The following is a 115,343-nucleotide window of genomic DNA, read 5'->3' as shown; positions in this document are numbered from 1 at the left end:
CAATGGCCAACCGAGTTTCTCGCAAATGGCCTCGACGCGCGGCCAGTTACTTGGCTCGCTCACATCCATCGCATTGGACATAGTCGCTTGAGTGGGATTGGGTTGCCAATCGCCAGTCTCTAAATAACGTGGCACAGTGTCATTCGCGTTGGTGGCGGCAATAAAACGTTTAACTGGTAAGCCCATGGCTTTGGCAAATAATCCCGCGGTGAGATTACCAAAATTACCACTGGGCACAGCAATCACAGGATCGGCCTCATGGCGCTGTTTCGATTGGGCGACCGCTTCGAAGTAATAACAAATCTGTGCCAGTAAGCGACTGATGTTGATTGAGTTGGCCGAGTTTAAATGCAATCCATCACGTACATCGCTATCTTCAAAAGCCTGTTTGACTAAGTGCTGGCAAGCATCGAAATCGGACGCCACCGCCACTGTGTGAATGTTGTTACCTAAGGTGGTGAACATCTTCTCCTGTAGCTCACTGATTTTGCCCTTAGGATAGAGCACCACGACATTGACTTTATCTAGGCCGTAAAAGGCATCGGCCACCGCCGCCCCTGTATCACCCGAGGTCGCGGTTAGAATGGTTAAGCGCGAGTCTTGAGCAAAGGCATTGATGCATTGCGCCATAAAGCGCGCGCCAAAATCCTTGAATGCTAAGGTTGGTCCGTGGAAAAGCTCGAGGCATGAGCGCTGCTCATCGACCGCCACCAAGGGCAAATCGAAATTAAAGGCGCGCTCGACCAGTTTATCTACCGCGTCTTGCCCAAGTTCAGAGGCGAGCCAAGCACCGAGCACTTTTTTACTGCGCTCGACAAAAGGCATCGCCAGCAGCGCCTCAATATCATGCAACACAGGGATTTGAGTAGGAAAAAACAGCCCTCTGTCTTTACCGAGTCCCAATTGCACCGCTTCTTTAAAGCTTACTTTCTGCGAAGGGTGTTTTAAATTATATAGTTCCATGCTCACTCGACCTTATCAGTGCCAAGCCTTTAGACTTGGCTTAATGCTTTTAAAAGTAAGAAAATTAATCGACTCGACGCGTACCTTGCTCATCGAGGCGGCACACATGGGCAAAGCCCCCCGCTTCGGTCAAATAATGAGCCTCTAACCACGCCTTAGCGGCGTTAGCGATCGCGAGATCGTCAGTCACCGAAAACAGCGTTGGCCCACTGCCAGAAATGCCTGTGGTCAACATGCCTAATTCGGCGAGCGCCGCTCTGGCGTGGTCATAACCCGATATCGCCGCCGCGCGGTAAGGTTCGGCCAACACATCCTTCAAGACTTGAATCGCAAGCTTGGCGTTTTGCTGATAAGAGGCGTGTACAAAGGCACTCAAATAACGCCCAAAATCGATGACCACGGACTTATCGTATTGTTCTGGCATGAGTTTACGCATCATGGCCGTTGAGAGTGAAATCCCAGGATACGCCACCACCCAATACCATTCTTTAAAACTAGGGATCGCCTCGCAGATAGCGCCGGGTACATTGAGCATCAACTGCATGCCGCCCAAATAACAGGGCGCGACGTTGTCGTAATGCACGCTTCCGCTGATCTTGCCCTCAAACTCGCCCATGAGTTCGAGTAGCGCTTGTTTATCGTATGGACGCTCAAAATGTTCGTTAAGCGCGTAAAGCGCTGCAACCACAGAACTGGCGCTCGAGCCTAAGCCACTGCCTACGGGCAAGTTTTTCTCTAGGGTTAATGCCACGCCTTGGTTTTCTTTTCCAAGGGCTTTTAAGAAAAACACCGCACATTGATGGACGATATTTTCCTCGGGATTGCTGGGTAACTTATGCGCCCAGGCTCCCATTTGAGTGAGGCTCACCCCCACATCCGCCGCCGCAATAGTGACTCTATCGCCCAGTAAACTGCCATCGATGGGCGCGAGTGCTGCACCCAATAAATCAAAGCCCACACCCACATTACCCATAGAGGCGGGAGCGTAAACGGTCAAACTCATACACTCACCTCACGAGTCCAATTTAAGGTTCTTAATACATCGGCAAAAGCGCCGGCCGCTGTCACTTCTGTACCCGCACCATAACCACGTAGCACAAAAGGAATCGGCTGATAATAACGGCTGTAGAATGCTAGGGCATTTTCACCGCCTTTTACGCTGTAGAGCGGATCGGTGGCATCGACTTCGGTGATACGCACATAACACGCACCTTCTTCAATCTGCCCCACATAACGCAGCACTTTGCCCTGTGCTTTCGCCTCTGCCACTCGCGCCGCAATCGCGGCATCTGCCTCGGGTAAACGCGCCATAAAACTTTCCACATCGCCTGAATCATCAAAATCGTCAGGCAGAACTGAGTCGACAACGATATCGCTTAGCTCAAGTTTCAAACCCACTTCACGGGCCAAGATCAGCACTTTACGCGCCACATCCATACCACTTAAATCATCACGGGGATCGGGCTCGGTAAAGCATTTTTCCCGCGCCAGTTTAGTCGCTTCTGACAGTGTCATGCCCTCATCGAGTTTACCGAAGATAAAGGATAAGGAGCCTGATAAAATACCGTTAAACTTGTGCAACTTATCGCCAGCAAATAACAGTTTTTTCAAGTTGTCGATAACGGGTAATCCGGCGCCAACGTTAGTCTCATACAAGAACTGACGACGTTGTTTCAAAGCTGTTTGACGCAGTGCTTGGTAGTAAGCGTAGTCTCGAGTATTGGCCTTCTTATTGGGCGTCACCACGTGCATGCCCGCATTCATTACCTCTAAATACTGGTTTGACACTTGATCGCTTGAAGTACAATCCACCAGTACAGGGTTTAATAACTGTTGCTCTTTCACCCAAGCCAATAGCGCGGGAAGGTCGCTTGACTGCTGACTGTCGGCAAGCAGGTTTTGCCAATTGTTTAAATCGATACCCGCACTATCGAGTAACATCTTGCTTGAATTCACTATGCCGCAGACACGAATGCTAATGTGCTGCTCTTTTAACACGCTCGCCTGATGTTTGATTTGCTCGAGTAAGCCTGCACCAACATTGCCGCAACCCACTAAAAACACATCCAAATATTGCTGCACATCGAAAAAGCCCTGATGACAGGCGGCTACGGCATGTTTGGTCTTTCGCTGCTCGATTACCGTTGAAATAGAACGTTCAGAAGAGCCTTGCGCAATCGCGATAATATTCACACTAGCCTGCGCTAACGCTTGGAAGAACCGCGCCGCCACACCTTTATGGGTACGCATTCCATCACCGATCAAGGAGACGATTGCTAAGTCATGGCGCATTTCAATCGGCTCGAGTAAGTCACTTTTGATTTCTAGTTCAAACTCTTGCTCCAGCGCCGATTTCACCTTGGCCGCATCACTAGTCGCCACACAAAAGCTGATGCTGTATTCGCAAGAACTCTGGGTGATGAGTGACACGGAAACGCCACTACGGGAAATTGCCGCCAGCGTGCGGCTAGCCATGCCGACCATCCCCTTCATGCCAGGGCCTGATACATCAAACATGGTTTGATTATCCAGATTAGAAATGGCTTTCACCTGCAAACCGCTTTCATCGGCCTGATTCGATACCAGAGTGCCGGGCGCATCGGGGTTAAAGCTGTTCTTGATATAACAAGGAATATGAAACTGCGCGATGGGCGCAATGGTTTTAGGGTGCAGCACCTTAGCCCCAAAGTAAGACAGCTCCATCGCCTCTTGATAACTGAGTTGCGACAACAACTTAGCATCGGTGACAACCCGAGGATCTGTGTTGTATACGCCGTCAACGTCGGTCCAGATCTCGCAGCTTGAAGCATCTAAACAAGCGGCCAGCACGGCAGCGGAATAGTCAGAACCATTACGGCCTAAGGTCACAACCTTGCCGTCTTCATCGGCGGCAGTAAAGCCAGGCATCACCCAAACCCGCTTCTCATCGAGGGCAAGGTTTTTGAATCGCGGTTTACTGACGGCAATATCCACCACGGACTCGAGCGGACGACCACGGCCTAAAAACAGCTCACGTGGGTCCAGCTGCGCCGAAGTGATGCCTTTGGCCAGCATAACTTGCTCCATCAACGCAGCAGACAAACGCTCACCGGCAACCACGATCTCGGCGCGCACCCCGTCAGGGCATTCCTGCAGCAGCGTAATACCGCGTAATCTGTCCTGCCAACGCGCAAGCTGCGCACTCAGTCCGGCAAACAACACTTCGCTTTGACTGCTCGAGAGTCCAGAACCGACCGCATCCTGATAGAGCGAGGTAAACACCCGTTCAACGTGTTGAATGACTGGCGAATAATCTTCCCCTTTCACCGCTACATCGACCATTTCTAGCAAGGCGTTTGTCACTGTCGCGGGCGCAGATAGCACTGTAGCCACAGATTCAGCTTTTGCCGCCTTGGCCACGATATCCGCCGCCATTGAAAATCGCTGCCAATTTGCAAGCGAGGTACCACCAAATTTCATAACTTTCATCTTGATCTCCTGTACCGCGCCCGACTAAGAAACATAAGCTAGAAACAAAAAAGCCCGCTTCTTTGTGGGAAGCGGGCTCGTCGTTAAAATTCTTTAGGGTGTATCAGCCCGCCCCCACTCTGGTTGTAGTGGTGGTTGTAATAATGGTAATTACTACAAAACCTAGGCTATGCATACGTTTGGGCTAATCCATGTCAATGTGATGTAAAACAGAATTGCCTTTTTCACCTAGCCTTGTCAACCCCCTAACTGGATTATTTATAAACAAATCTTTCACAGCCTCAAATTCGCCTCTTAACATTCATTATTATCAAGTTTTCCTAGGGTAAAAATGCGATTTCATCAATAGAAAACTGTTGACGTAAACGTAATTCCGCACAAGTACATCCGTTTTTAAACATTTAAATTCAATCAATTATATCAAGCATGTCGTAATACCTTTAGATTAAGCGATGTAAACCCACTTTCGAGGCCAACAAACCGCAAGCGATAACCATCAACAATTTAGTGTTAATTCCTCTCCAAATGGCCGTTCATCACGCCAACAAAAAGCTGTGCGATATCTAACATAAGCAACTTCAAATTATCGCCAGCGTCCAAAAAGCACGTTATTATGCGCGCACATTCCGAACCGGAGGCGATATGAAGATCACCCAACACAGCGCGGTAACCATTCATTACCGTTTATCAGATCAAGACGGCAGACTTTTAGAAGACTCTTTTGATGCCGAACCTATGCTCTATCTGCACGGTGCAGAAAACCTGATCCCAGGATTAGAAGCTGCATTAGAAGGTAAAACCAAGGGCGAAACACTGGATGTGACTATTAGTGCCGAAGAAGCCTACGGTCCTTACCACGATGGTCTGCGTCAAGCTGTGCCATTAGAAGCATTCGGTGATATCGAAGATATCGTTCCTGGTATGCGCTTTATTGCCGAGACAGAAATGGGCCAACGCCCAGTACAAGTTGTCGAAGTCAAAGATGATGTGGTCATCGTTGATGGCAACCATCCTTTAGCGGGCCAAGCACTGAGCTTCAACATTGAAATTATCGATGTTCGCGCTGCGACGGCAGAAGAAGTTGCCCATGGTCATATCCATGCCCACGGCGGATGTGGCAGCCATGGACATAGCCATGATCATGACCACGGCGGCGGATGCTGTGGTGGTTCAAGCAAAGATGAAGGTGGCTGTTGTGGCGGTTCTGACGACCATGGTCATCACCACCATGACCACGATCATGAAGCGTGCGACACACCCAAAACAGGTTGTGATGGCAATGGCGGTTGCGGCTGCCGTGGCTAATCTAGGCCGTAACGCCTAAAGCTCACTAACCCGAGCAAGATAATGAGGCACTTCCTTACATAAGGAGGTGCTTTTTTTATCAACAAATGTTTATAATCTAACCGTAAACACGGAAGTTTTAGAGAGATTTAGCATTTTTAACTGGAATATTAGGGTTTTAAACCTATTCCGATATCACGCGACGGAGTGCATATGTTAACAAAACCTGTATATGAAGCTTTACCTTATGGTTATATGGCGTTAGGCATCGCAAGTTTTATGCTGCTCGAACCCAATTATGCCTTGATTGCTTCTGCAGTCATCTTTGTGCTTGGCGCAAGAATTTACACTATGCGCTCCCAAAACCGTCGTACCGACCCCGTAAAACGCAGAAAATCAGGCGGGGTCCCTAAGATGATTTACGATCTATTACCTTTCTTATACTTGCTCGGTGCATTGTCGATCTTTAAGTTTTTACCCGAAAAGTTTTACCCATTATTAGCCATATTACTCTTAAGCTATAGCTTCTACATTCTGGTAAGGCGCACGCTTTATCGTCGTCATAAGTTGCCTGCCCCCCCCATGTTTTAGGCTATTACGGACAAAGGCACCACTGTGTCGTTATTTGATCAGTTGTTGAATTTTTTCCCTATGGCTTGGTGCCATATTCTTTAAATAGTTTGAACAGCGTGTAATCGTGGCGATACTGACCTCGTATTCCGCCGCGATCTGCCGCTGGCTCATCTCACCATCGAGCAATAATTGAAATACCTTTAATCGCCCCGCGATCGCACTGCGCTCTTCTTCTGTCAGCAATAAATGGAACAACACTGAGAGTTCTTCATAGTTCCCATGGCTCAAAATTTTCTCTAAAACTAAGTCCCAATTGGCTCGCATAATCGCCCCATAAGTATTGTTTAAGCATTACAACGGCAGTTTAGCAGATTTACTCTACCAACAAATAACTTGTTACGTTTATCCCTCCTGCCTAGACAAAAACTGACAAAAATGCTTCTAGTACATTGAGTTAATTTGTGTACAATAGGAGCGCAATGTCACACTTCGACGCTAATTTGTGAGAATACGATGAAAAAATTACTCCTGACTCTCGTTGCCGGTACCTTATTGGCTTCAACTGCACAAGCACACAATTTTGAAGATGCAAAGGACGCGATTGAATATCGCCAATCTGCATTTGGCCTGATTGCTTATAACTTTGGCGATATGGGCGCAATGATGAAAGGTAAGAAACCTTTCGAAGCTGAAACCTTTGCGATGCGCGCCAACAATGTCGCTGCACTTTCGCACATTCCTTTCGAAGGCTTTATTGAAGGTTCAGATAAAGGTGATACCGAAGCGCTAGCCAAAGTATGGCAAGACAAGGCTGACTTCGACGCTAAGATGAAAACCTTCCAAGAAAATGCAGCTATTTTAGCGACTGTGGCTCAAAAAGGTGACCAAGCTGAAATCAAGCAAGCCTTTATGAACACTGGCAAGAGCTGTAAAGGTTGTCACGACGTTTACAAAAAAGACTAATGACGAGTTGTCATGTCTAATTAAAAAGCCTGCTACATGCAGGCTTTTTAATGTTGAGCATTGGCTAGAGCACTTGCACTATGGGCCACATCAAATAGGTAAACACCACACCGGCGATGATTAACAGCACGATTAAAGCCAGCCAATGTGATTTAAAGGCCAATTCAGATTCTGCTTTAGCGTGCTCAACCTTAGGCACACGTTTGTAACCACTGAGCATGGCTCCCACTAATTTGTCACCTTTAAGCGCGTGTGCAACGACCGCCAACACATGCACGGCACTCAAGGCTAAGATCAGGTTGAAATTCATCTTATGTAACCAAGTGAGAAACGAAGCAGTATCAGAACTCACATAGCTGTACAGTGGACCTTCAGTAAACACATCATCGGTAGCAAACAGCCCAGTGATTAGCTGTAAGCTGATAATGGCAATCAACACAATCACCATATAACCGCCCATCGGATTATGCCCTAAGACCACTGACACGCCCTTTGCGCGAATGTCTTTTAAATACTCAAACACCACCTTGGGATGATGCACGAAGTGACTAAACCTCGCGGTATCACTGCCAATTAAGCCCCATAAAAGCCGAAAGCCAATCAAGATCAACAGACTATAGGCAAAGATCTGATGCCATTGCATTTCGCCCACTTCGGCGCTCCACCAGAGTAAGGCCATGAGGGCTACCATGCCCCAATGAAAAAAGCGTGTGGGTAAATCCCAGACTTTAACTTTGATATGTTCGGTTTCCATAATACTTGCCACTAGACTGAGCAATGAAATAAGTGAAGGTATTTTATCGGGATCTAATGAAAAACTTAAAGTAAAGATAGGTAAATGATGGGAAAGACTGCGTAGTTATCCCATCAAATATGGCCTGTTCCGATAGCCAATACAAGCCTTTTCGACCAAGAATCCGCGAGATTTGTCTAAGCGATCAAATAACCAACGAACAGAACTAAACAGGGTGAAAAATGTGATTTAGATCTCGTTTTTAAGGGTGTAGATTGGTAATCTGAAATCGAAGGAAACAAATAGAAGGTGCAACATATGCTAAAGATTACGAGCAAACAACTAGAAGTCACTGCCCCAATCCGTGAACGCATTGAAAGCCGTTTTGACAAACTTTCTAGGCACGATGTGCAGTTGATTAATCCCCATGTCATCATCACAGAGGAGAAACCTGGTTTCAAAATTGAAGCATCGGTTGGCATCCCAAATGGAGAACTTTTTGCTCAAGCAAAACACGACAATCTTTATGCAGCCATTACGGCCATGGGTCAAAAATTAGAGAAACAACTCAATCGATTAACCCATAAACCTGAAGCACAACGTTTCGCATCCATTGCTCATCCCGAAGACGCTGTTAATGTCGAGGATGATTACGAGGAGGAAGATGCAGCTTAAGTTACTCGATGTTAGTGCGAGACCACATCACTTCGAGAGCATAAAGTAGATAAGGTTTAATAGGTCACATTTTTTAGCAAAAGTTTGATAGACCATCCTAATGGTCAGTAAAAAGAGTGTGAACCTTTAAATAACTACTACACTTTACTAAGTGACAGCAGAATCGAAGTGATGTGAATTTCAACTTAAAACCGTTACATACCACCACAAGAAGGAGTACGCCGCCACACAAAACTCACACTCAAAAACAGTGACACAAGCAGTTACATTAAGACAGGCACATTACGGCAGTCATATTAAGACGGCCACATAAATTCGGTAACGCCAAGCTGTAATATTTATGCGTTTCCCCTCTGATTATCAAATGAGATGCGAGGTTACTAAAAAGTAGAGACCGATAACCAACAACTAACGATAAACGCACTAATGGGTGTTAACACACGAGTCGATCATTAAGGAGTAACCTACTACATCGTATTGCCAGTTTTAGTCTTACACACTCTTCGAGCCCAAATGTAACAATCAAGAGGAGGACGTTAGCAATAGAGCCACATAGGTACCATGAAAGACCATTTTAGGTGAATTAGCTTCTTAACAGTCAAACAATATGAGGAGGTTAATAGCGTTATCGGTAATATGAGCAAGTAGGCATATTACAAACAGTGAGTAAAAAAGAATTTAGATAACACGGAACAAGGCGAGCTGCTTAACAGCAAAATACCCAGTACCTTTTTGAGTACTAATATCTGCCAGATTCCTTTATTTATATTCTAAAGTGTAATCGTAAGTGAGAATGTAAGTTGAAATAGTGAGTTAACTGCTAAATAAACAAAATCTACTGCGATATCGGTTTGTTTATTCGCAAAGCGTCAATAAATCCTTTAATAACAATGCTCAATAACCTAGGAGGAATAGTTTGTTTGACCAGTCTTTCAACCAGCGCACCTTCGGGTGCGCTTTGCTTTTATATCCCTATATCCTTCCCTAGTCGTTTAACCATTCATATATAAGATCTTAGCCTTAAGCTTGTACTTAAGCTTGTACTTAAGCTGTACGCAGTTGCCACAGTAATGGTTTAAGCCAACTCCCCCTCCCGGTTCCTCAATCTGCCGCGAAAAACCCCAGAGCTAAGCGTTAACCCAGCACGAGTTTTAGTGTAGACTAACCCATTCGTCTATAACTTAAAGCAAGGCATTGAAATCATGACTCAAGCGCTGTTTTATTTACTACCGCCGGTGGGCGAGAACACGGCCCTTAGTGACATGTATCAGTTGGCTTGCCGCCTAGCCCAACAGGGATTTATAAGCCAGCTGCAGGTCTATATTCACTGTCAGGACAAGAACATCGCCTTCGAAATCGACGAGTTACTATGGCAGTTTGAACCCAGTGCATTTGTCCCCCATAACCTTAAAGGTGAAGGCCCCACCACAGGCTCACCCGTTGAAATCGGTTTTGACAGACTCGGGCCAAACAAAAGTCGCCAACTTCTGATTAATCTTGCAGACCAAGTGCCTCCGTTTGCGGTAAACTTTGGTCAAATCTTCGATTTTGTGGCTAATGACGACCAACATAAGGCGATAGCACGTGAACGCTACCGCCAATATCGTGGCTTAGGGATTGAATTAACAACCCAAAATTTAGCAACACATCCACTTAATTTAGCTTGAGACAGATACTTTCCCATGGAAAAAACATACGATCCTCAGTCCATTGAGCAGACTCTTTACCAAAACTGGGAAGAGCAAGGTTACTTTAAGCCCCACGGCGATGCCTCACAGGGCAACTATTGCATCATGATCCCGCCACCTAACGTGACGGGCAGCCTGCACATGGGTCACGCTTTCCAAGATACCATCATGGATACTCTGATCCGCTACCAACGTATGAAGGGTAAAAACACCCTGTGGCAAGTCGGTACTGACCATGCGGGTATTGCGACTCAAATGCTGGTTGAGCGTAAGCTTGAAGCCGAAGAAGGCAAGAGCCGCCATGACCTTGGCCGCGATGCTTTCATGGAAAAAGTATGGGAATGGAAAGCGCAATCTGGCGGCACCATCACTAAGCAGCTACGTCGTATGGGCGCCTCTGTGGATTGGGACCGTGAGCGTTTCACTATGGACGAAGGCTTGTCTAAAGCCGTTCAAGAAGTGTTTGTCCGTCTCTATGAAGATGATTTGATTTACCGTGGTAAACGCTTAGTGAACTGGGATCCCAAACTGCACACCGCGATTTCAGATCTCGAAGTGGAAAACAAAGAAAAGCAAGGCCACATGTGGCATCTGCGTTATCCATTAGCCGACGGCGAGCTGACCGCAGACGGTAAAGATTATCTCGAAGTTGCCACCACACGTCCAGAGACTATGTTAGGCGATAGCGCGGTAGCGGTTCATCCAGACGATGAGCGTTATCAAGCACTGATCGGCAAATTTATTCTGCTACCTATCGTTAATCGTCGCATCCCTATCGTTGCCGATGACTATGTAGACATGGAGTTTGGTACAGGCTGTGTGAAGATCACCCCTGCCCACGACTTTAACGACTATGAAGTCGGTAAACGTCACAAACTTCCTATGTTCAACGTGTTGACCTTAGATGCAGCCATTCGTGCATCCGCCGAAGTCGTCAATACTGATGGCACCATCAATACTAGCTTAGATGGCAGCCTGCCAGAGCGTTATGCAGGTTTAGATCGTTTCAAAGCCCGTGATGCCATTGTGGCAGAGTTTGAAACTTTAGGTCTGCTCGAAAAAATCGCGCCACACGGCCTAAAAGTGCCCTACGGTGACCGCTCAGGCGTGGTTATCGAACCAATGCTGACCGACCAATGGTACGTTGCCGTTGCGCCTATGGCCAAAACCGCAATCGAAGCCGTTGAAAATGGCGATATTAAGTTCGTGCCACAGCAATACGAAAACATGTACTTCTCTTGGATGCGCGACATTCAAGATTGGTGTATCTCTCGCCAATTATGGTGGGGTCACCGCATCCCTGCTTGGTACGATGCCAACGGTAAGGTCTATGTCGGCCGCACCGAAGCTGAAGTACGTGCTAAGCACAATATCGATGATGCTATCGCCCTGCGCCAAGATGAAGACGTACTGGATACTTGGTTCAGCTCTGCCCTGTGGACATTCTCGACCTTAGGCTGGCCTGACAGTGTTGAAGATTTAAAAACCTTCCATCCAACCGACGTGTTGGTAACGGGTTTTGACATCATCTTCTTCTGGGTTGCCCGTATGATCATGATGACCATGCACTTCATCAAAGATGAAGACGGTAAGCCACAGGTGCCATTTAAAACCGTTTATGTGACCGGCCTTATCCGCGATGAAGCGGGTAACAAGATGTCAAAATCTAAGGGCAACGTACTTGACCCATTGGATATGATTGACGGTATCGATCTAGAAGCCCTCGTTGAAAAACGTACTGGCAACATGATGCAGCCACAACTGGCCGCCAAGATTGAAAAGAGCACCCGTAAAGAGTTTGAAAATGGTATCGAAGCCCACGGTACTGATGCCCTGCGCTTTACTCTAGCGGCAATGGCATCAACTGGCCGTGATATCAACTGGGATATGAAGCGTTTAGACGGTTACCGCAGCTTCTGTAACAAACTTTGGAACGCGTCACGCTACGTGCTGATGAATACCGAAGGCCAAGATTGCGGCCCTAACTCACCGGATTATCAAGGCGGCGAGATGGAACTGTCACTGGCGGATCGCTGGATTATCGGTTTATTCAACCAAACCGTAAAAACCTACGACGACCACATGGCAAACTACCGCTTCGACCTTGCAGCGAACACGCTCTACGAGTTCACTTGGAACCAGTTCTGTGATTGGTACTTAGAGTTAACTAAGCCAGTACTGCAAAACGGCAATGAAGCGCAAATGCGTGGCACCCGCAATACGTTGGTCAATGTGTTAGAAGCGATGCAACGTCTGATGCACCCAATGATGCCATACATCACTGAAACCATCTGGCAACGCGTTAAACCACTGACTAGCGCCCAAGGCGACACCATCATGCTGGCACCATTCCCAAGCTATGATGCAGCCAAAGTAGATGCGACCGCGATGGCCGATCTCGAATGGGTTAAGCAAGTGATTGTTGCAGTACGTAATATCCGTGCAGAGCTCAATATCGCGCCTTCTAAGCCATTAAACGCCCTACTGCGTGGTGTGAGCGCACAAGATCAAGCCCGTGTTGAAGCTAACCAAGCCTTCTTCACAACGCTCGCGCGCTTAGAGAGCATGACGATTCTTGGCGAAGGTGAAACGGCGCCTATGTCGACCACGGGTCTGATTGGCGAAATGGAATTATTAATTCCGATGGCAGGTCTGGTGGATGTCGCGGCCGAAATGGCTCGCATCGACAAGCAGCTTGAGAAGCTGACTCAAGAGATCGGTCGTATCGAAGGTAAATTATCGAATGAAGGCTTCGTGGCGAAAGCACCGCCAGCAGTTATCGATAAAGAGCGCGCTAAGATGGCCGATCTGAGCCGCGATATGGACAAACTAAAAGAGCAAAAAGCTGAGTTTGCTAAGCTAGAAGCCTAATCACGGCATCTACACTAAAAAGGGCTGTATTTTACAGCCCTTTTTATTTCCCCTGACCCATCCTAAATTGCTCCATCCTAAATCGCGCTAACACTCTTCAAACCTCTCTCAGGACTCGTCCCTAAGACGCAAAGTCATTCATCAATCCCTTGTTCCATGTTTATCTCTCCGTCACTCCTTTACAGCTCAGCTTGCGAGTCAAAATCACCCTTACAGCTATCTCTTTATCAGGCGCTAAACAGCAAGCCAGCGCGAGAACATCATCGCTTAAGGCACTGGTATTCAAACAAGCATAACGTGGCGTAAGAGGCGTATTATCAAGGTGCTAAAGCATGGGAAGAGATAGGATTGAAGCGAGATTATACGGAAAAATGCGATTAAAAAAGCCCTGCAATTGCTTGCAGGGCTTATCTAAATCTAACTAAGTAGATGGTGCGCGTGGAAGGATTCGAACCTCCGACCGCCTGGTTCGTAGCCAGGTACTCTATCCAGCTGAGCTACACGCGCTTAAATACTGGGTAAGTTGCTACCTTACCGACAGACTAGAGTCTAGAAGAAGCCCTTAAGTCTCGCAAATTAAATCTATTCACTAGGAATAGAATGGCGGAGAAGGAGGGATTCGAACCCTCGATGGGAGATAAAGCCCATACTCCCTTAGCAGGGGAGCGCCTTCGGCCACTCGGCCACCTCTCCGCAAAATCTGCATTTGTAAGCTAATGCTTACTAAAATGGTGCGCGTGGAAGGATTCGAACCTCCGACCGCCTGGTTCGTAGCCAGGTACTCTATCCAGCTGAGCTACACGCGCGATTTTTGCGTTTTGCTAACAAAGCTAAGGCTTTGCCTGCGAATTGGTGCGCATGGAAGGAGTCGAACCTCCGACCGCCTGGTTCGTAGCCAGGTACTCTATCCAGCTGAGCTACATGCGCATTTTTAACTGTTATCTCAACACATTCGCATTAAGATTGAATATGGTGCGCGTGGAAGGATTCGAACCTCCGACCGCCTGGTTCGTAGCCAGGTACTCTATCCAGCTGAGCTACACGCGCTTAAAACACTTACTTGAAGCACTAATTACAAAATTTCTACTGAAATTCAAACCTGATGAGTTAAACATAACTAATGCAGAGATGGTGCGCATGGAAGGAGTCGAACCTCCGACCGCCTGGTTCGTAGCCAGGTACTCTATCCAGCTGAGCTACATGCGCGACTTGTATCTATCTTGCTTCAATAAAATGGTGCGCGTGGAAGGATTCGAACCTCCGACCGCCTGGTTCGTAGCCAGGTACTCTATCCAGCTGAGCTACACGCGCACTTTTATCTGTAAGAAATGGCGGAGAAGGAGGGATTCGAACCCTCGATGGGAGATAAAGCCCATACTCCCTTAGCAGGGGAGCGCCTTCGGCCACTCGGCCACCTCTCCGTTTTCTTGGCGCACATATTACTGTTTGACGAAAATAAGTCAAACCCTTTTTCTGAAACAACTTCTGTTTGAAGCGTTTTTAATCACATTGCTGTTATATCAATCCAATGTGTTGATTTGCGCCAATCTTTCGGTTCCAAAAATAAAAAAGCCAGTTAAAAAACTGACTCTTCTATGTCGTTAATACTCGCCTAAACGCCGTATTAAAAGTTACCACCTTCTGAAGGTGTACCTGATTTTTCAGATTGAATGCGTTGGTAGATCTCTTCACGGTGGACAGAAACCTCTTTCGGTGCATTCACACCAATACGCACTTGATTGCCTTTTACCCCTAGCACTGTAACTGTGACTTCATCACCAATCATCAGTGTTTCGCCAACACGACGAGTCAAAATCAGCATTCGATAGCTCCTTTATGTCTTAATTCAGCTTACACACGGCACTCATCCGGTAGATGGGCATATTATAGGGTCAGCTGAGTACAAATTAATAGTATTCAATACTCAAACAGTTATTTAATTACACCTTATTTAGCTCAAAGGCGTGATGTAACGCCCGAACCGCCTTGTGCAAGTCCCTTTCATCGATCACAGTTGACAATTTACTCTCCGATGTCGAAAGTAACTTAGCATGGATTGTTTCATTACCCAATACATCTAACATCTTAGTCAATAATCCAACTTTTGCCTGTAAACCTTTGCCAACTAAAGACACTTTTGCACGTTGGCGCTCAACAATCAATTGGCCTAGATCAAGACTTTCGCTTAAAAGCTCTAGCTCGTGCAATAAAATATCGACCTTGGCTTCGGCCAGCATAAAACTGACACATTCGGCTGCTGAGGTTTCATTGAGTTTGAGCGGGGTAATAAATTCAACATCGATCTCAAGCCGTGCCAAACAGGCTAACAGTGCTTGATAATGCTCACTGCTGGTAAACAACCCTTTTATGGTTAAGGTCGCGAGCGCCTTATTAATCGCAATACCTTGCACGGATGCAGCCATCGCCAGCTCTGATTCGTCACCAAATTGGATCAATGTCCCATGGCCCGCCTCAAAGCTCGACAATACACGCAGTGGCACTTTAAAACGTTGTGCGTATTCAACCGAATCGGGATGCAACACCTTAGCGCCGAGTTTTGCCATTTCTAGCATCACATCAAAACCAATCACATCGAGGCGTCTGGCACTGCTGTCGATATTCGGATCGGTAGTAAAGACACCGGGCACATCGGTAAAGATTTGACATTCATCGGCTTTTAACGCCGCAGCGAGTGCCACAGCTGTAGTATCTGAGCCACCGCGCCCTAAGGTTGTGACATCACCATTGGGATCGATACCTTGAAAGCCAGCCACAATCGGCACAATGCCGTCGTTTAGTAAGGAGGTTAAGTATGTCGTATCGACACGCTCAATACTCGCCCGACCAAACTGACTGTTTGTATGAATTTGGACTTGATCGCCAGTCAGGGATCTCGCCTTAATGCCACGACGTTGTAACGCCATCGCCATTAACGCAATACTGATTTGCTCTCCCGTAGAGACCAGCATATCGAGTTCCCGCGCACTCGCGCGGGGATCGATTTGCGCCGCAAGCGCAAATAGTCTGTTGGTCTCCCCTGCCATAGCAGAAAGCACCAAGACCTGCAGCTCACCATTGTGAGCGGACTTTGCAATTTGCTCGGCAACCACTTCGATGCGTTCAATCGAACCCACCGAAGTGCCACCAAACTTCTTCACAAAAAGCTTGCTACCACTAAGCTTTCGTTTTTCGAGCACAGCAACCTCTTAAGCTAAACGCTCAGTAATCCAAGGTAATACTTGAGACAGTGCCGCATCCAGATTTTCTGGTTGGCTACCACCCGCTTGGGCCATATCAGGGCGACCACCGCCTTTACCACCCACCTGCGCAGCAACCATAGCAACCAGTTCACCGGCCTTCACTTTACCGACTAAGTCGTTGCTCACGCCCGCAATCAGATTCACTTTACCTTCTTGAGCCACACCAAGCAGAATAACGGCGGATTTCAGCTTTTGCTTTAACTCATCTTGCAGGCCACGCAGTGCACCTGCTTCAACGCCTTCAAGCTTCTTAATCAGCACATTTACGCCATTAACCACAACGGCATCACCGGCTAAATCCGCACTCGCTGCTGCTGCTAACTTATCCTTCAGTTGCTGCATGTCTTTTTCAAGTTGCTTCATTTTATCCAGTTGTGCCTTCAGCTTGGCCACAACCGATTGAGTATCGCCTTTAAGCAGAGCTGCTGCTTCTTCAAGTTGCGCTTGTTGCTGTGCCACATAGGCCATCGCCGCAGCGCCGGTTACCGCTTCGATACGGCGAACGCCCGCAGCGATACCGCCCTCAGAGGTAATTTTGAATAGACCAATGTCACCGGTACGGCCAACGTGAGTACCACCACACAGCTCGATAGAGAAATCGCCCATAGTGACAACACGCACCTCGGCATTGTACTTCTCACCGAAGAGCGCCATCGCGCCTTTTTCTTTGGCTTCATCAATCGCCATTTCAGCGACTTTCAGCTCATGGTTACGGCGAATTTGGGTGTTGACTAACTCTTCAACCTGTTTCAACTCAGCAGGCTTGACCGCTTCGAAATGAGAGAAGTCGAAACGTAAACGCTCAGGGTCAACTAACGAACCTTTTTGAGTAACGTGAGTGCCCAACACTTGACGCAATGCCGCGTGCAGTAAGTGAGTCACAGAGTGGTTTAACTGAGTGCGGTGACGCAGTTTCTTATCCACTTTGGCTTCAATGGCTTGACCAACACTGATAGTGCCAGCTGTTAATGTGCCCTTATGACCAGAGGCTTGACCGAATTTTTGGGTGTCGTTTACAACGAACTCAACACCTTCGGCTACCAGAACACCTTTATCGCCAACCTGACCACCTGATTCTGCGTAGAATGGCGTCACATCTAACACTACAACAGCTTCAGTGCCGGCAGAGATTGAATCTACTGATTCACCGTTAACATACAGTGCAGTTACCTTGCCTTCGCCCGCTAATTCGGTGTAACCGCAGAAGGACGTTTCTTCATCAATCTTGAGAGCTGCGTTGTAATCAGCGCCAAAGTTACCCGCAGCTTGAGCGCGGCTACGTTGTTCAGCCATCGCGACTTCGAAGCCCGCTTCATCGACGATAATGTTGCGCTCACGGCATACGTCTGCGGTTAAATCCACAGGGAAGCCATAGGTATCGTACAGTTTGAACACAGTTTCACCGTCTAAGGTATCGCCCTGCAATTCGTTTAACGCGCTATCCAGAATACCTAAACCACGCTCAAGCGTACGGGCAAACTGCTCTTCTTCCGCTTTAAGGGCTTTTTCAACAATTACTTGAGTATCGGCAAGACCTTTAGCTGCATCGCCCATCACTTCAATTAGCGTCGGAACTAACTTGTAGAAGAAGGCTTCGGTGGCCCCTAACTTGTTACCATGACGTACTGCGCGGCGAATAATACGGCGCAGCACATAACCACGACCTTCATTCGATGGCATCACACCATCGGCAACTAAGAAGGCGCATGAACGGATATGGTCGGCAATAACGCGCAGCGACTTGTTAGATAAATCAGTCATACCGATGATTTCGGCCGCTTTGGCAATCAAGGCGCGGAAAATATCGATTTCATAGTTTGAATGCACGCCTTGCATAATTGCAGCAATACGCTCGATACCCATACCGGTATCGACTGAAGGTTTTGGCAGTGGCAACATTTCACCAGAGGCTTGGCGATTGTATTGCATGAATACGATGTTCCAGATTTCAATGAAACGATCGCCATCTTCTTCTGGGCTACCAGGACGTCCGCCCCAGATATGATCGCCGTGATCGTAGAAAATTTCGGTACAAGGGCCACAAGGACCCGTATCACCCATTTGCCAGAAGTTATCTGAAGCGTATGGTGCGCCCTTGTTATCGCCGATGCGAATGATGTTTTCAGCGGCAACACCAATTTTTTTATTCCAAATTTCAAAGGCTTCATCGTCTGTTTGGTAAACAGTCACACACAGACGCTCCTTTGGCAGCTTCAAGACTTCGGTCAGGAAGGTCCAACCAAAGTGAATCGCATCTTCTTTGAAGTAATCACCAAAGCTGAAGTTACCCAGCATTTCGAAGAAAGTATGGTGACGCGCGGTGTAACCAACGTTATCTAAATCGTTGTGTTTACCACCCGCACGGACGCAGCGTTGGGCAGTGGTCGCACGTGTATAGCTACGTTTGTCCATGCCAAGAAACACGTCCTTGAACTGGTTCATACCGGCGTTGGTGAATAAAAGCGTTGGATCGTTGCCTGGTACAAGAGAACTACTGTCCACAACTTGGTGACCATTGCTGCGGAAAAATTCGAGGAAAGCACTTCTAAGCGCTGCTGTCGTTTGATACATGAAATCGTCCTGAATTGGGTAAGCATGACCAGCTACACCATAAGGTAGCCGTATTTCTATTTGCCCAGCATTATAAGCAGACTGAGGAAAGACGACCAGCCTTGAATAGCGATATAGGCTTAGGAATCTCATATTTTCGGTGAGTTTGCCGCTAAGACATGGCTTATCACAAAAGCCAAGCGCTAAAGAGGAGTCGATGAGCCGGATCAGCACGTCGGCCGAACGAAAAAGACAATGACCAGACAAGCCAAGGGCTACGAGTTTATACCATGACGTTAGTCATCATTATCAGCCAAAGGGTCGTAATCTAAGGCGTAGGAGACTTGTTCGTAATTAAAGCCTTGGCTCAGTAAAAACCGCACCCGTTTGGCTTTTTCTTTCGCCACTAACTCCCGGGATTTCGAGCCTTTTACCTCGGTGACTCTAGGGGTTACATATTTTTTGACGGCTTTGGCTTTTGCTAGCTCAAACCAATCATGCTCATTTGCAGATAAGGCGGCTTCGATACAATCCTTTGAAAGCCCTTTTTGAGCAATGGCTTGACGGATACGAATAGGCCCATGGCCACGGGCAATATGGCTGCGAACAAGAAGCTCGGCATAGCGCTTATCATTGATAAAACCCGATGCTTCACAATCATCGAGCACGGGATCGATATCAACAACCTCAAAGCCTTTTTCGAGCAGTTTGGAGCGGATTTCTTGGCGGGAATAGTCGCGGCGCGCTAACAGCGCGACCGCGATTTGACGGACTGACTGGCTCAGAATACTTCGCCTGTTTCGAAATCAACATTGCCTTCGCTGTTTTCATCATCAGATGAAGATGAAGACATAGCGCTTGGGTTACTCAGCAGTAACTCACGCAGTGTTTTATCGATTTCAGCGGCAATTGCTGGGTTTTCAGTCAGATATTTACCGGCATTTGCACGACCCTGACCAATCTTGTCACCCTTGTAGCTGTACCATGCACCGGCTTTTTCGATCAGTTTATGGGCCACACCTAAATCGACTAATTCACCGGTACGGTTGATACCTTGACCGTAAAGAATTTGGAACTCAGCTTGCTTAAATGGTGCAGCAACCTTGTTTTTAACCACTTTAACGCGCGTCTCGTTACCTACCACTTCATCGCCTTCTTTGATAGCACCAGTACGGCGAATATCGAGACGAACAGAAGCGTAGAACTTCAGCGCGTTACCGCCCGTTGTGGTTTCTGGGTTACCAAACATCACACCAATCTTCATACGAATTTGGTTGATGAAGATTAACAGTGTATTCGATTGCTTGAGGTTACCCGCGAGCTTACGCATCGCTTGGCTCATCATACGCGCCGCTAGGCCCATGTGTGAGTCACCAATTTCACCTTCAATTTCCGCTTTGGGTGTTAATGCCGCAACCGAGTCAACGATGATCACATCTACCGCGCCAGAACGGGTTAACGCATCACAGATCTCAAGGGCTTGTTCGCCGGTATCGGGTTGTGAACACAGTAAGTTATCGATATCTACGCCTAACTTTTTAGCATAAATAGGGTCTAGCGCGTGCTCGGCGTCGATAAAGGCACAGGTTTTACCTTCGCGCTGAGCAGCGGCAATCACTTCTAATGTCAGCGTCGTTTTACCTGATGATTCGGGACCATAGATCTCAACGATACGTCCCATTGGTAAACCGCCAGCCCCTAAGGCGACGTCAAGGGAAAGTGAACCAGTAGAAATAGTCTCAACATCCATAGAGCGGTCTTCGCCCAGCTTCATGATGGAGCCTTTACCAAATTGCTTTTCAATTTGGCTCAATACCGCAGCAAGTGCTTTCTCTTTGTTTGGATCGACCTTCATTCCTGTTCCCTCATCAAGACAGTATCAGTACTGTCAAAAGTGATATTCAATTTAATAAAGCGGGTAATACAAAAAGCGAGGCTCTTTGTCATAATCTGCTGACTAGTATACTGTACAATCATACAGTATCAAGACCTGTGAATGATTTATTTTTCAGTCAGAAAATTTTCCCGTTGAGACAAGCTTTTACCGACTCGTGCTGCAGATTTGTCAGGATATCAGTGAATATCCATGGTTTAAGGGTCAATTTTCAGAAAATTATTGCTAAGATTGGCGTCAATTTATTTTAGACAGTAATAGTACACATCCACTGATTTTTATCCCATTACTGTACGACTTATTTTCCCGCTTTGGGCCGGCATAACGGACGAAAACGATTTAATGAATCCTATAGATACCGATGATTTAGAAAAACATACCCCCATGATGCGTCAATATTTGACCATGAAAGCAGAGCATCACGACATGCTGCTGTTTTATCGTATGGGTGACTTCTATGAACTCTTCTATGATGACGCAAAACGCGCCTCTGAATTATTGGGCATTTCCCTTACGGCCCGCGGCAAAAGTGGCGGTGACCCGATCCCGATGGCGGGTATCCCTTACCATGCGGTTGAAGGCTATCTGGCCAAATTGGTTCAAATTGGCCAATCGGTCGCGATCTGTGAGCAGATTGGCGACCCTGCTACCTCAAAAGGCCCTGTTGAGCGAAAAGTGGTGCGCATCGTCACCCCAGGTACTTTGACCGACGAAGCCCTATTGCAGGAGAGACAAGACAATCTGTTAGCCGCGGTTTACCAAGGTAAAGTTGGTTTTGGCTACGCAACCCTCGATGTGTCTTCCGGCCGTTTCGTGATTGCCGAATTAGAAACGAAGGAATCCCTCGAAGCCGAGCTGCAACGTACCAATCCGGTCGAAATTCTCTATAGCGAAGATTTTGGCGCTATGGAGTTATTGCATCATTTTAAAGGCAAGCGTCGCCGCCCCGAGTGGGAATTTGATTACGATACCAGCATCAAATTGCTACTGGCTCAATTTGGCACTAAGGATTTGCACGGCTTTGGGATTACCGATGCGAGGCTTTCGCTGCAAGCAGCTGGCTGCTTAATGCAATATGTGAAAGACACCCAGCGCACCGCCCTGCCCCATATCAATGCCATTACCCGTTTCAATCAAACCGATACGATTGTCTTGGATGCGGCAACGCGCCGTAACCTCGAGCTGACACAAAATTTGAGTGGTGGTCGAGATAACACCCTAGCAGCCGTGCTAGACAATACCGCAACAGCGATGGGCAGCCGGATGTTGCAACGCTGGATCCATCAGCCGCTGAGGGACCATGCGCAGATTTTTGCTCGCCAAACGGCCGTGAATGAATTACTCGAGACTACAGCCCATGAATCATTACATGAGCAACTTAAAGCCCTAGGCGATATCGAACGTATCATGGCAAGACTGGCACTGCGTACCGCTCGTCCAAGGGATTTTGCCCGCCTACGCCAAGCATTAAACCTATTGCCTCAGTTGCAGCAGTCACTCGCGCAGTTAAGTGCGCCCCATACGGTGAAACTAGGCCAACTCTTAGGTGAGTTTCCCGAAGAGCAACAGCTGCTTGAGCACGCCATTGTCGATAACCCGCCCATGCTTATCCGTGATGGCGGCGTGATCCGCGAAGGCTACAATGCCGAGTTAGATGAATGGCGAGGCTTAAGTGAAGGAGCCACAGATTATCTGGTTCAGCTCGAAGCGCGGGAAAAAGAGCGTACTGGCATTGCTACGCTGAAGGTTGGCTACAACCGAGTGCATGGCTACTACATCGAAGTCAGTCGCCTGCAATCACAGCAAGTGCCATTAAATTACCAGCGCCGTCAAACCCTTAAGAATATGGAGCGTTACATCACGCCCGAGCTTAAGGAATACGAAGAAAAAGTGCTGTCGAGCCAAGGTAAGGCGCTTGCCCTTGAAAAACAACTTTGGGACGAATTATTTGATTTAATCCTCCCCAAGTTGCATGAGCTACAAGCCTTCGCCAGAGCCGCAGCCGAACTCGATGTGCTGAGTAACTTCGCCGAACGTGCCGAAACCTTAGGCTATACCTGCCCAGAACTGAGCAGCGAAATCGGAGTAAAAATCGAAGCAGGTCGCCACCCTGTAGTTGAGCGTGTGAGTCAAACGCCTTTTATCGCCAACCCTGTCACCCTGCACAATCAACGCCGGATGTTAATTGTTACCGGTCCAAACATGGGCGGTAAATCAACCTACATGCGCCAAGTGGCGCTTATCACCCTAATGGCCCATATTGGCTGCTTTGTGCCAGCAGAACGCGCCATCATTGGCCCTATCGATCGAATTTTTACTCGGATTGGCGCCTCAGACGATCTCGCCTCTGGTCGCTCAACTTTTATGGTGGAAATGACAGAAACAGCAAATATTCTCCATAATGCGACTGCGCAAAGTTTAGTCTTGATGGATGAAATTGGCCGTGGCACCTCAACCTACGACGGTCTGTCATTAGCTTGGTCTGCAGCGGAATATCTAGCGCAGCAAGTCGGCGCAATGACGCTGTTTGCGACCCATTATTTCGAGTTAACACAATTACCGGAACTCATGGCTGGCGTCTATAACGTGCACCTCGATGCGATTGAGCACGAAGACACCATCGCCTTTATGCACGCGGTGCAAGAAGGTGCGGCCAGTAAGAGTTATGGCCTACAAGTTGCGGCCCTTGCCGGGGTGCCAGCTCGGGTGATTAAGGCGGCAAAACACAAGTTACATCAGCTTGAGAGCCGTGATCATCAAGTGGAAGGTGCTAATGTTAACGGCACTAGGGCACCGATCCAAACCCTGCTAGCTCTGCCTGAGCCAGTGGAGAATCCCGCTGTCAGCAAATTAAAAGCCATCAATCCCGATAACCTGACCCCCAAACAGGCGCTGGATTTACTCTATGAGCTAAAACGCTTGAGTTAACACATAGAGTGAAAACTCGCGATAGCATAAACGCAAAGCATAAAAAAACGCCCTGAAAATTGGGCGTTTTTTTATGACTTATTGAACTGGTTTAAGGCTAAATTTCTAAACCTTAGTCTCTTAACTTTAGTCTCTGAACCTTAATTTCTAAGCCTAGTTTCTAAACTTTAGTCTCTAAACCTTAGTTTCTAAACCTTAGTTTCTAAAAAGTGCCTCTACGGAGAGACCTTGAGCACCCAGCAAATCACGTAGGCGTTTTAGGGCTTCCACTTGAATTTGGCGAACACGTTCACGGGTGAGGCCAATTTCAGCACCGACGTCTTCAAGGGTTGAGGGTTCATAACCTAACAAACCAAAGCGGCGCGCTAACACTTCTCTTTGCTTGGTATTCAGTTCGTTAAGCCATTTCACCACTGAGTTTGAAATGTCTTCATCTTGTACTTTGTAGTCCGGGCCTACGTTGTCGTCATCGGCGAGCACATCGAGTAACGCCTTGTCGTTATCGCCACCTAAGGGGATATCGACAGAGGTGATCTTCTCGTTGAGCTTCAGCATGCGGCTGACGTCAACACTGGATACTTGCAGTTTCTCGGCAATTTCTTCTGCCGTAGGTTCGTGGTCAAGTTTTTGCGCTAATTCCCGAGCCGTACGTAAATACACGTTGAGTTCTTTTACAACATGGATTGGCAAGCGAATCGTGCGGGTTTGATTCATGATGGCACGTTCAATCGTTTGTCTGATCCACCAAGTCGCATAGGTTGAGAAACGGAAGCCTCTTTCTGGGTCGAATTTTTCCACCGCACGGATCAAGCCAAGATTACCCTCTTCGATTAAATCCAGCAGCGCTAGGCCACGATTATTGTAACGACGGGCAATTTTAACCACGAGTCGCAGGTTACTCTCAATCATGCGATTACGGGATTTTTCGCAGCCTTTTAAGGCCTTACGGGAAAAGTAAACTTCTTCTTCTGCGCTAAGCAGTGGGGAAAACCCTATTTCACCTAAATAGAGCTGGGTGGCATCAAGATTTTTTTGCAGGTCATCTTGAACCTGTTGTTCGAGTCCTAGTTCTTGAACTAAATCAGCGGCAATATCCTCTTTATCGAGATCAAACTCTGCGGTATCTACGGAAAAATCTACTAGTTCTTCTGCGGCAGTGCTATTTATGCGGCTCATGATCAAATCTCCCAAACCTAATGTAAACTGCTTGAATTACTGCAATTTTTTATCCTCCATGCCAACAAGGCCCTAAACAATCATTGCTTAGGTAAATAGTTAAGTGGGTTAACAGACTGACCGTGGTAACGGATCTCGAAGCGAAGCATTACCTGATTGGTACCTGTACTGCCCATTTTTGCAACTGTCTGTCCAGCGAGGACATGTTGCTTTTCTTCGACTAAGATCTGATCTGCATGAGCATAGGCACTAAGGTAATCGTCACTATGTTTAATAATCACTAAATTACCGTAACCCCTAAGAGCACTACCTGCGTATACCACCCGCCCATCTGCAGCGGCTTTGATGATATCTCCGCGTTTTCCTGCGATCTTAATTCCTTTATTTCCCTGCTCATTGGCAGAGTATGTCCCAATCAATTTACCTCTTACTGGCCATTGCCACTGACTCACACTGTCTGGCAGTGTTGATGTAGGGGCGACGATCGAAGGGTTAACATTTTGTTGAGAGCTTGTTGCAGAATACGCAGGCTTGGCTTTCTGATCAAGTGTTTTTTTCTGCTGTTCACTTGACAAGTTTTTAGCGGAAGAATTGTTACTAGCTGATTGTTTATCAACAGAATTAGCTTTATTTTGCCCTTTAGACGCTGAATTACTTCCACCTAAAGTTGTAGAGCCTTTGCCATTTTGCCCGCGATCATTCGTTAAATATAAAATCTGTCCAGGGTAGATGGTATACGATTTATCTAATTGATTAATTTTGGCAATTTCGGCGAAATCTTTACCCGCAGCCCAAGATATCGAATAAAGGGTGTCACCTTTCTTAACTTTATATGAATTAGATTTAATGTGGCCTTTGTTATGTTTGGAATAACTGTGGGAGAGACTTTCGACAGGTGCGGGGCGACTCGCCTGAAAGCTACAGCCCGCAAGCAACAACACTAAACTGAGGTTTAAGAGTAAACCCGCATTCAACAATAAAAACTCCTCTTTAGGGCTATCTTACTGTTTTACCTAATTATAAAGGTCAAGTATTTAACGAAGTGACCTAAAGCCAAAAACTTAAGCGCATAACTTAAGCGAGCTCGCCATTGACCAAGGGAACAAATTTGACAGTTTCTATCACTTCGGAACTAAAACGGTCCGAGCGGCGGGTAAAGCGCATCAATTGCTGCGTCTCTTCACCAACGGGGATAATTAATACGCCGCCTTCGGCTAGCTGGGACAATAAGGCTTCGGGAACCTTGGCCGCTGCCGCCGTGACCATAATGCCATCAAAGGGGCTGCGATTCGGCCAGCCCTGCCAGCCATCGCCATATTTGAATGACACATTATGCAGATCGAGTCGTTTTAATCTTTGCCTCGCTTGGATCTGTAACCCTTTGATACGCTCAATGGTGCACAGTTCTGGCACTAATTGCGCGAGGATTGCCGCTTGGTAGCCTGAGCCCGTTCCCACCTCAAGTACCTTTTGCGGCTGATGTTGGAGCAGTAACTCTGTCATACGCGCGACGATATAAGGCTGAGAAATGGTTTGTCCTTGGCCTATGGGCAAGGCGGTATTTTCGTAGGCTTTATGGGCCAGCGCATTATCAAGAAACAACTCGCGCGGGGTATGGGATATTGCCTTAAGAACGGCTGGATGGCGGATCCCCGCCTCCTGAAGCTTTTTAGCTAAATTCACCGCCGATGTTAAGGCAACTCGAGTCATATTTTATCTACCCAATCTTGCAATACCGATAATTGTCTATACGCGGTCAAGTCCACGGTTAAGGGAGTGATCGACACATAACCATGGGCTACCGCATGGAAGTCCGTTCCTTCACTCGCATCTTGTTCTACACCCGGTGGGCCAAGCCAAAAAATCTCTTTTCCCGCAGGATCCTGCGTTCGCACTATGCCTTCGGCCTTATGCCGTGCACCCAAGCGCGTCACCCTGATCCCTTTAATCTCATCGAGCGGTAAATCGGGCACATTGATATTGAGGATCTGATCGCTCGCAATCGGATGCGCTAACAGCCCCTGCACAATTCGCCGCGCATACACTGCCGCGGTGTGATAATGCTTTAATGCCTTACCATTAAGCGAAATCGCAACGGCGGGGAAACCTAAAAAACGCCCCTCCATCGCCGCCGCTACTGTACCCGAATATAAAGTGTCATCCCCCATATTCGCGCCAGCATTGATACCCGATACCACCATATCCGGCTCACCATCACACAGCTCACGTATGGCTAAGTGAACGCAATCCGTAGGTGTACCGTGAACCGAAATATAACCATTATCTAACCTATTAATTCTTAATGGGTTAGTCAAGGTTAAAGAGTTACTTGCGCCGGAACAATTACGATCGGGCGCGACCGTCATCACAGTGGCGATTTCGGCGAGCGCCTCGGTTAAGGCTTTGATCCCCGGCGCATTCACACCATCATCATTACTGACTAGGATGCGGATCATAAAGCGGACTCATCATGCTCTGGCGCACTGGTCTCTGGTGTATCGAGCGCTTCCGTCTGACTCCCTGTTACAGTATTAGCTTCAGGAGCATTCGCATCAGATGAGACTGTCGCTTGCCATTGCAGCTCTTTCACATCTTGATAATCAACCAGCTCTCTTAACAGCGATGTCGCAAAGCTACCCGCTGGTAAGATAAATTCGAGCACTAATCCATCCACGGTTTGCTCGTATTTAAGGCCTTGAGGTTCAAGCAGCAATGGACGGCGCTCCTGCTCAAGCCCCGCGTGCTCAAGGCCGTAGCAATCTTCGCTCAGCTCTGCCATGGCGAGGGTTTCAATCTCGGCGGCTTCGCCCTGCGGCAGCATTTTCCCGCGGCCCCAGAGTGGCGCAGAAAGCTGAATATCCTTCTCAATCAAGCGTTTTAATACCACTAAGTCCCATTCTGGCGTGACGAAAAAGCTCTTACTGCCCGCCAGCATCACGCAATCCCCCGCTAAGGGTTTAGTGCCATGATTCGCCAAACGATAGGAGACGACGGTATTGAACAGATTGGAGCGCACCGCAGACAGATACATGCTGCGCTTATTACGGTCTTTCACCTTTTTACCCGCCAGCATTTGCCGTCCCATCACCAGGTTTTTACCATCGTGGCCGAAACGCTGCTCACCAAAATAGTTAGGCACACCAATTTGGCTAACTTTTTCGATGCGGCTGATAATGTCTTCCACGTTTGTGACATTGCGCAGGGTAAGAATAAAACGGTTGCCCAAGAGCGCGCCAATACGCAGTTTTTTGCTGTGGCGATTGCTGGATAAAATGGTTAAGCGCTCGCTGTTAAGCTCGCTCCACGCCGGGGTTTCTTTACCTGGGATACGAATGCCAAACCACTGTTCTGTGATGGCATTTTTATCTTTTTGTCCTGCATAGGTCACTTCTTTGGGATGAACCTTAGCGAACTTGGCCAGCATTTCAGCCACTTGCACCGTATTCAGCCCATCCTTACGAATGTGGACTAAATGATGCTCGCCCTCGCCCGACGGGCTAAAAGGCAAAATCTCTTTCACGATAAAGTCGCTGTTAACGGTTCTTAAATCGGCGGTGGCCGTCGGTTTGCCGTACAGGTAATGTAGTTCGCTCATGGGTCTTTCTTATCTCTTAAAGTTTCAGGCTATTGGCGGCTGAGTAATACAACGGCTTCGACCGCAATGCCTTCTTTGCGGCCGGTAAACCCGAGTTTTTCGGTGGTGGTGGCCTTAACGTTGATATCGGCAATGTCAGCATTAAGATCGGCCGCCAGCACTAGGCGCATATCCTCGATATGCGGCGCCATCTTAGGCGCCTGGGCAATGATAGTGACATCCAGATTACCCAGCTCAAATCCCTTCGCCCGCGCTAATGCATAGCAGTGGCGCAACAAGACGCGACTATCGGCGCCCTTATAGGCGGCATCGGTATCGGGGAAATGTTTACCAATATCCCCAAGGGCCATCGCCCCTAGAATGGCATCGGAGATGGCATGCAACACCACATCACCGTCGGAATGAGCCACCAACCCAGTTTCGTAAGGGACTTCGACCCCACATAAAATTAACGGGCGCGCTTCACCAAATTTATGGACATCAAAACCATGGCCGATTCGGATTTTCATTACTTATTTCCTAACGTATTTAATAGATTACGCAATTCACTCTGCTTGGCTTCAAGCATTCGCGCGCAGTAAAAAAAGCTCTGCCAACTCCAAATCATCGGGATGGGTGACTTTAATGTTATCCGCCCGCCCGGCGACCAAACCAGGGGAAATACCCGCCCACTCCATCGCCGAGGCCTCATCGGTCACGACAGCCCCCGCGGCAAGCGCGGCTTTTAAATGTAATCGCAACAAGGAGGTTGGGAATAACTGCGGCGTCAACGCATGCCAGAGATTATCGCGGCAAACGGTCGAACTGATTTCACCTAAGCTATTGGCGCGCTTCATGGTATCCCGCACAGGCATGGCTAAAATCGCCCCTTGGGGAAAGTGCACCCGCGATGCTAGCAATTTATCTATGTCTTGCGCCGTCAGGCAGGGTCTGGCCGCATCGTGAACTAAAGCCCAACCATTGTCTGGCGCCTTATCAAGTGCCGCCAGTACCGAGTCGGCGCGCTCAGAGCCGCCAATGACAGTCACCAGCTTGGGATGCTTAGCCTGCGGCAACGCGGCAAACTCAGTATCCTCAGGATGCAGCGCCACAATCACTTGGTTAATTTGCGGATGGGACAATAACTTGTCTAAGGTATGGGCCAGAATGCTTTGCCCCAGCAAGGTTAAATATTGCTTTGGTTTGCCCGCGCCCATACGGCTACCAATCCCCGCGGCGGGGACAATCGCCACCACATGGTGCGAGAAAGGATCAATTTGAACTGCAACTTGGGTTTCGACCTGCGGCGCGGCCTCTAATACGGTATCCATAGGCGCTCCGTTACTGCGAGGGACTCGATACTGAACGGTCACCGCCCACCACGCGATAGAAGGTCTCGCCTTCTTTCACCATGCCTAGCTCGTTACGCGCCCGTTCTTCAATCGCTTCGGTACCACTCTTAAGGTCGATAATTTCCTCTTTAAGCACTTGATTACGCTCATTGAGTTTTGCATTACCTTCTTGCTGAGCCGCGATCTGTTTTTGCAGAACAAAGTATTCGGGCAGGCTGTTATCGCCCGACCACAGCCGATATTGCAGCAAACCGAGAAGCACTATGAGTGCAATGACAAAGAATTTCATGGAGGAATTAGCGTCAGTATCTTGAATTAAAAAAATATACTGCAGATAGTACAACAAAAAAGGCCACCAAGTGGTGGCCTTTTTACATCAGACGACTAAATTACGCCTGACCTTTGATTTCTTTCAAACCACGGTATGGCGCTTTTTCACCTAATTGCTCTTCGATACGCAGCAATTGGTTGTATTTAGCAACACGGTCAGAACGGCACAGTGAACCCGTCTTGATTTGGCCAGCCGCAGTACCTACCGCTAAATCAGCGATAGTCGCGTCTTCAGTTTCACCGCTACGGTGTGAAATCACCGCAGTGTAACCCGCCGCTTTTGCCATACGAATAGCCGCTAAGGTTTCAGTTAATGAACCGATTTGGTTGAACTTGATCAGGATTGAGTTAGCGATGCCGTTCTCGATACCACGGGTTAAGATCTTAGTGTTAGTTACGAATAAATCGTCGCCCACTAATTGGATCTTGTCACCCATGATCTTAGTTTGGTATGCCCAACCGTCCCAATCTGACTCGTCCAGACCGTCTTCAATAGAGACGATTGGATATTGTTCAGTCAATGACTTCAGGAAGTCAGAGAAACCGTTTGAATCGAATACTTTACCTTCGCCAGACAGATCATATTTACCGTCTTTGTAGAACTCAGAAGCAGCGCAGTCTAATGCCAGAGTCACGTCGGTACCCAGCTTGTAACCTGCTAATTCAACGGCTTCTTTGATTACCGCTAATGCATCAGCGTTAGAAGACAGGTTAGGTGCAAAACCACCTTCATCACCCACAGAAGTGCTTAAACCTTTACCGTGCAGTACTTTTTTCAGGGTGTGGAAAATCTCAGCGCCCATACGTAAAGCTTCGCGGAAGTTTTTTGCACCAACAGGTTGAACCATGAATTCTTGGATATCAACGTTGTTATCAGCGTGCTCGCCACCGTTAAGGATGTTCATCATAGGCACTGGCATAGCGTATTGGCCAGGAGTACCGTTTAATTCCGCAATGTGAGCGTATAAAGGCATGCCTTTGAATGCTGCAGCCGCTTTAGCCGCCGCTAAAGACACAGCCAGAATCGCGTTAGCGCCTAACTTGTCTTTGTTTTCAGTGCCGTCTAAGTCGATCATGATTTGATCAAGCTCAGCCTGGGCAGTCGCATCTTTACCGATTAACGCTGCACGGATAGGACCGTTTACGTTAGCCACAGCCGTTAATACGCCTTTACCTAAGTAACGGCTCTTGTCGCCATCACGCAGTTCCAGCGCTTCGCGGCTACCGGTAGAAGCACCAGATGGCGCAGCCGCCATACCGATAAAACCACCTTCTAAATGCACTTCGGCTTCAACTGTTGGGTTACCACGAGAATCCATAATCTCGCGACCAATCACGTTAATAATCTTAGCCATATTACCCTCGATTTAAGTTTAAAAGAGAAAAGAAAAAACCAATACCAATGGGAATTAACAGATGTAGAGTACGACCAAAATCTTTAAATTCCGTTTACTATTTCCGTCTATACGCATGTCGTTTATACACATGGGTATGAGTTTTGACTCATGATTACGCGGCCTGAGTGTAACAAAAGGCCGGGCCCACTGTCGCGGGTCCGGCCTTAAAATTTATTTCTTCAGATCACGTTTTTGATGTGCACTTGCGGCAGCAACGAAACCTTCGAACAATGGATGACCATCGCGTGGGGTCGAAGTGAATTCTGGGTGGAATTGACCCGCTACAAACCAAGGATGGTCTTTAAGCTCAATCATCTCAACCAGTTTACGGTCAGAAGATAAACCACTAAATACCAGACCCGCTTGCTCTAAACGTTCTCTGTACTTGTTGTTCACTTCGTAACGGTGACGGTGACGCTCAACACAAGTGTTACCTTTATACGCTTGCGCCGCTTTTGAACCATCAAGCAGGTGACATAACTGCGCACCTAAACGCATAGTGCCACCTAAATCAGAGGCTTCATGGCGTTGTTCAACGTTACCTTCTTCGTCAACCCATTCAGTGATTAAGCCAACCACTGGGAATGGCGTTGCTTTATTGAATTCAGTTGAGTGTGCATCGGTCATACCGGCAACGTTACGGGCAAATTCAATCAGTGCCACTTGCATACCTAAACAGATACCAAAGTAAGGCAGCTCGTTTTCACGGGCATATTTAGCCGCTAGGATCTTACCTTCCACACCGCGCTCACCGAAGCCACCTGGAACTAAGATACCGTCTAACCCTTGCAGAACTTCATCACCTTTCGCTTCAACAGTTTGTGAGTCAATGTACTTGATGCTCACAGATACACGGTTCTTCAGACCTGCGTGTTTTAATGCTTCGTTGACTGACTTATAGGCGTCTGGCAATTCGATGTATTTACCGACCATACCAATCACGACTTCGCCGTTTGGATTGGCTTCTTGATAAATGACGTTTTCCCACTCAGACAAGTCGGCTTCGCGGCATTCTAAGCCAAAACGCTTAACCACTAAGTCATCTAAACCCTGTGAGCGCAGCAGCGCAGGGATCTTGTAGATGCTGTCGACGTCTTTTAATGAAATAACCGCACGTTCTTCAACGTTACAGAATAACGAAATCTTCGCACGTTCGTTGGCAGGAATCGCGCGGTCGCCACGGCAGATCAGCACATCCGGTGCAATACCGATAGAACGCAATTCTTTCACTGAATGTTGAGTCGGTTTCGTTTTCACTTCACCCGCGGCGCCAAGGAATGGCACTAAGGTTAAATGCATAAACAGGGTACGATCGCGGCCCAGTTCAACGCCTAATTGGCGGATAGACTCAAGGAATGGCAGTGATTCGATATCACCAACAGTACCGCCGATTTCAACGATAGCCACATCGTGACCTTCACCGCCTGCAATCACTTTTTCTTTGATCGCGTTAGTGATGTGTGGGATCACCTGAATCGTCGCGCCTAAATAGTCACCGCGACGCTCTTTACGCAGTACTTCCTCGTAAATACGACCCGTAGTGAAGTTGTTGCGACGGTTCATCTTAGTGCGGATGAAACGCTCATAGTGGCCAAGGTCAAGGTCTGTTTCTGCGCCGTCCTCAGTCACAAACACTTCACCATGTTGCGTTGGGCTCATGGTACCTGGATCAACGTTAATGTATGGGTCCAGTTTCATGATGGTTACATTGAGACCACGGGCCTCTAAAATTGCGGCTAATGAAGCGGCTGCAATGCCTTTACCTAGTGATGAAACCACACCACCAGTAACGAAGATATACCTTGTAGTCATGCTGAACCTGAGAAAATGAGTTTGAAAATACGTGCTTGTAAGAAAGCACTAGGACGGGGCAGTAGTATACCAAAGGTGTTGCCGTTCGACAAACACCAATCCGGATAATTTGCCCTTTATCTTGGCTCGCCCTGTTTAACCTTATCCCAGTAGGCATCTAACTCTTCTAAGCTATGTTCTTCTAATGCTTTATTATTTTGTCTCGCAAATGCCTCTACACCTCTAAAACGGCGTTCAAATTTAACATTGGCTTGTCGCAGCGCTTGTTCTGGGTCCACCTTTAAATGACGCGCCAAATTCACCACTGCAAATAATAAGTCGCCCATTTCGGCCTGCACTTTGGCTTGGTCGAGCGTTGACTGATTCACCTCCGCCAGTACTTCATCAATTTCTTCATGGATTTTTGCGACAACGGGCTCAAGCTCAGGCCAATCGAACCCGACACACGCGACCCGCTGCTGAATTTTGATTGAACGCGATAACGCCGGCTGCGCGCGCGGAATATCATCAAGCACAGAAACCTCGCTTGATGAAGTCACCCCAGCCGCCAATGCCTTTTCTTCACGCTCGCTAGCTTTGATCGCTTCCCAATTGGCCTTCATCTGCTGACTACTGGCATCCGCCTCAAACGTAGCTTCACCAAACACATGGGGATGACGGCGGGTCAGTTTATCGGTGATTTTATTGACGACAGTGCTGAAATCAAACCTGCCCTGCTCTTTGCCTAACTGGCAATAAAACACCACTTGGAATAATAAATCCCCCAGCTCATCTGGCAGCTCGTCTAGGGCTAAACGTTCAATCGTGTCGGCCACCTCATAGGCCTCTTCAAGGGTAAAAGGCACTATGGTTTGAAAGGTCTGCGCCTTATCCCAAGGACAACCCGTTTTAGGATCGCGAAGCTTCTCCATAATCTTCAATAGCGGCGCAACATCGGTTGCAGAAAGTGATGTTGCTGAAAGCTCAGTAATAGAAGGCGTGATATGGGAAGTCATGCTGATATCCTTTCAAGAGAGTCGACACAGGTGCAGGATGCGTAAACAGGAATACACTCAAGCTGAGTCGCAACTAAGGCTGTAATAAGGGCAATAAAGCGCTAATGATAAAGTAGCCAAGCTCAAATTGCTATTTAGAGTCTGGTATTAGGTTTTAACGAAGAGGATATGCCCATCATAGGCTTCATCCTCTTGCCGTTTACACTAAAGGGCGGCAACTTGTTCATCCGAAAGGATTATCCCTTCTGGCTCGACTTTGGCTTCGAGGGCTTCTAATCGCTTTTGAAGTTCTCTAAGCCATGCAGTAACCAAATGGAGCTCACGCCACTGGCGGAGACAAATATCCCTTGTTTTCGAAGCTCGTTACTAGAGCGAGACTGCCCATGGGCAGGAAATACGATAGCATGTGTTAAGACAGAATTTTCAGTTACATCATCAACACGATTCTTGAGGTTCAGTGTTCTTCTGGGCTGCAATCCCCAAAAGAGAAGGCCAGCTGGATTGCTGACCTTCTCTTTACAACTATTCACCTTCAGTCGCCAAACACTCAGTAACCGAACACACCCCAAATAGCTATATGGCAACTTTACACAAGTCACCTGGGCACCAAATACTAAAATCCAAGTGCCGGGGTTTGGCTTGGTTCCAACACCAAACGGGCAACACCAGTGACGCCTGCACCATAAGGCCTGCTGGCCTGTATACCTCGACTGGATGCAGCTGGTGCTGCTTGGTTCCAGTAATCAAAGGCTATTTCTTCATAGATATTGAGTCTGGGGCCCAAACCGCGGGCAACATACCAAGGCGACTGGCTGTCATTTCTGCGTTCTTCAAATTCAAATACATAAATACGTGGGCCCAAAACGCCAAACTCCAATTCTTTAAGCACATACCAATCACGGCGAGCGCATGCCTCGGTGGTCACATCACCACACTTCCAGCGGTAAATTGACTGGAATGCCACATCATCCGATTCGGTATCTACTATCCAATTAATGGGAGTGTTAAATATGGGCGCAAAATCAGGTGGTGAGGATTGGAAACTGCCCAACTGATATCCTTCACCATTGGCATTGAACTGCCAACCAAAATAGGCGAAACCGTTATCCCATAACAAATTACCGTTATCCCAGGCCGATTTATGCCATTGATTGATAGTGGTATTCCAGTACTTGCCCTCTGCGTTGGTCAAGTCAAAGGTCCCAATCACACCGTTTTCAAGCTCCAATGCATAGTCTGTATCTGCGGCAAGTAAGTTACCCTCTGCATCGTAGGACTCACTGAATACCTGTATATCGCTGCCTGACTGGTCGAGCTTGCTGATATGCACGCTACTGCCATCTTCAAATCGGGCAATAAAGGTGCCATGCTCATTAATGCTCCAGGTGAAAGGCCGCTCCAGTACCCTAGCTATACCTGTGCCATCAGCACTAACCTCAAACAAGTCGGCAAACATATCAGAGTAACCGAGTCCTGGCTCACCAAAGTAGTAATAATGTTCGATAATCCAGTCGCTGACTACCTCGTCGGCGGTGAGTTTAAGTTCACTCAGTTTATCGCCATTGCGCATCAGCTGATCGGTGGTGGACTCATTCAACTTTCCACTGGTCGAAATCACCACACCGCCATCCAACGTCACCGGCGTCATGGTTTCTTTTACCGATGCGACAATACGGAAGGTGTCAGTTTTCTCGCCTTCGATTACCCGTTTCATAGTGGTGCTTTGCGGTTTACGCAGCACCTCCACCTGGTTGACTCCTGCATTATGCAGCTGGTTAACCTGCGCCATGGTTAATCCGGCAACGCCCTCCTCAACGGCGGGATAACTGTAGGAGCCAATAGGATCGGAATAGGTGAGGGTTAAGGTGCCATCGGTGAGTGCCCAGCTGAACTTCTCTACACGACCAGTTGTTTCAATCCCGCTGCCGTTCTGGTGGAATTCAAATCGGCCACCGCCGCGGGACAAAAAGCCTGCCGCCGCTGGATACACTTCATAGTAGGTGCTGGCGAGACTGTCTGGCGCAATCGGGGGGGTCAGTTCAGGATCAGCGATGATATCGTCGACGGTCGCACTAATAATACCTGGCGTGGCGGTTTCGGCCGCTGTCACGTAGCTGTTGTATGCTTCGGTATTGGTCAGCAACTCCAGCACATTACTGACCCCTTCCGGCAAGGCAAACGAGCCCCCCTGTGTAATCAGTTTCACCACAGCGGCGGCCTCTATCAACTCATCCGGACTGACTGATTTTTCAACCAGAGTGAATTGGTCTAAATCAGCTGGAACCTCACCATTGTTAGCTGAGACTATCAGCGAATACAAAGCGGTTGAAACTGCATTGATAGACACAGTATTGGCGACCTCATCGGCCAGAGTTTCTGCCTTGGTATCAGTTGGCGAAACCTGAATTCTGGAGGTCACTTTGCCTACCGCAGCCGCCTGTACCGGATCCGCTGTCAGCTGGGGGACAAACTTGTAATACTCCAAACCGGCAGTGCTGGCTGATTTAACAATGAGATTGGTAAACAGATTGGTTTCATCATCGTCAGCTTTAAGTGGCAGGCTAAAAGCACCATTGCTGTCAGTTGTGGTGCTAAAACTGGTACCAGCCACGGTGCCGCTGACCTCGGAGCTAGCAAAGGCTGCGTCAGTAACATTCCCTGTGACGGTATAAGTCACCATGACTGGGGTAACGATGACAGTTCCGACTACTGAGGCGGATTCATCATCATCGTCAGTAACCATCAGACTGAAGCCTAGGTCAGTATCAACCGAAACACTTGGCGCCGTAAAACTTAAGGAAGCCGTGGTTTCACCGGCCAGAGTTACCGGGGAGCCAGAGGTTTGGGTCCAAAGATATGAGCTGATACTACCATCCGGATCAGTCGCTGAGGCTGTTAAGGTCACGGCCGACTTTTCAACAACACCTTCAAAGACGGCTGTAACCGTGGGTAACTTATTGTTGGCCACCAGCACCGAAACCGTGGCACTGGCAGTTTGATTGGCGCTGTCAGTAACAGTGACCCGAAGCACTGCGGTCCCATCAGCATCAACGATCGGTGCGGTCACACCAACGATGGCGCTGGTGATGTTGGCCAGCGTTAACGTGGGGCCAGATTCTTGAGTCCATAGATAGCTGAGCGAGCTGCCATCGTCCTGGCCGACCGAAATAATATCGACGCTTCGGTTTTCTTTAAGCGCAACAGAACTCGCAACGGTTACCGTTGGCATTTCATCGGAGTCATCAGAGCCGCAGGCTGCCAGTATGACAAAAGCCAAAAAACTCACAGACAACTGTTTGAAATTTTTAAATTTCATCGTCACTCCTTAACGAGCTATTGGGTATACACGAGAGGTATGAGATAGAAAACAATTGATAGGTATTGACGAATAATAAGGAATTAGTTCGCCTTTTAACCAATCAAAAAAAGCATAGTTCATATTTAAAAGACGCACGAGAATAATTCTGATTACAGTTCAGTGATTATTAGGTGCGGCCATATCTTTTGTGGTTCGAGCCCTGTTCATACTAGTCTTCAGATTTCCTTCACTTTTTCTATTTTAGAGCGGGTGATGATCTCTGATAGAAGAATACTTATAGTAGGTGCCAATAAACGCACATTTATCATCTAATTAATCGCTACGTCAGAAGTACTTTTTTGTATGATGGAGATAAACTCACGTGGCGAAACCATGAGCGAATACATGGATGTATTATTTATTAAGTAAAGAAATCACCTTCTGAAGAAGATGGTTTAGGGCTGAAAACAAAAAAGCGGTAGCGCTTTATGCCCTACCGCTTTTTACAACGCATAATCACAGAGCCGAAAGTTACAATCTGCGTGCTTCTATCACGCTATCGACTTGGGAGAGCTTAGATAACACCCGCGATAAGCCATCAAGATTATAAAGCTCTAATTCCAGCTCTATGGCTGCCGTTTGATTCTTAATATCCGATGAGGAGCTCATGGCGAGTACATTGGACTTTTCGGCGGCGAGTACCGAGGTGAGATCCCGCAATAATCCGCTGCGATCATGGGCTAAGACGCGCAGGCGCATGCGATAACCACCTGAATAGTTCTCGCCCCAAACCACATCGACGCCACGCTCTGGGTGAACGCGCATTAACTCTTTTACCTGTTCACAGTCGGAGCGATGCACCGAAATACCGCGCCCTTTGGTGATAAAGCCTAAAATTTCATCCCCAGGCACGGGCTGGCAGCAACGGGCGATATGGCTGAGTAAGTTACCCACGCCATTCACCTCAACCTGACCACGGCTATTGGTGCCAGATTTGGGTTGGCTCTTCTTAACTAATTCTTCAACCGCATCTTCTTCGCTCGCCTCATCGAGGCGCAACTTACTTTGGATATGGTTTACGACCTGATGTAAACGCACATCACCGCCGCCGATAGCGGCAAGCAAGTCGTCCATACTCGCCATATTAAAGCGCTCAACGGCGATGGCGGCATCTTTGATTTTAAGGCTGACTCGCGCCAGCTCGGCTTCGAGCATTTCTTTACCGGCGATAATGTTTTTATCGCGGTCCTGCTGCTTAAACCAATGCTGAATTTTCGAGCGCGCCCGCGATGTGCGGATATAGCCTAAGTTTGGATTAAGCCAATCGCGTTTAGGATTAGGATGCTTCGAGGTGATAATTTCAATGCGCTCGCCCGTTTCAACCTGATAAGTAAACGGCACAATGCGGCCATCGACCTTAGCGCCGATACACTTATGGCCAACCTGCGAGTGAATATAGTAGGCAAAGTCGAGCACAGTTGAACCCAGTGGCAAGTCAACGACTTCACCGCTCGGGGTAAAGACATAGACTCTGTCTTCAAATACTTGGCTGCGGACTTCTTCGACCAAGTTGCCGCTTTCGACCACGTCTTCCTGCCATTGCAGAATTTTACGCAGCCAATTGATTTTTTCTTCGTAGCCGCTCTGTTTGCCGGAGTGATTACCTTCTTTATATTTCCAGTGTGCAGCAACCCCCAGCTCTGCATCTTCATGCATATCTTGGGTACGAATTTGAATTTCAACGGTTTTACCTTCAGGCCCCACCACTACGGTATGAATCGATTGATAACCGTTAGGTTTAGGGTTGGCCACGTAGTCGTCGAACTCGCGCGGGATATGGTGCCAAAGAGTGTGCACGACCCCTAAGGCGCCGTAGCAGTCCTGCAAACGTTCGGTGACAATCCGTACGGCGCGCACGTCAAACAACTCATCAAACTTGAGGTGTTTGCCCTTCATCTTGCGCCAGATGCTGTAGATATGTTTTGGACGACCATACACCTTAGCGCGGATATGATCCTCATCGAGGCGCTGCTGCAACTGCTCGACAAATTTTTCGATATAGACTTCGCGGTCTAACCGCTTACCGTCTAACTGTTTCGCAATGTCCTTGTAGGTATCTGGATGCAGATAACGGAAGGAAATATCTTCTAATTCCCACTTTAACTGACCAATCCCCAAACGGTTAGCGAGCGGCGCATAGATGTCGGCAATTTCGCGGGCCAGCAAGACGCGGGTTTCTTCGTCGGCATTTTTCACGGCGCGCAGCAAACAAACACGCTCGGCCAGTTTGATCACCACGGCGCGTACGTCTTCGACCATCGCCAGCAACATGCGGCGGATATTATCGATTTGCGGCTCGGTTGAGCGGCTATTGGGGTTGATTTTTAACGCACCAATGGCATCCATGGTGACAACGCTGGCGACTAACCGCGCGAGAGACTCGCCAAACTTTTCTTTGATCGCCTCTTCGTTTAATAGGCCCGCATCAAACACCACAAACAGGATAGCCGCTTGCAGCGTCTCGATATCCATGTTCAATGGCGCGAGGATTTCAATCATCTCGCGGGCACGTTCGAGCAGTTCTCTTTTCGCGGCAGGACTCTTAGCGGGTAAGGCTTCCACCTGTGCAATCAGGGTGAGTAAGGTTTGCGCCTCCTCGACATGACTGACATAGCGAGCCACCCAATCTTCAAGATGAAAATCGGGATCATTAAAGTGCGCTTCGCGAACAGAGACCATCTAATTTATTTCCTTATTCGTGCTCAAAGAAAAGTGGCACCACCTCGGCACTCCTATCTTCAGCATTGGCACGGACTTGTCAAACCCAACGAGACGAAACTTCACATTTTTTACGTTATTCAAACGCTTTGCTTACTTTACACTCGAATAACGCGGGCAAGTGAGGAAACCTTGCCCAATCGATAAGCCTTATTTTGCAAGCTCAAACAAGGCCATGGCTTCGATATGATGTGTCTGCGGGAACATATCGATTAAACCTAACTTTTGTAACTTGTAACCACGCTCGAGCAACACAGCACTGTCGCGGGCCAAGCTCGCCGGATTACAAGAGACATACACCACTTGGCGGGGTTTCATCTTCTTAAGCCATTGCAAACTCTCGAACGCCCCCGCGCGGGCAGGATCGAGTAGCAACTTATCAATCTTGCCCATCCAAGGCTCGCAGGATAAATCGGCGCTTAAGTCGCCATGGTAAAAGGTTAAATTGCTTAAGCCATTTGCCGCGGCGTTTTCACGGGCTTGGCTGACCATTTCTGGCACCCCTTCAACCCCAATCACTTCAGCGCCCAGTTTAGCTAAAGGCAAACTGAAGTTTCCCATACCGCAGAAGAGATCGAGAATTCGCTCACCCGGCTGTGGTGCTAACCAGTCTAACGCCTGCGCCACCATGGCCTTGTTAATTTGCGCATTCACTTGCACAAAGTTACCAGGAGTAAAGGTGAGGCTTACAGGCTTTGCATCGGCGTTATCATCGAGCAACTGGTAAACGGGCAATAACAACGTGCCATTCACCCCATGGAACTCGCCGTTGTTGTCTTGCAAACAAATATGGATTTGATGCAGCTCAGCAAACTGCGCAAGCTTTGCCATATCCTTATCGTTTAAGGATTTAGTGATCCGAATTACCGCAAAATGGCCGTTGTCGGCATCAATCAATTCTACATGCCCAAGGCTCGATTTGGCCGTCAGTTGATTAAGCAACTTAGCAAATGGGGCAATTAAATCCGCTAAGGGTTTCGCCAAGACTAAACAGGTCTCAATAGGCACCACTTGGTTGCTGCTTGAGGCGCGAAACCCTAGGCTCAACTGCTTGGTATTTTTATCAAATAGGGTCGCAAGGCGGGCACGGCGACGATAGTGCCACCCCTCACCCGTCAATGCTGGCACTGAGTTACCTTCGGCGCCAGCAAATTTGGCCATAATATCAACCAAGGCCGCTGACTTATGCTCGCGCTGCCCAGCTAATGACATATGCTGTAAATCGCAGCCGCCACAGCTTTGGTAATGTGGGCATAGCGGCGTGACTCGCTCAGTGCTCGGTGTCTCGACTTTAATTAGCTTGGCTCGGGCATAGTTTTTCTTTTGTTCGGTCAGCTGCGCCTGCACGGTTTCACTGGGCAAGGCCCCGGGGATAAATACGACTTTTCCCTGATGTTGTGCTATACCTGCCCCTAGATGATCCAGCTGGTGCACGCTAAAGGATTGCTTCGCAGACAATTGCTTGGAACTATTTGGTTTTGCTTTAAAAAATTGTGCCATTTCGGCCTCTAAATCAATAAAAAACTGGTAAAGACCGCCCTTTTTCTGGCAGTCTTATAAAATTATATCGTCCCTAGAACTTAGGAAACTGCGCTGCGGCTATGAACCCTGTCAACAACATGACCAAATACAGCTTACGTTCCTGGGTTCTGGTGCTTGCGCTTGCGCCGACGATCTTAGTCGGTATTCTGCTGGGCAGCTACTTTACCATAAATCGCTTCTATGAACTCGAAGAGACGCTGATTGAACAGGGCAGCAATATTATCGAACCTTTAGCGATTGCCAGTGAAGTGGGACTCGTGGGCAATGACAGGGAAGCGACGAAACGGCTCCTTGCCGCAGCCCAACTGAATAAATCCACGCTCGTTAAATCTATCGCTATTTTTGACATTCAAAATCAACTGTTTGTCACATCGCATTACCACAAAGATTTCGAAATCATGCGCTATAAAGAGGCGCTGACCAATCTGCACAAAACCGAAATTGAACACGTGGGCGACAGCCTTATCCTACGCACACCGATTTTTGCCACCGCACCACCTGCGGCGGGGGCACCCGTCAATTTTGATATCCAAACCGATAATGGCGAGCTGCTTGGCTATATTTCGGTGATTATCAATAAAGAACGCGCGCTGCTCGAACAACACAGGGCCGCCGTGGCCGCCTTTATTATCGTCTTGATTGGGGTGCAATTAAACCTGTTGTTTACCTTTCGTCTGGTTAAAAACGTCACCCAGCCGATTACCGAAATGGTGCGAGTGGTCGCCAAAATCCGTGAGGGTAAACTCGATGCAAGACTCGAGGGCAATCTTATCGGTGAGCTGGATTTGCTTAAACGCGGTATTAACGCCATGGCGGGCTCGCTATCGGAATATCACGATGAAATGCAGCAAAATATCGATCAGGCAACTTCGGATCTACGGGAAACCTTAGAGCAGATTGAGATCCAAAACGTCGAGCTCGACTTAGCCAAAAAACGCGCGCTGGAGGCCAGCCGCATTAAGTCAGAATTCTTGGCGAACATGTCCCACGAGCTGCGCACACCATTAAACGGCGTGATAGGCTTTGCCCGTCAGCTCGTTAAAACCCCGCTGCACTCAAGCCAAGTCGATTACATTAATACCATCGAGCGCAGCGCGACTAACCTGCTGGCGATTATCAACGATATTCTCGACTTCTCTAAACTCGAAGCCGGCAAAATGGTGTTAGAAAACATGCCATTCGGCCTAAGGGAAACCTTAGGTGAGACAATCACTTTAATCTCCGGTAGCGCGCAGGCCAAAGGGCTGGAGTTAGTGGTCGATATTGCACCCAATGTCCCCGACAATGTTAACGGCGATGCGATGCGTGTTTGCCAAATTATCAATAACTTAGTGGGCAATGCCATCAAGTTTACCGATTCGGGCAGCGTGTTGGTCAAGTTAGAGTTACAAAACCAGACCGATGATCAAGTGGTGCTGCGCTGTGATGTGATTGATACCGGCATTGGGATTGATGAAAACCAACAGGACTTCCTGTTCCAAGCCTTTGGCCAAGCAGACTCCTCGATTTCTCGCCGCTTTGGCGGCACAGGGCTGGGGCTGGTCATCACTAAGCGCCTCGTCAACCAAATGGGCGGCCAAATTGGCTTCACCTCTTCGGTGGATAAGGGCTCTAACTTCTGGTTCACCCTGCCATTAGGCCTAGGTCAATTCCAGATTGGAGATTCGCTGCCCTTTGAAAAACTTAAAGATAAAACCGTGCTGTTTTATGAGCCCAGAGTACTCACCCATTCGGTGATTAGTCGTCAGCTAAAACAGTGGGATACTAAGGTCACTCACCATCAACACATACCAAGCTTGCTGACGACGCTCTCGACCACTGAGCATCAGTTCGATTATGTGCTGTTGAGTTGCCATGGATTTAGCAATCCGAATCAATTGGTCAGTACCCTAAATCAAGCTAAGAGTAAAACAGATTGCTTGATCGTGCTGTTCGATTGCCAAGAGCAGGAAGTACTAAGCCAATTTATTCGCCCCAATGCCGATGTGGTGTTGTCACAGCCAGTAAGTGAACACCAATTGGCGCGTAATATGCTCTATCCACCAATGGAATACGATATTTTACCTCCCGTGGCGATTACCGTCCCCGCCGCGCGCCAGTCCCTTACTGTGTTGGCGGTGGATGATAACTTTGCCAATTTAAAATTGATTGATACCCTGCTTAACGAGTTAGTGACGACCGTCATCGCCGTTAACAGTGGTGAAGAAGCCGTGAAGCAGGCTAAGAGCCGCACCTTTGACCTTATCTTTATGGATATCCAGATGCCGGGCACCGACGGCATCAGCGCCACTAAGCAAATCCGCCAAGGGTCGATGAACCGCAACACGCCCATTATTGCCGTGACCGCCCACGCGATTGCCGAGGAACGAGAGCTGATTTTAGGCAGCGGCATGGATGGTTACTTGCCTAAACCTATCGACGAAGCCGCCCTCAAAGCGGAGATAAACCGCTGGATCACTCGGCCCAAGTTCACCCACTTCGATTTACACACCCTCAACTGGGATCTCTGCTTAACCCAAGCCAACCATAAGTCGGATTTAGCCTTAGATATGTTGCGCATGTTATTGGATTCCTTGCCACAAACGGTCTCAGCAATTGAGACGGCGCTGAATCAGAACGATCAAGCGACTATGCTCACCACTATCCATAAACTCCATGGTGCCAGTTGCTATTGTGGGGTGCCAACCACACAGCGATTATGCCAAGAGATTGAATCGGCATTGAAACGGGATGCTCGTGTCGAAGATCTCGAACCGGAAATACTAGAGTTACTTGATGAGCTAACTAAGGTAGAATCGGCGGCAAAACAAGTGCTATCACAGCTATCAGCGGAAATAACAGATGACCAAAAAAACGGGCTTCTTTAAGCGTTTAAAGGCGCTAGAACTACCACAGAAAAAACTCTTTGCCATTGCCCTTTGCCAACGAATGTTACCTAACTATCAATTGTTTTCAGAGGTTTGCGAGTTTGGCGATCCTGCGGTATTAAGCACTGTGCTCGATCTTCTTTGGCAATCCCAGTACGACAACAAGCTGAAATTCAACATTGATGTGCATCTACAGCGCTTAGAAGATAACACCCCTGAACCCGCCGATTTTGATAACTATGGCGTATACCCAGCGATGGATGCCGTAGTTGCTCTGTCTACGTTACTCGGTGCGATTCAAACCGATCTTGAAGAAGATATCACCAATATCAGCAAGTTATCCTCAAGCACTGTAGCGAACTACATTGAGACCATCAGCGATGTGGATTTAACCGATGATGCCTTAGATGACTATGTCTTCGCCCATGAAGTGATGGAAGAAGAGCGCGAACTGCAAAATACGCTGCTGGAAATCATCGAAGAAAATCCTAAGATCACCGCCGAGTTAGTGAAAGGTTTACGCAAAGAGATTATCGAAGCGGGTGTCTCGAATATCGGTATTAGCGTCGCGTAAGTGAGACCTGCTACCTAAGAGTGGTTCACTATTAGGTAGCATCTTATACCAATCGTATTAAATATCTGTTCATTCAGCGGGAGTTAAACGGGCTTTAGAAAAGGCGAAGGCTTGAAGGCATAGTGGCGCTCTGTCGAAAGCCTTAAACGCAGTATAAAGCCCGTTCAACCCCGCCCTTCGGGAGCCTCACAGGCATCCCACTCCCGTGTTACATTGACTTAAAAGGGAATAACCATTTCTTCGTCAATGCGCCTTGGATTGAGATGCTTGTGAGGCTCTGAACTGATTAGATATTTAATGTGATTGGTATTAGCCAACGGATAACACTGCGAGGGATAGGATTAAGCCAAGCATCCATTCAATATGAAAAAACTCGTTTACCAAGGATTTATCTTAACCAATAGCGAAGGTCGCACCGATACCTGGAAACTCACCATAGGCCAGCAAAGCCGTATTGGTTCTCTGTTTGAACTGCGCCGTTTAGTCAATTACTACCTTGAACTGGGGATAGTGCCCGCCACCCGCGCTAGCCTGCAAGAGGCGAAGCAGACCCAAAACTCCATGAGTAAAAATCCGCTAAAACCCCGCAAACGCTAACGAGCTTAAATCATCGAAAACAGCTCGGGCGCCTTAGACTGCATAAACTCTATAAATACTTTTACCTTTAGCGGCTGCTGACTCCGCTGGTGATACAGAATCGATATTCTGCGCTGCTCACCTATCCATTCGGGCAAGAGTACTTTTAACTGTCCCTCTTTAATCTGCTGTTTAACAAATAATTCAGGGCCATAGAGAATGCCGCCATGATCGAGAGTCGCCTGAATCGCACCGTGCAGATCCGTGAGCGTGAGCTTTGTCGGGCCATTAAAATAAAACGACTCGCCATTCGGGTGTTTTAAGTGCCAGTTAAACAGTGGCCACACTTTAATTAACTGATGGGCTTCAAGATCATCGGGATGGGTTAACTTAGGCGCCGAGGCTAAATATTCCGGCGTCGCAAATAGGCGGTAATCAAGCTCGCCTAAGGTGCTCGACACCCAAGAGGAATCGGGCTGGGCACCGCCCACAATCGCCACATCGATTCCTTTATCAATTAAATCCACCAACTCATTGCTTTGGGAAATATGCAGGCGAATATCGGGATATAAACGCCCAAACTCGTTCAATGCACGGATAAAGATGATAGAAATAATCGAAATCGGCGCCGCTATTCGCAATGTCCCTTCGGGTTTATCACTGCCGACACCGCTGAGTTCATCAAATTGGGCAATGACGCTCTGGTAGCGTTGGAATAATGCTAGGCCTTCTTCGGTTAACCGCAGCTTACGAGTGCTACGCATAAACAATTGCTTATCGAGCTTCTCCTCAAGTTTGGCCAGCTTACGGCTCACAGTGGCGATGGGCATATCGAGCTCTTTAGCCGCTTGGGAAAAACTCCCCGCATTCACTAAATGCACAAACAGATAAATTAACTGCAGCTCGGCGCCTATATCATCAGCCATTTTCTATCCCAATCGTTTATGTGAGTGCTTCTGTTCAGACTATGCACTAACTCATTGTGTTTTAAACGTAGAATTATTCACTTCTACGACCATAGCGCAATAGCCTCTAGGGGGAATGCTATGCTATTTTGCTAACAGATTTACTGCGCTAGCGCCGATTATCGTCAATTCGCTGAAATAACATCCCAACCGACCTCACCTTGGCGGCTTGAATGAAATCAAGCATCACTAAGGCTATCTCGCGGGATAAGCAACACAAAAGGATGAGTGAGGGTCATGAACATTTTAACCCCTCTGTTTGCCGTCTTCGGGATCATGCTACTGGGCACATTGGTGCAAAAACTGCGCTTTCTCCCAGTAGAAACAGACCAAGTACTCAATCAATATGTTTACTATATTGCGTTCCCTGCCATCCTGTTGATAGCACTGGCGCAGCAGCCCATTGAAGAGATCCTACAGTGGGGATTTATCGCTGGGTACAGCGCAGCCATGCTGCTGATTTACCTCGTTTGTATCGGCATCTCCCTGCTGGTTAATCCTAAACAACATGCAATTGCCGCCGTGCGCGCCTTAAATGCCACTTTTGGTAATACCGCATTTATTGGTATTCCACTCCTTATCATCTTATTTCCCCAGCAACAAAGCGCCTTAGTTGCCGCTGCGATTGCCAGTTTATTGTCCGTACTCATGTTTGCCGTAGCCTTGGTTTCGCTGGAGCTCGCCACCAATAAACAGCGACAACATCACGCCGCAGTGATCATGCTGTTAGCCGTGGTGAAAAACCCAATTGTGATTGGTTGTTTTATTGGCGTGGCCATCTCGGCATTAGGGATAACTCTCCCCTCAGGCTTGGCAATGATGATCCAGCAGATAGGCAATACCTCCAGTCCCTGTGCCCTCTTTGCCGTCGGCATGGTGTTGGCTAAAGCTATGCGCTATCAAAAAGATAGCAAGGTCTTTAGCCTGACAAACTTTATCGAACTGAGCCTGATCAACCTGTTTAAACTTATCCTGCAACCCGCCTTGGTTTACTTCATGTTAAAAGGCGTGGGTGTCACGGGCGACTATCTCGTTATGGGCGTCATCCTCAGCGCCTTACCCACTGCGGCAAGTGTCTATCTGTTGGCTCAACGCTATAACACTCAAGCCTCCAGCAGTGCTCAAGGGATACTCTTTGGCACTATAGTGACCTTTTTCAGCTTACCCATTCTGGAGCAACTCGTTAAAACCTATTCATAAACAAATAATTAGATTTTACAATATAGCGACATGTCGAATATTCACCCAAAGCCACTTTACTGTATATAAATTCAGTATATACTGTTTATCAATACAGTGATTTGGTAAGTTTTTCGACAGGAACTCACTATGCTTTGCCAACTCAGCATCAACAATTTCGCTATCGTACGTTTCCTTGAACTGGACTTTCGCCCCGGTATGACCAGCATTACCGGTGAGACTGGCGCGGGGAAATCCATTGCCATCGACGCGCTAGGTTTGTGCCTAGGCAACCGTGCCGATGCCAGCAGTGTTCGCCCTGGCGCGAGCAAAACCGAAGTCAGTGCCCGATTTTCACTCGAGGATGTGCCTCTGGCAAAACGCTGGCTCGAAGATAACGATCTCGAACTCGATGATGAGTGTATTCTGCGTCGAACCATTGGCAGTGATGGCCGCTCACGCGCCTATATCAATGGCAATCCTGTGCCGTTAACTCAACTGAAATTACTGGGACAATTGCTTGTGGGGATTCATGGCCAGCACGCCCACCATGCAATGTTAAAGAGTGAACACCAGCTCACCTTACTCGATAGCTACGCCAATCACAGACTACTGATAGACACAGTAGCGGCAAGCTATCAGCGCTGTAAACAAATTGAAGCCGAACTCAAACAATTAGAAGCCTCACAGCAGGAACGTATCGCCCGTAAACAACTGGTGCAATATCAAGTTGAAGAGTTAGATGAGTTTGATCTCAAGGTCGGTGAATTTGAAGAGATTGAACAGGAACACAAACGTCTCGCAAACGGCACCGAATTGGTCGATAGCTGCCAAGCCAGCCTGTTTTTGCTCACGGATGGTGAAGAGAGCAATATCGAGTCACTACTGAATAAAGCCGTTGGCCTTGCAGAGAATTTGCAAAGCTATGATCCCGCATTAACCAATGTCAGCACTATGCTGAACGAAGCGCTAATTCAAGTGCAAGAGAGCGCAGGCGAATTGCAGCACTACCTAAGTAAACTTGAACTCGACCCCGCGCATTTTGCCTATTTAGAGGAAAGGCTCTCTAAAGCCATGCAACTGGCCCGTAAGCACCATGTTAACCCAGACAAATTAGCCGAGCATCATCTCGCCCTCAGGGCCGAACTCACCACACTCGATGATGATGAAAATAAGCTAGAAGATATCCAACGCCAACTGGAGGCCAGTAAAGTGGCCTACCTCGCTAACGCGCAAAAGCTGAGTCAGAGCCGCGCCCGTTATGCGAAAGAGTTGGATAAGTTGGTGACTCAATCCATCCACGAACTCAATATGCCTAAGGGTAAGTTCACCATTGAAGTGAATTTCAACCCAGAAATCATGTCGATGAATGGCAGCGATAATATAGAGTTTATGGTCACCACCAACCCTGGCCAGCCATTACAACCTATATCTAGGGTTGCCTCAGGCGGCGAATTGTCACGTATTGGCTTAGGTATTCAAGTCATTACCGCGAAAAAGGTTGCCACACCAACACTCATTTTCGATGAGGTGGATGTTGGGATCTCGGGCCCCACTGCAGCCGTGGTTGGACGTATGCTGCGTAGCCTTGGCGAATCGACCCAAGTACTGTGTGTAACCCACTTGCCGCAAGTTGCAGGTAATGGTCATCAACATATGTTTGTGAATAAATTCAACAAGGCAGGAAGTACTGAAACCACTATGACGCCTTTAGATAAGGAACAACGTATCCAAGAGCTCGCCAGATTACTCGGTGGCGATACGATTACCACCAACACCTTAGCCAATGCACGGGAGTTATTACAGTAGTCATTCGCTTAATCTTGTAAATAAAGATGTACACATAATGAAGGTTCTGAGAGAGCCTTCATTTTTATTGTGCAGAATAATTATCCAAGCTAAAGCATAAATAATATTAAATTTTAGAATACGTTAGAATATTCAAACAACCCAATATCTAAATACTCGATACCAAATACCCTATGATAATAAAAATCACCTTTGTGAAGGGTGAATGAATAAATTTTTATATAAATAGGCATGATTATAAAAAAATATTCGAAAGCACTATCGTAGATTAAGGTAACTACATGAAATTTAATTATTAACTTTAGTTAGATTATTATCGGCTAGATTGCAAATTTAATAGCGATAATTAATATTACCGTATGAGCCCTATTTTCCTAGACTTAATTACCTCTCAGGTCAATAGGAGTTTTAGCATGCCTTTCCAGCATATTCTCGCGGCGGTGGATGAATCAGTTCCCCCCAACGCGGTTCTAAAAAAGTCCGTCGTATTGGCCAGGAAATGCCACGCATCGTTAACTATCCTAAAAGTGAAACGAACCCACAATTTTAATCTTAATCTGTTATTTCATAGAGATAAGTCAAAGTTAATGCCTGATGACAGGCGAAAGCCTATCTTGGCCTATCCCGACAAACAATATCCAATCCGTATAAAGGAATGCCTTTCCCATTCAATTCATAATGCTATCGTCAATGAATGTAGCCAGTTAGATTACGACCTCATCATCGTCAGTCATAAATTCTATCCACCTTTCTTCAGTGAATTTTTAATTGCAGATGAATGGCAATTACTGAGATTGCCTAATATTCCGGTGATGTTTGTCGATCTTGAAGATTGGCACGAAAATGGTCACGTACTCACCGCCCTTGAACTAGACAATGAAAATACCAGTCACCTTGAGTTTAATGAAACGCTGATAGAAGAAAGTAAACGGATTGCAACCTTGCTATCTAATGATCTGCACTTAATTAACAGTTACTTGCCCGATCCCTTCTATATGAGCTTTAATCATCAGCAACAAGAGCAACTCTGTGAACGGGACAAATATAAGGCAAGACTCACAACGGTGGCACGGCAGCATAATCTCAGCACTCGCAACTTACACATTGAAGAAGGCTTGCCCGAAGATACGATTGCCAATGAGGCCCGCAGGCTCAACGTCAATATGCTGGTGATGGGCAGCGCCGAACGCAAAGGCATGTTGAGTGCATTTAAAGGTAATGCGGCGCGAAATATCATTAACAAGCTGCGCACCGATCTCTTTATTGTCAAACCGAGGCATCCGCATTAAAACACCGACACAAACAAAAGCCGCCTTTAGCATTCACTAACGGCGGCTTAATTAACACAAAACTGCTTTCGTTAATGGATAAAAGCAGCCAGGGCCTGCACACCAATAAGCGCAAAAATGCCTGCTAATACATCGTCGATCATAATGCCAAAGCCGCCTTCGACCTTGGCATCGAGCCAACGGATTGGCCAAGGTTTGATGATGTCAAAGAGACGAAACAGCACAAAACCAACGACTAACCAGAGCACTCCGGCTGGCGCCGCAATCATAGTGATTAATAGGCCTGCTACTTCATCCCAAACAATTGCGCCATGGTCATGTACGCCCATGTCCTTAGCCGCCTTATCGCAGATATAAATCCCCGCGAGTACGCATACTAAGGTCACGGCTAAATACCAACTCAAGGGCAATTGCGCCAATAACAAATAGAGCGGAACTGCCGCTAAGGTACCAAAGGTGCCGGGCGCCTTAGCCGCTAAACCACTGCCAAAGCCTAAAGCTAAAAAATGGATCGGATTTTTAAGAGACAGGCGCGACAGCGCCTGATCTTGGGATAACAACTTCATTAAAAATGCTCAAAACCATGATATGGCGGCGTAAACGGCTCACCATTGAGTTGCAATTTAAGTTTACTGCCCGCGCAAATTTGCCCAACCCGCACAAACTTAGTCCCAGCGTGGCTCAGTGCCGTTTCTAAAGCACCTTTTTGTGCCTCTGGCACGGTAAAGAGCAGCTCATAATCCTCGCCCCCCGTTAGCGCATAACCTAAAGCATGCTCTTCACTCACGGTATCTTGCATCGCGCGGGACAACGGAATCGTGCCCACATCCACAACAGCACCCACCTGCGATGCTTTGAGGATATGGCCAATGTCGGAGATAAAACCGTCGGATAAGTCGATGGCACTGGATGCCAAAGACCGTAACGATTGACCCGCTAACACTCGAGGCGTCGGACGATAATGGCGATTGATTAAGAACTCTTTATGCTCCGCACGCGCATGCTGCACGCCACGGATCAAATCCAGCCCTAATGCCGAATCGCCTAGCGTACCTGTCACATAAATCCAGTCACCCGCTTTTGCACCGTGGCGAGTCAGCGCCTTACCCTGCGGTACTTGTCCATGCACGGTAATGTTAATGGCTCTAGGGCCGCGGGTAGTATCACCGCCAATAAGGGCAATACCATAGTATTCCGCAGCTTCGAAGAGTCCCTCACTAAACCCACTCAGCCAGGCTTCGTTAACCTCTGGCAAGGTAAGCGCAAGCGTCATCCAAGCAGGTTCAGCCCCCATGGCGGCTAAATCCGAAAGATTCACAGCTAAGGCTTTGTAACCTAAGGCTTGAGGGGGAATATCGGGGAAGAAGTGAACGTTTTCGACTAAGGTATCGCAGGAGATGGCGATCGACTTGTTTTCGGCGGGCTGCACTAGGGCGCAATCGTCGCCAATACTCAGTTTGACATCACGGCGCGTGGGGCCGCGGTGATTGAAATAACATTCAATAAGTTGGAATTCTTTCACTGTACAGTTTGGCGCGACTCACATCGGCCACCTTTGTTAGCAATGAAAAACGGTATCCTAAGATACCGTTTGTCCTTATTACTTACGTGCAACCAGTTTGTCGAGTAATCCATTAACAAACTTATGGCTTTCATCCGCACCGAAAGCTTTAGCCAGTTCAATCGCCTCGTTAATCGCGACTTTGAACGGCACATCTTTACGGAAAGTCAGCTCATAGGCCGCTAAGCGAACTATGGCCTTCTCCACTGGCGACACCTCATCAATCGGGCGGTCTAAGTGTGGAATGAACAACTCATCCAGTTGGGTTTTCTTAGTTGCTACGCCTGCAAATAGCTCACGAAAATAAGCTACATCAACACCGTCGAGGCTCTGTTCAGTTAAAAACTCGTGCTCGACATCGGCAATATTATTCCCGCTTAGTTGCCATGAATAAATGGCTTGTACGGCTAAACGGCGGGCCTTGCGGCGCTCAGAAGGCTTCATTATTTTTCCTACTATTACAACTGTTGTTCTAGCTGTTGCAGAACATTGACCATTTCAAGCAAGCTTAGTGCAGCTTCGCCGCCCTTGTTACCTGCTTTAGTACCTGAACGCTCAATGGCTTGTTCAATGGTATCTGTCGTCAATACACCGAAGGCAACGGGCAGATCGAACTCTAATGCGATTTGAGCTAGACCTTTGTTACATTCACCTGCAACAAAATCAAAATGAGGGGTACCACCACGGATCACAGCACCAAGTGCGATGATACCGTCAAACTTACCACTTGCGGCAACACGACGTGCAGCCAGCGGTAACTCAACCGCACCAGGTACACGGACGACAGTGATGTTTTCATCACTGACTTGGCCAAAACGTTTCAGCGTGTCAAGTGCACCTTCAAGCAGGCTCTCAACTAAAAAGCTGTTAAAACGCGAAATTACAATCGCAACTTTGGCATTCTTCGCTTCGATATTACCTTGAACTACGTTCATTTTCTTACCTAATTTAGCTAAAGCACCCGGCTTGGGCGAAAAGTGGCGACATGATACCACAGTCAATCGCCCACAGCCCTATGCAAATTATACAAATGATTAATTTTACCTTAGTGCAACGTCTAACAAGCTCGGCCTGTTACTCCGCTACGTATTCAGTCACTTCAAGACCAAAGCCAGAGAGCGAGTGATAACGCTTAGGCGAACTTAAGAGACGCATTTTGGTTACCCCAAGGCTGGCAAGGATTTGCGAACCTACACCCACGCGGCGCGAAGTGCCTTGCCATTTTGCAGACGCTGGCGCTTGACCTTGATCTTCTGCTTCAAAGGCTTTGACTTTAGAGAGAATTTCACAGGTATGCTCTTGATTGCCCAGCAGCACCAACACTCCACCTTCGGCAGAAATACGCTCCATGGCTTTTTCAAGCGGCCAACTACGCTGCTGATCGCGCTCCGAGTGGAGTAAATCGTTGAAAGTATTTTGTAAGTGTACGCGCACTAAACAATCTGGCTTCACCTCGCCCTTCACTAAGGCAAAGTGCAGTTGATTGTCGATAGTATCCCTAAAGGTCACCATGTCGAACTCGCCAAAGCGGGTTGGCAGTTTACATTTGGCTTCACGCACGACAGTGGTTTCTTTGGTGTTGCGGTATTCGATAAGCGCCGCAATAGTGCCGATTTTAATCCCATGCAATTCAGAGAAAATCTCTAAATCAGGGCGACGGGCCATAGTGCCGTCTTCATTGAGGATCTCAACAATCACGCCCGATGGCTCAAGCCCCGCTAAACGGGCTAAATCACAACCCGCCTCAGTGTGACCTGCGCGGGTTAACACGCCGCCGTCCTGCGCCATTAATGGGAAGATATGACCAGGTTGTACTAAATCCGATGCCTTGGCATCTTTAGCCACGGCAGCTTTAACAGTCACAGCGCGATCGTGGGCCGAAATCCCGGTGGTTACGCCTTCAGCCGCTTCAATCGATACCGTAAAGTTAGTCGAGAACTGCGCATTGTTGTTAGTCACCATCAAGGGCAGGTTTAACTGCTGGCAACGGGCCTTAGTCATCGTTTGGCAGATAAGTCCACGACCGTATTTCGCCATAAAGTTAATCGCTTCAGGCGTCACCAGCTCGGCCGCCATAATCAGGTCGCCTTCGTTTTCTCTGTCTTCGTCATCCATCAAAATAACCATTTTGCCTTGACGAATATCCTCGATGATCTCTTCTATACTGTGCAGCGCCATTGTAGGACCTTTATGATTTTACTGTTGTTATGAAATTCTATACCTAAGTGAGCTAAGTGCCAGTGCCCTAACGCACAAAGCCAGCACGGGCTAACATTTCCATGGTTACCCCACCGCCTTGGGTTTCTTTAGAGTCAAAGCGCATTAAACGCTCTAAATAGCGGGCGATTAAATCCACTTCAATATTAACCTTATCACCAGCTTTCAAATCCACCAGTGTGGTTTCACCCGCCGTATGAGGCACTATGGTTAAACGAAAACGGTGTCCATCGACTTCGTTTACCGTGAGGCTCACGCCATCGATGGTGATAGAACCTTTATGGGCGATATAGCGCGCCAGTTCAGTTGGCGCCGCTAACCAAAACTCAATCGCTTGACCCCGCGCCAAACGCTGCTCTACGGTGGCAATGCCATCCACATGGCCGCTGACCATATGCCCGCCGAGGCGAGTTGTCGGGGTAACGGCTTTTTCAAGATTAACCTTAGTGCCCACTTTATAGTTAGCAAAGCCTGTGAGACTGACAGTTTCAGCCGACACATCCGCCACATAGCCATCGGCTAATTGCTGAACCACAGTCAAACACACACCATTGGTGGCGATACTGTCGCCTAAACGCACATCGCTTAAATCCAGTTTGCCACTGGCGACCGTCAAACGAATATCATCGCCTTTACGTTCAAGCTTTCGCAGCGTGCCTACGGCCTCAATAATCCCAGTAAACATGGTTAACTCACTTATTCGCTAAAGATGGATTGGACGTGAGCCGCAAGGTGAAACGCATATCCGCGCCCACTTTACGCTCATCGACCAGTTTGAGGGTCGGAATATCGGCCATCATTTGATAATCGGGTAATTCGAGTAGATTACGTCCTTGTGCGCCAAGGATTTTCATCGCTTGATACAGCACTAACTCATCGGCTAATCCCGCGCCGATAAAGGCACCCGCTAAGGTCGCGCCCGCTTCGATAAGCACCTGATTACAGCTTTTGCCTAAATAGCTTAAGAGTGCGGGCAGCGAGATGCGACCATCAATCGCCGGTAATTGAAGACAAGTCACATGGGCCGGCAACTGCGCTATAAAGGCTGGCGAGTAAGGCTCAGTTGAGACTAATAAAATCGGCGATTCAATCGTAAGCAAGGCCGCCGTAATCGGCATGCGGCAACGACTGTCTAAAATCACCCGCAGCGGTTGTAAAATCTGCGCTTCACTCAATTGCGAGCTAAGACTGCTAAGCTCTGAGTAGCGCACATTGAGCGAAGGGTCATCGGCCAGTACGGTTTCAATCCCAGTGACCAGTGCGCAGGCGCGCAAACGTAAGCGCTGCACATCGCGGCGAGCTTCGGGGCCTGTAATCCACTTAGAGACACCGTTGGATAGCGCGGTTTTACCATCGAGACTCGCGGCAAGCTTTACCGTTACCCAAGGCAGGCCCGACTCCATGCGCTTCATAAAACCAAGATTTAAAGCGTAAGCTTCGTCGCGATGTAAACCGACATCCACTTGAATGCCCGCATCGCGCAGCATTTGAATTCCGCGACCACCGACCTGCGGATTAGGGTCTTCAACTGCGACCACCACACGTTTTACACCAATATTGATCAGCGCCAAGGCGCACGGCGGTGTGCGGCCATAATGGCTACAAGGTTCTAAGGTGACATAGGCGGTCCCGCCGCGGGCAAGTTCGCCTGCCATGCGCAGTGCATGCACCTCGGCGTGGGGCTCGCCGGCTTTTTGATGATAACCTTCGCCGACAATGTGATTATCTTTTACGATAACGCAGCCCACACTAGGATTGGGGCGAGTGGTATAAAATCCTTTGCGAGCCAATTGTATGGCTCGGCTCATCATCTGGTTATCGAGTTCTGACCAATTCATATAAACCCTATGAAATCCTGAGGAAGCGTGCCCGAATGCGGCGCATAACGAGGCGCTAACCTAAGCGCTAACCTAAGATAACCCACGTTACTTTTGCAGTTTCGCAATCGCCTCGCCAAATTCGGAGACGTCTTCAAAGGCGCGGTAAACCGAGGCAAAACGAATATAGGCAACCTTATCTAGGCTCATTAACTGTTCCATCATCAAGTTACCTATCATCTCGGATGGCACTTCGCGCTCACCAGTAGCCCGCAGCGTTGACTTGATTTTACTTAAGGCCTGCTCGATTTCATCCATAGACACGGGGCGCTTTTCGACCGCGCGTAACATGCCTGCTTGCAGCTTTTCTTCATCGAAGGGTTGGCGCGTGCCATCACGTTTAATCACCCGTGGCATGACTAATTCAGCCCCTTCGAAGGTGGTAAATCTTTCGTGGCATTCGGTGCATTCTCGGCGACGACGCACTTGATGGCCTTCCGCCACTAATCGGGAATCGATCACTTTAGTATCTGTCGCGCTGCAAAATGGACAATGCATTGAGCCTCCTGCCGTGAATGGAATAAAGCCTATGGCTTTCGCTGTAGCTTGCTTAAACCGAGCGGGTTTAAGTCTAAGATTTTAGCAATAAAAATGGCCGCTTAATGCGGCCATGGGATTTTATCCTATTTATCGGCTGAGGTTAACCACCTAAGAGTGACACCCTAAGCAGTTGTGAACTCAGCCGCCATATTCAGATAAATTAACGAATTAACCGTAAACAGGGAAACGGGCGCACAGAGCCAATACTTGGCCTTTTACGCGCTCGATGACTGCTGGGTTGTGGGCATCGTCGAGGATGTCACAGATCCAACCGGTTAACTCTTTCGCTTCAGCTTCTTTAAAGCCACGGCGAGTGATCGCAGGCGTACCGATACGCACACCAGAGGTCACGAATGGAGAACGTGGATCGTTTGGCACAGAGTTTTTGTTTACTGTGATGTTCGCGCTACCTAAAGCGGCATCGGCTTCTTTACCCGTCAGGTCGCGACCAATTAAGTCCACCAGCATTAAGTGGTTGTCAGTACCGCCAGAAACGATCTTGTAACCACGCTCTAAGAACACTTCAACCATGGCTTTAGCATTCTTAACCACTTGTTGTTGGTAAGCTTTGAACTCTGGCTCTAAAGCTTCTTTGAAGGCTACCGCTTTACCCGCGATAACGTGCATCAAAGGACCACCTTGACCGCCTGGGAATACCGCAGAGTTCAGCTTTTTGTATAGCTCTTCATCATCGGCAGCAGACAGAATGATACCGCCACGAGGACCGGCTAAGGTCTTGTGAGTGGTTGACGTCACAACGTGCGCGTGTGGCACTGGGTTTGGATACACACCAGCGGCGATAAGACCCGCAACGTGCGCCATGTCGACAAACAGGTAAGCACCTATTTTGTCTGCGATTTCGCGCATTCTTGCCCAGTCAACGATGCCTGAGTAAGCAGAGAAACCACCGATCATCATCTTAGGCTTATGTTCAACCGCCAGACGTTCCATTTCGTCGTAGTCGATTTTGCCTGATTCATCGATGCCGTAAGGAATGATGTTGTACAGTCTACCGGAGAAGTTTACAGGTGAACCGTGGGTCAAGTGACCACCGTGAGCAAGGTTCATACCTAAAACGGTATCGCCTGGTTTTAACAATGCCATGTAAACGGCGCTGTTTGCTTGAGAACCTGAGTGAGGTTGTACGTTTGCGTAAGTCGCGCCAAACAGTTGTTTTGCACGCTCAATCGCTAAGGTTTCAACTACGTCCACATACTCACAACCACCGTAGTAGCGCTTGCCAGGATAACCTTCGGCGTACTTGTTGGTTAATTGTGAACCTTGCGCTTGCATCACGCGTGGACTGGTGTAGTTTTCAGAAGCAATCAGCTCAATATGCTCTTCTTGACGCAGAGTTTCGTTCTGAATTGCGTTGAACAGTTCCGGATCATAATCTGCGATATTCATATCTTTTTTCAGCATTGCTTACTCCAGCTGCCAATTCTTGTAGGTAGGGTTGCGCGGTATTCTACTCGTAACTAGCCGACAATCCCAGTCTCTGAAACATGAAAATCCTACAGTTTTACCTTGAACTCGCCTCAATGCCGAGTTGAGTTCGGCGCACAATCGAGTAGAATTAGCCGCATCATTAGTCACTTATAGATGCAGAAAAATGGCTCAGTTTGTTTACAGCATGCTGCGGGTGGGCAAGGTTGTTCCTCCTAAGAAGCAGATCCTTAAAGACATTTCCTTAAGCTTTTTCCCCGGCGCTAAGATCGGTGTGTTAGGTCTTAACGGTTCAGGTAAATCCACCCTACTGCGCATCATGGCCGGTATCGATACCGAAATTGAGGGTGAAGCGCGCCCAATGCCAGGGTTGAAGATTGGTTACCTGCCGCAAGAACCGAAACTCGACCCAACGCAAACCGTACGTGAGGCGATTGAAGAAGCGGTTTCTGAAGCCAAAAATGCCCTCAAACGCTTAGACGAAGTCTATGCGGCTTACGCCGATCCTGATGCGGACTTTGACGCGCTTGCCAAAGAGCAAGGCGAACTTGAAGCCATCATTCAGGCGCAGGACGCCCACAATCTGGACAACATCCTCGAGCGTGCGGCGAACGCCCTGCGTCTTCCAGATTGGGACGAGAAGATTGAAGTCTTATCGGGTGGTGAGCGCCGCCGTGTGGCGATTTGTCGTCTGCTGCTGGAAAAGCCAGAGATGCTGCTGCTCGACGAACCCACCAACCACTTGGACGCCGAATCAGTCGCTTGGCTCGAACACTTCCTGCAGGAATACTCGGGCACCGTTGTGGCGATTACCCACGACCGTTACTTCCTCGACAATGCCGCGGGCTGGATTTTAGAACTTGACCGTGGTGAGGGTATCCCATGGGAAGGCAACTACTCTTCATGGCTTGAGCAAAAAGATGCTCGCTTGAAGCAGGAATCTGCCGCTGAAAGCGCCCGCCAAAAGACCATCGCGAAAGAATTAGAATGGGTTCGCCAAGGCGCGAAAGGCCGTCAGTCTAAGGGTAAAGCCCGTATGGCGCGCTTTGAAGAGCTGAACACCTCTGATTACCAAAAACGTAACGAAACCAACGAGCTGTTTATTCCGCCAGGACCACGTTTAGGTGACAAAGTGATTGAGGTTAACAACTTAACCAAATCCTACGGTGACCGCGTGCTGATCGACAACCTGTCGTTCTCGATTCCTAAGGGCGCGATCGTCGGTATTATCGGTGCTAACGGCGCGGGTAAATCGACCCTGTTCCGTATGCTGTCTGGCAGCGAGCAGCCAGATAGCGGTACCATCGAGTTAGGTGAAACCGTGCAACTGGCGTCGGTTGAACAGTTCCGCGACTCAATGAATGACAAGAACACCATTTGGCAAGAAATTTCCGGTGGTCAAGACATCATGCGCATCAACAACATGGAAATCCCAAGCCGCGCCTATGTGGGCCGCTTCAACTTCCGTGGTGCGGATCAACAGAAAGTTATCGGCACATTGTCGGGTGGTGAGCGCAACCGTGTTCACTTAGCTAAGCTGCTGCAAGCTGGCGGTAACGTACTGCTCCTCGACGAACCCACCAACGACTTAGACGTTGAAACCCTGCGCGCACTGGAAGAAGCGATCCTCGAGTTCCCAGGTTGTGCCATGGTAATTTCGCACGACCGTTGGTTCTTAGACCGTATCGCGACCCATATTCTAGACTACCGCGACGAAGGCCAAGTGAACTTCTACGAAGGTAACTACACCGAATACTCGGCATGGTTGAAGAACACCTATGGTGCCGATGTGGTTGAGCCACACCGCTTAAAATACAAGCGTATGACCAAGTAAGCGCAATCGTTTATAGGTACATAAAAAGCCCCGCAATTGCGGGGCTTTCTTTTAATGCACAAAAGTTAAGCCTACTAATCCTGCTCCTGAATCGCTTTAACATCACCATCGCGGTCAATCACATCGACCTGAAAGTAACGCACGCGCACGGTCGCCGGTTTTACTTGGCCCGTCTGCGTCAACTCACTCTCCAGTAGTCGCACAAAGCTGGCATCTGGTTTTTTAATTCCGCCAACGGTGACCCGCACTATCCATTGACTGGCCTCTTCCTCAATCCCAACTTTAATCAACCGCATATTGGGGAACTTGAGTAACTGCTCACTCACAATGCGAGTCACTTTGCTCTCATACAATTGCCTTGCCACCACATTATGCAGATTCACGCTGAGGGCAATGACTAAAATAACCAGCAGGATCAATGTAATGAAGTTACGTTTCAGCAACTCCCACAGTGAGCTTTTTTGCCAAAAATAAAATCCATGAAAACCGTTCAACCACAGCACCACGGAGGACACAAATTGGATGGCGACTATGTTGGTAAACGTCAGTAAGAAGGCTCCTCGGGCGAGTTCAAAATTACCATGACCGAGCAATATCGCCGAGGCACACAGGGGCGGCACTAATGCGGTGGCAATCGCCACTCCCACAAAGGAAGTACTTAACCGCGGCGAAATAGTCGCATAGGCGCCCGCCGCACCGCCCGCAAACGCGACCATTAAATCGAGAAAGTTTGGCGCCGTTCTCGCCATGATCTCCGGCGTGATAGGAATATCGGAATGCAAAAAGCCAATTAAAAAGGCGGTGAAATAAACCAGAATACTCCCCACGATTAAACTCTTAATGGCATGGCGAACTAAGAGTTTTTCTCCTTCGACCAGCCCTAATGCCAAGCCTAAAATGGGGGAAAACAGCATAGCAACAATCATGGCGCCAATGACCACGGCGGCGCTGTTGGCCAAGAGTCCGTAGCTGGCGATGATGGCCGCTAGGGTATTCATCGCCAAAAAGGGCACATCGAGCTGGGCATTGACGCGAATATTCGCGCGGGTAATTTCTTTGTGATCTTTAATATCTTCGCTCATATCGTCTGCTCAGCAAGGGAGGATGGGACCTAAGTTGCACATTTAAAACAAAAATATCCCAATCAATATAGCTGAACAGAAAATAGCCGCAATGGGGTTTAAGCGTCTGGCGCAAAATATAAATCGAAGGAAGGAGTTGAGGCTGAATAGCCGTTTCGAAGCGACTTTATCTTGGAGCTGAGTCGTGCAAGATCACGCCCTTAAATTGTCCCGTTAAAATGCTGCACTAGCATATCCATCATCACCCTTAATGCGGGCTGCATATGTTTGCGGGATTGATACACCCCATACACGCCTAGGGATTGAGGTTTATATTCCCGCAGCAATGGCACTAATGCTCCCGAATCGAGGTGTGGTTTTGCCGCCCACAGGGGCTGCATGGCAATTCCCTCCCCCGCCAAAGTGGCGTTTAACACCACCATAGAGTCATTGGCACTTAGGTTGCCCTTCACCGGAATATTGAATATCTGCCCGACTTCCTGCGTTGGCGTTGCCTTCGCAGCGATAGGCGTTTGAGTGAATCGCCACATCACATCGCCAAAGTAGGAATAGGTTAGGCAGTTATGCCGAGTTAAATCCTCGGGATGCGTGATGGCCGAATGGCTGGCAAGATAACTCGGTGCCGCGCACACCACAGACTCACACTCGCCTAAACGTCTGGCGATAAGCGTAGGGTCGAGTTCGTTGGTGATACGAATGGCAAGATCGATTCGTTCAGCCACTAAATCAACGGTTTGACTCGTCACATGAAAATTCACACTCGCCTGCGGGTATTGGGCTAAATAAGGGCGCACAACGCTGGGGAGGAGTAAATGCGCCATAAATTGCGAGCAGCTGATCCGCAGTAGCCCTCGGGGCTGGGCACTCTGAGCATGACTGACGGCGGGGACTTCCTGCGCCAACTCAAGCAAACGCTGGCAGTAATCGAGCACTTGCTCGCCCGCACTGGTCAAGCTCAAACGTCTCGTCGAGCGGTGCAATAAACGGGCGCCCGACCATTCTTCCATCTCTGCCAAGTAACGGGTCACCATGGAGCGCGACATATCTAACGCCTCGGCAGCGCCAATCATGCTCCCCCGTTCGACAATAGTCACAAACACCTTTGCCGCTTCGAGTCTATCCATGGTTTATTCCCCTTGTGGATTAGTTTGCACTAGATTCTCGGCTTTCAACGCTAATTCGTCCGAATTATGCAACAAATAAGCGCAACTTTCCGTGTTTATCTAACGTTTTTTGCAACCTAAACTAAGCTCACTTTTGCAGCAGTGCAAATCACCGAATGCCTATTTGAATGAATAAGTGAGAACTGAAATGACACTATTGAATAACCTAAGCTTAGCCAGCTTCAAACCCCAATTCGCCGCTGCAATGTTGGTGGCAGGAATGGCTACGGCGCAGGCCGCACCTTTGCAAGTGAGCCATTTTAATCCGGGTGAAAACAGCATCTTTGCCGTGTCCTCCAGCTTTATCAGTGGCGAGCATGAAATGATGTTGGTCGATGCTCAGTTCCAAAAAAATGATGCCCAGACCTTAGTGAATACCATTAAGGCCAGCGGTAAAAAACTCACCTTGGTTTATATCAGCCACAGCGATCCTGACTTTTACTTTGGGTTGGATGTGATTAAGCAAAACTTTCCCGAGGTAGAAATCGTCGCCATCCAAACCACGGTCGATGATATTAAAGCCTCGATGGAGGGCAAACTCGCCTACTGGGGACCGATTTTAAAGGACAATGCGCCGAGCCAATTAGTGTTGCCAAAGGTGGTGACAACCAATAGCTTTAGTATCGACGGCGAACAAGTGCTGATTGAAGGTCTAGAGGATGCTCATCCTAAGCATACTTTCCTGTGGGTACCTTCGGCTAAGACCATCACTGGCGGAGTTGAAGTATTTGATAATACCCATGTTTGGATAGCTGATACCCAAAGTATCGAGTCTCGCCAGGCTTGGTTAGCCCATTTAGATAAAATGAGCGCCCTCTCCCCCGAAACAGTGATCCCTGGCCATTATCTTGGCAAAGCGAGATTTGATCAGCGCGCGATTAGCTTTACCCGCGACTATATTCATGCCTTTGAAAATGCGGCTAAAACAGCAAAAAATTCTGCGGACTTAATCGCCAAGATGCTCGCACTCTACCCACAAATCCCCAGCGATGTGGGCCTTGAGATCAGCGCCAAAGTGATTATGGGTGAAATGCGCTGGCCCATGTAAGCGCATCGGGGCATGGTATTCCTTACCCCATTCACTCTGATGTAAGCCTCGGTTAGCACTCAAGCAAAAACCAAAGTTCAGTTCAGCTCGTTTTATAGGAAGTCCCCATGAATACCACTGAAAATCCACAAGCCGTTTTACATGCCATTATAGATCCTCTGTGCGGTTGGTGTTATGCGGCCGCACCGCTGTTTGATGCCGCAGCCGCTGCCGGATTTACTATCAAACTCCACGCGGGCGGCATGCTCACAGGCCCAAGACGTAAACAGATTGATAATCAATGGCGCGACTATGTGATGCCCCATGACCAACGTATTGCCGCGCTAACCGGACAAGCCTTTGGTGAGAACTACTACGAAGGCCTATTGCGTGATACGAGTATCCTATTGGATTCGGCGCCGCCCATCAGGGCGTTACTCGCTGTGGCCGCCTTAGGTGGCGATGATTTAGCCTACTTACATGCGGTGCAGCTCGCCCATTATCGCGATGGCAAGTGCGCGAGCGATGAAAATAACCTGCATCTTTTAGCGGAAAAATTGGGGATAGATGGCGCCGCCTTCGCCCGGGAATACGCCGAAAATGAAGAAGCCCTTTATCAACATATCGTCGCTTCGCGGGCATTAATGAATCAGCTCGGCGCCCAAGGGTTTCCCTCCGTGGCGCTAGAGACCAGTGAAGGCCACTTAAAGCTTATCAATCACAGCCGCTTTTACGGTCAACCTTCGAAGTGGCTTGAATATCTGAAAGAGCAGCTATCCTGATCGGCAGCGTTCTTATCAAGTTGGTGTTTAAAAGCATACGCCTTAGGAAGTTTACTACCTAAGGCGTAATATTTTAGTCCTGAGCACAAAGCAATGAGCTAAGTCTTTTTAAAAACTTAGACAATCGGTTAACCTTGGTTTTCGGGAGCAAGCTCGGCTTGCTTGGCCTCTTCTAGGGTAAAACTCTCCGTCTTTTTTACGCATTCCAGCACCGTCTTAACATAGAGTGCTATCGGTTTATCCTGTGGTAAACGGGGTAATTTTGTTCCGGGTAAAGACAGTTGATACTGCTCGACTTTAGATTCAAACCAGGAGAAACGCATCAGCTTAAATCCTTGATTCGTTTCTAAATAGCATTTGTAATCCTGTCGTTTCTCTTTTTCTGCCGCCATCGCAGGCCATTGAAGCCCCCACAACAGCAACAGACAAACGGCACCATATTTCATCATCAAGCTATCACTCATATTGATTTATTAAGGCTTTGCATTATTGATCTACGTAGTAGTAAATCTTGTTTGCCTTAGGCCCACTGCCGATACACTTAGGATTACCGCTCTCGCAAGTCGCCTCCTCAGGCACCGCCTTACCAATCCCAATCAAAAACATATCAGGAGTGGGAGCCTTAGCATTGGGGTCATCGGGCTGCGCAGCCGGGGGGATGACCAATTGCGGCGTATCCAAAACCAGTTCACCGGCATACAAGAAATCGGTTCTGTAGCCATTTGTGCCTTTGTGTAAGTTCTTTTTATAGAGGTAGCCCTTACCCGAACTCAAACATTGGTTCACCGAAGCATCACTGCCTGGCACAAAACTGGTGAAATACACCTCGCCCTGAACTATGGTCGCAGAAGATAGACTCTTTTCACCTTTGCGGGAGAAGTTATAGTACCAGCCCCGCTTTTGACCAAAAGCGATTTCGCTGGCTTTATCATTTGGCGCCGCCGTAGTTACATCGTATAAGTCACTTAAGGTTAAGGCGCTCGGCACTGGCTTTTGATTAGGTTTACCTTGGAATGATTGAGTCACTATGTTCCTATCTTGCAAGGCAAAAAACATATCCGAACGGGATGCATCGCTAGGTTTCGCCCTATGACCGCTGCCTACAACTACGGCATCGTAGGGAATATTCTGCTTCGTCACTGTCTTGGTCGATTTCCCATTCACCACCTGAGTCAACTCAAAGGTATTGGTGACCATGGTCTGCGCAACCGTCGCTCCAGAGAAGAATCGCCTATCCCCAGCCACCGAACTCCTATCCCCTAATGCGGCAAATTTAAATCCCGACCAAGTCGAAGTATTTGCCGAAGGCATGTCCATTCGCCACACATTCCCTTGGGTGTCTGTGGCATAAATCCTATCCGTTCTACCATCGCCATTACCGTCTAACACGGCAACACTGCTCGGAATACTGTTCGCAATCCCCGGCAATTGGGTATTGGCGCCATTGCCACCAAATTGATGAATTAATGCCCCCGTTTCGGCATCGACAATAAACACGCCTCGGCCTTGGCTATCGTCGCTGCCAATCTCGGCGCCATCCTTGGTCGCGGGGGTATATCCCGCCCCGAAGATAAGCACAGGTTTATCCCCAGTGGCACTCGGAATCGTGGTGACGACAGGTGTCGACCAGGATTGACCTAACTCGCCCATTCCCGGTGAGCTGGCATCAATCCTCCACATAAAACTAGGATTATCGGGAGAGGTGATATCGAGGGCATAATAAGCATTTCCCCCACGGCGCATCCCCACAAACACCCACGCTTTTTCAATACGTTTGCCCTGCATTTTGGTGTAAGCGACTGGCGAGCCATCAATACCGTATACCGAGTGTACGCCCGTTGGCGCGTTCGCCTTCAGATCGCGAAAATTCGGCAGCAACTCATAGGGGATAACCCCCCAAGTCTCAGACACGCTATCGCCTTCATCCTTGAACATATGCAGGAACCCATGGTTAGTCCCCACGATAATCCGAATATCGGGCTGGTCTTCAGAGCCAAAATTGAGTGCTAAGGGTTTGGAATGTAAAGCATCCCCCATAATATCGGCGCGCCAATTGGGGGTTGCGCCACTCGCGGCACTGAGGTCCTGATTCTTGTCATTATCGACATCGATGCCCTTGGCCCAATCAAAATGCTCGCTAAGCTCAGTTTCATCGACCCCCATATACAAGGCCAAACGGGCATCGCCCCCCGCTTTGCGAGAGGCATTCGACAGGGTAAATGGGCTTAATCCCGTGCCTAAATTACTGTACAAGGTGCGACTACTCGCCTGCTGCATTGCACCTAGCACGCCACCCCGCTTCACATCGTTACCATCGCCACTCGCACCACACTCTTCGGCCGAGGTCCAATAGGAGCAGGCCTCGGCTTTGATGTTGCCATCTTCACCTATCGCATTGTTGCCTTTGCTATCGACAACATCACCACTACTGGTCACCTTAAATTTCTTGATATTGCCTAACCATCTCGGCCCTTTGTTCGGCAAAAACATAGAGTAATAAGCGGAATCAAAGGTTTGTGTTCGGTTAAAGTTATTACTTGCCACCGAGGGAGAGGTAAAGCTGGCATTTTTTTCGAGGATATTGTTCAGGGCAGTTTGTAATGAAGAGCGTAATTTACTGGCATCGGTCGCATCGAAATACTTACCTCCGCCATTTTCGGCGGTCTGCTTCAGCAAATGTTCGGCACTGGCGGCACCTTCACTAAAGCCGATGGTAAAGGTTCTAACGGTTTGTTTACCCTCAGAATTAGGATTGACGTCTTCGTTTCTCATCCAGCCCGAAAGCGCACTGAGGTAGCTGACGGGGCTTGAGGTATGTTTCCCCACTCCTTTGGTTAACTGCTCCACCAAACCATCGGCCGCGTTATCCAACGTGGGTTCACCGTCGGTGATATAGATGATATAGGCTTCATTTTGGCAACGTTTGAAGGGCGAATTATAGTTATTAGTCCCCACGGCTAATGCTTCTGGATCGGTAAAAGGGTTTCTTTTCGCTTCGTAAGTTCCCTGATAGCGCCCCCAGCGGTCGTAATAATGGTAATCGCTGTCGTCGTCACCAAAATACTGACTCTGCCCGCCGAAATAGCGGTACGCCTCATAGAGGGTTTCGCATAAGGGGGTATTTTGGGCGTAGTTAATATCATTAATCCCTTTAAGCAGATCAATTTTAGCTGCAGCGGACATCGGCTTAATCCCAGAGATAATCCGCCCACCGTCACGCTGCCCATCATAGGGGCCATTCATATTGAAAATCGCTAGACCAAAATCCACACCCGGCGTGGTTAAAATCACACTTTCAATGGCATCTTTAGCCAAGGCCAGTCGCGTTTTATTGACCCTAGTTTTAGGACCATGCAGCCAGTTTAAGTAATCTTCGGTATAGACGGTAACCACTTTACCAGTACCAAACGCGGTCTTTTCCGCCTTCGCCTTGGCCGCGGACTTTACACTGTCTGACGAGCTAGTACTTGCCTTAGTGTAACGAACCGGTTTGCTCGCCGTCCCTAAGCTATCCACGGGTAAACCTTGGGCTTCACCTGCCGCGTTACCGAACTTGTTTTCCTGAATATCCTCAAAACAGTCGACGGCGGAAATGGAACTGCCGTTAAGCTCTGAAAACTCTCTCCAAGACCCCGAGCTTCCCGAAAAACCATATTCCCTAAAGAACCCCGTAAAGGTGCCGTAACGATTCAGATATTCCCATGAGCTTTCGCAGCCATTGAGAGCCCCTTTGAACTTACGTTTTTCCCGCCCTGAATTAGGGTTGGGCGCAGCCGCGTTTTCCGATGAGCCTCGGCTATAGAATAAATTACCCGATTGGGCATAATTTACATCGCGCTTATTCTCGTAGGGCGCCTCGACATCATAGGCGAGACTGCTCATGCTGCCCGAGTTGTCGAAAATAATCAGCACCTGCGGACGCGAGCCATTACGGGCGGACGCTTCGAAAACATAAAGCTCAGTATCATCGGCGTGAGTCGGCGCCATAAATAAACTGGCCGCACTCACAATTACACTCGACAGAATAAGAGAAATGACTGACGTTAACGTATGGCAAACGTTTTGTGGTCGAGAGTTAAGGGATATCAGTGAAGAAGCACGAGCAATAGAGAATACCAACCGATTATGTGGCTGGCATTTAAATAAAAACGGAATCATACGGTATGCATATCTGTTATTTAGATAAAAATAAAAACACTTTCACCTAGGATTTAATATTTTAAATCGCACGATTTAAAATAGAAAAGCAAAAATTACCGAATGAAGCACAGTAAAATCATACCATTAGGCGATACTCGTGACTTTTACCACTATCAACACTTATTTGGCAATAAATAAACAAAAATATTTAAACCTCAACACAAATATCCACATATCAGCGTTAATCAAACATTGTCACCCAATCAACTAAGTGGAATAAATCGATATGAACAGGTTTAAAAATAACCGTATACAGCACGATTAAAATAACGATGTAAATTTAAATAGAATATTTATTTAAATGGTTTTGATAAAAATAAATTCACTCTCATTTAAAACGCAGTATTCAATATAAACTCTCAAGTTCTCTTTGAGATAAGCATGACTTTCAATCGCTTACCCATGAACAGATCCCCTCTTGATGACTCTTGCCGCATTCAATTATTAACATTATGCTAACCAGCCCTAAATTGGTGGCGTAAAACAATAATAAGGAACTTCGAATGCGCATACTCTCCGAATCAGGCCTACCCCATGCCAACAGCCCATCGCGGGATGTGTGTTCGTCCGTATTAACCCCAAAGCGCCGCACGCTCGCCGCTCAGGGAGTTTTATTCTCACTGCTCAGTTTATTTTCCTTTGCCAGTTACAGTGCACAACCAATCCTTACGGAATCGTCCGTCACCGATGGCCCCTATGTGTTTCTCGACCAAGGAAAAGAAAACACTGCCTACTGGATCTGCCAGAGTGAGTTAAAACAGACACCTATCGCAAACAATCAATTGGCTCGCCCAAACGATTGCGGCAACTTGCCACAGCCTGTACGCCATAACGCAGCGCCTCAAGTTGAAGCCGATACTTACACCCATGCGGGTAAAATTGTGGCCTTAAGCGATGTGCATGGCCAATTTGACGTGATGATTAATTTACTTAAAGCCCACAAGATTATTGATGAAAATAATCATTGGGCCTTTGGTGATGGCCATATGGTGATGACAGGCGATATGTTCGATCGCGGTCATCAAGTCAACGAAGTTCTGTGGTTTTTATATGAGTTAGATAAGGAGGCGCAAGCCGCCGGCGGTCGTTTACATTTACTTATGGGTAACCACGAGCAAATGGTGTTTCGCGGCGACTTACGCTATATCAATGAGCGTTACAAAACCTCAGCCAAATTGCTTAATCGCAGCTATGATGCGCTCTACAATAAAGACACCGAAATCGGCCGTTGGCTTCGCAGTAAAAACACTCTGGTGAAGATCAACAATCTGCTATTTATGCACGGTGGAATAAGCCCTGAGTGGGTCGAGCGTAAACTCAATATCAGCGATGCCAACCAGTTATTTCGCCAACATTTAGACGATAAAAAAGAAGAGCTAAAACAAAACGATCTGTTGAACTTCCTGTTTTTCACCAACGGCCCGACTTGGTACCGAGGCTACTTTAAAGACGCACTTAGCGAGCAAGAGATTGACCAGATCCTTAACTATTTTAAGGTTGACCACATCATAGTCGGCCACACCTCGCAGGATCGGGTTCTAGGGCTTTACCATAATAAAATCATTGCGATAGATAGCAGCATAAAGAATGGTCAATCTGGCGAGCTATTGCTGATAGACAAAGATAAACTTACCCGCGGCCTCTATCAGGGTGAGCAAGTACAACTTTAAGCCATTAGAAGAAAATTAAAGGATTAAGGGCTTATGGCATTTCCCCATAAGCCCTATTTTTTCGAGGCGATGATTCGACAAAATATCCATTTCTCGCTGTAGTTATGGGTAGTGATTACCATAGTTATTGCCATACTTATCGCCACTGCCGTTGTCATAGCTCTCACCATAATAACAACCACACAAAATTCCCACTCAAGGTTCAAACAGCCCCTATACTCAGCAAAGTGACGCTTTATTTTAAGGGACGAGTATGAACCTCAAGTCGCTAATCAAGATTAGCCTTGTATTGCAGCTCTTAGGATTATCCGCACCCAGTTTAGCGGGGCGAGAGTTAACGCTCGTGGCGACTAACTATCCTCCCTTTTATACCAGTGAGTTACCCGACCAAGGCGGCGTCGCGCTTGTGGTCAAAGAAGCCTTTAAACGTCGCGGCTACAATGCCAGTGTCAAATTCTATCCCTTCGCTCGGGCAGCCTTGCTTGTTAAAACCGGCCAAGTCGATGGCATTATTGGCCTTTGGTATCGCAAAGAACGTGAGCAATGGGCGCACTATTCCGATCCCATCCAAGCAGTCCAAATTGTGTTCTATAAACGCAAGGATAATCCGTTAAGTTTTAGTCAATTAACTGAACTAAAGCCCTTTACCATAGGCATTGGCCGCGGCTATGCCAATCCGCCCGAGATAGCTGGTGCGGGACTCACAACAGAGGAAGGTAATTCAGATGAGATGAATCTTAAGAAATTATTTCTAAAACGCATCGACTTAGTCTTAATAGGTCACAACCTTGCTGAGTATTTAATCAAACAACATGGCGATGAATATACCGACGCCTTCGAGCAGGTTGGCGATCCTATCGCGACTGAAGTATTTCATTTAGGGGTTTCCTTGGCCGTTAGCGATCAAACAACCTTAGTGGCAGAGTTTAACAAAGGCCTTGAATCGATGAAGAAAGATGGCCGTTTAGCCACTATTTTAAGCCGATTCCCCCAACTTCTATCCACTTCAGATCCGATAGAAAAAATACGAACACAAGCACGTCCTTAGCCCGATAACTAGGCTATTTTAGCCACGCCCACACAGCCTGAAAAAATTGTTGGCCGTCTTTTCGACAAAAACACAATTTCTTTCACTTTCGTGCGCTTAACTTTACAAAGTTTTACTCACCTGATGACGGTTATTCACTAGAATAGCGCCATTAGTGCGATCGCCTCTTAACCGTCTTTGTGCGAGATAATTATTCCAATGAAAAAAACCATAATAGCCATTGCCTTAATTGCTGCGGTTGCCACCGCTGTGAGTTTTAGTGATGTACTGCAGGCGGCCAAACCCGAAAGTGCGCCCCATTTAATGCGCACTGTACCTGTGGTCACAGGAGAAGTGGTTGAACATCCACTGGCACAATCGATTTCACTCATAGGTAAACTCGCCGCCGATCGTGCCGTGGTTATCGCGCCGCAAGTCACTGGTAAAATTAAACAAATCGCCGTTACCTCGAATCAGGCGGTCAAGAAGGGTCAGCTACTTATCGAACTCGATGATATGAAAGCCCAGGCCGCAGTAGCCGAGGCCAATGCCTTTTTAAATGATGAAACCCGTAAACTCAGGGAATTTGAAAAACTCATCAGCCGCAACGCCATCACCCAAACCGAAATCGATGCGCAAAAGGCCAGCGTCGATATCGCTAGAGCCCGACTCGCCTCGGCGCAGGCGGATTTACATTACCATTCACTAATCGCTCCCTTTGCTGGCAAAACCGGCCTGATTAACTTCAGTGAAGGTAAAATGGTGAGCATTGGCACAGAGCTGATGACCCTAGATGACTTATCCAGCATGCGACTCGACCTACAAGTGCCCGAACATTTTCTGTCACAGCTCAGCATTGGCATGCCCGTCTCGGCGACCAGCCGCGCCTGGCCGGGAGAAACCTTTATCGGCAAAGTGGTCGCCATCGATCCCCGCGTCAATGAAGAAACCTTAAACCTGAAGATCCGCGTGCAATTTGAAAACGCGAAAAACCGTTTAAAGCCCGGCATGATGATGTCATCGACCATCACCTTCCCGCCAATTTCCGCCCCGATTGTACCTGTGCAAGCCTTAGAATATTCAGGCACTAAGCGCTACGTGTATGTGGTGGGTGAGGACCATATCGCCCATCGCACCGAAGTGATTTTAGGTGCCCGCGTGGGTGACCAAGTGCTTATCGATTCGGGCCTTAAGATTGGCGACAAAGTGGTGGTGCAAGGGCTAGTGAATATGCGCGATGGCTTAAAAATCAATGAAGTGGTGCTCGAAGCCAAAAACGATGCTAACCGTCCAGCAGCCAAGTCAGACGTCAACACCTCGGAGACGAAATAATGTGGCTGTCCGATGTATCCGTTAAGCGCCCCGTCGTCGCGATCGTATTAAGCTTATTGCTGTGCGTCTTTGGCTTAGTGTCCTTCACTAAACTGTCGGTGCGGGAAATGCCCGATGTCGAAAGCCCAGTAGTGACCGTCAGTACCAGCTACTCCGGCGCTTCGGCCGCGATTATGGAAAGCCAAATCACTAAGACCCTCGAAGATGAACTCACGGGGATCAGCGGCATCGATGAAATCACCTCTACCACCCGTAATGGCAGCTCGCGGATCACAGTGAAATTCCTGCTCGGTTGGAACTTAACCGAAGGCGTGAGTGATGTGCGTGACGCCGTGGCCCGCGCCCAGCGCCGCCTGCCCGAAGATGCCAATGATCCTGTAGTCTCTAAGGACAATGGCTCCGGCGAGCCGTCCGTCTATGTCAACTTAAGCTCCAGTGTAATGGACAGAACTCAGCTGACCGATTACGCCCAGCGCGTATTAGAAGACAGATTCAGCCTGATCAGTGGCGTGAGTTCCATCAGCATCTCGGGCGGTCTGTACAAGGTGATGTACGTCAAGCTCAGACCCGAGCAAATGGCGGGACGCAATGTCACAGTCACCGACATTATTAACGCCCTGCGTAAAGAAAACGTCGAAACCCCGGGCGGTCAAGTACGTAACGATACCACTGTGATGTCGGTGCGCACCAAGAGACTCTATTACACCCCGAAGGATTTTGACTATTTAGTGGTACGCACCGCCAGCGATGGCACACCTATCTATCTTAAGGATGTGGCGGATGTGGCCGTTGGTGCCCAGAACGAAAACTCCACCTTTAAGAGCGATGGTATCGTTAACTTAAGCTTGGGTGTCATCACTCAGTCCGATGCGAACCCTTTAATTGTGGCGCAGGAAGTCCATAAAGAAGTCGATAGAATTCAAGACTTTCTCCCCGAAGGCACAAGCCTAGTGGTGGACTTTGACTCGACCGTCTTTATCGACCGCTCAATTAACGAGGTATACAACACCCTCTATGTCACCGGCGCCCTTGTGGTATTAGTGCTGTATATCTTTATCGGCCAAGCCAGAGCGACCCTCATCCCAGCGGTGACAGTACCTGTGTCGCTGATCTCGGCCTTTATTGCCGCCAATATGTTTGGCTACTCGATTAACCTCTTGACTCTGATGGCATTAATTCTCGCTATCGGTCTTGTCGTCGACGATGCCATCGTAGTGGTAGAGAACATCTTCCATCATATTGAGCGTGGTGAAGAACCGCTACTCGCCGCTTACAAAGGCACGCGGGAAGTGGGCTTTGCGGTTGTGGCCACCACCGCCGTGTTAGTCATGGTGTTCCTGCCGATTTCCTTTATGGAGGGCATGGTCGGTTTACTCTTTACCGAGTTCTCTGTGATGCTGGCAGTCTCAGTGCTGTTTTCCTCACTTATCGCCCTGACACTCACGCCAGTACTGAGTAGCAAACTGCTCAAGGCCAATGTTAAACCGAACCGTTTCAATCGTTTCGTCGACAGTGGTTTTGCCCGCATGGAAAAGGTTTACCGTGTTGGGGTGACTCAGGCGATCCGTTTTAAATGGTTGGCGCCACTGGTGATCCTCGCCTGCGTTGGCGGCAGTGCTTGGTTGATGCAGCAAGTGCCCTCACAGTTAGCACCGCAGGAAGACCGCGGCGTACTGTTCGCCTTCGTAAAAGGTGCCGAAGGCACCAGCTATAACCGTATGACGGCGAACATGGACATAGTCGAAGACCGACTGATGCCCCTGCTCGGACAAGGTGTATTACGTTCTTTTAGCGTGCAAGCCCCCGCCTTCGGTGGTCGCGCTGGCGATCAAACCGGCTTTGTGATCATGCAGTTAGAGGACTGGGAACATCGTCATGTCACGGCGCAGCAAGCCCTTGGCATTATCAGCAACGCCTTAAAAGACATTCCCGACGTGATGGTTCGCCCTATGATGCCAGGCTTTAGGGGTCAATCGAGTGAGCCAGTACAATTCGTTCTCGGCGGCTCAGATTATGCCGAGCTGTTTAAATGGGCGCAGCTATTAAAAGAAGAAGCCAACGCCAGCCCTATGATGGAAGGCGCGGATTTAGACTATGCCGAAACCACGCCGGAGCTTATCGTTACCGTCGATAAAGAACGGGCGGCAGAGCTTGGGATCAGCGTAGATGAAGTCTCACAAACCTTAGAAGTGATGCTCGGCGGTCGTAAAGAAACCACCTATGTCGACCGAGGCGAAGAGTACGATGTGTATCTGCGCGGCGATGAAAACAGCTTTAACAACGTCGGCGATTTGAGCCAAATCTATATGCGCTCGGCCAAGGGTGAATTAGTGACGCTCGATACCCTAACCCATATCGAAGAAGTCGCATCGGCACAAAAACTTAGCCATACCAATAAACAAAAATCGATCACCCTTAAGGCCAACATCAGTAAAGGCTACACCTTGGGCGAAGCCTTAAAGTTTTTGGATAATAAGGCCATTGAGTTATTACCTAAGGATATTTCCATCGGTTATACCGGCGAATCTAAGGACTTTAAAGAAAACCAGAGCAGCATCTTAATCGTGTTCGGTTTAGCACTCCTAGTGGCTTATCTGGTACTGGCGGCGCAATTTGAAAGTTTTATCAATCCCTTAGTGGTGATGTTTACCGTGCCTATGGGGGTATTCGGTGGCTTCCTCGGCCTGTTGGTCACCAGTCAAGGCATTAACATCTATAGCCAGATTGGGATGATCATGTTGATTGGTATGGTGACTAAAAACGGTATCTTAATCGTCGAGTTTGCCAACCAATTGCGTGACCGAGGTTTAGCCCTAGACAAAGCCATTATCGACGCCTCGACTCGTCGCTTACGCCCAATTCTGATGACAGCCTTCACTACCTTAGTGGGTGCTGTGCCGCTGATCTTCTCATCGGGAGCGGGCTCTGAGAGTCGGATTGCCGTGGGTACTGTGGTGTTCTTCGGCATGGCCTTCGCCACCTTTGTGACCCTGTTCGTGATCCCGGCTATGTACCGTTTAATCTCGGCCGCAACCCATTCACCGGGTTATGTTGAGGCGAAACTCGAAGCGGCCATCAAAGCTCAAGAATTAGCGGCTCAAGAATTAGCAGCGCAAGAGGCGGCCAAACAACAGGAACACACTGCCAAAGCCTAGCACGAGACAGTAAAGCGAAACGGCATAAGGTTTGTTAAAACCATAAAGCCAAGGGAATCACCCTTGGCTTTTTATTTACGCTCGAGACGACTTCCCTCTTCGCACTGTCCTGCCTGCCAAACCCGCATATCCAAGCCCAACACATAGCAGCGCCGCGAAGGTAATAACGCCCCCAAGATGGCTTACCATGCCCGCACCGCCTAAACCTAGCCCCAACAGAATGTAATAAAACAGTCCAAACAGCGCACCCGCGGAACCTGCATAAGCGCGGTAATTTGCCAGCGCCGAGCTCAAGATATTAGGAATCGCAATCCCATAAGCAATTACAATCCACAGCATGGATAGTAAGAAGTAAACATTATTCAAACCAATATCAGTCGATTGGAACAGCCAAATACCGAGTCCTCCGAATAGTGCCATAAGGCTTGCTAACCGCACCAATCGCACACTGGAATAGCCTCTACCCAGCAATTGTTTATTAAAGTAACTGCCAAGGAATGCGCCAAAGCCTAATAACAACCCACTGGCACCGAAGGCAAGCGTCGACAACCCTCGCGCCTCAAACATAAATGGCGCCAGTGAAAAGTAGCTAAACCACATCAAGTTAAATGAGGCCACCAGCAAGGTGTTTTTAATTATCCCGCTGTCGGTAAGCATCTTAATAGCTAACTCAACTATCGCGATTTTTTGGGTGTGTTCAGGCTTGGTTTCGGGCAAAGATTTTACCGACAAAAACAACAACACAATCGCCGAAGCCATCAGGGCGACAAACACCCCTTGATATCCCCAATAAGCACTGAGGACGCTCCCCAATAGCAATCCGATAATCGGGCTGATCCCAAGAGACATGCCCATCACAGAAAAGACTTTCGCGAGTTCGTCCCCGTTGTAACTGTCACGCATCATGGTTTGAGTGATGACAGAACCCACTGCTGCACCAAAGGCCGATAATACCCGAGCGAGCAACAACAGGGTAAAGTCGCTAATCATCAATGCGAAGGCAGAGCCAATGGCATAACAGAGTAAGCCCGCAAGCATGGCGTTGCGGCGACCAATGATGTCGGCTAAACGACCCCAACAAAATACGCCTACAGCAAAGGCGATAAAGTACACAGATAAGGTTTGCGAGGCGCTGGCAACAGACACCGCAAAGTTTTCTGCAATATAAGGCAACGCCGGGCTATAGATGGTTTCCATAATTTGCGGAAACATCATCAAGAGTACGCACAGCCAGAGTGGTGGTTTTATTTTCATGATTTTATCTGCGTTTTAGCTTTCAGGGTTAACCGATAAACCAAAACGGCGCTCCATACTTGTCAAAGAGGGCGCAGTATAGATAGGATCCCTAAGTGACAATTAACGACACTTAGACAAAAAACATCAAAAATAAGACAACATGGCCTTTATTCAACCCGAGCAGCAATTTAATCCCGATGCCTTAGACAACCTAGTGATCGGCATTGCCGCCGAAATGGGCGAGCATGACTCAGGCGTACATCAGCATCGCAAGGCTCAGTTGCTCTACTCATCGGCGGGATGTATGCGGTTTAACTTAGCCGACACTCAAGTCGTGTTGCCGCCAACCCGTGCGGCTTGGCTGCCCGCAGGCGTGGTCCACCAAGTCACAATGCGCAATGTTGTGGCCTATCGCTCACTCTACTTTGAGCCTGAGACCGTGGCGTCTTTGCCGGATAACGTCACGATTTTCCATGTGAATCCGTTACTCAAAGCGTTAATCGACACTATGTCCTTTTGGCCTTGGGACAAACCCAGACACAGCCAGCACAATGCCTTTGCCCTGCTGATTGAAGAGTTAGTCAATGCGGATGCAGAGAATTTAAGCTTACCCCTGCCCAAAGACAAACGGCTGCAGAGCTGGCTTAAGCAATTGCAGCAACAGCAAAAAATCCCCGCCAGCTTGCAGGATATGGCCACTGAAATTGGCGCCAGCGAACGCACCATCAGCCGTATTTTTAGCAACGAAACGGGCATGGCTTATCAGGCGTGGCGACAGCAATGGCGCTTACTATCAGCTATTGAGCAATTAGCTGCGGGCACCTCGGTGGCACAGGTGGGATTTAACTTACAGTTTTCCAGCGACAGCGCCTTTATCAGCTTTTTTAAACAATATACCGGCACCACTCCGGCGCAATATTTTAGATAATCAATCCTTTAACCTAACTAAATTCGTTAAGCGCAGCGACACACGGTAATTCCCGATTAGACCATTGCCGTTTTGTCTGCTCGCGCCATTAGCCGCCTTGCTGTGCTATAGTGCGAACAGTCTTCCAGCTGATAGCCATAACTTATCCTTTGAAAAAAATCGCCCTCTTTGTCGACGTGCAAAACATCTACTACACCTGCCGTGAGGCCTATCAGCGCCAGTTTAACTATCGCAAACTCTGGCAACAGTTAAGCGCGCAGGGTGAGATTGTCAGCGCCATTGCCTACGCCATTCATCGCGGGGACGATGGCCAGTTAAAGTTTCAAGATGCGCTCAGACATATAGGTTTTGAGCTAAAACTTAAGCCCTTTATTCAGCGCAGTGATGGTTCGGCAAAGGGTGATTGGGATGTGGGCATCACCATAGATGTGCTGGAAATGGCGCCCGAGGTGGATACTGTGATCTTGCTGTCTGGCGATGGGGACTTTGCCCTCTTGCTCGATAAGATAAGGCAAAAATACGCCGTCGAGGCAGAGATCTATGGCGTGCCCTCCCTCACCGCAAAATCTCTGATGGAGGCGGCTAGCTGCTTTAATCCGATAGAAGAGTCATTGTTACGTTAATGCCAGTATATCCCCAGCATTAACAGCATCACCCACACGAACGAGTTAGCAAGCCGTTACTGATACGTCACCTCGGAATACATGGGCGCAAGGCGCTTCAGCAGCGCATTGCGGGTCGATGTTGAAATATGCTGTTCCTTCATCGATTCAATCAAATGCCCGACTAAAACATCAAAATCGGCCTGAGTGATATTCAAACCTTTATGGCTGTCTGCCATGTTTTCGCCTTGATAGGCGCAGCCACCATCCGTGACAGCACACAAATGTTCGATAAGACGCTCGCGAAAGATAGCAATATCCGTTTCATCGAAGTGGTGCACAATGCGGGGATCCCGCGCGATACGCGCAAGCAAGCCATCAACGATATCCGAAACGCCCGAATCACCACCGAGGGCCTGATACAGGGTTGTAGGACTGGCGTTCGCACTAGATACTGGGGTGTTAGGATCAGATTGGGCGCAGCCAGCAAGTAAAGCTGTCGAGATTGAAAGTACTGTGATTAAGCGTACCGTGGCGAAAGGGAGAAACTTGCGTAAACAGCTCATAGAGTGCCCTCCAGCGACAGATACCAGCCCTGCTGATGATCAAAACCCGCAATGCTGCCTAAATCGGCATAGGCCGTGACCACTGACAGATGCCTATTGATAAACCAAGCTAAAAATATGTCCTGCCAATAATCCTCTCGAGCAAATCCCAGTTCGTTCGGTTTTTGACGATATTCAATACCCAGTGCCAGATTATCGGTGAGCAGTAACGCCGCCGAGGCTTCCAACATAAAGTGGTAATCGTTACTGGCCTCAGTACCAAACCCTAATAAGCCAGTTTGATTGGCTTTGGTCACGCGCACTGTGGCATTGAGTAACAAATTACGACCCGCTACCGTATCAAAAAACACTTTACTGGCAGCGACATATATATCTAACCCCCAATCATCCCGCGCGCCAACCGCCTGAGGAAGGCTAAAGTCATCCACTTTTTTATACTGTGCGCCCAAGGTGATTTGTGGCATGGCGGTATATAACAACTCGCCGGCAAGCTTGTATTTGAACCCCACAATATCCTGACCAAGCTCGCCGCCCAGAGTATCCAAATCAAAGGTTTGCCTTGCCAAACTGAGCTCAAACCGATTGTCATAACTTAACGAGGCGCCCATCACTTTTAGCGTAAAATCATCGACATAAACACCCGTGGCCATGGCCGTTGCCGACCACTCATCACTGCTGCCATAACCGTTGATCACGGCCCAAGGCACTATGCCACCGCCGGCACTGCCCTCGATCATTGACGCGCCGCCAGTGGCGATCACGCGGCTACCCTCAGCCATAACTGGCGCAATGCCCCCTAACCAAAGCGGACAAAACAGACAAAGCAGCGCCCTAGCATAGCGCCGAGTCGATAAGCTCAACTTCATTGTGTTCATGGACATACTCACTCAATACGCGATTGGTTGCATTAGAGGGCGATGATGACGCCTGACGCCATTCGGCGTTTTCTTATTTGCTGCTACTGTTAAATGCTTCAAACCACTGGTCAAACTCAGCCGCTTTTAACGGCTTGGAATACACATAGCCCTGGATCAGATCGCAGTTGAGATGACGAAGAATATCAACACCTTCTCGCTCTTCAACACCTTCAGCCACAACGCTAAAGCCGAGGCCATGGATCAATTGAATGCTGGTATTGACTATCATGGCATCCTGACTGTTCAAGTGCATATTCTGGATAAAGCTACGATCAATCTTCACTTCATCAACGGGTAATAGTTTCAAATACGCCAGTGATGAATGTCCGGTGCCAAAATCATCAATCGCAACCGAGACGCCCATATCTCGGAATCGTTGCAAGACCCCCACAACGGTTTGCGCATCTTTCATTACGGCGCCTTCGGTGACCTCGATGCAGAGTGCTCCGGGTTGCAGATGATTGTCCTTTAACAGGTTGGCAATTTGATTTGGTAAACGTGTATCCAGTAAATCGTGGGCAGACAGGTTAATCGCCAACTTCAGCGCTAGGCCCTGCTGCTGCCATGTCACCAACTGCTTGATGGCCTGCTTCAATACCCATTGGCTGACAATATCAATGTTGCCTGAGTTTTCAGCGAGTTGAATAAATTCATCCGGCGGGATAAAACCCAGAGTAGGATGTTGCCAGCGGATAAGCGCCTCGGCGCCAGTACATTGATTGAGCGGCAAATTAACCTTGGGCTGAAACACCAAATAGAGCTGGTCCTGCGCCAAACCGATAGGCAAATCACGGATAAGTGTGAGTTCTCGCTGGTACTTTTCATCGTCGCCCTCACGATAACTAACGATTCGCAGTTCCTGAAGGCAGGCTTGGTTGAGGGCAATTTCGGCGCGGCGCAGCAACACATCAATGTCGGCACCATTGCCATCAATTTCGAGCAGCCCTGCTCGCACCGTCAGCGAAATATTGGAACCTTGGATAGGAAAGGGAGCTTCTAGCATATCCAAGGATTTCAGTAATTGATCGCCCCCAATCCCTTGGCGATACAAGAGCAAAAACGAATCGCCATCCAATCGCGCCAGCATATCCGCTGTGGGCGCCAGCTGTTCCAAACGGCGGGCAAACAGCAGCAATAAGCTATCGGCGTTAGCAAAACCGATAATGTCGTTGATATGGCGAAAATGCTTGATATCCAGCAATACGATAGTGCCGGAGAGATCTTGGTTAAGATCGGTTAAATGCTGTTTTGCCGCGAAACGATTCAGCAAGCCTGTCAAACTGTCGTGGCGCGACTGATATAGTAAATCCTTTTCGCGCGCCTCAATATCCTCCCGCATCAAAGACAAACTGTTGGCCAATACCCGCAATTCCGCAGGCGCCCCCTGAATGCTCTCAGGCTGCAGCCCCTGACCAATTTTACGGGCATATTGCACCAATCGATGAACGGGCTCGGTCAAACTGCCCGACAACCAAATGGCAATGGCAATCGCCAATGCCAGCGTCAACGCAAAGATCAGCAGCATGTTATTGCGTAAATGCAGATAACTTTGCTGCCACTTGAGGTTTGACTGGTGCAGCAGCGCCAACTGGCGACCATTATGCTCATACAGCTTGATTGCCATGGATAAGTAGTCCGCAGGAATATACTCGCTGGGCATAGTTAACAGGCTGGGGAATCGGTTTTTCTGCGCAAGCACACTCTGTTGTTCGGCGCTGGATAAGGTGGAGGCGATTTCAGTCCGGCCATTGGTCTGATTAACAAAGCTAACATCAATCCCTGTGATGGCTTTGGCTTGGCTAGCCACTTTTTCATCTAACAAAAAGCCCATACCAACCCAGGCTATCAGAGTTGGCGCCTTGACTGGTTGAAGGACAAACTGATAACTCGCATGGTCAAAATCGAGAATCGCCAAGGCATTGGTATTGCTGGTGGCCAGTTCAAATAGGGATTGAATATCATCCTGTGTAAGCCCTGGCAGGCTTGAGGTTAACAGTTCCCCCTTGGGTGACAATAATATGGCTGCATCTGCACCGATACGGGCACCATGATTGGATAATACCGACTCTATCGTTTCTTGCTCTCTTGTCGCAATCGCGCGCTTAAAACCAAAATCGGCGCTGAGCACAGATAAGCTTTGACTGAGTTGAGCACCGCGATTTGACAACACTTCGAGAAACACATTCGCGCCGATTTCAAGGCTCTTTTGTTGCTGTAAAAAGTTATCTCTCTGTGTCGCCGTCAACACTGAAAATGCCGTGGCTAACTGCACTAGGGTCAGCACAGTAAAGAAAACTAAAATCAGTCGAGCACGGAAACTATTTAGCATCGAAGGACCCAAACCCCGATGGCGGAGCCGAAGGTTTTGCCTGACGCTCGACATCCAATGCCAGCGTGAGTGTTTGAGTCTCTACAGCCAAATTGATGTCCTTAGGCTCAGACATGGCCTTTTGCCATGGATGCCAAAGTTTGACTTTATAATGACCGGCCGTAAGTGCCTTGAATTGGATCTCTCCTTTTTCGTTCGCCACCGCCACAATGGGGCTATCTGCAACATAAATAAAGGCTTGCATATAATCGTGAATATTGCAGCCAAGCGCCACTAGGCCAGGTTTATCAAACAGAATAGGCGCTTCGGCTTTACCCACATAGAGTTTCAACTCGAACGGCTTGGCCTCGGAAAAGGAATACACATGGTGGCGGGTACGATCCAGATTAGGAAAATCTACTTTTGATCCTCTAGGAACTGCCAGCACAAAGGGGATAAAGGTACGGTTTTTTTGTGACATTTCATAATGATCAGTAATGGTCGTTTTATCGGGCATCACATCAGGGATAAGTTCCACAACCGCATCGGCCAGCGCCACTTGTTGCGAGTCTACCACCTGAATCTGGAGGTCTGCGGCCATACTCTGGGGCACCACCATACAGACTAACATGGTAAATACAGCGCGATTTAATATCATTGGTTACCCCAAACGAAAGGTGACGGCAAGAGTGCAGCAAGACATAGGCATATCTAGTCATACGATATCAGTATAGGATTTGGATCTGCGTGGTGTTGAAAATCATTCATTTACCGAAAATCCGCCCCAATCTAGCAGAATTAAAACAGGAGTAAGGTTTATCGCCCAACGGCCTTTGTGCTAACGGGCAGCAGAAAGATGAAAACACCACACTAAAATACTGCTGCAGCACCGACAGTGACTAATCTAGAGTCACCATTTGCTCAGCTTTATAACTTGATGTCCTCATACTCTTGTGTCGAGAGTTGGTAAAAATTATCGGCATCGGCTAGCAACACATCATAAACATTCGAGTCCAACTTACCTTGTTGAACCATAGGCAACATAATCTCCAGCACCTCACTTAAGGACATTGAACCTCGATAAGGCCGCTTTTGGGTTAAGGCTTGAAACACATCGACGAGTGCAAGGATCCGCGAAGGTAAATCTAATTGTTCTGGTCCTTTTCTAAAGGGGTAACCCGACCCATCGAGACGCTCATGGTGGTTTGACGCCCACTCACCAATCACAGACTTTGGAAAAAAGCTCTTTAAGGTGTGGTCGGTATCGACGGTGTGGCGCTTCATAATCGAGTATTCCTCCCTAGTCAGCTTGCCTTCCTTATGGAGTAATAAATCGGGGGTTTTGAGCTTACCAACATCGTGTAATAGCCCGGCCACATACAATAACTCGGCATCGGTATCCGATATGCCACAATCCTTAGCGACCAGTTTTGCCAGCAGTGCGACCTTGTCCGAATGATGAAAAGTAAAGGGACTTTTGGCATCGACAATCCGCGCCAGAAATCTTGATATCTGCTTAACGCCTTCGAGATCCAGCTGTTTGTCGTATAGTTGATTCGCTTCAAACTCGAGGGCCATTTGCTCAATATGGGCAGCCTCCATGTTGTACCAAAAACCGTCTTTGCTGACTAATTGGCACATGGCCGCCACCATATTAGGCTCAAACAGCACGCCACTGTGGGCTAGCAAATTATCCGCAACTAACCCCTCATGGAGGGTGATTAGCTCTTGATGACAACCATGGGTATAGCGTGCCCGCAGAAAATCGGTCCGATCGGCCAGAAACACCAATGCAGCAAGGTCACGATCAAACTCTGAGATTGCCGTGGTTTGCAACTCTAGCCAAGGGGTATGGTGATAAAGCACTGTGAGGGCAAAGACATCTAAGATAGGACACTTCATTAATGCCTCATACCCACGGCGGCTGTGGGAAGTGGCATCTTCTGGCTGCATTAATTTGAGTAGGCGCAGATGTTCCTCTGAGGAAGACACGCCGCAGTCATGGATAAGCCCAGCAAAATAGGCAAACTGCTTCTTTTCATCTGACCAGCCCAGCACATTAGCGCATTCGTAGGCCATATAGGCCACTCTATGTCCATGGTGTAAATCATCCACACCAACAAAATCCAATGCCGTCGCCACGGCTAACAGCGCATGCCGAACATCAATTTTGATGCTGATTTCCTGGGGCTGAAAAGCGTTCATCGCATTTTCCTAATTTAATACACTGATCTAACTATAGTTACTCCGTCGATATTTAGCCGCGAAAATAAAAAAAGACCTGCATTTGCAGGTCTTTTAAGAGATAACTGATTGAACAAAATGAACTATTGCGCCGTTAATGCTTCCACTTTGCGACGACCGCGTTTAGCGAGGGCATAGTAAAATAGCGGCGTTAGGATTAAGCCAAACAGTGTCACCCCTATCATACCGGCAAATACCGCGACGCCCATGGCTTGACGCATTTCAGCGCCCGCTCCCGTTGAGAATACCATGGGCACCACCCCCATGATAAAGGCGATAGAGGTCATCAAGATGGGGCGTAAACGTAAGCGCGCCGCCTCGAGAATCGACTCCATGACTTCCATACCATGGTCTTGTTTTTCCTTGGCAAATTCGACAATCAGAATCGCGTTCTTCGTCGCTAAGCCCACGAGGACGATAAGACCAATCTGGGTGAAAATATTATTATCACCGCCATAAATAAGCACACCACTGAGCGCCGAGAGTAAGGTCATTGGAATGATTAAGATAATCGCCAATGGCAAACTCAAACTCTCGTACTGCGCCGCCAGCACCATAAACACCAGCAGGATCACCAGAGGGAACACTAACAAGCCTGTGTTACCGGCGAGGATCTGCTGATAGGTCAGCTCGGTCCACTCGTAGGTCATGCCTATTGGCAAAGTCTCGGCGAGGATTTTCTCAATCGCTGCCTGAGCTTGGCCCGAACTCACACCGGGTGCTGGGCCACCGTTAATCTCAGCCGTGGTGAAACCGTTATAGTGCATCACGCGATCGGGCCCCGCGCTCTGGCTCACATTGATAAAGGAGCCAAGCGGGATCATATCGCCATTCACATTAGGCACTTTTAACTGACTGATCTGCTGCGGGCTTTGACGGAATGCTTCGTCGGCCTGCATATTCACCTGATAGGTTCGACCGAAACGATTGAAGTCGTTGACATAGGTCGAGCCCATATAGGTTTGTAATGTCTGGAAAATTTGATCGAGCGACACTGCCTGCTGTTTCGCTTTAGTTCGATCGATATCCAGTTCAAGTTGTGGCACGTTCACTTGATAGCTGGAGAAAATCCCCGCTAATTGTGGATCGGCCCACGCCTTGTACATTACTTGTTGGGTCACCTGATACAAGGCCTCATAACCAAGGTTGGCTCTGTCTTGAATTTGCAGACGGAACCCTCCAATAGTGCCGAGGCCTTGCACAGGTGGCGGCGGGAAGATGGCAATAAACGCATCCTGAATACCAGCAAACTGCTGATTTAATTGGCCGGCAATCGCATTCGCCGACAGTTCAGGACTCTTACGTAACTCAAAATCATCTAAGGCAACAAACACCACGCCCGAGTTAGGACTATTGGTAAAACCGTTGATACTCAGACCGGGGAAGGCAATAGAGTGCGCCACACCGGGATGATTCAAGGCGATGTCGGACATTTTCTTGATCACCGCATCGGTACGCTCGAGTGAGGCTGCATCCGGTAATTGGGCAAATGCCACTAAATACTGCTTATCCTGACCAGGCACATAACCCGTTGGGGTATTCACAAATTGCACGCCCGTGAGCGCAACCATGCCCAGATACACTAGTCCGATAATGCCGCCAAAACGGATCACCTTACGTACTAAATAGCCATAACCTTCTGAGGCATGGTTGAATAAGCGGTTAAAGGGTGTAAATAACCAGCCACCAAACAGCTTATCCATTAACCGAGTGAGCGCATCCTTAGGCGCATCATGGCCCTTGAGTAACAACGCCGATAACGCCGGGCTCAAGGTGAGCGAGTTAATGGCCGAAATAAAGGTCGAAATCGTGATAGTCAGTGCAAACTGTTTATAAAACTGCCCCGTTAATCCGCTCATAAAGGCGGTAGGAATAAACACCGCGGCCAACACTAAGGTGGTTGCCACAATCGGCCCAGTCACTTCCTTCATGGCTTTTTGTGTTGCGGCAATAGGGCTTAAACCCGAAGCGATATTTCGCTCCACGTTTTCTACCACCACGATGGCATCGTCGACCACAATCCCGATGGCCAGAACCAGACCAAACAGCGACAGCGCATTAAGCGAGAAGCCCATCAAGTGCATAAAGGCGAAGGTACCCACCAAAGACACAGGCACGGCCACCAGCGGAATAATCGAGGCTCGCCAAGTTTGGAGGAACAGCACCACCACGAGTACCACTAAGAGCACGGCTTCGAGCAGGGTCTTCACTACCGCATGGATAGAACCACGCACAAACACGGTCGGATCGTACACAATCTCGTATTGCAGTCCTTCGGGGAAAGACTTCGCCAGTCTTGCCATTTCGGCGCGCACATCGTCGGAGATTTGAATCGCATTCGAGCCCGATGCTTGGAACACAGGAATCGCGACCGCATCCTTGTTATCCAGCAATGACCGCAGCGCATAGCTAGTTGCACCGAGTTCGACACGAGCGACATCCTTAAGACGGATCACCTCACCGTTTTGGCCGACCTTGATAATAATGTCTTCGAATTCTGACAGCTCAGTCAGACGACCCTTAACGTTAATCAAGAGTTGGAAGTCGGCATTACCACTAGGCTGCGCCCCTAAACTGCCCGCTGCCGCTTGTTGGTTTTGCTCACGTACGGCGGCAATAATTTCAGCTGGCGACATGCCAAGCGCCGAGACCTTATTCGGGTCAAGCCAGATCCGCAGACTATATTCGCCCGCACCGAATAAACGCACCGCGCCCACGCCTTTGATGCGTGCTAACTCATCTTTTACGTTGAGCGCCGCGTAGTTAGACAAATACAGCATGTCATAACGGTTATCCGGCGACAGTAAATGCACCACCATGGTTAAGTCTGGCGATGACTTTTCGGTCACAATCCCTAGGCGTTGAACCTCCTGCGGCAAACGAGGCATAGCACGGTCAACCCGGCTCTGCACTTGAGTTTGCGCCCTGTCCACATCGGTGCCAATGGCAAAGGTGATGGTCAAGGTCATGCGTCCATCGGATGTCGCCTGCGATGACATATACAGCATGTCTTCGACGCCGTTGATTTCCTGCTCTAAGGGCGAGGCAACCGTTTCGGCAATGACTTTAGGGTTCGCGCCAGGGTAGTTGGTGGTCACCACGACTGTCGGTGGCACCACTTCAGGGTATTCGGTAATAGGTAATTGCCAGACGGCAATCGCCCCTGTGATAAAAAATAGCAGCGAGAGTACGGCTGCAAATATCGGTCTTTTAATAAAAAACTGCGACAACATTCTGTTGGATTCCTTAACCGCGGCTCGCTACTTCAACGTCTGGGGTGGTGATATTTTCTTGATTTTTATCAAGCAGTAATTGAGCTTGACGAAGCGCATCTAGCTGCTCGCTATCGGCCATATCGACTATATGTGGCTCAATTTGCATCTTAGGACGAACCCTTTGCATACCATTGACGACGATTTTGTCGTTTGCCGCTAAACCTTGCTTAACAATGCGTAAACCTTGAACTTTTTCACCTAGGGTGACGCCGCGATACTCCACAGTGCCATCGTTTGCCACCACTAAGACGAACTTATTGTTCAGATCCGTGCCCACGGCTTTATCGTCGATTAAGATGCCGTCGTAGGCGCCGCTACCAGCGGTGCGTAATCTGGCGAATAGACCTGGGAGCAAACTGTTGTCTTCATTGCTAAACGTGGCGCGTACTCGAATAGTGCCCGTCTGTCTGTCCATCGAGTTATCGACAAAGTCCACTAGACCTATGTGTTGATATTCGCGTTCGTTAGCCAGCGCCATATACACGGGATTGTCGCCTGCACGAGGGTCTTTACGCTTTTTCTCGGCGGTTAACTTGACGTATTTCAGATAGGTTTGCTCATCCACATCGAAGTAGGCATACATGCTGGCGGTCGACACTAAGCTGGTTAGCACACTCTGCCCCGCAGACACATAGTTACCCGCGGTAACATTGGCGTAGGAGGCACGGCCATCAATCGGCGCACGCACTTGGGTGTAATCTAAGTCCAGCTCGGCGCGCAGCAGCGCCGCTTTCACAGAAGCCACGGCCGCCGTGGTTTGGCGTTTGTTAGACTCGCGGGTATCGAGTAATTCTGCCGATACCGCCTTTTGGGCAAAGAGTTTGCGGGCACGTTCTAAGTCGTTAGTGGCCAGTTGCTCAGCAGAGAGCGCGCTAGCAAGATCTGCTCTTAACCGGGCCACTTCCGCTTCGAACACACTCGCATCGATATGGAATAGCACATCGCCTTTTTTCACTAAGGCGCCTTCTTTAAAGTTTACCGATGCGATATAGCCAGACACCCGTGGCACTAAGGTCACACTTTCTGGCGCCTGCAAACGGCCGGTAAATTCATCCCACTCGGTAACGCGCTCATGCAATACCTGCGCAACATCGACCTTAGGTGCACCCGGTGCTTGCCCCTGCTGGGCCTCGGGTTCACCACAGGCCGAAAGGACAAAAGCCGCCACGGCAGTCAACATCAATATCCGTAAAGGTTGGTTACTTTTCATCTTACAATCCTCATGTGGCAGGCATTTATCTCGTTTAAGACAGGCATCAGTGATGATCACTCGGTCAAAACCAATAAATACCGACTGGTAAAAAATATTATGTACTGAGCGGTAATATATAGTGTAAAATGACCCTGTCAACAGATTTTTGTACCGATGAGTATTTAATTTTTTGTGACAGCTTGATAAACATGTAGTTAAGCCTTTGAGGTTATTAGCCACGGCGAACGTGCTATGTGGGCTTGAATGGACGATATATTTTGGTGAGTTACTCACCTAACCCGCAGACAGCAGGCAAGAGTGGCTGGACATGAACTAAACCCATGTCTATCCTAGGGGCAATTGAGAATTGAGGAGCCTAATGATGTCAACCGTCACCCAGACGCCCTGCGTAGGTCGCCCACGAGCCTTCGACGCCGACGATGCATTGGCCAAAGCCTTGGAAGTCTTCTGGCAAAAAGGTTTTGAAGGTACATCGTTAACCGATCTAACTCAGGCAATGGGCATCAACAAACCCAGCCTTTATGCCGCCTTTGGTAACAAAGAGCAGCTGTTTCTGAAAGCGATCGAGTTATACGAGCAGCGCCCCTGTGCGTTTTTCTATCCTTCGCTTGAAAAAGAAACCGCCTATCAAGTGGTTGAGGCCATGCTCTATGGTGCTGCATCCTCCTTAGTGGATGAGAGTCACCCCCAAGGTTGCTTGATAGTACAAGGCGCCCTCGCCTGTAGCGAAGCCGGACAAGCGATTAAAGATACCCTGATTACCCGCCGTCGTGATGGTGAACAGGCTTTATGCGAACGTCTACAAAGGGCAAAGGATGAAGGCGATCTTCCCGCTGATGCCGATCCGCTGCTGCTGTCTCGATACATAGGCACAGTGCTGCAAGGCATGGCAGTACAAGCCACTAATGGCATTTGTCCGGGAGAGCTTCGCAAAGTCGCCGAGCTAGTGCTGGCCAACTTCCCGAAAAATAACGCCTGATAGGCAATTAGCATATGACCATTAACATAAACCCCAGCAAACACTGGGGTTTATGCTTTTAAGCCGCCCTAAAATTCAGATGAGAATCGAGATGAATATTACGATTAATGCTGAACTTGGTGGGTGACTAAACTTGGACGCAGCAGATTGTCGTGGACGGGGCAACGGTTACACACTGTATCTAAAAACTCGTTCTTTTCTGCGTCTGTTAAGTCAGCGTCTATGCTGGCGTTGATGGCTATTTCCTTAAAGCCTACAGGGTCGTCCGAGGGCTGACCTAATAATCCCGCCGAATTCATCACGGCCCTCACATGCACATCAAACTGGCGAATCGTGATATTACGTTCACGCGCAACCATCTTGGCAATCGCCGAAATACAGCCACCAAGCGAAAATAAGAACGTTTCTAAAGGGTTAGCTCCCTCATTACTGGCACTGGGTTGGTCGATGACCAGCAAATGCTCTCGCACCTGCGCCGTAACCTTCCAACCGCTTCCCATATGTGTGGTGACTTCTACTACTTTTTCAGCCATGACGAACTCCATTAGTTTTTTTTCAATCAGATTATTCTAATAATTAAAAAACCGAAAGTCACAACCTAAGATCACAGTTTTATGGCACAAAGAGTTTCGTCATAGACAACACAAGCCGTATCACAAATCGCAAAATGATTAGGTTCGTAATTCGCTCTTGTGGTATAAATTTCCATTAGGAATAGGATGATACGGAAATATGATGCGTGTTTGCAGCCCAACAAGGAATGAATTTCAGCGAGTCGTGAAGCTCCCGCTGACGTTATTATTCGCCACATTTCTGCAAATCGCCTCTGTCGGTAATAACCTATCGTTCGCCCAAGAAAGCCAAAACCTGCCAGTACAGTCCTCATCCCAAAGCATTACTTTAGCCGCAGAAGACAGCTGGCCGCCCTTTGCTAATCAGTTTGGCCAAGGGATTTCCCATCGCCTGATCGCGGCAGCATTCAAGCAATCTCAAGTGGAAGTCAACAGCCTAGTCGTGCCCTATAGCCGCGCCTTGATGATGGCCGAGAAAGGCGCCGTTGATGGGGTCTTTAACGTCACCCGCGAGGCGAGTACCGAGCAACGTTTTGTGTTTGGCAACACCCCGCTGTTTGTGGCGAAAGCGTCTTTTTATCAACGTAAACAACGCCCGCTCATCGCCGCTAATAAATGGGAACTGCCGAAAGGTACTGTGATAGGCGTGATAAAAAGCTATGAATACGGCGATGAGTTTCCCGAGCTAGTGAAAAAGCGCCAGTTAAATGTTGTCACCGTCGCCAACCAACAGCAACTGATTAATTTACTGATGATTGGCCGAATCGATGCGGCGGTGATGTTCGACTTAGTCGCTCAAGAAAACCTGCAAAAGATGGGCGTCAGTGATGATGTTATCTCCGCCTTTAATAACCACAGCAGCGAGATTTATCTGGCTTTTTCGAAGGAAAACCCCAAAGCTGCGCAACTCGCTAAAGAGCTAGATCAGGGCTTAACCCAATTAAAAGCCAATGGCCAGTACCAACAGCTCGTTAGCGCTAAGTAACCTTTCAACCTGCTATTAGCTGCCTTGGGTACGGATAATCTCTTGATTCACCCAATGCAGCAGCTGCTTAATTGCTTTCGATAGGATCTGATTCTGCCGCACGATATAACCCAAACTGGTGCTCGGAAACTGTGGCAATGGCGTGACTTTACTCTTTAAGTGCTTCTTAGTGTAAATCGAAAACTCAGGCACTATCGCCACCCCAAAACCCGCCTCGGCCCAGTCGATTTGTGCGTCCACACTGCCGACTTCCATGATCCTATACCTTGGTAGATTTAATGAGGGCAATGCGGGATCGAGCAACTCACGGGTACGGGTATCATGGCCGAGCAGGATCAACGTCGGCCGCTCCGCCAGTGGCATATCGTCACTTCCTTTACTCTGCTGCCACAACTCTAAATTATCCCCAAGGGCACACCATTTGATTTGCTGTAACTCGGTAAAATGCAGCGGCTGACTCTCCTTTTGCGCGATCACAAAGCCTAAATCCGCCTCGGCATTAGTGACCAATTCCGAAGCTTGAGACGACGTCGTATTCAGCAGGGAAAAATCAATCCCAGGAAATTCCGCTTTAAATAGCTGAAATGGCTGAATGAGCAGCAAACGCGAAATAATATCGCTGGCCGCAATAGTCAAGGTGCCTTGACTGAGATCGTTGATGGCATTGAGATCCGCCTGACACACTTGCAGTTCCATCAAGGTCTTCTGGCTGCTCTCGAGCAAACGAAACCCCGCCTGAGTTAGCCTAAACGGATTGCGCTCAATCAGCTTAACTCGAGTGTTCTGCTCCAATTGCTTGATATGCAAACTGACATTGGGCTGGGTCATATGCAGCGCAGCAGCCGCCTTACCGAAGTGCTTACACTCGGCCAAGGTCACGAAGGTCTTTAACCAATGAAGTTCAAGCATCGCATTCATCTCCATCCATCAATTCAGCTCATACTATGATATATGATTTCCTTATCACGACGATAACTATAATTAATTTCTCTTATTCATTAAGCAGGTCTAGCATAACCGCTTAATTCCTGTGGAGATGATGTTATGCCGTCTATCGTAGTTGTTGGTGCAAATTGGGGTGATGAAGGCAAAGGCCGCATCGTAGATTATTTAGCCGCTGATGCTGCAGCGAGTGTCCGCTTTCAAGGCGGTAACAACGCGGGCCATACGGTCGTCAACGACTTTGGCACCTTTAAATTACACCAATTACCTAGCGGTATTTTCAATCCAAACTGCGTCGCAGTACTTGGCCCAGGCATGGTGATCAGCCCTGAAAAACTCAGTGTTGAAATCGCCGAAGTCGAAGCGGCAGGCATTGAAGTTAAACTGTGCATTTCTGACCGTGCGACCCTGTGCTTACCTATCCATGCACTGGAAGATACCTTAGAAGAACAACGTTTAGGCGATCTGGCCTATGGTTCAACCCGTCAAGGGATTGCCCCAGCCTACGGCGACCGCGTGATGAAGAAAGGTATTCTGGTTGGCTGGTTAAACCAACCCGAAGTGCTACAAGAACGCATTCAATTTATGCTCGACTGGAAACTGCCCCAGTTAAAAGCACTGTACCCAAGCTGTGACTTTAGCCAAACGGCCGCCGAAATGACCCAATGGTTATTGGATGTGACTGCGCCATGGCGTCCATTTATTTGCAACGTCACTGAGCCATTAAAAGCCTTACAAAAACAAGATGCTAACTTGTTATTTGAAGCGCAATTAGGTGCGGGTCGTGACTTGATTTACGGCGAGTATCCTTACACTACCTCTTCTAACGTGACGGCGGCTTTCGCAGGTCTCGGTAGTGGTTTACCGGCTCTGCGTCCAGAGCGTGTGATTGCCGTAGCTAAAGCCTTCAGCTCATCTGTCGGTACTGGCACCTTAGTCACTGCGATGGAAGAGCAGGATGATTTCCGTAAAAACGCCAACGAGTTCGGCGCAACCACAGGTCGTCCACGTGATATGGGTTACTTCGATGCGGTTGCAACGCGTAACGGTGTTGAACTGCAAGCCGCGACTGAAATCGCCCTGACCAAGATTGACTGCCTGACTGGCATGAAAGATCTTAAGATTTGTGTAGCTTACGAAGGCGAGCATACTGAAAACCCTATTTGGCCACAGACTGCGGCATTAAGCCCAGTGTATGAGCAAATGGAAAGCTGGAGCGAAGACATCACTGGCTGTCGCACCTTCGAAAGCCTGCCAAAGGCAGCACAACATTATGTTGAGCGCATCGAAGCTCTGATGGGCGTGCGCGTGAGCATGGTGTCTGTAGGACCTGAACGCGATCAGATGATCATTCGCTAAGCGATACTCGCTTAAGCCACCGATTACCCTACAAAAAAGCCATATCCGTTTCGGCGGATATGGCTTTTTACTTGTGTCACCTTGAACATCTCAACCCTAACCAGCGGATTTACCCACATCTTGGGTTTTGTTTAGCCCGATAAACCGCTAGACTGCGCTCAATCCAAATACTTCATCTCGAAAACGCCATGCCACAATTTAGCCCAAGTTATTCTTTCCCTGTGCAAATTTATTATGAAGATACGGATTTTTCTGGCGTGGTGTATCACCCGAACTTTTTGAAATACTTCGAGCGCGCCCGTGAACATGTGATTGGCGCCGAGCGCTTACGCGACCTCTGGCAACAGCTGCAATTGGGTTTTGCGGTATATCGCAGCGACATGTTGTGCCACGAAGGAGTGGAGTTTGCCGATATCATCGATATCCGCACTAAGTTCTACTTTGAGAGTAAATATCGTACCGTCTGGCATCAGGAAATTTGGCGCCAAAATGGTAAAAAACCTGCGGTCACCGCCACCATTGAAATGGTGTGTATGAATCAGGCGCGGCAACTCGCGCCCATGCCCGCCGACCTAATTGCCCAATTAAGCCAAGGGATGTAAAGATAAGTCTAGGGATGTGAGCCATTAACGCAGAGCATCTCTGGCGTTGGCCGCAGATGATTCCAGTTCATTTCAAGCTCTGCCGCCCGCATGGGCTTGGCATAAACCATCCCTTGAATACGATCGACGCCCATGTTCACCAACATATCATGGACGTCGAGAGTTTCTACGCCTTCGACCGTCACTTCATAGCCGAGTTTTTTGGCGATATTAATACTGGCCTCAAGAATATATTCCGAAGGTTTATTCGGCTCAAGATCCCGAAGAAAGGCTTTATCGATTTTGACTTCATTGGCGGGTAAATGCTTTAAATACGCCAGCGATGAATGGCCAGTACCAAAATCATCGATTGCCAATTTAATCCCTAAATGGCGGATTTTCTCTAGGGTATCCACGGCCTTATTTAAATCGGCCATCAGAGTACTTTCGGTGATTTCAATCATCAAACATTCTGGCGGTAATTTATAATGCTCGAGGCGAGCGGCAATATCCTGAGGCAAGGTTTCACTGTCGAGATCTCGGGTCGAAAGATTAAGCGCCACGCACACAGATACGCCCGCCGTGCGCCATTTAACTTGCTGCTGCAACACTTGCTCTAGCGCCCAATGGCTGACTAAATCGATCATCCCCGCATATTCTGCCAGCGGGATAAACTCACCCGGTGAAATAAAGCCTAATTCTTCATGCTCCCAACGGATCAAAGCCTCTACCTGAGTACAAGCGCCCGTGTGAATATCCTGCTTAGGCTGATACACCATATACAGATGATTCCGCTGTAAGCCACTTGGGAGACTGTCGATAATCTTAAGCTCCCTCAATTGGCGGATATCATCATTCTCGCTATAACAGGCGATGGCACTGCGAGTCGCATGGGCTTTTTTAAGGGCAAGATCTAGCCTTCTGAGCATATTGCTAACATCGGCATGGTGCTTAGCAAGTTGCAGGCAACCAATCTGCATCCGCACACTGACGGGGGTATCTTTAATCTTAAAGGGCACCTGTAATCGGCCGCGTAAATGCAGCAGTTGCTCCTCGGACAGACTTTGCTCGTAATAGAGGAAAAACTCATCACCGTTTAAGCGCGCTATCAACTTAGGTTTAAGGCTTAAGCTAGTTAGGCGGTCGGCAAATTGTTTAAGCAGAATATCGCCAAACACAAAGCCAAAGAGATCATTCACATAGCGAAAGCGATAAATATCGATAAGCACTAACGTGCCTTGGGTGATGGGCATTAATGCGGTGAGTGAACGTTTAAGCCCAACACGATTATTTAGCCCTGTGAGTTTGTCCTTGCCCATGCCAGCGGGCAGCGCCGCGAGCATCTCGTTTAAGGAATGGTAAAGCGGCGCAAACTCCTGCGGCACAATGGGAATATTGAGGGGACGGCGTTCAATCTTTTGTTGATCGAGCTGCGGGCATAATTGCGCCAAAAATCGCTGCTGTAATCGCAGCGCTTGGTATCTAGCGAGTAATATATACAGCACGGCTATCAAGACGATAACCAGTGCTAAACCGATAAACCCCAAAATAATCATATTCAGGCCTCAATCTTACCACGTAAGCTTATTAACCCACCGCCCCTAAATCGGGCTGCAGGGGTTCCCTCTAGGCCTGACGACTACTGGTAACTTTCTTTGATTGAATGGAATTTATCCATAAATTCATCACTAGCTAAATCATTTGCCGAGACGGGTAATCCACGACCAACAAAGACGTCCATCCGTTGCTCGAAATCGGCACCGGCACGGAGCTCACCAGTGTAGAAAGCAGCGGCACGGATAAAGTCTAAGTAGGTCACATGGTCTGGCAGATAAGGTAAATCCGCCCAACGCTCAACCACTTCCATCACCTCTGGCGCAAAATCCCAACTCTTCAATACCGCGCGCCCCAGTGGGCCCTGCATTTTACGAACTAAGGAGCGCAATTGATCAATACTGGTGAATAACTCAGGATGGGCTTCGGCTTCGGTCAAAACTGGTAACGCACCGATATTATGGACTAATCCCGCCAATGTCAGCGTATCTAAATTGAGCTGACCGGGACGACGCTTATTGTACATCTGCAACATAGCGCAGGCCGCGGCTGTCACATCGATAGAAGTGCGCCACACTTCATCCATCACTTCCCACACCATTTCATTGGTGGAAATAAATAGCTGCTCCATGGCAACAGAGGTCGCAATACTCTTTATTTGGATGAGGCCAATTCGAGACACGGCACTACTAATACTCTCGGCGGGAATACCACGACTATATAAGGCACTGTTGGCCACTTTAATGATACGCGCCGAGATTGCGGCGTCTTGACCTATCACTTCACCCACTTGCTTTAGGCTCGCATCGGAGCGACTCACCACTTCCTGCACTCGCATGGCCACTTCGGGCAGGGTTGGCAACACTAAGGCATCATCTTTTAATTTTTTGAGTAATCCGACTAACAGTAGATGTTCAGTAGACATCTTCGCTCCCATCAATCTGCAAACATAAATCTTCAATAGTTGGAGTATATCAGTTGGCTATCATTTGATGGGCAGAAAAAAGCAACAGACGTTAATTATTTGTATGACACTGTTATCAATTTCATCTAAAGCGCGCCAACTTATTGCTTTAACGCTTAAGCCATAGTCGACTAAAAACCATCAAAATAAATCCGGTTAGATAGCATAAACAAACTATAAACCCCGAGGTAAGAACCTGCGCCATCATAAGGCTTCTAGGTATATTCGTAAAATGCGAACTATACCTAATCTTAGACGAGGTGATTTGCATAACCCTACTTTGATTGTGTAAAATGCCGCCCCCGCGCACTGCGCCTCTATCTACCAACCAATTCGAGAGTCATTATGTTTAAACCTGAGTTGTTATCTCCCGCTGGGACGCTGAAAAACATGCGTTACGCTTTTGCCTATGGTGCAGATGCCGTGTATGCCGGCCAGCCGAGATACAGCCTAAGGGTTCGTAATAACGACTTTAAAATGGAAAACCTCGCCACAGGTATCGAAGAAGCCCATGCGCTGGGTAAAAAGCTTTATGTGGTGAGTAACATTGCTCCCCACAACGCTAAGCTCAAAACCTATATCAAAGATATGGAGCCTGTGGTGGCGATGAAGCCCGATGCGCTGATCATGTCAGACCCAGGCCTTATCATGATGGTGCGTGAGGCCTTCCCTGAACAGGTGGTGCATTTATCGGTGCAAGCCAACGCCATTAACTGGGCATCGGTCAAATTCTGGCAGACCCAAGGCATTAAACGGGTGATTTTATCCCGTGAATTGTCCTTAGATGAAATCGAAGAAATCCGTCAGCGTTGCCCCGATATCGAGTTAGAAGTATTTGTTCACGGCGCCCTGTGTATGGCCTACTCGGGTCGTTGTTTGCTGTCGGGTTATATCAATAAGCGCGATCCAAACCAAGGTACTTGCACTAACGCCTGCCGCTGGAAATACGATGTGCACGAAGCGCAGCAAACTGACTCGGGCGATATCATTGCCACCCCCAATGCGGTGCAAATCGAAACGCCGACCTTAGGCGCGGGTCCTGCGACCGACCAAATCTTCCTGCTGCAAGAAGCCAATCGTCCCGGCGAATATATGCCAGCGTTTGAAGATGAGCATGGCACTTATATCATGAACTCTAAGGATCTGCGCGCAATCCAACACGTTGAGCGTTTGGCAAAAATGGGCATCGACTCGCTGAAGATCGAAGGCCGTACTAAGTCGTTCTACTATGTGGCCCGTACCGCCCAGCTATACCGTCAGGCCATCGACGATGCCGCCTCAGGCAAGAGCTTCGATCGCAGCTTGATGAACCAACTCGAAGGCTTAGCGCACCGCGGCTACACCGAAGGTTTCTTACGTCGCCACGTACATGATGAATATCAAAACTACGACTATGGCTACTCGGTCAGCGACACCCAACAATTTGTGGGTGAATTAACCGGTAAACGTAATCTGGCTGGCCTTGCCGAAATCGAAGTGAAGAACAAATTCTCTGTCGGCGATAGCGTTGAATTAATGACGCCACAGGGCAATATCAGCCTCACCATCGAACAACTCGAGAACCGCAAAGCCGAATCGGTTGAGGCGGGATTAGGTTCGGGCCATACCGTTTACTTGCCCGTGCCGAAAGAGGTTGATCTGAACCACGGCATTTTACTGCGTAACCTGCCCCAAGGTCAGGATACCCGCAACCCACACGAAGCAGGCTAAGGCATGGCATTACTGATCGACGACAGCTGCATCAATTGCGACATGTGTGAACCTGAATGTCCGAATCAGGCCATCACCATGGGGGAAGAAATCTATGAAATCGACCCAGACCGCTGCACCGAATGCGTAGGCCATTACGATAAGCCGACCTGCGTCTCCGTCTGTCCGATTGACTGTATTGACCCCGACCCAAACCGCGTCGAGTCCCACGACGAGCTGTTGGTAAAATTCGCCATACTCACGCAAAAAATTTGAGTGAGCATCGCCCGTCCAAGCTAAATAAAAGCCCCACAATGTCAGCGGGGCTTTTATTTATCGGTTGGTTACAGCCAAGTTCGCATTAACTCAAACTTGGGGATTTAGCCAAAATCACCGTCGGTTTTGCCTCAAGCTGCAAACGCACAATGGCGTCGGCCAGCTTTTCAATGCTTAATCGAATGGGTGTCGGCAGGCTGGCAAATTCGATACTCAGCAGCAGATTTTTCACTTCAAGCCCTAGCTCGGTATCGCCTTCGATGCTCAGTTTACGTTGGAAAAACAGCGTATCAGGGTCTTCTTTTGCCGCAGCGACCAATAATAGCTCGGCGGAATTGGCACTAAAGCTGACCTGGGCATCGGTCAGCTCACGCACCTGCCAGCGACCATCGAAACTCACTTCAAAAAACAGATTTAAATCTTCGACTCGAATCGCAACCCACTTACCCGCCAAGAATGCTAACTCGCCGTCTTCGGCCTGCGGCGCCAGCAGCTGCGTTAGGAGTTGGCTAAGCACCTTGGCCTTGAGGCTAAAGGGCACTTTGGAGAGTGGCAAGCGGATCAGCTTTGGGGTGAGTTCAAGCAGTTGTTTTGCGAGGTTTGCTGAAAAAACAGCGGACATAATCAGTTACCTAAGGATAAAAAACACTATATCTCCCAGTTTACCGAGATTTTATGATCTTAAACCTGTTTTAAATCAATTCACCGCCAATCAATCTTCCCTACACTCTGCCCCTGTTATTTTATCGGGAGCACCATTATGGAGTTGTTGTGTCCAGCAGGAAACCTAGCCTCGCTAAAGTCAGCGCTGCAGGCCGGAGCCGATGCTGTCTACCTTGGGTTAAAGGATGATACCAATGCACGTTCATTCGCGGGCTTAAACTTCACCCCCACAAAATTACAGGAAGCCGCCGAGCTGACCCATCAGCGGGGCAAGAAAATCTTCCTCACCTTAAATACCTTTCCTAAGCCGAATGAGGAACACCGCTGGTATCAAGCTATCGACTTGGCGGCCAGCATTGGCGTCGATGCCTTAATCGTCGCCGATCTGTCACTGCTCGACTATGCCCACAGACAATATCCACATATTCCGCTGCATTTATCGGTACAGGCCAGCGCCACCAACTTGGGCGCACTGAGCTTTTATAAAGAGGCTTTTAATATCGCGCGGGTGGTGTTACCCAGAGTGCTGTCGATGAAACAAGTGCGCGATTTAGCTAAGGTCAGCCCAGTCGATTTAGAGGTCTTTGCCTTTGGTAGTCTGTGCATCATGGCCGAAGGCCGCTGCCACTTATCCTCCTATGTTACTGGCCAATCGCCAAACACGGGCGGCTCTTGCTCTCCGGCGAAACATGTGCGCTGGCAGGAACAGGGCCAAGACAGGCTGACCCGCCTCAACGAGGTCTTAATTGATAAGTCAGGGCTCGATGAGCAAATGGGCTACCCAGTCGTCTGTAAGGGCCGTTATCTCACCCAAGACGATGATAAACCGCAATATCTGCTCGAGTCCCCCACCAGCTTAAATACCCTTAGTTTGCTGCCAGAGCTTGCCAAGGCGGGCATAGTGTCACTTAAGATTGAGGGGCGGCAGCGCAGCCCTGCCTATGTAGAGCAAGTGACTAAAGTTTGGCGTCAAGCGATTGATACTTATCTTAATCATCCAGATAAATTCCAGACGCAGGCCCATTGGGAGCAAGCCCTCGCGAAAGTCTCCGAAGGACAAATTACCACCTTAGGCGCCTACGAGCGTGACTGGCAATAGCCCTAGCGATAACCACGAAGAAGAAACGATTATGAAAATTTCCCTCGGCCCACTGCTCTATTGCTGGGAAAAACAGCAGGTCATCGACTTTTACCAGCAGGTGGCCACTAGTCAGATCCCGTTAGTTTATGTGGGTGAAGCCGTTTGTAGCCGTCGACGCGAACTCAAGTTTGGCGACTATCTCGAACTGGCGAAAATGCTTAAATCTGCGGGTAAAGAGGTGATGCTGTCAACGCTCGCCCTTATCGAAGCGCCCTCTGAATACACAGAGCTGAAACGTCAAGTCGACAATGGCGAATTTAGCATTGAGGCCAACGACATGGCGGCCGTGTATCTCGCCAAGGAGCACAAGCTGCCCTTTGTCTGCGGCGCCAGCATCAACAACTACAACCGAGCCAGTTTAGATATTTTGCAGCGTTTCGGCATGCAGCGCTTTGTGATGCCAGTAGAACTGTCGAAGACTTGGCTTAGCCAAGTGATAGAGAACAAGCCCGCATTCGAAGTCGAAGTGCTCGGTCATGGCTACTTGCCACTCGCCCACTCGGCGCGATGCTTTACCGCTAGGCATCAACACTTGTCGAAGGACAGCTGCGAAACCGTTTGCCGCCAATACAGCAAGGGCTTACTGGCGCAGACGCAAGAGGCGCAGCCCTTGCTCAGGTTGAACGGCATCCAAACCCAGTCGGCCAACTGTGTCGATTTGCGCAGCGAACTCAATGAAATGATAGAGATGGGCGTCGATGTATTTCGGGTTTCACCCAGCAGCTTAGCCTGTATCAGTAAGGCCGATGCGCTGGTCGAGGCGTTAAAGACTGGGGCAACGGATGCTCAGTTTCCTCGCAGCGATGAGCACTGTAACGGTTATTGGTTTGGCGAGGCGGGACTGAAATCCTTAAGCTGATATCTTTATGGGCTATCAGCTTAATCACTCACTCGGGAGCTGGCTCCTGAGTGAGTGATTGTGTGGTGAGCAGTAGCGCCGCCGTCCAACTGAATAAACTCCCAAGCGCAATCCACTCCAGCAATGCTGGCCACCATAAATCGGGCCTAGGCAATTGCAACACCATTTCTTGATAGAAAGGCCTGTCCCCCTCGGTTAAGCCCAGCTCTAATAGGGGGGCGTAGAGAAAGGTCATCATGCTCAGCAATACCACCAGCGCTAACAATAGCGTCCAAGGTTGTCGCCTTTGTGAATTAAGGCCAGCCCACAGCAGATAACAGATGGCACTCGAACTGCCGAAGTAGAAAAACCATTTCAGGGCGAGGATATGCAGGTGATACACATTGACCGGAAACAATCCCACGCAGGCCAAGGCTAAAAACGTCAGCGCCAGCGCGCAGTAAAAAGGATAGCCCCAAAAACCACTTACGGTTTGCAAGGATGAAAGGCAATAAAACACAATGCTTAAACTGCCAAAAAACAAGCCGCCATTGAGCACCACAGCAAGAGCGGAATGCCCATAGGTCCCCAATTCACTCAAGGTATGATTCAAAAAGTTGAAGGCTCGAGTCTCGGTCTGATCGAAGCCTAACACCGCCACGCCTATCCCGAGCAATAATCCAAAAATACCAATAAAACCAAACTTAGTGGCGAGCGAAAAACCTCTTGTCGCGACATTCATTTTTGTAACAGTCATGGATAATTTAGCTAAACAAAAGTAGTACTAACTTACATGGAATTGAAAAGAATTAAAGCGGCGTTCATCCTCTTTAGGAGAAATATTTTATTTCACCACTATTTACGCTTATTTAGTCACTCGCGCGCAGCGCCCGCCATTAGTCAATATTCAATTTAAAATATGCAAATACCGACTCAAAACCGCATAAAAATGCACAACACATTCAGCAACACTGAGATTATTATCGGCGATAACGTCGCGGTTACAATTCGCGTTAACTGCTTCACATTGTATGGTGAGCGACCAGAACACCATTGCCATTAACGGATAAATAAACCGCAAAAGCGGAATATTCGAAGAATCTAAGGGAAAATTTTGTACAAAATCCCCCCATCGCCGCTAACAACACCAAGAATAAAACAACTCGATAAATCCGCTGCAACAACAATGTTTAATTGCATGATTTAGTTATAAAAACATCTAGATTACGTTAAGCGCCCGCCAAGATAAGCATGCAGAAACGGCCCAAATAACTATGCTATTTTGCTGCTTATCTCAAACAAATTTCCGAATCGTTTTACATAGCGCCGCTAAGCGAGTAATCTTCCCCCTTCTCGATTTTGAGTTGAATGAAAATGCACCTAACATCCGCCTAACATGCGGCTTTGAGGGGCAATTTGTTCAAGTTTATTTGTGCGACTCGTACTTTTAAGGTGTACACCATTGGCTACTGAACATAAAAACCGCAACATTAAGACGATACTCACCTTTATCGTCCCTTCGCTGATCGGTCTGCTGCTGTTTATGACCCCTATCAGCTACAACGATGCGATTACTATTCCCATCGCAATCATCTCTAAAGCACTGCAAAGCGTGTTAAGCGATGTATTAACCTTAATCGTGACTGTGATTGTTGTCGCCATGGCCTTGGCCTCTGTGTTGACTAAGTTACTCAAACCTAAGTTTGTGCTGAACAATCACTTTCTCAATGGTTTACTCAACATCAGCCCGCTCTGGCTTGCGACGCGCGTCGTCGGCGCCGTCTTTATCGTGCTGACCTACTTTGGCATTGGCCCCGAAGCCATTAACTCTTCAAGCACTGGCGCCTTAGTACTGAACGACCTGTTACCCGTACTCTTCTCGGTGTTTATCTTCGCCGGTATGTTACTGCCACTGCTGTTAAACTTCGGTCTATTAGAGCTATTTGGCACCCTGCTGACCAAGGTAATGCGCCCCGTGTTTAACCTGCCAGGTCGCAGCGCCATCGACTGTATGGCCTCTTGGTTAGGTGATGGTAGTGTTGGGATTTTGCTGACCAGTAAGCAATACGAAGCGCGTTTTTACACCCAAAGGGAAGCCGCGGTTATCGGTACCACCTTCTCAGCGGTGTCAATTACCTTCAGCTTAGTAGTGATCTCTCAGGTGAAGTTGGAACAAATGTTTGTCCCCTTCTACCTGACCGTATGTTTAGCGGGTTTTGCGGCGGCCGTAATTGTGCCTAAGCTACCACCACTCTCGTGGAAAAAAGATAACTATATCGACGATACGCCACGTCAACCCGATGATGAGATGATCCCCGCTGGACACGGCGCACTCTCTTGGGGCTTTGATAAAGCACTCGAGAAAGCTGCCAGTGCTGGTGGTGTGAAAGCCGTTTTAAATGAAGGCGTTAAAAACGTTATCGATATGGTATTTGGCATTATCCCAGTGGTAATGGCCATTGGTACCACGGCGCTTATCATCGCTGAGCATACGCCTATCTTCAATTACTTAGGTATGCCGTTTATTCCGTTACTGGAACTGCTGCATATCCCAGAAGCCACCGAAGCCTCTAAAACCATAGTTGTGGGCTTTGCCGATATGTTCATTCCGTCGATTTTAGCCAGCTCTATCGAATCGGATATGACCCGCTTTGTGATTACCGCCTTATCCGTAACCCAGCTGATTTACATGAGCGAAGTGGGCGCACTGCTGATTGGCAGTAAGATCCCAGTGAATTTTGTTGAGCTATTCGTCGTGTTCGTACTGCGTACCTTAGTAACTCTGCCAGTGATTGCCGGCGTGGCTCACCTGCTGTTCTAAGCGCAACATCACCTTAAATATCAAGGGGAGTCAGATTCACTGACTCCCCTTTTTTGTATCACTTATATATGCATTCATTAACGAACTCATACACAAACAAGCAGTTTTGATTACTTCGTTGAGTGTGGGTTAGTCGTACAAACTCCACTCGTTACCATATAACTCAGTTTTACAGAAAGTCATTTAGAATTTCTGAATACTACTGCTGAAGGATAAAGCTTGGCCGTTTAATTCTTTAAGTGCTGGCTTTGGGTGAGCCATGGCATTCTCTCACCGACACGCAGCAAGTCCATCCTTGGATGCTCGACCGCCCCGTCCGTGGGGCGGACGGTCGTCTCGCTAATCGCCATGACTCACCCGTTTAACATCGGTATAGCCTGTTTGTTTTAAAGCAGATATGTAACTTGATCTGATCCAGCAATAGTGGACACTTTGTATCATTACTAAAACTTGGCCAATTGGCTCATGATAACAAGTAACCTGTCTTAGCGCTGTGGCGCGGAATGGGGCAACTGATTCCAATATAACTTTAAGTCTAGCTTGCTCGTCGAGATTGCCGAGAAGTGACCACCGTCATTGTTACCGCACCTAAAAGCAATATTGCACTCATGACGAAAGCACTTTGCCATCCAAGACTATCAAACATGATCCCACCTATTGTAGAACCAATGGCTATCGAAAGCTGAATTACTGCCACCATAAGCCCTCCGCCAGCCTCCGCATCATCCGGCAACGTCCGTGAAATCCATGTCCACCATCCTGTTGGTGCTGCTGTTGCGAGTAGCCCCCACAAACTTAAAAGAGCGGCAACAGTCAAAATGCTACCGCTAAACAAAAGCAATGCACTAGCAATAGCTGCCATAAGTAATGGTAGCAGTACCAAAGTCTGATAAAATCTCGCATTCAGAAATTTAGAAACTATCACCGTTCCGGTAAATCCAGCTGCACCAATTGCAAACAAGATTAAAGAGAGCTCAGTAGTATTTACCCTTGTGACGTTCTCCAGAAATGGGCGTATATACGTAAATAACGCAAACTGTCCCATAAAGAATAACCCGCAGGCCAGCATACCTGTTGATACTACAGAAAACTTGAACAGAGCAAAAACAGAGACTCGCTCATTCCGGTTAATCTCGTTTTTCATATCCGGCAGACTAAAGTGTTGCCAGATAAAAACGACAATCGCAATTGGCACCAGACTCCAAAAGGCACCACGCCAGCCAATAGTTGTCCCTAAATAACTACCAATTGGTGCGGCGATAACCGTTGCCAGTGCATTACCACCATTAAATATTGCCAGTGCACGTGGAACCATACTTGGAGGCACTAGCCTAATCGCGGTTGCCGCCGACATTGACCAAAATCCACCAATCACTATTCCAATCATGGCGCGACCTAACATATAAACGGGATAACTCGAAGACATCGCCACAACGATTCCTGAAATGGCCATCAGAATGGTCAAACCAAGCAAAAGATATTTTCGATTAAGTTCTCCTGCAATATTGGATATGGTCAGACTGGTCAAAACAGCAAAAACACCAGAAATAGTGATCCCTTGGCCAGCCAATCCTTCGGTGACGTTCAAATCTGCGGCAATCGGCGTAAGCAGACTGACGGGCAAAAACTCTGATGCAATAAGCACAAAAATGCAGAGTGTCATAGAAAACACGCCACTCCAGTGTGCATCGGTCATATGGCGAGACTTATTAAAACTCAGTGCAGACATGTTTATTTTCTCTGAATGTGCGCCGGACCGTACGAGGACGCAACTCATGGTTTAGCGAGCAGTAAAGTTGATATGATGTAAACTTCTCAGGCACGCTTCGAGTCACATCACGCCGAATAAGACAGATATAAAAATCACCTCCTTATGAGAGGTGACTTTTATCTAAATGTTGAAGCTGAAACTTATTTCAAGTTGTTTTTGAAAAACTGTTCGAACTTTATAAATGGAATTTTGCCTGCAACGTTATCGTATAAATCGACATGGTTAGCCCCTGGCACAACGACGAGTTCTTTTTCTTTGCTACCGACAGCGTCGAAAGCATCCTCTGCGAAATAGCGAGAGTGGGCATTTTCACCAGTCACAATTAGCGTAGGAATGGTGATTTCGTTTGCATAACTCAGCAAAGGCATGTTCATAAATGAAAGCGGCATCGTCGCATTCCAAGCGCCAGTGGAGTTCACTGAACGCTCATGAAAACCACGTGGCACTCGATAATAATCAAAAAACTCTTTCAATACTGGATGTGGATCTGCTGGCAAGGTTTCTGGCAATATGCGATCTGACGCAAATACATTAGCGTTTTCGTCGACATAGAGATCATGTCCACCCGGCGCGAAAGTACCGTTCTCTACATCTCTCCAGCGTTGCGCGTTCAAATACTGTAATACTGCTCTGCGGTCGGCAGTTGTATAGCGGTCTTTGCCATCACCCACACCATGGCCCATTGCTCGGCTCATGTCATACATCACACTGGTAGCCACGGCCTTAACACGAGTATCCATCGCTGCGTCGTTTAGTGCCATACCGCCCCAGCCACAAATACCTAGCAAGCCAATACGTTGGCGGTCCACTTCATTTTGCACCCCTAAAAAATCTACAGCGGCACTGAAATCCTCGGTGTTGATATCTGGCGAAGCAAGATTACGTGGTGCTCCACCACTTTCACCCGTGTATGATGGATCAAACGCTAATGTCACGAATCCTGCTTCAGCCAACGTTTGTGCATATAGCCCACTGGACTGTTCCTTAACTGCGCCAAATGGACCACTAATAGCAATCGCCGCGAGTTTTTGAACATTACGCCCTTTTGGCATGTAGAGATCGCCTACTAAAGTGATCCCATAGCGATTCGTGAAACTCACCTTTCTGTGTTCGACTTTATCGTTCTGGGCAAATGTTTTATCCCAGTTTTCGACCATCGAAACAGGTACATTCGGATTGATTGTTGCAGCATTACTCATAATAGATACTCCACTTAATGTTGCGGTTAGCAGAATGGCTGGTATAGCAGTAGTCAGTTTTTTGGTGAAAGTTTCCATAAATATCTTCCTTAAAACGTCATTGGAGCAGCTTGCATATGGACAAGATTGCTGAACTTTTAAACAAGTGGGACCATTATACTTAGCAAAAAACGCGATGATTAGAGGGTATTTTTTGCTATGATTAATGTTATTTTGTTATGAATATGATTTACCTATCGGTGGAGTAAAAGGCGAAAACGATGGCTAAAAGGGAAAACTACAATGAGCTATTTCTGTTTATGGCAGTGGTACAGGAAGGTAGCTTTACCGCAGCAGCGAAAAGGCTTGGGATGGCTCAATCTGGTATCAGCCGTTCACTCAGAGAGCTTGAACAACGACTAGGTTTGCAACTCTTGGTTCGCACCACGCGAAAATTATCTCTCACGCAAGCAGGTGAACAACTCTATCAAACAGTGCAGTCCGGATTTAAGGCTTTAGATACTGGACTCGCAACACTAGCCGACTATCGTAATACTCCGTTCGGAACAGTACGTATCAATGCCAGTCAGCACGCAATTGATAAAGTTCTGCTCCCGAAGTTAGCAATAATTAAACAACGTTATCCTGATATCAGGATTGAACTAATCAGTGAAAATCGGTTTGTTGATATTATTGCCGAAAGATTTGACGCGGGGGTGCGTTTAGGCCCTGAAGTGGGAAGTGGTATGGTTGCAGTGCGGATCACTCCCGACATGGAAATGGCTGTAGTCGGCACGCCTGAGCATTTTCGCCGTTACGGTTTTCCACAAACCCCTGCGGATTTGGCCATGCACCCCTGCATCGCTTATCAACTTGGTGGTGGAAACATCTATGCTTGGGAACTTAATGAAAATGGTAATGCGGTGACCCACAAGCCCCAAGGTCAATGGGTTTTTGCTGACAGCTACATGGAAGCAAAAGCAGCGAGGCTGGGGTTAGGATTGGCATATGTCCCTGTGGAATTGGTAACCGAAGACATAGAACAGGGGTCGCTTATACGAACATTACAACGTTACAGCCTACGGATGGATGGTTCATTCCTTTATTATCCTCATCGTAATGTCTCACCAGCGTTACGAGCGATCATTGATATTTTGAAAATTTGAAAAGTTTTGACGAAATTTTATTCGGGGGTAACAAGCGCTCCTGAAAAATAGTTGCTACTAATCCCACACTCCAATTAAGTGACGTAACTCCCCATTTTGGCATTACAAAAACTTGGTCAACAAGCATTGTTCGATACCTGTCATTGAACAACACCGAAACACGCTTTGGGGCAATATCTTTTAGCCAGATGAACAGTTCAATGGTCGTAAAGATTGTCATTGTTGCAACTGTGACCGTTGGCGGCATGGATGCCGCCATCGAGCCTATAGGGACATATTCACGGCGTGTCACTGGGGAAACAATGACAATTTATCCTGCACACCTGACGACAAACTTATCTCGTATTGGGGCAAAAAGCTTTTAGCCAATGAACAGTTCAATGGTCGTTAAGATTGCCATTGTTGCAACTGTGACAGCTGGCAGCAGATGCCGCCGTCGAACCTATAGGGATACTTCTAGTTAAATAGAGAGGTGACGGGTTAACACCCGACTAATCCACCTTGTTGTCATCTGCATGTCACTTAAGCTTCATCATTCAGTCAAAGCCCGTCACTAATCTCTAAGGCAGTCAACAGCCGCATAGGGTGAATATGAGATGACTGGAGCTAATTACAGGGGACTTGATCGCACGCTTATCGACGCACTCAAGACTCCCCGCAACTCTTCCCGTAACACTCCTTCCAACTCCTCCGACAATGCTCCATCCAGTGTTAACACTACTTCCTTCTCAACCCCACATATTGCCAACGCAGCAAATAACCAAACCATCACAGTCAACGCCCTCTGGTTATCGGATATACATCTAGGTTGTAAGGATTGCAAAGCCGACTACCTGTTAAACCTGTTAAATACCGTGCGTTGCCAGCACTTGTATTTGGTCGGCGATATTGTGGATTTATGGGCGCTCAAACGCCGCCTGCACTGGCCCGAGAGCCACAATAAGGTATTGCAAAAGCTGATTGAACTGGCACAAAACGGCACTCAGGTGATGTATCTGCCGGGTAACCACGATGAGTTAATCAAGCCCTATGCCGAACTGACGCTGCTGAATATCAAAATTGCCCGCCAACATATTCATCAAGGTATTGGCGGCCACAAACTGTTAATGCTGCATGGCGATCAGTTCGATGCCGATGTTTGCGTTGGGCGCTTCTACGCCATCTTGGGCGATCATCTCTACGACTTATTGCTGTTCCTCAACCGCAATCTCCATCGCCTGCGTGAGCGTTTAGGCTACCCGTACTGGTCTCTCGCCAGCTATATCAAATCCCGCGTTGGCAAGGCGCAGACGGCTATCGCCCGTTTCCGCCAAGCCGTGGTGAATTATGCCCAGCACTATGATGTGGATGGCGTCATCTGCGGCCATATCCACCAGCCAGAGCTATCGATTCACCCTCGAGATAACCAATACAGCACGCCGGATAAGCGCCAGATAATCTATGCCAATGATGGCGACTGGGTCGAAAACTGCAGCCTGATCACCGAAACCTTAAACGGCGAACTACAGCTCTGCCGCTGGAACGAGCAAAGCTTAAACCTCGATATTCTGAGCAGTATTGTGCTGGCGCAAACGCCGCCTAAAGCGCCTGTTAACGCCCCAAAACCTATTCCACAAACGGCCACACACAGCCCCAAACAAGCAGAAACCCAACCAAGGGATGTCGCCTAATTATGAATCAATTAACTCCTCATACCCCAAATACCGAGTCATTAAGCGCCAACGCATTAACGCAGGACGCAGCCATGCCACTGCCCGCCTTAAGAGCCTGTTCGATGATCTTTACCGTCGATAATGTGGTGGAGCAAAACCTGCCCGCCCTCAAGGACAAACCTTGGTTAGCCAAGCCGACTAAGGCCATGCTGCGTTACCTGTTGAATGAAAAACAATGTAACGACATCGCCAATCAGTTTGCCTATCTGCAAGGGGTCGATTTTGTCGAGCAAGTGCTCGCCAGCTTCGATTTTAGTTTTACCGTGCCCGCCAACGAGGTCGAAAATATTCCCTGTGAAGGCCGCGTGGTGATCTTCGCCAATCATCCGATTGGCTCCCTCGATGCCCTCGCCCTGATTAAACTGGTCAGCGAAATTCGCCCCGATATCAAGGTTGTGGCCAATGAGCTCCTGATGGCGCTTGAGCCTTTGCATTCTATCCTGCTGCCAGTGCGCAATATGACGGGCGGCACGCCGAAACAGCACCTCGAAAAAATCCACCAGCATCTGCGCAATGAAGGCGCGGTGCTGATTTTCCCATCGGGGGAAGTCTCTCGCCTGCGTCCCAATGGCGTGCGCGATACCCAGTGGCACTCAGGATTTTTAAAGATGGCGATTTCCTGTAATGCGCCGCTGCTACCAATCTTTTTGGATGCCAAAAACTCGGCTACCTTTTACGGCGCCTCGATGATTTACAAACCCTTAGCCACATTGCTACTGGTCAAGGAGATGTTTAAACAGGCTAAGCGCAATATGCCTATTCGCATCGGCGAGCTTATCCCGAATGAAGCCGTGCGCTCGATGGATTTTCCGCTAAAGACCAAGATAAAACTGCTGAAGAATCATCTGTATCGCATCGGTAAAGATAAAGACCCGCTGTTTATCACCCAAAGCGCCATCGCTCACCCTGAGTCGCGCCGAGACCTGCAAGCCGCGCTGCAACAATGTGAACTCCTCGGCGAAACCCAAGATAACAAGCTGATTTATTTGTATCAGCATCAAGACAGCAACCCCATCATGCGCGAAATTGGTCGCCTGCGGGAAATCGCCTTTCGCGCCGTCGGTGAAGGCACGGGCAAGCGCCGCGATATCGATAAATACGATTCCTACTACCAACATCTGGTGTTGTGGGATAAAGAGCAGTTTGAAATTGTCGGCGCCTATCGTTTCGCCAGCGGCGAGCAAGTGCTAAATCGCTACGGCGACAACGCCCTCTACAGCCAATCCCTGTTCCAATATGCCGACGGCTTTATGCCCTTCGTCAAACAAGGCTTAGAACTTGGCCGCAGCTTTGTGCAGCCCAAATATTGGGGCAAACGCAGTCTCGACTACCTCTGGTTTGGCATTGGTGCCTTCCTCGCCAAACATCCCGAATACCGCTACCTGTTTGGCCCTGTTTCCATCAGTAATCAACTGCCTGGCAGCGCGCGGGAGATGTTAGTGCATTTCTACTCTAAGGAGTTTGCGCCCACGGAGCAGCTGGCGGTGTCCATGTCGCCCTTTGGGCTGTCAAAGCAGCGCAAGTTGCAGTTGGATGAACTCTATTCGGGTGAGGATTACCCAAGCCACTTTAAGCAACTCAAACAAATGCTGGCGAGTATGGGCGCCGCTGTGCCAACCCTATACAAGCAGTATGGCGAGCTGTGCAAGCAGGATGGAGTGAAGTTTCTCGCCTTCGGGATCGATGCCGATTTCGGCGACTGTGTCGATGGCTTAGTCTTGGTCGATACCCATAAACTCAAGGGGAAAAAGTACCAGCGTTATATCGGCGCCCATTTACCCGAAGACTTACGCAACCCCTTGATGGCAGAGGATGAAACCGACGAGCAGGATTAGGCCTGTTCATGTCTAAGATATTGGCTAAATAAACATCGGTCTGTTATAAGTATCTGTAATACAGTGCATTAACGATACACGTCCTAGGAAGGGGTTTATCATGCCGATCATTATCGCCGATATTATGCGTACCCGAGTCGTCACGGTCGAAATGGACGATCGTTTAACCGTGGCGAAGGAGATTTTCGAGCAGGCAAATTTCCACCATCTGCTGGTGGTGGATGAATATAAACTCGAAGGCGTATTGTCGGAGCGCGACTTACTGCGTGCCATCAGCCCGAATCTAGGCAGCAGCGCCGAAACCGCTAAGGATCTCGAAACCCTACAAAAACGCGTTCATCAGGTGATGACCCGTAATCCCGTTACCGTTGCGCCGCATGTGTCGCTCGATGCTGCGACGCACACCCTGCTAGAACACAATATTGGCTGTTTGCCTGTGCTCGATAATGGCGATTTGGTCGGGATTGTGACTTGGAAGGATTTGCTGCGAGCCTATTGTGAACACAATGAGGTCAATGAAAGCGAGTGCTAACGGCACTCGCTTTCAACTTTATAAACTAGATCGCCCAGCCGCCCATATAGAAGGCCACAAGGCCCAGCGTAATGGCGAGCACGCCTAACTTAAGCTGACGGATTTCACCGCTAAAAATGCGGCCAACCACTAAGGTCACAAAGCCAAGCATAATACCGGTCACAATGTTACAGCTGAGGATGATGAACACGGCGCAGGTTAAGCCCGCCATCGCATCGACCTTATCGTTAAAGTCCAGCTTAGTCACATTGCTGAGCATCAATAGCCCCACATACATCAGCGCAGGCGCCGTCGCATAGGCAGGCACTAAATAGCTGAGCGGCGCTAAAAACACCATCAGCAGGAATAAACCGCCCACTATGGTCGCGGTTAAACCTGTCTTACCGCCCGCCGCCGTACCCGCCGCCGATTCGATATACACGGCCGCAGGTGCGCCGCCAACGATACCCGCAAACATGCTGCTGACCGAATCTGACGTTAATGCCTTGCCACCGCCGACGATATTATCGTCTTTATCCAGCAGATTGGCTTGCCCCGCGACCGCGCGGATGGTGCCCGTGGCATCAAAAATCGCCGTCATCACCAGCGCCAGCACAATCGGTAATACCACAGGATTCAAGGCGCCCATAATATCCATTTGACCAATCAGCGAGTGCTCAGAGGTAAAATCAGGCACGGCGAAGAAACCTTGGAATTTAACGCTTGGATCAAACACTAAACCGAACAGGGATAGGCCAATAATCACCAGTAAAATCCCGCCGGGTACGCCGCGACGCTCTAAACCGATAGTGGCCGCTAAGCCCAGCACGGTTGCTATAACGGGCAGACTGTTAATGTCGCCTAACTTCACTGGCAGACCCGCGTCATTGGCCACAATCAACTGCACACTGTTAGTGGCAATTAAGAGTAAAAACAAGCCAATACCTATACCTGTACCGTGGGCAATCCCCTTAGGTAGGTTAGCCAGCACCCATTGACGCACGCCCGTGACGCTCACGACGGTAAAAATCACCCCCATCCAAAAGATGGCGCCTAAGGTCACAGGGATACTCATGCCCTGACCTAACACTAAGCCGAAGGCGGTAAAGGCGGTGAGTGAAATCGCACAACCAATGGCCATGGGTAGATTCGCCCAGAGTCCCATCAGCAGCGAGCCAAAGGAGGCAATTAAACAGGTAGCGACGAACACGGCACCGGGGTCGAATCCCGCCTTGCCTAACATATTGGGTACCACAATCACTGAGTACACCATAGCGAGGAAGGTGGTTAACCCTGCAATCACTTCTTGGCGAACTGTGCTACCACGTTGTTGAATTGAAAAAAAACGGTCCAGAAACGAACCAGAGGGTACGGCTGTTGAACTCAATTGCTCAGACATATCTTGTTATACCTTGTGATCTCTTAAAATAGGGTCGATACCAATTGGCTTAACCATTGGCGACGCTGGCTGCGGCAGATTAGAGCCCCAAATCCAATGACTTGGGTGAGAGATCCACATCATTCTCCTACATCGGGAAAAATCCATGATCTGCAAGCAGTGACGCTTTGCATCGTTAAAATGGCTTCAACGACACAAACGCAGCCTTTGTTGGGCGCGGATAATACTGTAAACGCCGCCAGATAGCTAAGACCTCGCCTGCACTTCAGTAAATAATTAGCGAAAAAATTCAAAATCAGTGTTTAAAAAAACGCCTAAACCGCACAACAAACTGCCGAGTTCGATCACAGAAATACAATTAACTCTCTGTCATTAAAACAAAAAGTCATCGACTTTTTAAAATTTTCATAATTTTTCATATATTGTCAAAGCCCATTCATCCCAGCAGGCAAGTCCATTCACATCTCCCCTTTATAGTGCTCCCATCAAAAATCGCTTTCGAACGGAGCTCTTCCCAATGACAAAGCCCACCATGCAAACATCGGATAAGTCCACACGCAGCAATGAATTAAAGGCGCTGGGATTCATCATTTTCATACTCTTTCCCGCACTGACGGTCGCGGGGATCAGTCTCTACGGTTTCATCATTTGGATGATCCAAGCCTTCGGCGGCGTTGTCGGCCACTAATTCACTGATACTTTGAGGACGCTATTATGAAGTGGTTAATCAACCTCTGGCGCACACTAAACAAACCCACAAAAGCTCTCACCTTAGGCGCTGTCAGCATCAGTGCTTTTATCATGGGCATCATCTTCTGGGGCGGATTTAACACCGCACTGGA

At 48.3% G+C, this 115,343-nt stretch carries 92 protein-coding genes, 8 tRNA genes and 1 pseudogene (2 of these 101 only partly in view); 37 read left to right on the top strand and 64 right to left on the bottom strand.

Annotated elements, in window-relative coordinates:
* The 3 genes from thrC to thrA all read right to left on the bottom strand — a co-directional run.
* Positions 1-963 carry the 5' portion of a threonine synthase gene (gene thrC, locus K0H60_RS06110; RefSeq protein WP_220054971.1) on the bottom strand. 321 nt of this gene lie to the left of the window's left edge, so only the first 963 of its 1,284 coding nucleotides appear in the window; the start codon lies at positions 961-963; its stop codon lies off the left edge, out of view.
* A 64-nt stretch (positions 964-1,027) separates the two neighbouring features.
* On the bottom strand, positions 1,028-1,966 hold the full coding sequence (gene thrB / locus K0H60_RS06105; RefSeq protein ID WP_220057584.1) for a homoserine kinase: 939 nt from the start codon (positions 1,964-1,966) through the stop codon (positions 1,028-1,030).
* Positions 1,963-4,431 carry a bifunctional aspartate kinase/homoserine dehydrogenase I gene (thrA, locus tag K0H60_RS06100; RefSeq protein WP_220057583.1) on the bottom strand — a complete coding sequence of 823 codons (2,469 nt, stop codon included), beginning with the start codon at positions 4,429-4,431 and terminating at the stop codon, positions 1,963-1,965. The genes thrB and thrA overlap by 4 nt, the downstream gene beginning before the upstream one ends.
* A 642-nt stretch (positions 4,432-5,073) precedes the next feature.
* Between thrA and slyD the strand changes: the two genes are divergently transcribed.
* A complete protein-coding gene (slyD, locus tag K0H60_RS06095) occupies positions 5,074-5,736 on the top strand; it encodes a peptidylprolyl isomerase (protein ID WP_220057582.1) in 663 nt (220 codons plus the stop codon).
* A gap of 192 nt (positions 5,737-5,928) precedes the next feature.
* Complete coding sequence (locus K0H60_RS06090) at positions 5,929-6,306, top strand: hypothetical protein (protein WP_220057581.1); 378 nt, start codon at positions 5,929-5,931, stop codon at positions 6,304-6,306.
* Between the two features lie 30 nt (positions 6,307-6,336).
* Here the strand turns inward: K0H60_RS06090 and trpR are convergent, their stop codons facing one another.
* Positions 6,337-6,612, bottom strand: a complete 276-nt coding sequence (gene trpR, locus K0H60_RS06085) for a trp operon repressor (protein ID WP_011621923.1) — start codon at positions 6,610-6,612, stop codon at positions 6,337-6,339.
* A 189-nt stretch (positions 6,613-6,801) separates the two neighbouring features.
* On the opposite strand from trpR, the gene K0H60_RS06080 reads away from it, so the two are divergent.
* On the top strand, positions 6,802-7,251 hold the full coding sequence (locus K0H60_RS06080) for a c-type cytochrome (RefSeq protein WP_011625579.1): 450 nt from the start codon (positions 6,802-6,804) through the stop codon (positions 7,249-7,251).
* 64 nt (positions 7,252-7,315) lie between these two features.
* Here K0H60_RS06080 and K0H60_RS06075 read toward each other — a convergent pair whose 3' ends face one another.
* Positions 7,316-8,005 (bottom strand): cytochrome b/b6 domain-containing protein, encoded by a 690-nt coding sequence (locus K0H60_RS06075; protein WP_220057580.1) that lies wholly within the window; start codon positions 8,003-8,005, stop codon positions 7,316-7,318.
* 297 nt (positions 8,006-8,302) lie between these two features.
* Here K0H60_RS06075 and hpf point away from each other — a divergent pair, with 297 nt between their 5' ends.
* From hpf to K0H60_RS06060, 3 genes are all read left to right on the top strand, one after another.
* Positions 8,303-8,659, top strand: coding sequence for a ribosome hibernation-promoting factor, HPF/YfiA family (gene hpf / locus K0H60_RS06070; RefSeq protein WP_011621920.1), 357 nt, complete (start codon positions 8,303-8,305; stop codon positions 8,657-8,659).
* Positions 8,660-9,861: 1,202 nt separating this feature from the next.
* On the top strand, positions 9,862-10,326 hold the full coding sequence (locus K0H60_RS06065) for a DNA polymerase III subunit chi (RefSeq protein WP_220057579.1): 465 nt from the start codon (positions 9,862-9,864) through the stop codon (positions 10,324-10,326).
* Positions 10,327-10,341: 15 nt separating this feature from the next.
* Positions 10,342-13,218, top strand: coding sequence for a valine--tRNA ligase (locus K0H60_RS06060; protein ID WP_220057578.1), 2,877 nt, complete (start codon positions 10,342-10,344; stop codon positions 13,216-13,218).
* A 430-nt stretch (positions 13,219-13,648) separates the two neighbouring features.
* Here K0H60_RS06060 and K0H60_RS06055 read toward each other — a convergent pair.
* From K0H60_RS06055 to recA, 13 genes are all read right to left on the bottom strand, one after another.
* Positions 13,649-13,725: transfer RNA gene (locus K0H60_RS06055), tRNA-Arg, on the bottom strand.
* Between the two features lie 94 nt (positions 13,726-13,819).
* Positions 13,820-13,911, bottom strand: a tRNA-Ser gene (locus K0H60_RS06050).
* A gap of 36 nt (positions 13,912-13,947) precedes the next feature.
* A tRNA-Arg gene (locus K0H60_RS06045) sits at positions 13,948-14,024 on the bottom strand.
* A 44-nt stretch (positions 14,025-14,068) separates the two neighbouring features.
* Positions 14,069-14,145: transfer RNA gene (locus tag K0H60_RS06040), tRNA-Arg, on the bottom strand.
* A gap of 43 nt (positions 14,146-14,188) precedes the next feature.
* Positions 14,189-14,265: transfer RNA gene (locus K0H60_RS06035), tRNA-Arg, on the bottom strand.
* An 82-nt stretch (positions 14,266-14,347) separates the two neighbouring features.
* Positions 14,348-14,424, bottom strand: a tRNA-Arg gene (locus tag K0H60_RS06030).
* 28 nt (positions 14,425-14,452) lie between these two features.
* Positions 14,453-14,529, bottom strand: a tRNA-Arg gene (locus K0H60_RS06025).
* A gap of 18 nt (positions 14,530-14,547) precedes the next feature.
* Positions 14,548-14,639: transfer RNA gene (locus tag K0H60_RS06020), tRNA-Ser, on the bottom strand.
* Between the two features lie 203 nt (positions 14,640-14,842).
* The gene (gene csrA, locus K0H60_RS06015) at positions 14,843-15,040 is read right to left on the bottom strand and encodes a carbon storage regulator CsrA (protein WP_006082602.1); all 198 of its coding nucleotides are present in this window, start codon (positions 15,038-15,040) and stop codon (positions 14,843-14,845) included.
* Between the two features lie 118 nt (positions 15,041-15,158).
* On the bottom strand, positions 15,159-16,415 hold the full coding sequence (locus K0H60_RS06010) for an aspartate kinase (RefSeq protein ID WP_220057577.1): 1,257 nt from the start codon (positions 16,413-16,415) through the stop codon (positions 15,159-15,161).
* A gap of 9 nt (positions 16,416-16,424) precedes the next feature.
* Entirely contained in the window at positions 16,425-19,049 is a 2,625-nt protein-coding gene (alaS, locus tag K0H60_RS06005) for an alanine--tRNA ligase (protein WP_220057576.1), read from the bottom strand.
* A 275-nt stretch (positions 19,050-19,324) separates the two neighbouring features.
* Positions 19,325-19,792, bottom strand: coding sequence for a regulatory protein RecX (locus K0H60_RS06000; RefSeq protein ID WP_374925260.1), 468 nt, complete (start codon positions 19,790-19,792; stop codon positions 19,325-19,327).
* Positions 19,793-19,809: 17 nt separating this feature from the next.
* The gene (recA, locus tag K0H60_RS05995; RefSeq protein ID WP_011716225.1) at positions 19,810-20,883 is read right to left on the bottom strand and encodes a recombinase RecA; all 1,074 of its coding nucleotides are present in this window, start codon (positions 20,881-20,883) and stop codon (positions 19,810-19,812) included.
* 381 nt (positions 20,884-21,264) lie between these two features.
* On the opposite strand from recA, the gene mutS reads away from it, so the two are divergent.
* Positions 21,265-23,850, top strand: coding sequence for a DNA mismatch repair protein MutS (gene mutS / locus K0H60_RS05990; protein ID WP_220057575.1), 2,586 nt, complete (start codon positions 21,265-21,267; stop codon positions 23,848-23,850).
* A gap of 195 nt (positions 23,851-24,045) precedes the next feature.
* Here mutS and rpoS read toward each other — a convergent pair whose 3' ends face one another.
* The 15 genes and pseudogenes from rpoS to rlmD all read right to left on the bottom strand — a co-directional run bounded on the left by rpoS (position 24,046) and on the right by rlmD (position 42,062).
* Entirely contained in the window at positions 24,046-25,026 is a 981-nt protein-coding gene (gene rpoS, locus K0H60_RS05985; RefSeq protein ID WP_011621912.1) for an RNA polymerase sigma factor RpoS, read from the bottom strand.
* A gap of 80 nt (positions 25,027-25,106) precedes the next feature.
* The gene (locus K0H60_RS05980; RefSeq protein WP_220057574.1) at positions 25,107-26,003 is read right to left on the bottom strand and encodes a peptidoglycan DD-metalloendopeptidase family protein; all 897 of its coding nucleotides are present in this window, start codon (positions 26,001-26,003) and stop codon (positions 25,107-25,109) included.
* 97 nt (positions 26,004-26,100) lie between these two features.
* Positions 26,101-26,736 carry a protein-L-isoaspartate(D-aspartate) O-methyltransferase gene (locus tag K0H60_RS05975; protein ID WP_011621910.1) on the bottom strand — a complete coding sequence of 212 codons (636 nt, stop codon included), beginning with the start codon at positions 26,734-26,736 and terminating at the stop codon, positions 26,101-26,103.
* Entirely contained in the window at positions 26,733-27,482 is a 750-nt protein-coding gene (gene surE, locus K0H60_RS05970; protein WP_220054959.1) for a 5'/3'-nucleotidase SurE, read from the bottom strand. The genes K0H60_RS05975 and surE overlap by 4 nt, the downstream gene beginning before the upstream one ends.
* Positions 27,479-28,621 carry a tRNA pseudouridine(13) synthase TruD gene (gene truD / locus K0H60_RS05965; protein ID WP_258405793.1) on the bottom strand — a complete coding sequence of 381 codons (1,143 nt, stop codon included), beginning with the start codon at positions 28,619-28,621 and terminating at the stop codon, positions 27,479-27,481. Before truD ends, surE begins: the two co-directional genes overlap by 4 nt.
* A gap of 29 nt (positions 28,622-28,650) precedes the next feature.
* Positions 28,651-29,130, bottom strand: a complete 480-nt coding sequence (gene ispF / locus K0H60_RS05960) for a 2-C-methyl-D-erythritol 2,4-cyclodiphosphate synthase (RefSeq protein ID WP_220057573.1) — start codon at positions 29,128-29,130, stop codon at positions 28,651-28,653.
* A 51-nt stretch (positions 29,131-29,181) separates the two neighbouring features.
* Entirely contained in the window at positions 29,182-29,931 is a 750-nt protein-coding gene (gene ispD / locus K0H60_RS05955; protein WP_088210809.1) for a 2-C-methyl-D-erythritol 4-phosphate cytidylyltransferase, read from the bottom strand.
* Between the two features lie 10 nt (positions 29,932-29,941).
* Complete coding sequence (gene ftsB, locus K0H60_RS05950; protein WP_011625569.1) at positions 29,942-30,241, bottom strand: cell division protein FtsB; 300 nt, start codon at positions 30,239-30,241, stop codon at positions 29,942-29,944.
* Positions 30,242-30,341: 100 nt separating this feature from the next.
* On the bottom strand, positions 30,342-31,637 hold the full coding sequence (eno, locus tag K0H60_RS05945) for a phosphopyruvate hydratase (protein WP_011621904.1): 1,296 nt from the start codon (positions 31,635-31,637) through the stop codon (positions 30,342-30,344).
* A gap of 213 nt (positions 31,638-31,850) precedes the next feature.
* The gene (gene pyrG, locus K0H60_RS05940; protein WP_220057572.1) at positions 31,851-33,491 is read right to left on the bottom strand and encodes a CTP synthase; all 1,641 of its coding nucleotides are present in this window, start codon (positions 33,489-33,491) and stop codon (positions 31,851-31,853) included.
* Between the two features lie 116 nt (positions 33,492-33,607).
* The gene (gene mazG / locus K0H60_RS05935) at positions 33,608-34,486 is read right to left on the bottom strand and encodes a nucleoside triphosphate pyrophosphohydrolase (protein ID WP_220057571.1); all 879 of its coding nucleotides are present in this window, start codon (positions 34,484-34,486) and stop codon (positions 33,608-33,610) included.
* Positions 34,487-34,693: 207 nt separating this feature from the next.
* Positions 34,694-34,953: pseudogene (locus tag K0H60_RS05930) on the bottom strand (IS481 family transposase); the annotation flags it as partial.
* Positions 34,954-35,099: 146 nt separating this feature from the next.
* Positions 35,100-37,802: a PKD domain-containing protein gene (locus K0H60_RS05925; RefSeq protein ID WP_220057570.1), complete on the bottom strand. Its 2,703-nt coding sequence runs from the start codon at positions 37,800-37,802 to the stop codon at positions 35,100-35,102.
* A 513-nt stretch (positions 37,803-38,315) separates the two neighbouring features.
* Positions 38,316-40,523 carry a GTP diphosphokinase gene (relA, locus tag K0H60_RS05920; protein WP_011621900.1) on the bottom strand — a complete coding sequence of 736 codons (2,208 nt, stop codon included), beginning with the start codon at positions 40,521-40,523 and terminating at the stop codon, positions 38,316-38,318.
* A 189-nt stretch (positions 40,524-40,712) separates the two neighbouring features.
* Positions 40,713-42,062 carry a 23S rRNA (uracil(1939)-C(5))-methyltransferase RlmD gene (gene rlmD, locus K0H60_RS05915; protein WP_220057569.1) on the bottom strand — a complete coding sequence of 450 codons (1,350 nt, stop codon included), beginning with the start codon at positions 42,060-42,062 and terminating at the stop codon, positions 40,713-40,715.
* Positions 42,063-42,163: 101 nt separating this feature from the next.
* Here rlmD and barA point away from each other — a divergent pair, with 101 nt between their 5' ends.
* From barA to K0H60_RS05900, 3 genes are all read left to right on the top strand, one after another.
* On the top strand, positions 42,164-44,971 hold the full coding sequence (barA, locus tag K0H60_RS05910) for a two-component sensor histidine kinase BarA (protein WP_220057568.1): 2,808 nt from the start codon (positions 42,164-42,166) through the stop codon (positions 44,969-44,971).
* On the top strand, positions 44,946-45,545 hold the full coding sequence (locus tag K0H60_RS05905) for a YjaG family protein (protein ID WP_011716210.1): 600 nt from the start codon (positions 44,946-44,948) through the stop codon (positions 45,543-45,545). Before barA ends, K0H60_RS05905 begins: the two co-directional genes overlap by 26 nt.
* A 363-nt stretch (positions 45,546-45,908) precedes the next feature.
* Positions 45,909-46,142 (top strand): DUF3319 domain-containing protein, encoded by a 234-nt coding sequence (locus K0H60_RS05900; protein ID WP_011625558.1) that lies wholly within the window; start codon positions 45,909-45,911, stop codon positions 46,140-46,142.
* 5 nt (positions 46,143-46,147) lie between these two features.
* Here K0H60_RS05900 and lldR read toward each other — a convergent pair whose 3' ends face one another.
* On the bottom strand, positions 46,148-47,047 hold the full coding sequence (gene lldR / locus K0H60_RS05895; RefSeq protein WP_088210817.1) for a LysR family transcriptional regulator LldR: 900 nt from the start codon (positions 47,045-47,047) through the stop codon (positions 46,148-46,150).
* Between the two features lie 276 nt (positions 47,048-47,323).
* Between lldR and K0H60_RS05890 the strand changes: the two genes are divergently transcribed.
* The 3 genes from K0H60_RS05890 (at position 47,324) to K0H60_RS05880 (ending at position 51,363) form a co-directional block, all read left to right on the top strand.
* Entirely contained in the window at positions 47,324-48,286 is a 963-nt protein-coding gene (locus K0H60_RS05890; protein ID WP_220057567.1) for an AEC family transporter, read from the top strand.
* Positions 48,287-48,415: 129 nt separating this feature from the next.
* Complete coding sequence (recN, locus tag K0H60_RS05885) at positions 48,416-50,074, top strand: DNA repair protein RecN (protein ID WP_220057566.1); 1,659 nt, start codon at positions 48,416-48,418, stop codon at positions 50,072-50,074.
* Between the two features lie 413 nt (positions 50,075-50,487).
* Entirely contained in the window at positions 50,488-51,363 is an 876-nt protein-coding gene (locus K0H60_RS05880; RefSeq protein ID WP_220057565.1) for a universal stress protein, read from the top strand.
* A 71-nt stretch (positions 51,364-51,434) separates the two neighbouring features.
* Here K0H60_RS05880 and K0H60_RS05875 read toward each other — a convergent pair whose 3' ends face one another.
* From K0H60_RS05875 to glyA, 9 genes are all read right to left on the bottom strand, one after another.
* Positions 51,435-51,929, bottom strand: a complete 495-nt coding sequence (locus K0H60_RS05875; protein ID WP_220057564.1) for a phosphatidylglycerophosphatase A family protein — start codon at positions 51,927-51,929, stop codon at positions 51,435-51,437.
* Complete coding sequence (thiL, locus tag K0H60_RS05870) at positions 51,929-52,885, bottom strand: thiamine-phosphate kinase (RefSeq protein WP_011716204.1); 957 nt, start codon at positions 52,883-52,885, stop codon at positions 51,929-51,931. The genes K0H60_RS05875 and thiL overlap by 1 nt, the downstream gene beginning before the upstream one ends.
* A gap of 78 nt (positions 52,886-52,963) precedes the next feature.
* Positions 52,964-53,368: a transcription antitermination factor NusB gene (gene nusB, locus K0H60_RS05865; protein WP_011621889.1), complete on the bottom strand. Its 405-nt coding sequence runs from the start codon at positions 53,366-53,368 to the stop codon at positions 52,964-52,966.
* A 14-nt stretch (positions 53,369-53,382) separates the two neighbouring features.
* Positions 53,383-53,859, bottom strand: a complete 477-nt coding sequence (gene ribH / locus K0H60_RS05860) for a 6,7-dimethyl-8-ribityllumazine synthase (RefSeq protein WP_011073313.1) — start codon at positions 53,857-53,859, stop codon at positions 53,383-53,385.
* Between the two features lie 139 nt (positions 53,860-53,998).
* Entirely contained in the window at positions 53,999-55,102 is a 1,104-nt protein-coding gene (gene ribBA / locus K0H60_RS05855; protein WP_011716202.1) for a bifunctional 3,4-dihydroxy-2-butanone-4-phosphate synthase/GTP cyclohydrolase II, read from the bottom strand.
* 67 nt (positions 55,103-55,169) lie between these two features.
* Positions 55,170-55,826, bottom strand: a complete 657-nt coding sequence (locus K0H60_RS05850; RefSeq protein WP_220057563.1) for a riboflavin synthase — start codon at positions 55,824-55,826, stop codon at positions 55,170-55,172.
* A 7-nt stretch (positions 55,827-55,833) separates the two neighbouring features.
* Positions 55,834-56,979, bottom strand: a complete 1,146-nt coding sequence (ribD, locus tag K0H60_RS05845) for a bifunctional diaminohydroxyphosphoribosylaminopyrimidine deaminase/5-amino-6-(5-phosphoribosylamino)uracil reductase RibD (protein WP_220057562.1) — start codon at positions 56,977-56,979, stop codon at positions 55,834-55,836.
* Positions 56,980-57,066: 87 nt separating this feature from the next.
* A complete protein-coding gene (gene nrdR / locus K0H60_RS05840; protein WP_011073317.1) occupies positions 57,067-57,516 on the bottom strand; it encodes a transcriptional regulator NrdR in 450 nt (149 codons plus the stop codon).
* A 210-nt stretch (positions 57,517-57,726) separates the two neighbouring features.
* Positions 57,727-58,980, bottom strand: a complete 1,254-nt coding sequence (gene glyA, locus K0H60_RS05835) for a serine hydroxymethyltransferase (RefSeq protein WP_011625551.1) — start codon at positions 58,978-58,980, stop codon at positions 57,727-57,729.
* 190 nt (positions 58,981-59,170) lie between these two features.
* Between glyA and ettA the strand changes: the two genes are divergently transcribed.
* Positions 59,171-60,838, top strand: coding sequence for an energy-dependent translational throttle protein EttA (gene ettA, locus K0H60_RS05830; protein WP_088210825.1), 1,668 nt, complete (start codon positions 59,171-59,173; stop codon positions 60,836-60,838).
* A 74-nt stretch (positions 60,839-60,912) separates the two neighbouring features.
* Here the strand turns inward: ettA and K0H60_RS05825 are convergent, their stop codons facing one another.
* On the bottom strand, positions 60,913-61,920 hold the full coding sequence (locus tag K0H60_RS05825) for a TIGR00341 family protein (RefSeq protein ID WP_126512663.1): 1,008 nt from the start codon (positions 61,918-61,920) through the stop codon (positions 60,913-60,915).
* 200 nt (positions 61,921-62,120) lie between these two features.
* A complete protein-coding gene (locus K0H60_RS05820; RefSeq protein ID WP_220057561.1) occupies positions 62,121-63,044 on the bottom strand; it encodes a LysR family transcriptional regulator in 924 nt (307 codons plus the stop codon).
* A 187-nt stretch (positions 63,045-63,231) separates the two neighbouring features.
* On the opposite strand from K0H60_RS05820, the gene K0H60_RS05815 reads away from it, so the two are divergent.
* Together K0H60_RS05815 and K0H60_RS05810 are read left to right on the top strand one after the other, a co-directional pair.
* On the top strand, positions 63,232-64,131 hold the full coding sequence (locus tag K0H60_RS05815; RefSeq protein ID WP_220057560.1) for an MBL fold metallo-hydrolase: 900 nt from the start codon (positions 63,232-63,234) through the stop codon (positions 64,129-64,131).
* 107 nt (positions 64,132-64,238) lie between these two features.
* Entirely contained in the window at positions 64,239-64,892 is a 654-nt protein-coding gene (locus K0H60_RS05810; RefSeq protein ID WP_220057559.1) for a DsbA family protein, read from the top strand.
* Between the two features lie 128 nt (positions 64,893-65,020).
* Here the strand turns inward: K0H60_RS05810 and K0H60_RS05805 are convergent, their stop codons facing one another.
* Both K0H60_RS05805 and K0H60_RS05800 read right to left on the bottom strand, forming a co-directional pair.
* On the bottom strand, positions 65,021-65,341 hold the full coding sequence (locus K0H60_RS05805) for a TapY2 family type IVa secretion system protein (RefSeq protein ID WP_258405792.1): 321 nt from the start codon (positions 65,339-65,341) through the stop codon (positions 65,021-65,023).
* A gap of 37 nt (positions 65,342-65,378) precedes the next feature.
* Positions 65,379-69,050 carry a PilC/PilY family type IV pilus protein gene (locus K0H60_RS05800; RefSeq protein WP_220057557.1) on the bottom strand — a complete coding sequence of 1,224 codons (3,672 nt, stop codon included), beginning with the start codon at positions 69,048-69,050 and terminating at the stop codon, positions 65,379-65,381.
* Positions 69,051-69,595: 545 nt separating this feature from the next.
* Here K0H60_RS05800 and K0H60_RS05795 point away from each other — a divergent pair.
* The 4 genes from K0H60_RS05795 (at position 69,596) to K0H60_RS05780 (ending at position 76,276) form a co-directional block, all read left to right on the top strand.
* Positions 69,596-70,762: a metallophosphoesterase gene (locus K0H60_RS05795; RefSeq protein WP_258405791.1), complete on the top strand. Its 1,167-nt coding sequence runs from the start codon at positions 69,596-69,598 to the stop codon at positions 70,760-70,762.
* A 253-nt stretch (positions 70,763-71,015) separates the two neighbouring features.
* Positions 71,016-71,810, top strand: coding sequence for a substrate-binding periplasmic protein (locus tag K0H60_RS05790; RefSeq protein WP_220057556.1), 795 nt, complete (start codon positions 71,016-71,018; stop codon positions 71,808-71,810).
* A gap of 198 nt (positions 71,811-72,008) precedes the next feature.
* Complete coding sequence (locus tag K0H60_RS05785; RefSeq protein ID WP_220057555.1) at positions 72,009-73,121, top strand: efflux RND transporter periplasmic adaptor subunit; 1,113 nt, start codon at positions 72,009-72,011, stop codon at positions 73,119-73,121.
* Positions 73,121-76,276, top strand: coding sequence for a multidrug efflux RND transporter permease subunit (locus K0H60_RS05780; RefSeq protein WP_220057554.1), 3,156 nt, complete (start codon positions 73,121-73,123; stop codon positions 76,274-76,276). Before K0H60_RS05785 ends, K0H60_RS05780 begins: the two co-directional genes overlap by 1 nt.
* Before the next feature lie 75 nt (positions 76,277-76,351).
* On the opposite strand, the gene K0H60_RS05775 is transcribed toward K0H60_RS05780, so the two are convergent.
* Entirely contained in the window at positions 76,352-77,530 is a 1,179-nt protein-coding gene (locus K0H60_RS05775) for a multidrug effflux MFS transporter (RefSeq protein WP_220057553.1), read from the bottom strand.
* 142 nt (positions 77,531-77,672) lie between these two features.
* Here K0H60_RS05775 and K0H60_RS05770 point away from each other — a divergent pair, with 142 nt between their 5' ends.
* Both K0H60_RS05770 and K0H60_RS05765 read left to right on the top strand, forming a co-directional pair.
* Entirely contained in the window at positions 77,673-78,440 is a 768-nt protein-coding gene (locus K0H60_RS05770) for an AraC family transcriptional regulator (protein ID WP_220057552.1), read from the top strand.
* 149 nt (positions 78,441-78,589) lie between these two features.
* The gene (locus tag K0H60_RS05765) at positions 78,590-79,063 is read left to right on the top strand and encodes a LabA-like NYN domain-containing protein (protein WP_220057551.1); all 474 of its coding nucleotides are present in this window, start codon (positions 78,590-78,592) and stop codon (positions 79,061-79,063) included.
* Between the two features lie 56 nt (positions 79,064-79,119).
* On the opposite strand, the gene K0H60_RS05760 is transcribed toward K0H60_RS05765, so the two are convergent.
* The 7 genes from K0H60_RS05760 to K0H60_RS05730 form a co-directional block, all read right to left on the bottom strand.
* Complete coding sequence (locus tag K0H60_RS05760) at positions 79,120-79,608, bottom strand: group I truncated hemoglobin (protein WP_220057550.1); 489 nt, start codon at positions 79,606-79,608, stop codon at positions 79,120-79,122.
* On the bottom strand, positions 79,605-80,483 hold the full coding sequence (locus K0H60_RS05755) for a DUF3034 family protein (RefSeq protein WP_220057549.1): 879 nt from the start codon (positions 80,481-80,483) through the stop codon (positions 79,605-79,607). The genes K0H60_RS05760 and K0H60_RS05755 overlap by 4 nt, the downstream gene beginning before the upstream one ends.
* Before the next feature lie 73 nt (positions 80,484-80,556).
* Entirely contained in the window at positions 80,557-82,854 is a 2,298-nt protein-coding gene (locus tag K0H60_RS05750; protein ID WP_220057548.1) for a bifunctional diguanylate cyclase/phosphodiesterase, read from the bottom strand.
* Positions 82,844-83,491 (bottom strand): methylamine utilization protein, encoded by a 648-nt coding sequence (locus K0H60_RS05745; RefSeq protein WP_220057547.1) that lies wholly within the window; start codon positions 83,489-83,491, stop codon positions 82,844-82,846. The genes K0H60_RS05750 and K0H60_RS05745 overlap by 11 nt, the downstream gene beginning before the upstream one ends.
* Before the next feature lie 269 nt (positions 83,492-83,760).
* Positions 83,761-85,038 (bottom strand): HD-GYP domain-containing protein, encoded by a 1,278-nt coding sequence (locus K0H60_RS05740; RefSeq protein ID WP_220057546.1) that lies wholly within the window; start codon positions 85,036-85,038, stop codon positions 83,761-83,763.
* A gap of 122 nt (positions 85,039-85,160) precedes the next feature.
* Entirely contained in the window at positions 85,161-88,310 is a 3,150-nt protein-coding gene (locus K0H60_RS05735) for an efflux RND transporter permease subunit (protein ID WP_220057545.1), read from the bottom strand.
* 13 nt (positions 88,311-88,323) lie between these two features.
* Positions 88,324-89,562 (bottom strand): efflux RND transporter periplasmic adaptor subunit, encoded by a 1,239-nt coding sequence (locus K0H60_RS05730; RefSeq protein WP_220057544.1) that lies wholly within the window; start codon positions 89,560-89,562, stop codon positions 88,324-88,326.
* A gap of 361 nt (positions 89,563-89,923) precedes the next feature.
* On the opposite strand from K0H60_RS05730, the gene K0H60_RS05725 reads away from it, so the two are divergent.
* Positions 89,924-90,544 carry a TetR/AcrR family transcriptional regulator gene (locus K0H60_RS05725; RefSeq protein ID WP_088210845.1) on the top strand — a complete coding sequence of 207 codons (621 nt, stop codon included), beginning with the start codon at positions 89,924-89,926 and terminating at the stop codon, positions 90,542-90,544.
* Positions 90,545-90,648: 104 nt separating this feature from the next.
* Here K0H60_RS05725 and K0H60_RS05720 read toward each other — a convergent pair whose 3' ends face one another.
* Complete coding sequence (locus tag K0H60_RS05720; protein ID WP_220057543.1) at positions 90,649-91,077, bottom strand: OsmC family protein; 429 nt, start codon at positions 91,075-91,077, stop codon at positions 90,649-90,651.
* Positions 91,078-91,279: 202 nt separating this feature from the next.
* Here K0H60_RS05720 and K0H60_RS05715 point away from each other — a divergent pair, with 202 nt between their 5' ends.
* A complete protein-coding gene (locus K0H60_RS05715; RefSeq protein ID WP_220058116.1) occupies positions 91,280-92,101 on the top strand; it encodes a substrate-binding periplasmic protein in 822 nt (273 codons plus the stop codon).
* Between the two features lie 15 nt (positions 92,102-92,116).
* On the opposite strand, the gene K0H60_RS05710 is transcribed toward K0H60_RS05715, so the two are convergent.
* A complete protein-coding gene (locus K0H60_RS05710) occupies positions 92,117-93,010 on the bottom strand; it encodes a LysR family transcriptional regulator (protein ID WP_220057542.1) in 894 nt (297 codons plus the stop codon).
* A 135-nt stretch (positions 93,011-93,145) separates the two neighbouring features.
* Between K0H60_RS05710 and K0H60_RS05705 the strand changes: the two genes are divergently transcribed.
* Positions 93,146-94,402 carry an adenylosuccinate synthase gene (locus tag K0H60_RS05705; RefSeq protein WP_011716179.1) on the top strand — a complete coding sequence of 419 codons (1,257 nt, stop codon included), beginning with the start codon at positions 93,146-93,148 and terminating at the stop codon, positions 94,400-94,402.
* Positions 94,403-94,590: 188 nt separating this feature from the next.
* A complete protein-coding gene (locus K0H60_RS05700) occupies positions 94,591-95,004 on the top strand; it encodes a thioesterase family protein (protein WP_220057541.1) in 414 nt (137 codons plus the stop codon).
* A gap of 8 nt (positions 95,005-95,012) precedes the next feature.
* On the opposite strand, the gene K0H60_RS05695 is transcribed toward K0H60_RS05700, so the two are convergent.
* Positions 95,013-96,539 carry a putative bifunctional diguanylate cyclase/phosphodiesterase gene (locus K0H60_RS05695; protein WP_220057540.1) on the bottom strand — a complete coding sequence of 509 codons (1,527 nt, stop codon included), beginning with the start codon at positions 96,537-96,539 and terminating at the stop codon, positions 95,013-95,015.
* A gap of 83 nt (positions 96,540-96,622) precedes the next feature.
* Positions 96,623-97,462 carry an HDOD domain-containing protein gene (locus K0H60_RS05690; RefSeq protein WP_088210850.1) on the bottom strand — a complete coding sequence of 280 codons (840 nt, stop codon included), beginning with the start codon at positions 97,460-97,462 and terminating at the stop codon, positions 96,623-96,625.
* Between the two features lie 384 nt (positions 97,463-97,846).
* On the opposite strand from K0H60_RS05690, the gene trhP reads away from it, so the two are divergent.
* Both trhP and K0H60_RS05680 read left to right on the top strand, forming a co-directional pair.
* Complete coding sequence (gene trhP / locus K0H60_RS05685; protein WP_023266720.1) at positions 97,847-99,211, top strand: prephenate-dependent tRNA uridine(34) hydroxylase TrhP; 1,365 nt, start codon at positions 97,847-97,849, stop codon at positions 99,209-99,211.
* Positions 99,212-99,214: 3 nt separating this feature from the next.
* The gene (locus K0H60_RS05680; protein ID WP_011621854.1) at positions 99,215-99,466 is read left to right on the top strand and encodes a YfhL family 4Fe-4S dicluster ferredoxin; all 252 of its coding nucleotides are present in this window, start codon (positions 99,215-99,217) and stop codon (positions 99,464-99,466) included.
* Between the two features lie 85 nt (positions 99,467-99,551).
* Here the strand turns inward: K0H60_RS05680 and ubiT are convergent, their stop codons facing one another.
* Entirely contained in the window at positions 99,552-100,088 is a 537-nt protein-coding gene (ubiT, locus tag K0H60_RS05675; protein WP_220057539.1) for a ubiquinone anaerobic biosynthesis accessory factor UbiT, read from the bottom strand.
* Between the two features lie 138 nt (positions 100,089-100,226).
* Here ubiT and ubiU point away from each other — a divergent pair, with 138 nt between their 5' ends.
* Both ubiU and K0H60_RS05665 read left to right on the top strand, forming a co-directional pair.
* The gene (gene ubiU, locus K0H60_RS05670) at positions 100,227-101,228 is read left to right on the top strand and encodes a ubiquinone anaerobic biosynthesis protein UbiU (protein WP_220057538.1); all 1,002 of its coding nucleotides are present in this window, start codon (positions 100,227-100,229) and stop codon (positions 101,226-101,228) included.
* A 31-nt stretch (positions 101,229-101,259) separates the two neighbouring features.
* Positions 101,260-102,129 (top strand): U32 family peptidase, encoded by an 870-nt coding sequence (locus K0H60_RS05665; protein WP_220057537.1) that lies wholly within the window; start codon positions 101,260-101,262, stop codon positions 102,127-102,129.
* A 28-nt stretch (positions 102,130-102,157) separates the two neighbouring features.
* Here the strand turns inward: K0H60_RS05665 and K0H60_RS05660 are convergent, their stop codons facing one another.
* Entirely contained in the window at positions 102,158-102,865 is a 708-nt protein-coding gene (locus tag K0H60_RS05660) for a hypothetical protein (RefSeq protein ID WP_220057536.1), read from the bottom strand.
* Between the two features lie 705 nt (positions 102,866-103,570).
* On the opposite strand from K0H60_RS05660, the gene K0H60_RS05655 reads away from it, so the two are divergent.
* Complete coding sequence (locus K0H60_RS05655) at positions 103,571-104,929, top strand: YjiH family protein (protein WP_220057535.1); 1,359 nt, start codon at positions 103,571-103,573, stop codon at positions 104,927-104,929.
* Positions 104,930-105,464: 535 nt separating this feature from the next.
* On the opposite strand, the gene K0H60_RS05650 is transcribed toward K0H60_RS05655, so the two are convergent.
* Both K0H60_RS05650 and K0H60_RS05645 read right to left on the bottom strand, forming a co-directional pair.
* The gene (locus K0H60_RS05650) at positions 105,465-106,658 is read right to left on the bottom strand and encodes an MFS transporter (RefSeq protein WP_220057534.1); all 1,194 of its coding nucleotides are present in this window, start codon (positions 106,656-106,658) and stop codon (positions 105,465-105,467) included.
* A 182-nt stretch (positions 106,659-106,840) separates the two neighbouring features.
* A complete protein-coding gene (locus tag K0H60_RS05645) occupies positions 106,841-107,977 on the bottom strand; it encodes an alpha/beta hydrolase (protein WP_220057533.1) in 1,137 nt (378 codons plus the stop codon).
* A gap of 182 nt (positions 107,978-108,159) precedes the next feature.
* Between K0H60_RS05645 and K0H60_RS05640 the strand changes: the two genes are divergently transcribed.
* The 4 genes from K0H60_RS05640 to K0H60_RS05625 all read left to right on the top strand — a co-directional run bounded on the left by K0H60_RS05640 (position 108,160) and on the right by K0H60_RS05625 (position 113,123).
* Positions 108,160-109,044 carry a LysR family transcriptional regulator gene (locus K0H60_RS05640; protein ID WP_220057532.1) on the top strand — a complete coding sequence of 295 codons (885 nt, stop codon included), beginning with the start codon at positions 108,160-108,162 and terminating at the stop codon, positions 109,042-109,044.
* A gap of 596 nt (positions 109,045-109,640) precedes the next feature.
* Positions 109,641-110,714, top strand: a complete 1,074-nt coding sequence (locus tag K0H60_RS05635) for a UDP-2,3-diacylglucosamine diphosphatase (RefSeq protein WP_220057531.1) — start codon at positions 109,641-109,643, stop codon at positions 110,712-110,714.
* Positions 110,715-110,818: 104 nt separating this feature from the next.
* Entirely contained in the window at positions 110,819-112,591 is a 1,773-nt protein-coding gene (olsF, locus tag K0H60_RS05630) for a bifunctional ornithine lipid synthase OlsF (protein WP_491573772.1), read from the top strand.
* Positions 112,592-112,691: 100 nt separating this feature from the next.
* A complete protein-coding gene (locus K0H60_RS05625) occupies positions 112,692-113,123 on the top strand; it encodes a CBS domain-containing protein (protein WP_011716167.1) in 432 nt (143 codons plus the stop codon).
* Positions 113,124-113,148: 25 nt separating this feature from the next.
* Here K0H60_RS05625 and K0H60_RS05620 read toward each other — a convergent pair whose 3' ends face one another.
* Positions 113,149-114,501, bottom strand: coding sequence for an NCS2 family permease (locus K0H60_RS05620; protein WP_086903685.1), 1,353 nt, complete (start codon positions 114,499-114,501; stop codon positions 113,149-113,151).
* Positions 114,502-115,018: 517 nt separating this feature from the next.
* On the opposite strand from K0H60_RS05620, the gene torE reads away from it, so the two are divergent.
* Positions 115,019-115,189 carry a trimethylamine N-oxide reductase system protein TorE gene (gene torE, locus K0H60_RS05615; RefSeq protein ID WP_011716165.1) on the top strand — a complete coding sequence of 57 codons (171 nt, stop codon included), beginning with the start codon at positions 115,019-115,021 and terminating at the stop codon, positions 115,187-115,189.
* Between the two features lie 26 nt (positions 115,190-115,215).
* Positions 115,216-115,343, top strand: partial view of a pentaheme c-type cytochrome TorC gene (torC, locus tag K0H60_RS05610; RefSeq protein WP_011621843.1) — the 5' portion only. Its footprint extends 1,051 nt past the window's final position; only the first 128 of its 1,179 coding nucleotides appear in the window; the start codon lies at positions 115,216-115,218; its stop codon lies beyond the right edge, outside the window.

This window comes from Shewanella mangrovisoli, assembly GCF_019457635.1.
In the GTDB taxonomy this organism is placed as follows: domain Bacteria; phylum Pseudomonadota; class Gammaproteobacteria; order Enterobacterales; family Shewanellaceae; genus Shewanella; species Shewanella mangrovisoli.
Note: the sequence above shows the minus strand (reverse complement) of the source record. Positions and strands in the feature narration are given on the sequence as shown.

Bases quoted from the DNA above. Each gene is read 5' to 3' on its own strand.
- K0H60_RS05770 (WP_220057552.1), top strand. From the start codon at position 77,673: ATGGCCTTTATTCAACCCGAGCAGCAATTTAATCCCGATGCCTTAGAC.
- K0H60_RS05635 (WP_220057531.1), top strand. From the start codon at position 109,641: ATGACTGGAGCTAATTACAGGGGACTTGATCGCACGCTTATCGACGCA.
- K0H60_RS06060 (WP_220057578.1), top strand. From the start codon at position 10,342: ATGGAAAAAACATACGATCCTCAGTCCATTGAGCAGACTCTTTACCAA.
- K0H60_RS05775 (WP_220057553.1), bottom strand. From the start codon at position 77,530: ATGAAAATAAAACCACCACTCTGGCTGTGCGTACTCTTGATGATGTTT.
- ftsB (WP_011625569.1), bottom strand. From the start codon at position 30,241: ATGAAATTCTTTGTCATTGCACTCATAGTGCTTCTCGGTTTGCTGCAA.
- K0H60_RS05705 (WP_011716179.1), top strand. From the start codon at position 93,146: ATGCCGTCTATCGTAGTTGTTGGTGCAAATTGGGGTGATGAAGGCAAA.
- K0H60_RS05760 (WP_220057550.1), bottom strand. From the start codon at position 79,608: ATGAGCTGTTTACGCAAGTTTCTCCCTTTCGCCACGGTACGCTTAATC.
- K0H60_RS05740 (WP_220057546.1), bottom strand. From the start codon at position 85,038: ATGAACGCTTTTCAGCCCCAGGAAATCAGCATCAAAATTGATGTTCGG.
- K0H60_RS05730 (WP_220057544.1), bottom strand. From the start codon at position 89,562: ATGAAAAGTAACCAACCTTTACGGATATTGATGTTGACTGCCGTGGCG.
- trhP (WP_023266720.1), top strand. From the start codon at position 97,847: ATGTTTAAACCTGAGTTGTTATCTCCCGCTGGGACGCTGAAAAACATG.
- K0H60_RS05625 (WP_011716167.1), top strand. From the start codon at position 112,692: ATGCCGATCATTATCGCCGATATTATGCGTACCCGAGTCGTCACGGTC.
- thrA (WP_220057583.1), bottom strand. From the start codon at position 4,431: ATGAAAGTTATGAAATTTGGTGGTACCTCGCTTGCAAATTGGCAGCGA.
- thrB (WP_220057584.1), bottom strand. From the start codon at position 1,966: ATGAGTTTGACCGTTTACGCTCCCGCCTCTATGGGTAATGTGGGTGTG.
- K0H60_RS05780 (WP_220057554.1), top strand. From the start codon at position 73,121: ATGTGGCTGTCCGATGTATCCGTTAAGCGCCCCGTCGTCGCGATCGTA.
- ispD (WP_088210809.1), bottom strand. From the start codon at position 29,931: ATGGATACCGTATTAGAGGCCGCGCCGCAGGTCGAAACCCAAGTTGCA.
- K0H60_RS05645 (WP_220057533.1), bottom strand. From the start codon at position 107,977: ATGGAAACTTTCACCAAAAAACTGACTACTGCTATACCAGCCATTCTG.
- K0H60_RS05905 (WP_011716210.1), top strand. From the start codon at position 44,946: ATGACCAAAAAAACGGGCTTCTTTAAGCGTTTAAAGGCGCTAGAACTA.
- K0H60_RS05720 (WP_220057543.1), bottom strand. From the start codon at position 91,077: ATGGCTGAAAAAGTAGTAGAAGTCACCACACATATGGGAAGCGGTTGG.
- ubiT (WP_220057539.1), bottom strand. From the start codon at position 100,088: ATGTCCGCTGTTTTTTCAGCAAACCTCGCAAAACAACTGCTTGAACTC.
- K0H60_RS05820 (WP_220057561.1), bottom strand. From the start codon at position 63,044: ATGGATAGACTCGAAGCGGCAAAGGTGTTTGTGACTATTGTCGAACGG.
- mutS (WP_220057575.1), top strand. From the start codon at position 21,265: ATGAATCCTATAGATACCGATGATTTAGAAAAACATACCCCCATGATG.
- K0H60_RS05620 (WP_086903685.1), bottom strand. From the start codon at position 114,501: ATGTCTGAGCAATTGAGTTCAACAGCCGTACCCTCTGGTTCGTTTCTG.
- ubiU (WP_220057538.1), top strand. From the start codon at position 100,227: ATGGAGTTGTTGTGTCCAGCAGGAAACCTAGCCTCGCTAAAGTCAGCG.
- barA (WP_220057568.1), top strand. From the start codon at position 42,164: ATGAACCCTGTCAACAACATGACCAAATACAGCTTACGTTCCTGGGTT.
- recA (WP_011716225.1), bottom strand. From the start codon at position 20,883: ATGAAGGTCGATCCAAACAAAGAGAAAGCACTTGCTGCGGTATTGAGC.
- torE (WP_011716165.1), top strand. From the start codon at position 115,019: ATGACAAAGCCCACCATGCAAACATCGGATAAGTCCACACGCAGCAAT.
- K0H60_RS05900 (WP_011625558.1), top strand. From the start codon at position 45,909: ATGAAAAAACTCGTTTACCAAGGATTTATCTTAACCAATAGCGAAGGT.
- K0H60_RS05735 (WP_220057545.1), bottom strand. From the start codon at position 88,310: ATGTTGTCGCAGTTTTTTATTAAAAGACCGATATTTGCAGCCGTACTC.
- olsF (WP_491573772.1), top strand. From the start codon at position 110,819: ATGATCTTTACCGTCGATAATGTGGTGGAGCAAAACCTGCCCGCCCTC.
- lldR (WP_088210817.1), bottom strand. From the start codon at position 47,047: ATGGCTGATGATATAGGCGCCGAGCTGCAGTTAATTTATCTGTTTGTG.
- K0H60_RS05925 (WP_220057570.1), bottom strand. From the start codon at position 37,802: ATGAAATTTAAAAATTTCAAACAGTTGTCTGTGAGTTTTTTGGCTTTT.
- csrA (WP_006082602.1), bottom strand. From the start codon at position 15,040: ATGCTGATTTTGACTCGTCGTGTTGGCGAAACACTGATGATTGGTGAT.
- K0H60_RS05810 (WP_220057559.1), top strand. From the start codon at position 64,239: ATGAATACCACTGAAAATCCACAAGCCGTTTTACATGCCATTATAGAT.
- nrdR (WP_011073317.1), bottom strand. From the start codon at position 57,516: ATGCATTGTCCATTTTGCAGCGCGACAGATACTAAAGTGATCGATTCC.
- K0H60_RS06075 (WP_220057580.1), bottom strand. From the start codon at position 8,005: ATGGAAACCGAACATATCAAAGTTAAAGTCTGGGATTTACCCACACGC.
- nusB (WP_011621889.1), bottom strand. From the start codon at position 53,368: ATGAAGCCTTCTGAGCGCCGCAAGGCCCGCCGTTTAGCCGTACAAGCC.
- K0H60_RS05695 (WP_220057540.1), bottom strand. From the start codon at position 96,539: ATGATTATTTTGGGGTTTATCGGTTTAGCACTGGTTATCGTCTTGATA.
- truD (WP_258405793.1), bottom strand. From the start codon at position 28,621: ATGAGCGAACTACATTACCTGTACGGCAAACCGACGGCCACCGCCGAT.
- trpR (WP_011621923.1), bottom strand. From the start codon at position 6,612: ATGCGAGCCAATTGGGACTTAGTTTTAGAGAAAATTTTGAGCCATGGG.
- K0H60_RS05815 (WP_220057560.1), top strand. From the start codon at position 63,232: ATGACACTATTGAATAACCTAAGCTTAGCCAGCTTCAAACCCCAATTC.
- K0H60_RS05680 (WP_011621854.1), top strand. From the start codon at position 99,215: ATGGCATTACTGATCGACGACAGCTGCATCAATTGCGACATGTGTGAA.
- ribH (WP_011073313.1), bottom strand. From the start codon at position 53,859: ATGAACGTAGTTCAAGGTAATATCGAAGCGAAGAATGCCAAAGTTGCG.
- K0H60_RS05795 (WP_258405791.1), top strand. From the start codon at position 69,596: ATGCGCATACTCTCCGAATCAGGCCTACCCCATGCCAACAGCCCATCG.
- K0H60_RS05880 (WP_220057565.1), top strand. From the start codon at position 50,488: ATGCCTTTCCAGCATATTCTCGCGGCGGTGGATGAATCAGTTCCCCCC.
- K0H60_RS05790 (WP_220057556.1), top strand. From the start codon at position 71,016: ATGAACCTCAAGTCGCTAATCAAGATTAGCCTTGTATTGCAGCTCTTA.
- surE (WP_220054959.1), bottom strand. From the start codon at position 27,482: ATGATCCGCATCCTAGTCAGTAATGATGATGGTGTGAATGCGCCGGGG.
- K0H60_RS05725 (WP_088210845.1), top strand. From the start codon at position 89,924: ATGATGTCAACCGTCACCCAGACGCCCTGCGTAGGTCGCCCACGAGCC.
- mazG (WP_220057571.1), bottom strand. From the start codon at position 34,486: ATGACTTCCCATATCACGCCTTCTATTACTGAGCTTTCAGCAACATCA.
- alaS (WP_220057576.1), bottom strand. From the start codon at position 19,049: ATGTATCAAACGACAGCAGCGCTTAGAAGTGCTTTCCTCGAATTTTTC.
- K0H60_RS05640 (WP_220057532.1), top strand. From the start codon at position 108,160: ATGGCTAAAAGGGAAAACTACAATGAGCTATTTCTGTTTATGGCAGTG.
- ribBA (WP_011716202.1), bottom strand. From the start codon at position 55,102: ATGGCGCTGCACAGTATAGAAGAGATCATCGAGGATATTCGTCAAGGC.
- K0H60_RS05975 (WP_011621910.1), bottom strand. From the start codon at position 26,736: ATGACTCGAGTTGCCTTAACATCGGCGGTGAATTTAGCTAAAAAGCTT.
- rlmD (WP_220057569.1), bottom strand. From the start codon at position 42,062: ATGGCACAATTTTTTAAAGCAAAACCAAATAGTTCCAAGCAATTGTCT.
- slyD (WP_220057582.1), top strand. From the start codon at position 5,074: ATGAAGATCACCCAACACAGCGCGGTAACCATTCATTACCGTTTATCA.
- K0H60_RS05700 (WP_220057541.1), top strand. From the start codon at position 94,591: ATGCCACAATTTAGCCCAAGTTATTCTTTCCCTGTGCAAATTTATTAT.
- glyA (WP_011625551.1), bottom strand. From the start codon at position 58,980: ATGCTGAAAAAAGATATGAATATCGCAGATTATGATCCGGAACTGTTC.
- ettA (WP_088210825.1), top strand. From the start codon at position 59,171: ATGGCTCAGTTTGTTTACAGCATGCTGCGGGTGGGCAAGGTTGTTCCT.
- relA (WP_011621900.1), bottom strand. From the start codon at position 40,523: ATGGTCTCTGTTCGCGAAGCGCACTTTAATGATCCCGATTTTCATCTT.
- K0H60_RS05875 (WP_220057564.1), bottom strand. From the start codon at position 51,929: ATGAAGTTGTTATCCCAAGATCAGGCGCTGTCGCGCCTGTCTCTTAAA.
- K0H60_RS06090 (WP_220057581.1), top strand. From the start codon at position 5,929: ATGTTAACAAAACCTGTATATGAAGCTTTACCTTATGGTTATATGGCG.
- K0H60_RS05710 (WP_220057542.1), bottom strand. From the start codon at position 93,010: ATGCTTGAACTTCATTGGTTAAAGACCTTCGTGACCTTGGCCGAGTGT.
- K0H60_RS05825 (WP_126512663.1), bottom strand. From the start codon at position 61,920: ATGAGCGAAGATATTAAAGATCACAAAGAAATTACCCGCGCGAATATT.
- K0H60_RS05745 (WP_220057547.1), bottom strand. From the start codon at position 83,491: ATGATATTAAATCGCGCTGTATTTACCATGTTAGTCTGTATGGTGGTG.
- K0H60_RS05890 (WP_220057567.1), top strand. From the start codon at position 47,324: ATGAACATTTTAACCCCTCTGTTTGCCGTCTTCGGGATCATGCTACTG.
- K0H60_RS05665 (WP_220057537.1), top strand. From the start codon at position 101,260: ATGAAAATTTCCCTCGGCCCACTGCTCTATTGCTGGGAAAAACAGCAG.
- K0H60_RS05660 (WP_220057536.1), bottom strand. From the start codon at position 102,865: ATGACTGTTACAAAAATGAATGTCGCGACAAGAGGTTTTTCGCTCGCC.
- K0H60_RS05750 (WP_220057548.1), bottom strand. From the start codon at position 82,854: ATGCTAAATAGTTTCCGTGCTCGACTGATTTTAGTTTTCTTTACTGTG.
- K0H60_RS05690 (WP_088210850.1), bottom strand. From the start codon at position 97,462: ATGTCTACTGAACATCTACTGTTAGTCGGATTACTCAAAAAATTAAAA.
- K0H60_RS05715 (WP_220058116.1), top strand. From the start codon at position 91,280: ATGCGTGTTTGCAGCCCAACAAGGAATGAATTTCAGCGAGTCGTGAAG.
- K0H60_RS06080 (WP_011625579.1), top strand. From the start codon at position 6,802: ATGAAAAAATTACTCCTGACTCTCGTTGCCGGTACCTTATTGGCTTCA.
- ribD (WP_220057562.1), bottom strand. From the start codon at position 56,979: ATGAATTGGTCAGAACTCGATAACCAGATGATGAGCCGAGCCATACAA.
- ispF (WP_220057573.1), bottom strand. From the start codon at position 29,130: ATGAAAATCCGAATCGGCCATGGTTTTGATGTCCATAAATTTGGTGAA.
- K0H60_RS05800 (WP_220057557.1), bottom strand. From the start codon at position 69,050: ATGATTCCGTTTTTATTTAAATGCCAGCCACATAATCGGTTGGTATTC.
- pyrG (WP_220057572.1), bottom strand. From the start codon at position 33,491: ATGACTACAAGGTATATCTTCGTTACTGGTGGTGTGGTTTCATCACTA.
- K0H60_RS06065 (WP_220057579.1), top strand. From the start codon at position 9,862: ATGACTCAAGCGCTGTTTTATTTACTACCGCCGGTGGGCGAGAACACG.
- K0H60_RS05805 (WP_258405792.1), bottom strand. From the start codon at position 65,341: ATGATGAAATATGGTGCCGTTTGTCTGTTGCTGTTGTGGGGGCTTCAA.
- K0H60_RS05650 (WP_220057534.1), bottom strand. From the start codon at position 106,658: ATGTCTGCACTGAGTTTTAATAAGTCTCGCCATATGACCGATGCACAC.
- K0H60_RS05785 (WP_220057555.1), top strand. From the start codon at position 72,009: ATGAAAAAAACCATAATAGCCATTGCCTTAATTGCTGCGGTTGCCACC.
- K0H60_RS05850 (WP_220057563.1), bottom strand. From the start codon at position 55,826: ATGTTTACTGGGATTATTGAGGCCGTAGGCACGCTGCGAAAGCTTGAA.
- hpf (WP_011621920.1), top strand. From the start codon at position 8,303: ATGCTAAAGATTACGAGCAAACAACTAGAAGTCACTGCCCCAATCCGT.
- eno (WP_011621904.1), bottom strand. From the start codon at position 31,637: ATGGCTAAGATTATTAACGTGATTGGTCGCGAGATTATGGATTCTCGT.
- rpoS (WP_011621912.1), bottom strand. From the start codon at position 25,026: ATGAGCCGCATAAATAGCACTGCCGCAGAAGAACTAGTAGATTTTTCC.
- K0H60_RS05755 (WP_220057549.1), bottom strand. From the start codon at position 80,483: ATGAACACAATGAAGTTGAGCTTATCGACTCGGCGCTATGCTAGGGCG.
- recN (WP_220057566.1), top strand. From the start codon at position 48,416: ATGCTTTGCCAACTCAGCATCAACAATTTCGCTATCGTACGTTTCCTT.